This window comes from Bartonella sp. MU37NMGALS (assembly GCF_042194015.1).
GTDB lineage: Bacteria > Pseudomonadota > Alphaproteobacteria > Rhizobiales > Rhizobiaceae > Bartonella > Bartonella grahamii.
This window is the reverse complement of the sequence record NZ_JBHIML010000003.1, coordinates 57,672-173,014: the sequence shown is the minus strand read 5'-3', so window position 1 is coordinate 173,014 and position 115,343 is coordinate 57,672. Positions and strand designations below refer to the sequence as shown.

Annotated in this window: 74 protein-coding genes and 1 tRNA gene (1 of these 75 only partly in view); 34 read left to right on the top strand and 41 right to left on the bottom strand. The window is 37.4% G+C overall.

The genetic code is table 11. The annotated features are described in order from the left end of the window. Window positions 1-764: 764 nt before the first annotated feature. From lspA to ihfB, 5 genes are all read right to left on the bottom strand, one after another. Window positions 765-1,268: a signal peptidase II gene (gene lspA, locus ACFIJP_RS03230; protein WP_375625511.1), complete on the bottom strand. Its 504-nt coding sequence runs from the start codon at window positions 1,266-1,268 to the stop codon at window positions 765-767. After that, entirely contained in the window at window positions 1,258-2,112 is an 855-nt protein-coding gene (locus tag ACFIJP_RS03225) for a TrmH family RNA methyltransferase (protein WP_375625510.1), read from the bottom strand. The genes lspA and ACFIJP_RS03225 overlap by 11 nt, the downstream gene beginning before the upstream one ends. A 2-nt stretch (window positions 2,113-2,114) precedes the next feature. Then, entirely contained in the window at window positions 2,115-3,050 is a 936-nt protein-coding gene (locus ACFIJP_RS03220; RefSeq protein ID WP_375625509.1) for a class I SAM-dependent methyltransferase, read from the bottom strand. Between the two features lie 175 nt (window positions 3,051-3,225). Further along, complete coding sequence (locus ACFIJP_RS03215) at window positions 3,226-3,522, bottom strand: LapA family protein (protein WP_375625508.1); 297 nt, start codon at window positions 3,520-3,522, stop codon at window positions 3,226-3,228. A gap of 7 nt (window positions 3,523-3,529) precedes the next feature. Beyond that, window positions 3,530-3,808, bottom strand: a complete 279-nt coding sequence (gene ihfB / locus ACFIJP_RS03210; protein ID WP_012754445.1) for an integration host factor subunit beta — start codon at window positions 3,806-3,808, stop codon at window positions 3,530-3,532. Between the two features lie 184 nt (window positions 3,809-3,992). Between ihfB and lptC the strand changes: the two genes are divergently transcribed. From lptC to rlmN, 6 genes are all read left to right on the top strand, one after another. Further along, entirely contained in the window at window positions 3,993-4,637 is a 645-nt protein-coding gene (gene lptC / locus ACFIJP_RS03205) for an LPS export ABC transporter periplasmic protein LptC (RefSeq protein ID WP_375625507.1), read from the top strand. 76 nt (window positions 4,638-4,713) lie between these two features. Continuing rightward, on the top strand, window positions 4,714-5,313 hold the full coding sequence (locus tag ACFIJP_RS03200; RefSeq protein WP_375625506.1) for an LptA/OstA family protein: 600 nt from the start codon (window positions 4,714-4,716) through the stop codon (window positions 5,311-5,313). Between the two features lie 6 nt (window positions 5,314-5,319). After that, the gene (lptB, locus tag ACFIJP_RS03195; protein ID WP_375625505.1) at window positions 5,320-6,114 is read left to right on the top strand and encodes an LPS export ABC transporter ATP-binding protein; all 795 of its coding nucleotides are present in this window, start codon (window positions 5,320-5,322) and stop codon (window positions 6,112-6,114) included. A 909-nt stretch (window positions 6,115-7,023) separates the two neighbouring features. Next, the gene (ptsN, locus tag ACFIJP_RS03190) at window positions 7,024-7,488 is read left to right on the top strand and encodes a PTS IIA-like nitrogen regulatory protein PtsN (protein WP_012754449.1); all 465 of its coding nucleotides are present in this window, start codon (window positions 7,024-7,026) and stop codon (window positions 7,486-7,488) included. 1,699 nt (window positions 7,489-9,187) lie between these two features. After that, entirely contained in the window at window positions 9,188-9,691 is a 504-nt protein-coding gene (locus ACFIJP_RS03185; protein ID WP_375625556.1) for an invasion associated locus B family protein, read from the top strand. A gap of 42 nt (window positions 9,692-9,733) precedes the next feature. Beyond that, complete coding sequence (gene rlmN / locus ACFIJP_RS03180) at window positions 9,734-10,960, top strand: 23S rRNA (adenine(2503)-C(2))-methyltransferase RlmN (protein ID WP_375625504.1); 1,227 nt, start codon at window positions 9,734-9,736, stop codon at window positions 10,958-10,960. A 503-nt stretch (window positions 10,961-11,463) separates the two neighbouring features. Here the strand turns inward: rlmN and ACFIJP_RS03175 are convergent. Further along, complete coding sequence (locus tag ACFIJP_RS03175) at window positions 11,464-12,105, bottom strand: LysE family translocator (RefSeq protein ID WP_375625503.1); 642 nt, start codon at window positions 12,103-12,105, stop codon at window positions 11,464-11,466. Between the two features lie 170 nt (window positions 12,106-12,275). Here ACFIJP_RS03175 and ACFIJP_RS03170 point away from each other — a divergent pair, with 170 nt between their 5' ends. The 6 genes from ACFIJP_RS03170 (at window position 12,276) to trxA (ending at window position 25,120) form a co-directional block, all read left to right on the top strand. Further along, complete coding sequence (locus tag ACFIJP_RS03170) at window positions 12,276-13,511, top strand: argininosuccinate synthase (protein ID WP_375625502.1); 1,236 nt, start codon at window positions 12,276-12,278, stop codon at window positions 13,509-13,511. Between the two features lie 374 nt (window positions 13,512-13,885). Next, window positions 13,886-15,547 carry a lysine--tRNA ligase gene (locus tag ACFIJP_RS03165; protein WP_375625501.1) on the top strand — a complete coding sequence of 554 codons (1,662 nt, stop codon included), beginning with the start codon at window positions 13,886-13,888 and terminating at the stop codon, window positions 15,545-15,547. Then, a complete protein-coding gene (locus ACFIJP_RS03160) occupies window positions 15,547-17,121 on the top strand; it encodes a peptide chain release factor 3 (protein WP_375625500.1) in 1,575 nt (524 codons plus the stop codon). Before ACFIJP_RS03165 ends, ACFIJP_RS03160 begins: the two co-directional genes overlap by 1 nt. Window positions 17,122-18,022: 901 nt before the next feature. After that, window positions 18,023-21,142, top strand: a complete 3,120-nt coding sequence (gene addB, locus ACFIJP_RS03155; RefSeq protein WP_375625499.1) for a double-strand break repair protein AddB — start codon at window positions 18,023-18,025, stop codon at window positions 21,140-21,142. Between the two features lie 2 nt (window positions 21,143-21,144). Beyond that, window positions 21,145-24,621, top strand: coding sequence for a double-strand break repair helicase AddA (gene addA / locus ACFIJP_RS03150; RefSeq protein ID WP_375625498.1), 3,477 nt, complete (start codon window positions 21,145-21,147; stop codon window positions 24,619-24,621). A 175-nt stretch (window positions 24,622-24,796) separates the two neighbouring features. Next, window positions 24,797-25,120, top strand: a complete 324-nt coding sequence (trxA, locus tag ACFIJP_RS03145; RefSeq protein WP_375625497.1) for a thioredoxin — start codon at window positions 24,797-24,799, stop codon at window positions 25,118-25,120. A gap of 777 nt (window positions 25,121-25,897) precedes the next feature. Here the strand turns inward: trxA and tsaE are convergent. The 11 genes from tsaE to gyrB all read right to left on the bottom strand — a co-directional run bounded on the left by tsaE (window position 25,898) and on the right by gyrB (window position 44,301). Next, the gene (tsaE, locus tag ACFIJP_RS03140) at window positions 25,898-26,368 is read right to left on the bottom strand and encodes a tRNA (adenosine(37)-N6)-threonylcarbamoyltransferase complex ATPase subunit type 1 TsaE (protein ID WP_375625496.1); all 471 of its coding nucleotides are present in this window, start codon (window positions 26,366-26,368) and stop codon (window positions 25,898-25,900) included. A 51-nt stretch (window positions 26,369-26,419) separates the two neighbouring features. Then, the gene (locus ACFIJP_RS03135; RefSeq protein WP_375625495.1) at window positions 26,420-28,885 is read right to left on the bottom strand and encodes a PAS-domain containing protein; all 2,466 of its coding nucleotides are present in this window, start codon (window positions 28,883-28,885) and stop codon (window positions 26,420-26,422) included. 33 nt (window positions 28,886-28,918) lie between these two features. After that, window positions 28,919-30,316, bottom strand: a complete 1,398-nt coding sequence (gene ahcY, locus ACFIJP_RS03130; RefSeq protein WP_375625494.1) for an adenosylhomocysteinase — start codon at window positions 30,314-30,316, stop codon at window positions 28,919-28,921. A 719-nt stretch (window positions 30,317-31,035) separates the two neighbouring features. After that, entirely contained in the window at window positions 31,036-32,034 is a 999-nt protein-coding gene (locus tag ACFIJP_RS03125; RefSeq protein ID WP_375625493.1) for a complex I NDUFA9 subunit family protein, read from the bottom strand. A gap of 43 nt (window positions 32,035-32,077) precedes the next feature. Then, the gene (locus tag ACFIJP_RS03120; RefSeq protein ID WP_375625492.1) at window positions 32,078-33,397 is read right to left on the bottom strand and encodes a bifunctional folylpolyglutamate synthase/dihydrofolate synthase; all 1,320 of its coding nucleotides are present in this window, start codon (window positions 33,395-33,397) and stop codon (window positions 32,078-32,080) included. A gap of 4 nt (window positions 33,398-33,401) precedes the next feature. Then, complete coding sequence (accD, locus tag ACFIJP_RS03115) at window positions 33,402-34,322, bottom strand: acetyl-CoA carboxylase, carboxyltransferase subunit beta (RefSeq protein WP_375625491.1); 921 nt, start codon at window positions 34,320-34,322, stop codon at window positions 33,402-33,404. A 993-nt stretch (window positions 34,323-35,315) separates the two neighbouring features. Continuing rightward, window positions 35,316-36,035 (bottom strand): sulfate transporter family protein, encoded by a 720-nt coding sequence (locus tag ACFIJP_RS03110; RefSeq protein ID WP_375625490.1) that lies wholly within the window; start codon window positions 36,033-36,035, stop codon window positions 35,316-35,318. A gap of 1,854 nt (window positions 36,036-37,889) precedes the next feature. Beyond that, entirely contained in the window at window positions 37,890-39,311 is a 1,422-nt protein-coding gene (gene coaBC / locus ACFIJP_RS03105; RefSeq protein ID WP_375625489.1) for a bifunctional phosphopantothenoylcysteine decarboxylase/phosphopantothenate--cysteine ligase CoaBC, read from the bottom strand. Window positions 39,312-39,379: 68 nt separating this feature from the next. Continuing rightward, entirely contained in the window at window positions 39,380-40,966 is a 1,587-nt protein-coding gene (gene ubiB / locus ACFIJP_RS03100; RefSeq protein ID WP_375625488.1) for a 2-polyprenylphenol 6-hydroxylase, read from the bottom strand. A 2-nt stretch (window positions 40,967-40,968) separates the two neighbouring features. Next, window positions 40,969-41,751: a bifunctional demethylmenaquinone methyltransferase/2-methoxy-6-polyprenyl-1,4-benzoquinol methylase UbiE gene (gene ubiE / locus ACFIJP_RS03095; RefSeq protein ID WP_375625487.1), complete on the bottom strand. Its 783-nt coding sequence runs from the start codon at window positions 41,749-41,751 to the stop codon at window positions 40,969-40,971. Between the two features lie 117 nt (window positions 41,752-41,868). Next, complete coding sequence (gene gyrB / locus ACFIJP_RS03090) at window positions 41,869-44,301, bottom strand: DNA topoisomerase (ATP-hydrolyzing) subunit B (RefSeq protein WP_375625486.1); 2,433 nt, start codon at window positions 44,299-44,301, stop codon at window positions 41,869-41,871. Between the two features lie 1,351 nt (window positions 44,302-45,652). On the opposite strand from gyrB, the gene ACFIJP_RS03085 reads away from it, so the two are divergent. Continuing rightward, window positions 45,653-46,558 carry a transporter substrate-binding domain-containing protein gene (locus tag ACFIJP_RS03085; protein ID WP_375625485.1) on the top strand — a complete coding sequence of 302 codons (906 nt, stop codon included), beginning with the start codon at window positions 45,653-45,655 and terminating at the stop codon, window positions 46,556-46,558. An 11-nt stretch (window positions 46,559-46,569) separates the two neighbouring features. Here the strand turns inward: ACFIJP_RS03085 and ACFIJP_RS03080 are convergent, their stop codons facing one another. Beyond that, the gene (locus ACFIJP_RS03080) at window positions 46,570-48,102 is read right to left on the bottom strand and encodes a YifB family Mg chelatase-like AAA ATPase (protein ID WP_273722401.1); all 1,533 of its coding nucleotides are present in this window, start codon (window positions 48,100-48,102) and stop codon (window positions 46,570-46,572) included. A 406-nt stretch (window positions 48,103-48,508) separates the two neighbouring features. Between ACFIJP_RS03080 and ACFIJP_RS03075 the strand changes: the two genes are divergently transcribed. Further along, window positions 48,509-50,473: an autotransporter assembly complex family protein gene (locus ACFIJP_RS03075; protein ID WP_273722402.1), complete on the top strand. Its 1,965-nt coding sequence runs from the start codon at window positions 48,509-48,511 to the stop codon at window positions 50,471-50,473. Then, window positions 50,473-55,131 (top strand): translocation/assembly module TamB domain-containing protein, encoded by a 4,659-nt coding sequence (locus tag ACFIJP_RS03070; protein ID WP_375625484.1) that lies wholly within the window; start codon window positions 50,473-50,475, stop codon window positions 55,129-55,131. Before ACFIJP_RS03075 ends, ACFIJP_RS03070 begins: the two co-directional genes overlap by 1 nt. 2,238 nt (window positions 55,132-57,369) lie before the next feature. Here ACFIJP_RS03070 and ACFIJP_RS03065 read toward each other — a convergent pair. Together ACFIJP_RS03065 and infC are read right to left on the bottom strand one after the other, a co-directional pair. Next, window positions 57,370-59,142 (bottom strand): ABC transporter ATP-binding protein, encoded by a 1,773-nt coding sequence (locus ACFIJP_RS03065; protein ID WP_375625483.1) that lies wholly within the window; start codon window positions 59,140-59,142, stop codon window positions 57,370-57,372. A gap of 533 nt (window positions 59,143-59,675) precedes the next feature. Continuing rightward, window positions 59,676-60,194 (bottom strand): translation initiation factor IF-3, encoded by a 519-nt coding sequence (gene infC, locus ACFIJP_RS03060; protein ID WP_375625482.1) that lies wholly within the window; start codon window positions 60,192-60,194, stop codon window positions 59,676-59,678. A gap of 195 nt (window positions 60,195-60,389) precedes the next feature. Between infC and ACFIJP_RS03055 the strand changes: the two genes are divergently transcribed. The 3 genes from ACFIJP_RS03055 to dapE all read left to right on the top strand — a co-directional run bounded on the left by ACFIJP_RS03055 (window position 60,390) and on the right by dapE (window position 63,345). After that, complete coding sequence (locus tag ACFIJP_RS03055) at window positions 60,390-61,199, top strand: alpha/beta hydrolase (protein ID WP_375625481.1); 810 nt, start codon at window positions 60,390-60,392, stop codon at window positions 61,197-61,199. Between the two features lie 3 nt (window positions 61,200-61,202). Beyond that, on the top strand, window positions 61,203-61,964 hold the full coding sequence (locus ACFIJP_RS03050) for a M48 family metallopeptidase (RefSeq protein ID WP_375625480.1): 762 nt from the start codon (window positions 61,203-61,205) through the stop codon (window positions 61,962-61,964). Window positions 61,965-62,172: 208 nt separating this feature from the next. Further along, a complete protein-coding gene (gene dapE / locus ACFIJP_RS03045) occupies window positions 62,173-63,345 on the top strand; it encodes a succinyl-diaminopimelate desuccinylase (protein ID WP_375625479.1) in 1,173 nt (390 codons plus the stop codon). 1,623 nt (window positions 63,346-64,968) lie between these two features. On the opposite strand, the gene hemW is transcribed toward dapE, so the two are convergent. Together hemW and rdgB are read right to left on the bottom strand one after the other, a co-directional pair. After that, window positions 64,969-66,168 carry a radical SAM family heme chaperone HemW gene (hemW, locus tag ACFIJP_RS03040; protein ID WP_375625478.1) on the bottom strand — a complete coding sequence of 400 codons (1,200 nt, stop codon included), beginning with the start codon at window positions 66,166-66,168 and terminating at the stop codon, window positions 64,969-64,971. Beyond that, window positions 66,165-66,812, bottom strand: coding sequence for an RdgB/HAM1 family non-canonical purine NTP pyrophosphatase (rdgB, locus tag ACFIJP_RS03035; protein ID WP_375625477.1), 648 nt, complete (start codon window positions 66,810-66,812; stop codon window positions 66,165-66,167). The genes hemW and rdgB overlap by 4 nt, the downstream gene beginning before the upstream one ends. A 532-nt stretch (window positions 66,813-67,344) precedes the next feature. Here rdgB and hrcA point away from each other — a divergent pair. Next, a complete protein-coding gene (gene hrcA / locus ACFIJP_RS03030; protein WP_273787508.1) occupies window positions 67,345-68,415 on the top strand; it encodes a heat-inducible transcriptional repressor HrcA in 1,071 nt (356 codons plus the stop codon). A gap of 124 nt (window positions 68,416-68,539) precedes the next feature. Next, window positions 68,540-69,202, top strand: coding sequence for a nucleotide exchange factor GrpE (gene grpE / locus ACFIJP_RS03025; RefSeq protein WP_375625476.1), 663 nt, complete (start codon window positions 68,540-68,542; stop codon window positions 69,200-69,202). A gap of 106 nt (window positions 69,203-69,308) precedes the next feature. On the opposite strand, the gene thpR is transcribed toward grpE, so the two are convergent. From thpR to ACFIJP_RS02995, 6 genes are all read right to left on the bottom strand, one after another. Continuing rightward, window positions 69,309-69,848: an RNA 2',3'-cyclic phosphodiesterase gene (gene thpR / locus ACFIJP_RS03020; RefSeq protein ID WP_375625475.1), complete on the bottom strand. Its 540-nt coding sequence runs from the start codon at window positions 69,846-69,848 to the stop codon at window positions 69,309-69,311. Window positions 69,849-70,473: 625 nt separating this feature from the next. Further along, a complete protein-coding gene (locus ACFIJP_RS03015; RefSeq protein ID WP_012754483.1) occupies window positions 70,474-70,767 on the bottom strand; it encodes an HPr family phosphocarrier protein in 294 nt (97 codons plus the stop codon). Between the two features lie 17 nt (window positions 70,768-70,784). Continuing rightward, complete coding sequence (locus ACFIJP_RS03010) at window positions 70,785-71,183, bottom strand: PTS sugar transporter subunit IIA (protein WP_375625474.1); 399 nt, start codon at window positions 71,181-71,183, stop codon at window positions 70,785-70,787. Between the two features lie 135 nt (window positions 71,184-71,318). Next, a complete protein-coding gene (locus tag ACFIJP_RS03005) occupies window positions 71,319-71,783 on the bottom strand; it encodes an HPr kinase/phosphatase C-terminal domain-containing protein (RefSeq protein ID WP_375625473.1) in 465 nt (154 codons plus the stop codon). Between the two features lie 23 nt (window positions 71,784-71,806). After that, complete coding sequence (locus ACFIJP_RS03000; RefSeq protein WP_375625472.1) at window positions 71,807-73,591, bottom strand: stimulus-sensing domain-containing protein; 1,785 nt, start codon at window positions 73,589-73,591, stop codon at window positions 71,807-71,809. A gap of 39 nt (window positions 73,592-73,630) precedes the next feature. Further along, entirely contained in the window at window positions 73,631-74,353 is a 723-nt protein-coding gene (locus ACFIJP_RS02995) for a response regulator transcription factor (protein ID WP_005774392.1), read from the bottom strand. Window positions 74,354-74,739: 386 nt separating this feature from the next. Here ACFIJP_RS02995 and lysM point away from each other — a divergent pair, with 386 nt between their 5' ends. Next, complete coding sequence (lysM, locus tag ACFIJP_RS02990; RefSeq protein ID WP_375625471.1) at window positions 74,740-75,195, top strand: peptidoglycan-binding protein LysM; 456 nt, start codon at window positions 74,740-74,742, stop codon at window positions 75,193-75,195. A gap of 108 nt (window positions 75,196-75,303) precedes the next feature. Here lysM and ACFIJP_RS02985 read toward each other — a convergent pair whose 3' ends face one another. Further along, window positions 75,304-75,858, bottom strand: a complete 555-nt coding sequence (locus tag ACFIJP_RS02985) for a copper chaperone PCu(A)C (RefSeq protein WP_375625470.1) — start codon at window positions 75,856-75,858, stop codon at window positions 75,304-75,306. Window positions 75,859-76,823: 965 nt separating this feature from the next. Here ACFIJP_RS02985 and dnaK point away from each other — a divergent pair. The 5 genes from dnaK (at window position 76,824) to lepA (ending at window position 85,774) form a co-directional block, all read left to right on the top strand. Beyond that, a complete protein-coding gene (dnaK, locus tag ACFIJP_RS02980; RefSeq protein WP_273722421.1) occupies window positions 76,824-78,716 on the top strand; it encodes a molecular chaperone DnaK in 1,893 nt (630 codons plus the stop codon). Between the two features lie 157 nt (window positions 78,717-78,873). Beyond that, a complete protein-coding gene (dnaJ, locus tag ACFIJP_RS02975; protein ID WP_375625469.1) occupies window positions 78,874-80,016 on the top strand; it encodes a molecular chaperone DnaJ in 1,143 nt (380 codons plus the stop codon). Between the two features lie 840 nt (window positions 80,017-80,856). After that, entirely contained in the window at window positions 80,857-81,762 is a 906-nt protein-coding gene (argB, locus tag ACFIJP_RS02970; RefSeq protein ID WP_012754491.1) for an acetylglutamate kinase, read from the top strand. A 32-nt stretch (window positions 81,763-81,794) separates the two neighbouring features. Then, a complete protein-coding gene (locus tag ACFIJP_RS02965) occupies window positions 81,795-82,709 on the top strand; it encodes a DMT family transporter (protein WP_375625468.1) in 915 nt (304 codons plus the stop codon). A gap of 1,259 nt (window positions 82,710-83,968) precedes the next feature. Further along, the gene (gene lepA / locus ACFIJP_RS02960; RefSeq protein ID WP_375625555.1) at window positions 83,969-85,774 is read left to right on the top strand and encodes a translation elongation factor 4; all 1,806 of its coding nucleotides are present in this window, start codon (window positions 83,969-83,971) and stop codon (window positions 85,772-85,774) included. A gap of 575 nt (window positions 85,775-86,349) precedes the next feature. Here the strand turns inward: lepA and dapD are convergent. Next, window positions 86,350-87,198: a 2,3,4,5-tetrahydropyridine-2,6-dicarboxylate N-succinyltransferase gene (dapD, locus tag ACFIJP_RS02955; RefSeq protein ID WP_375625467.1), complete on the bottom strand. Its 849-nt coding sequence runs from the start codon at window positions 87,196-87,198 to the stop codon at window positions 86,350-86,352. Window positions 87,199-87,304: 106 nt separating this feature from the next. Here dapD and ACFIJP_RS02950 point away from each other — a divergent pair, with 106 nt between their 5' ends. Next, complete coding sequence (locus tag ACFIJP_RS02950) at window positions 87,305-88,168, top strand: LOG family protein (RefSeq protein ID WP_375625466.1); 864 nt, start codon at window positions 87,305-87,307, stop codon at window positions 88,166-88,168. Window positions 88,169-88,200: 32 nt separating this feature from the next. On the opposite strand, the gene truA is transcribed toward ACFIJP_RS02950, so the two are convergent. The 3 genes from truA to def are packed head-to-tail and all read right to left on the bottom strand — an operon-like array spanning window position 88,201 to window position 90,411. Then, entirely contained in the window at window positions 88,201-88,944 is a 744-nt protein-coding gene (gene truA / locus ACFIJP_RS02945; RefSeq protein WP_375625465.1) for a tRNA pseudouridine(38-40) synthase TruA, read from the bottom strand. A 1-nt stretch (window position 88,945) separates the two neighbouring features. Then, entirely contained in the window at window positions 88,946-89,875 is a 930-nt protein-coding gene (fmt, locus tag ACFIJP_RS02940) for a methionyl-tRNA formyltransferase (RefSeq protein ID WP_375625464.1), read from the bottom strand. Further along, the gene (gene def, locus ACFIJP_RS02935) at window positions 89,875-90,411 is read right to left on the bottom strand and encodes a peptide deformylase (RefSeq protein ID WP_375625463.1); all 537 of its coding nucleotides are present in this window, start codon (window positions 90,409-90,411) and stop codon (window positions 89,875-89,877) included. The genes fmt and def overlap by 1 nt, the downstream gene beginning before the upstream one ends. A 90-nt stretch (window positions 90,412-90,501) precedes the next feature. On the opposite strand from def, the gene ACFIJP_RS02930 reads away from it, so the two are divergent. Together ACFIJP_RS02930 and ACFIJP_RS02925 are read left to right on the top strand one after the other, a co-directional pair. Beyond that, on the top strand, window positions 90,502-91,683 hold the full coding sequence (locus ACFIJP_RS02930; RefSeq protein WP_375625462.1) for a DNA recombination protein RmuC: 1,182 nt from the start codon (window positions 90,502-90,504) through the stop codon (window positions 91,681-91,683). A gap of 110 nt (window positions 91,684-91,793) precedes the next feature. Further along, the gene (locus ACFIJP_RS02925; protein WP_375625461.1) at window positions 91,794-92,381 is read left to right on the top strand and encodes a hypothetical protein; all 588 of its coding nucleotides are present in this window, start codon (window positions 91,794-91,796) and stop codon (window positions 92,379-92,381) included. 1,185 nt (window positions 92,382-93,566) lie between these two features. On the opposite strand, the gene ACFIJP_RS02920 is transcribed toward ACFIJP_RS02925, so the two are convergent. Both ACFIJP_RS02920 and ACFIJP_RS02915 read right to left on the bottom strand, forming a co-directional pair. Beyond that, window positions 93,567-93,642: transfer RNA gene (locus tag ACFIJP_RS02920), tRNA-Ala, on the bottom strand. Window positions 93,643-93,760: 118 nt separating this feature from the next. Then, entirely contained in the window at window positions 93,761-94,138 is a 378-nt protein-coding gene (locus ACFIJP_RS02915; RefSeq protein WP_375625460.1) for a TIGR02300 family protein, read from the bottom strand. Between the two features lie 187 nt (window positions 94,139-94,325). On the opposite strand from ACFIJP_RS02915, the gene aroA reads away from it, so the two are divergent. From aroA to pncB, 5 genes are all read left to right on the top strand, one after another. Beyond that, window positions 94,326-95,654, top strand: coding sequence for a 3-phosphoshikimate 1-carboxyvinyltransferase (gene aroA / locus ACFIJP_RS02910; protein WP_375625459.1), 1,329 nt, complete (start codon window positions 94,326-94,328; stop codon window positions 95,652-95,654). Further along, window positions 95,651-96,298, top strand: coding sequence for a (d)CMP kinase (gene cmk, locus ACFIJP_RS02905; protein WP_375625458.1), 648 nt, complete (start codon window positions 95,651-95,653; stop codon window positions 96,296-96,298). Before aroA ends, cmk begins: the two co-directional genes overlap by 4 nt. A gap of 132 nt (window positions 96,299-96,430) precedes the next feature. Then, window positions 96,431-98,131 carry a 30S ribosomal protein S1 gene (gene rpsA / locus ACFIJP_RS02900; protein ID WP_375625457.1) on the top strand — a complete coding sequence of 567 codons (1,701 nt, stop codon included), beginning with the start codon at window positions 96,431-96,433 and terminating at the stop codon, window positions 98,129-98,131. A gap of 226 nt (window positions 98,132-98,357) precedes the next feature. Then, complete coding sequence (locus tag ACFIJP_RS02895; protein ID WP_375625456.1) at window positions 98,358-106,928, top strand: GH36-type glycosyl hydrolase domain-containing protein; 8,571 nt, start codon at window positions 98,358-98,360, stop codon at window positions 106,926-106,928. 131 nt (window positions 106,929-107,059) lie between these two features. Beyond that, the gene (gene pncB / locus ACFIJP_RS02890) at window positions 107,060-108,364 is read left to right on the top strand and encodes a nicotinate phosphoribosyltransferase (protein WP_375625455.1); all 1,305 of its coding nucleotides are present in this window, start codon (window positions 107,060-107,062) and stop codon (window positions 108,362-108,364) included. A 1,546-nt stretch (window positions 108,365-109,910) separates the two neighbouring features. Here the strand turns inward: pncB and ACFIJP_RS02885 are convergent. The 6 genes from ACFIJP_RS02885 to pheT all read right to left on the bottom strand — a co-directional run. Beyond that, on the bottom strand, window positions 109,911-110,297 hold the full coding sequence (locus ACFIJP_RS02885; RefSeq protein ID WP_375625454.1) for a YbaN family protein: 387 nt from the start codon (window positions 110,295-110,297) through the stop codon (window positions 109,911-109,913). A gap of 410 nt (window positions 110,298-110,707) precedes the next feature. After that, window positions 110,708-111,613: a metal ABC transporter permease gene (locus tag ACFIJP_RS02880; RefSeq protein WP_375625453.1), complete on the bottom strand. Its 906-nt coding sequence runs from the start codon at window positions 111,611-111,613 to the stop codon at window positions 110,708-110,710. Continuing rightward, entirely contained in the window at window positions 111,610-112,476 is an 867-nt protein-coding gene (locus ACFIJP_RS02875) for a metal ABC transporter permease (RefSeq protein WP_375625452.1), read from the bottom strand. Before ACFIJP_RS02875 ends, ACFIJP_RS02880 begins: the two co-directional genes overlap by 4 nt. After that, complete coding sequence (locus ACFIJP_RS02870; RefSeq protein WP_375625451.1) at window positions 112,473-113,303, bottom strand: manganese/iron ABC transporter ATP-binding protein; 831 nt, start codon at window positions 113,301-113,303, stop codon at window positions 112,473-112,475. Before ACFIJP_RS02870 ends, ACFIJP_RS02875 begins: the two co-directional genes overlap by 4 nt. Next, entirely contained in the window at window positions 113,300-114,208 is a 909-nt protein-coding gene (locus ACFIJP_RS02865) for a metal ABC transporter substrate-binding protein (RefSeq protein WP_375625450.1), read from the bottom strand. Before ACFIJP_RS02865 ends, ACFIJP_RS02870 begins: the two co-directional genes overlap by 4 nt. Before the next feature lie 291 nt (window positions 114,209-114,499). Then, window positions 114,500-115,343, bottom strand: partial view of a phenylalanine--tRNA ligase subunit beta gene (pheT, locus tag ACFIJP_RS02860; RefSeq protein WP_375625449.1) — the 3' portion only. 1,571 nt of this gene lie beyond the right edge of the window; 844 of the gene's 2,415 nt are visible here — the last part of the coding sequence; its start codon lies off the right edge, out of view — the gene reads right to left on this strand; it ends in the stop codon at window positions 114,500-114,502.

Below are 115,343 nucleotides of genomic sequence, written 5' to 3'. Positions count from 1 at the left end.
TATGAGAAGAGCGGCAACTATCATAACGCTATTTTTCAATCTTCAATATTGCACTTGTTTTGCACGGTTAGAAGAGCTATTGAATTGGATTTATATAACATATTGAGATATAATGATAAACTGTCTTTTTGTATGCTAGATAATATTCCGAATATCGTAAGATTCTCTGGTTGCAAATCTGTTTATATTACATAAATCAAGATTATTGACTTGCTTGTGTCTTGCAAGAGACATGGTTTTAATAAATTCAGCATGAACAGATTTCAAATAAAAGAGATTTAGGCTATTAAGGGCTTTTATTCAATATGAAAAACGGTAATTTATATTTATAATCAATAGGTTGATTTAAGAAGACACCATTGAAGATAGTTGAAAAAATGTTTTTTATTAAACAATATATAAACCAAAAAAGGAGAGTTTTTTAACGAAGCACTTAAGAAGGGCTCTGTAAAAAACAATACCTGTAAAAACTAAAAACATATGAAAAGCAAATGTTCTAAGCAAATAATAGAACTTTAAATGCTGTAAAATATTTTCTCTCTGAATTTGATAGAGGACATATGGATAAAAAATATTGATTTCTATTTGAGTTCATTTCTTTTGCATTGACCAAGTGTAGAAGTGTAAAGTTGAAAAATAAGATTTTATAATCTTATGAAAAGAAACACGAAAAACAATTAGCTGCAAGAATTATCCAAGAAAAATCAATTTATAATCAGGCTTATGATGGTCAATGATCTCTGTTTTCTAAGACAATGAGCATATCAATGAGAAGATGTATTGTTAGAATGATTTTTTGCTTTCATCCAAGCGCGCAATTCTTCAATAAGGATGGCAATAATACCGAGAGTGATAAAACTATCTGCAAGGTTGAAAATAGCAAAATAAAAAATATCATCAATATGAAAGAGTATATAATCAGTGACATGATGAAAGCGAATACGATCAATGAGATTGCCAATTGCTCCCCCAATAATAAGGATAAGGCCAAAGCGCATTAAAGACTTATTATATTCAGTATTTTTCCATAGCCATAGAAGGAAGATAATCACAATGATTGTGATGGCGATGATTACCCAGTGAGAAAAGGAAGAAAAAAACGAAAATGCAATGCCAGAATTACGCACATGATAAAGGGAAAGAAAAGGAATAAGCGAAATTTCTGTTCCTAAAGGCATATTGTGCATAATCCAGTATTTGACAGCTTGATCAAGTAGTACTGTAAAAGCCAAACCCAAGAGAAGAAAAGGGAGTGATTTAGGCGTCATATTTTTCCTCACATGGTTCCAGTATTAAATAGGGGCGACGGATTTCATAAAGCATAACAGCTGTTGCTACAGCTAGATTAAGCGAGTCTGCGCGTCCGCTTTGTGGAATACGCGCAAGTTTATCACACCGATTTGTAAGAAGATCTGATAATCCCTGTTTTTCATTCCCCATTAAAAGGATAATAGGGCCATTTTTGAAATCAAGTGTGCGATAATCCAGAGATCCTTTGAGATGTGTTCCAACGATCATACCTTTAAAGTGAGCAGACCAGTTTAAAAAGGCGCTTTCATCAAGACGATAAAGTGGCACAGAGAAAATAGATCCCATGGTTGCACGGACCGTTTCAGGCGAGAAAGGGTCTGTTGTTTCGCCAATTAAAATAACACCTTTAGCACCTACAGCATCAGCAGTTCGAATAATGGTACCAAGATTTCCAGGATCACGTACACGATCAAGCGCGATGTAAACATCTTTAATCTGTCCTTTTATCATTTCAAGAGAGTGCCATTTTTGCTTGAAAATACCAATAACTGTTTGTGGATTATCGCGTCGGGTAAGTGATTCCATAACCTTTTGTGAGGCTTTAATAACAAAACCACCGTTGGCTACAGCATGTGCGGCAGTATTTTCGATAGCGGCATTACCGATTTTACTTTTAGAAAAAATAAGCGTCTGTATTGTCCAGCCGAGATTGAGAGCATCAATGACCAATTTCAATCCTTCTGCCATGAAAAGACCTTCTCTATTACGGTTTTTCTTTTGGCTAAGTGCTTTAAGATCTTTTATGATGGGGTTGCTAAGAGAGGTAATTTCTTTCACTCTACCAGTTTTGGGTCTACACATATTCAAGCAATCCAACGGCTAAAAAGAGAAGTAGAAAGAGCACGTCCTGCAACTTCTTCACGCAAAATGAGTTCTCCTGATTCGACCGTACCACCAAGATTTACAAATGCATCACGCATTAAAGCATGAAGTGCAAAGAAGGAAGCACGAATAGAATAAGCTGTAAGGACAACAGAGAGCGGTTTATCAGAGAGAAGTTTACGACAATTTGTGATCATAGCGGGTAAATGATCAAACAGTTGCCAAATTTCACCATGGGGTCCACGCCCATAAGCAGGGGGATCAAGAAGAATCATATCATAGCTTTTCTTACGACGCAGTTCACGCTCGACAAATTTCATAGCATCATCGCAAATCCAGCGAATAGAATGATCTGGTAATCCTGCTTTTTCTTGATTAGCTTTTGCCCACGCAATGGCTTTTTTAGAAGCATCAACATGGGTAACATTCGCACCCGCTCGTGCCCCAATCAAAGAGGCAATACCTGTATAGCCAAAAAGATTCAACAATTTTATAGGACGTTCGGCTTTAACAATTTGTTTTTCCATAGAGCGCCAATGGGCATCTTGTTCAGGAAAAACCCCCACATGACGAAAGGAAGTAAAACGGCCTAGAAAAGGCAATCCATTCCAAGAAAGAGTCCATGTTTCATCAAGTGGCTTTTTAGGAAAATGCCAACGACCAACCCCTTCTTCATCACGGTTTCCTGTGAAAATAGCATCAACATCAGCCCATTGTTTTTGTGGTAAAGCGGGTTTCCATAGTGCTTGACCTTCTGGTCGAATAATGCGGTAAGCTCCATAACGTTCTAATTTTTGTCCATGACCAGAATCAATGAGAGCATAGTTTTCACTTACACCTGTTTCTAAAATAAGGGGCAACTTTTCCTGCGGATATCTATTGTTATGGGAGGAGGATTGAAAGCATTGTGCGGGCATGTTTTGTATCACGGTATATGAGGTATGAAAATATATTATAAAGTTCTTAAGTGTTTCGTAAAAGTGCAAAAGAGCTAAAGCCAATTAAAATATGTATAAAAAAGAAAAGAGCACCTTTAACTCTGTACTGAATATAAAATACAGAGAGAAGAGAAAAGATTTAATTAAAATACCATTACACCAGATTTGTAATAGACGTTTTCAATTTCTCTATCTCGGCGTTACTTTTTTTGAGAGCTTTTTTGTATTTGTGATAGGAAAACCAACTGATCAGATTCCCTAATAAAATACCAAAACCAAAGAAAATAAAGAGCCATATAAAGAGGGGAGCATGATAAGTAAAACTTTTAGAATCTGCTCGAAAAGGATCAAGGGTTAACGGAACCATTTGACGATTAGCAACGATAAAAACAATCAAAAAAGCTGCAAGAATCACACCGATACTTGTTAGAAGAATACGTTTAATTATCATAAGTTTCTCACTGATTAAGACGGTCGCGTAAATCCTTGCCAGTTTTAAAAAAAGGAATCCACTTTTCTTCAACAGAAACAGCTTCACCTGTTCGTGGATTACGTCCATTACGGGCTGAACGGCTTTTTACAGAAAAAGCTCCAAATCCACGAAGTTCAACACGATTGCCATTTGCAAGTGCTGTTGAAATTTCCTCAAAAATAGCGTTTACAATATTCTCCACATCCCGTTGAAAAAGATGCGGGTTATGACGAGCGATAATTTGCACAAGCTCTGATTTTACCACAATAGCCTCACTTTCACACAAAAATTTTTTTGTAATTGTGCACTTCATACATATTACAATATATAAACGGATAAAAGCAAAATAAAACGAAGAAAAAACAAATTGCAAGAAACAAAATTTGAAAATACCTTCTATAAAGGTTATACAGATTAAAAATGCGGAGTATTTAAGAGATTAGGAGAGTATGTCCGTACACAATCATTATGAAGCCTTTTCGACGCAATCATCTTTCGGAGATGTTTTTAAAAAAGCATCCCGTCATTCGCGTCGCGTTAGCATATTAAAATTTTTTTTACCTCTCTTAGCGTTGATTTCAGCGCTGGTTTTTTGTTGGTTTACGTTTTTCTTGGTTCCCGTTACTTCTGATTCTATGCCTTTGAATAATGAAGAAAGTGGCGTGGTGAATTTGACGATGCTCAATCCAAAGTTAGAAGGGTATACGCGTGCTCATGAACCTTATTGGCTTAAAGCAGAAAAAGCATTTCAAGACCATACACACTCTGGAATGATTGGATTACAAAACATTACAGCTAAAGCATTTATGGGTCAACAAAGACAGGTTTTTCTTGCAGCACAAGGGGGGGGGTACGATAATATTAATGGTTTTTTACAGTTGGACAAGCCATTCACCATTACGACGAATGATGGGATGATGGCACAATTTATGTCAGCGAGTATTAATTTATCCGAGGGACAGTTAAAAACAGACCAACGTGTTAATATTCAGCAAGCCGGTTTGCATCTTGCCGCAAATGCATTACAAATTCGAGAAAAAGGAAAAAACATGTATTTCCATGGTGGTGTGCATTTAGTGCTTCAAAAGCAATGACGTAATATCAATTTGAATCTTCAAAGGATATTTATAAAGAGAAGTATGTGTATATATAAACAGAAGAATTGAAATAATGAAATCGTACAAAAGATGGATAGGTGTGACGTTAGCTTTTAGCATGGGAATGTTAGGAGGAAGAGCAATTTTAGGATATGCTGAAGTGGCTCATTTTGGAATAAGTTTATCAAGCGACAAAGAACCGGTAGAACTTCATGCAGATTCTTTGGAAATACGTGATAAAGAAGGGATAGCGCTTTTTAAAGGTGATGTTTCAGTGGTGCAAGGTGAACGTCTTTTAAGAACGGCAAAATTAGTTGTTTACTACGATAAAGCACATAAAGAAATTGATAAAAACAAGGAAGATACAAAGGCATCATCTGTTTCTTTATTTGGTTCGTCGAGTATACAAAAAATGGAAGCTTTAGGAAAAGTTTATATAAAAATTGCTACGCAAATTGCTACGGGTGATAAAGGCGTTTTTGATGGAAAGTCAAAAATAATGAGTTTGACAGGGAGTCATGTTGTGTTAACTGATGGTGACAATGTGGCCACGGGGTGCAAACTAACGGCAAATATGGAAAGCGGAAAGGCTTTTTTAGAAGGTTGTGAGACGCCTAAGAAAAAAGGTCGTGTTTCTATTATTTTAAAACAAAATCAAAAGAATGGCCATTAAGATTTCATGTTTGGAATCAAAAGAAAAAAACAGACCGATAGGTATAATCTTGAAAGTGAAGCTTCAAAAAATCCCTTAAAAGGGACCTTGATTGCCAGTAACTTGATTAAAATTTATCGAGGAAGACGAACTGTTAATGGTGTTTCTTTTGGCATTCGTACGGGAGAAGCCGTTGGCATTTTAGGGCCTAATGGGGCAGGTAAAACAACTTGTTTTTATATGGTTATGGGGCTCATAAAATCTGATGGAGGATCCATTAAAATTGATGGATTTGATATTACGCATCTTCCGATGTATCGACGTGCGCGTTTAGGTATTGGATATCTTCCACAGGAGGCTTCGATTTTTCGTGGTCTTTCAGTAGAAAATAACATTAAAGCTGTTTTAGAGGTCGTTGAAAAAGATCGCCTTAAACAACGTGAAGAATTAGATAGCCTTTTACATGAATTTAAAATTGATCATTTGCGTAAAATGTCTGCACTTTCGTTATCTGGAGGTGAACGTCGGCGACTTGAAATTGCGCGCGCTTTAGCTTCTCGTCCCCATTTTATGTTACTTGATGAACCATTTGCAGGAATTGATCCTATCGCTATTTTCGATATTCAACAACTTATTCGTCATTTAACTAGGCGTGGTATTGGTGTTTTAATAACGGATCATAATGTGCGTGAGACATTAGGGCTTGTCGATCGCGCTTATATTATTCATACAGGGCGGGTGTTAGTTCATGGTTGTCCTAATGATATTATCAACAACGTTGATGTACGCAGAATTTATTTGGGAAATCAGTTTTCTCTTTGATTTTACAGCTTTCACGAGTTTCCATTTAAATTTAACCAAACATTATTACTGAAAATCTCCTTATTTATGCCAAAACTTCTTTTATGACTATAACCTTAATGTTGTTATTGAGCGGTGAAAAAGGCTTCATCATTAGAGGTTAATTTGTTGTTTTATAAGTTTAGCTTGCTCATGATTGTATTATAGAAAGATATCACTAGATTAACTTGATAATGAGTGATAAACGAAGCTCTTAATAAATGCGTGCATTATTGAAAGGTAAGAGATATTTATCATATTTTTCTCTGTCGAATCAAATAATATATCGATGATGCTGTTTTAGGTATTTTGATGGGAGCACCGGTTATATATTGCGGTTATTCAATAGGAGTTGTCGTATTTTATTGGTTTATATGGCCTATTTGAAAATAGGAGCTGGGCTACAGATATCAGGATAAATCTATAAATCTTTTAAACTAATCATTAAATCTCTAAAAACCTTTATATTCTTGTTATAAGGCGATGTTCAAGCTATACAATAATTTTCAAAGTAAAGGTCCATTTTGCTCAGTATGCTTTTCATCTTAATTTAAGGGCTCATTTTTAAAGAAAGAAAAACTCTGATGGCGAATTATACATCAACTCTTATGACAAGTTTAATAAATTTATGAATAATGACCTTTTCTAGAGTCGTAAGGAAATTAACTTTATGAACAACTTCATTTCTTTGGTTTCTCATGCCGTTAATGATGATCCGAATACTATTTATTGTTGTGATAGAAGTGATATGAGATGTATTGAGCCATCATCCATTATAAATTGAAAAGTAAAAACACATGCGATGTTGCGAAAAGTGAAAGAACATTAAGTATCTATACTGTTTATAGGTTTATTGATGAGCATTTTAGCGTGTAAGAGGAAAATTAAAGTATGAATTTGAGTGAGTTAATAGCACCGGAAGCGATCATTCCGGCTCTTAAGGCTAATTCGAAAAAACAGGTTCTGCAAATTTTAGCCGAAAAAGCTTCCAAGCTAACAGGTCTTAGTGAGCATGTGATTTTTGATGTTGTTTTACAGCGCGAGAAGCTTGGTTCAACGGGTTTGGGCGGAGGTATTGCAATTCCTCATGGAAAATTACCTGATATTAATCGGATCATTGGTATATTTGCACGTCTTGAAAGTCCTGTTGATTTTGAAGCTCTCGATGACGAACCTATAGATCTCGTTTTTCTCCTTTTAGCACCTGAAAATGCTGGTGCGGATCACTTAAAAGCTTTATCACAGATCGCACGTGTTTTGCGTCACACTGATGTTGTGCAAAAGTTGCGCAATACGCATAATGCTAATGCGCTTTATGCTTTACTGATTCAAACTTCAGAATCAAATGCAGCTTAGAAGATATTATGAGTGCATAAGTTGCAAGGTATACACCACGGAACGTAGAAAATAATATAATTTTTATCTTAAAAGACTGATAACAAAAGGTTATGTCATGCAATTTTGAGAAATCGTTTCTAAGCGAACTTTCTTTTTAAAGAGCAAGTAACAAAACGAAGTACTTGTTTTTTCTTGTTCTTGTATATTAAAGCATCTAAACATTATGCTTCGTGGATTCATTTATCCTGTTATACTGTAAAAAGCCATCATTTGAGGTGTGGAGAGATAAGGCATGTAAGTCTTCTTAATATATTAAATGCTTTTAGAATGTGTGGTAAATATTCTTAAGCAGGACTTGTCTGTAGAGCTTTTGGTTAAGTAAATCAAATAAGTAGGAAGACAAGAGTAGACTGCTCGACAAGAATCCAAACTTTTTCAGTCCAGATTGGATTAAGAATCTTCGTCCTTTGAAAGCGGGAAAGAAATCAACAGAAAAGTTTATTTATGCATCGAATTTTTCGTAAGTTGAGTTTGAGTGTTTAGGGATAATATTTTAATGCTCAAGAAAAAATAAGAGTGTATGCTCAGTATAGCAAGATATTGATTTATAAATATAATTCACTATTTTGCATGTTGGATGAGAGATGCGAATACTGTAAGATTCTCTCACTTCAAACCTGTTTATGTTGAATCAATCAAAACCATTTTCTTGCATGTTGTAAACGGAATTAGCGTGTGGATAAAAACTGTACAAGAAAGGGGTAAAAATGAAAGTTATAGCTTTAGGTTGGGTGAAACAGCTTTGTGCATGGGAAGATTTATTAAGATCCACTTTAATTGATTAAAATGTTGTTAAAAAATGATAAGGTTAGAATTGCTGTAGAAAAGGTTTTATATTTTTGTTGATAAATTACTTAGAAATAAGAGAAGGAAACTTTTCAAAAGAATTCTTAGGAAGTTTTTTATAACAGAAAGGAAAATGTCGTCTAACATATTAAAATAATATGATTAAGCTATTATAAGCTACTAAAATCATTTTAGAAATTAATAATTGGAGATAAAATATATAGGGAAATAAGATCAAAAGAAACAAAGTGGTATGTGATTATTGAGATAGAATCTGAATTCTTTATGTTTTATTATTAATATCTTGATAATATTTTATTATTTTTACAAGATATTTTGAAGATTGAGAAAAAGTGTTATCGGGACGATATTGAATACGAAGTATGAATGCACTATAATGGGCGAAAGATGGAGTATTTTGCGAACATAAATGTATTGAATGCATAAAGTCGAGGAGTGATATCCGTAAGGCGATTAAGCTTTTTTGCGGGGAGTACGGTGTGTATTTTCAAAATTTTGCATCAGATTGCTTGTGACATAAAGAGTATGGTTTATTTCTTAACAGAGTGATGGTATATTTTCATCTCGTTTTGAAGTTCTATAGCTTAAAGAAATCTTTTTTTATACAAAAACGAAATGAGTAGCGTAAAATGAAGATGTTATTTTTTAATGTGATTATTGAATAAGAAGTTTATGTTTTGGTAACGATTAAAAGGTCACAATGAAACGTAGAAATCTATTCTGGTTAGTGTGAAAATATTTCGCTTATTGAAGGAATTAAGACAATAACACATGAATATCGAGGAGTTTTTGTTGAATTTTTCCAATGAAGAGAATCTTGTTAGAGACTAAAGAAGTGAGCTAAATGAAGATGTTTGAAAAGACTGTTATTGCTGCATCTGTAATGGTTCTTGTTACAGCGGGCGTGGCATGTGCACAAACGCCAAGCCGTTTAAATCAATTTGAAGCGTGGGGAGCCTATTCTTATAAATCGCCCAAAAATACGATTTGCTATGTGTTATCGGTACCTTTGAAGGCTCTTCCAACGACAGTTAATCATGGTGATAATTTTTTCTTGGTTACCAAGCGTTCTCATTCACCTATTTCGTTTGAACCGCAGTTTATGGCTGGTTATACCCTTCAAGAAGGGTCGAGAGTGACAGTGACCATTGGAGGTAAGGACTTTGATTTTTTCACGAAAGATTCCTCAGCTTGGTTGGCTTCATCAGAGCTAGAAAAGCAGCTTGTTTCTGCTATGCGTGCAGGAAGCAATATGACAGTGAAAGCGATATCAAAACGAGGAACGCATACCACTTATACTTATTCCTTAAAAGGGATCACTGCTGCATTAAATGCAGCTCAAAAGTGCCATTAAGGTTTTGATAATTTCTAAAATAGTGATGTGAATTGGAAAGCAATGGCCATTTCCTATGACCTTAGACCAGTTGGTTCATGTTTTGCGCGAGAAACAGATAATGTGATCGTGAAGGAGAGTTCTAAGCTCTCTTTAATTGGTTTGTCGCAAAATGAGATGGTGCAGGCTTTAAAGACAGTTGGTGTACCAGAGCATCAAACGCGTATGCGTGTGCGTCAGCTTTGGCATTGGCTTTATGTGCGTGGCGTTTCAAATTTTGATGAGATGCTGAATATTTCTAAAGCAATGCAAGAAACACTTAAGTGTCATTTCTCCATTGCGCGCCCAGAAATTGTTGGAGAACAAATATCAAAAGATGGTACGCGTAAATGGCTCTTACGTTTTCCTGCGCGTGGAGCTGGAAGGCCTGTTGAAATTGAAACGGTTTATATCCCTGAAGAAGGACGTGGTACTTTATGTCTTTCATCGCAAGTAGGGTGTACGTTAACTTGCTCTTTTTGCCATACGGGAACGCAGATGCTTGTTCGCAATCTGACTGCGGAAGAAATTTTGGCACAATTATTGGTTGCACGTGATTGTTTGGGTGATTTTCCTGATAAAAATAACCCTGATGGGGCAATAGTTCCCATTGAAGGTCGCAAAATTACCAATATTGTTATGATGGGGATGGGAGAACCTCTTTATAATTTTGAAGCTGTTAAAAAAGCTTTATTGATTGCTTCTGATGGTGACGGGCTTTCTTTATCAAAACGTCGGATTACGCTTTCAACCAGTGGGGTTGTTCCTGGAATTATCCGAACCGGAGAAGAAATTGGTGTTATGTTGGCGATTTCACTCCACGCAGTACACGATACATTAAGGGATATGCTTGTTCCCATTAATAAAAAATATCCGCTTGCTTTATTAATGGACGCTTGCCGTAATTATCCTGGTCTTTCCAATGCAAAACGAATCACTTTTGAATATGTTATGCTGAAAGATATCAATGATAGTTTAGATGATGCTAAGGGATTGATTAAGTTATTGAAAGGGATTCCTGCTAAGATCAATTTAATCCCTTTTAATCCGTGGCCAGGGAGCAATTATCAGTGTTCTGATTGGGAGCAAATCGAGCGTTTTGCTGATGTTGTTAATCAAGCGGGCTATGCTTCTCCTATTCGGATACCGCGTGGACGCGATATTTTAGCGGCATGTGGACAACTTAAATCAGCTTCAGAGCGTTTACGGAAATCTGAACGTTTGCGACTTGAAAATGCCATTGGTCATTAGTTAATACAACTTTCTGCGATATTAAAGCCTATGCTTTTTTTCAGTAAATCAGCATATAATAGCATGTGTGAGACAGAGATTAAGATGGATAAGTGCTAGACGAACAGTTTCAGCTTTTATATGCTCAATGGGGGAAAATATTGTATATAGTAGTCTGTTTGCGTAATCTCTAAAATGAGGAGGAAACCTCATTTAGAGGCAATATGAAGTCTTAAGGGTCTTAACTAATTTCCATATTATTACCATACCTTTTAATTCTATTTTATGACTTTTAAAAGCATCTACGGTAATATCTTTTAAAAAGTGGAGATTGTATATTGCCTCACTCTTTTGTTTATTACGTTCTTTAAAAAGATTTCGCTTTACACACGAAAACTCCCGATTCGCTTATAACGTACAAGGGAAAGATATTGTTTGATTCAAAATAAACAGGTTTAAAATGAGAGAATCCTACAATATTTTTGTTCTCATTTAAATTAAAAACGATAAATTACATTTATAAATCAATGTTTTGTAACTATAAGGAGATGGAGGGCAAAGATAGTAAAAGTACCAGCAATAAGCCAGTCGAGAAAGCGAATATAAAGAGGATTTTTATTGAGAATTTTGGTAAATTTATGCGCTGTAAAAACGATAGAAATTGTAATGGGAAAAGAAATAGGAATATAAGAGAGTCCTAAAAAGAGTAGCTTTTGTGTTGCCATAGGATCATCCGCATTGATAAATTGTGGTAAAAATGTGGCGTTAAAGAGTATAACTTTAGGATTTAAAAGATTGATTCCAATAGCAGCAAGATAGTTACGTTTAGCGCTTTGAGATTTAGAAGATGTCTGTTCAAAGGAAAATGTCGGATTTCTCCGTAACGCTTGAAAGGAAAACCATAAAAGGTAAAAGGCGCCAACAATTTTTAGAAGAATAAAAGTGTGTGGTGCAGCAAAAATAAGCGCTGATAAGCCAAGTGCTACAGCGGTAACTTGAATGGCAAACCCTGTTGCACTACCCAAGGCGCACATAATTCCAGCTTTTTTGCTTTGTGTAATGGTTCGTCCTACAGAAAGCATCATATCAGGTCCTGGAATAAGTGCTAAAATCAACGATGCTAAAGCAAATTGTACAACAATAGACCACTCCGGTAGAAATGACACGTAAATCTCCTTTTATTTTTAAGCAGTATTCATTATTTACACTCTAAAGCGTTTTTATTTACCTTTTTTGCGTCTTTTTAATGTTGCTTAAAGAGAATTTATTTTTATACTTGTTGCATTGTTTTGATTTCTAGGTAGAAATAAAAGAGCAGCTCATATAGAACTTTGAAATGAAGAAGTGGCAAAATATTAGAAAAGTTGTTTTGGCTTATTCGGGGGGATTGGATACGTCAATTATTCTCAAATGGTTGCAAAGTACGCTAGGCGTTGAAGTTGTAACTTTTACAGCGGATTTGGGGCAGGGGGAAGAGCTAGAATTTGCTCGTCGTAAAGCTGAAATGTTAGGTGTTAAAGAAATCTATATTGAAGATTTGCGTGAAGAATTTGTGCGTGATTTTGTTTTTCCGATGTTTCGAGCCAATACCGTTTATGAGGGGACTTACCTTTTAGGAACATCAATTGCACGCCCACTTATTTCAAAACGCCTTATTGAAATTGCTAAGGAAACGGGAGCAGATGCAATTGCTCATGGGGCAACGGGCAAAGGCAATGATCAGGTGCGCTTTGAGCTTTCCGCTTATGCTCTTAACCCTGATATAAAGATTATTGCTCCATGGCGTGATTGGGATTTTAAGAGTCGGACAGATCTGTTTGAATTTGCTCGTACACATCAAATTCCTGTAGAAAAGGATAAGCAAGGCGAAGCACCTTTTTCAGTGGATGCAAATTTATTGCATTCTTCATCAGAAGGAAAGATTTTAGAAGATCCAGCACTTCCTGCTCCTGAATATGTCCATATGCGTACTCTTTCGGTAGAAGATGCTCCAGATCAAGCAACAAGAATCACTCTTGGCTTTAAAAAAGGTGATGCTGTTTCAATCAATGGAAAAAATTTATCTCCTGCAACTTTACTTGCAGAATTAAATCATTATGGGCGCGATAATGGTATTGGTCGGTTAGATTTAGTAGAAAATCGCTTTGTGGGTATGAAGTCGCGGGGTATTTATGAAACCCCAGGGGGGACCATTCTTTTAACGGCTCACAGAGCTATAGAATCTTTAACGCTAGATCGTGGTGCAGCTCATTTGAAAGATGAATTGATGCCACGTTATGCAGAACTCATTTATTATGGATTTTGGTTTTCGCCGGAACGTAAGATGCTGCAGGCAGCTATTGATTTATCTCAAGAACATGTTGAAGGTGAAGTCACGTTAAAACTCTATAAAGGAAACGTGATTGTTGAAGGGCGCCAAAGTAAAAAATCACTTTATTCGAGTGAGTTGGTAACTTTCGAGGATGATCAAGGTACTTATGATCAAAGAGATGCAACTGGTTTTATTAAATTAAATGCTTTACGTTTGCGTACATTAGCAATGCGTCATCAAGGCGATAAAGAAAAGAAATAGAAAGTTACGGTGACAAGTGTAATGTGGATTAGTGCTTTTGTATGAAATGCCTAGTTGAAGCATTTTTTCTGTTGGTTTTTACCGTTCTTTCGTTCAATATTAGAAGCTTATCTTTTGCGCTAATAAATATAATAAGCAAAACCCATGATAATAATAGCAATGAAGGCTTCGATAATCAAAACAAGTCAATTTTGCTTTATAATATTGAATGTTTTTGATTTTTATCAGAACAAAATATGTTTATAGCGAGGGCGGTTTTTGTATTGTGACTTAAGAGTATAAAGAAATTTTCATCTTTTTGCTTGCTATTATTGACGAATAAATTCAAGAACCATACACCCTATTTTGAAAGAGTGTAATTTTTAGGACAAATAATGATGCGTGATCAGTGTGATACCCTTAACCTTACGCCTGAATTAAAAGATGCAGCTTCTCAATCGAGAACTTGGCCATTTGAAGAAGCACGTAAGATTATCAAACGGTATGAAAAGACGGGTTATCCAGACAGTGTGATATTTGAAACAGGTTATGGCCCTTCTGGTTTACCGCATATTGGAACTTTTGGGGAAGTTGCACGTACAACCATGGTGCGTCATGCATTTCATATTCTTACGGAGAATAAAGTAAAAACAAAATTGCTTTGTTTTTCTGATGATATGGATGGTTTGCGCAAGATTCCTGAGAATGTGCCTGATCGCGAAAGGATGGAACATTATCTTGGTCAACCGTTGAGCCGTGTACCGGACCCTTTTGGAGATGATTATCCTTCTTTTGGGGCAGCGAATAATGCCCGGTTACGGGCTTTCCTTGATCGTTTTGGTTTTGATTATGAATTTGCAAGTGCTACGGATTATTACAGTTCCAGTCGTTTTGATGAAACGCTTTTGAAAATTCTTGCCTGTTATGACAAGGTTATGGCAATTATTTTACCAACATTAGGTGAAGAGCGGCAAGCGACCTATTCACTCTTTCTACCGATTTCTCCCTTTTCTGGAAAAGTATTACAGGTACCGATGATTGCGCGTAATGTTGAAAAAGGTACAGTTACTTATATTGAGCCAGAAACAGGAGAAACCATAGAAACAGAGGTTACAGGGGGCAAGGTTAAGTGTCAGTGGAAGGTAGATTGGGCAATGCGTTGGACAGCGCTTGGCATTGATTATGAAATGGCAGGAAAAGACCTTATTGATTCCACAAATCTTTCTTCTAAAATTTGTAAAGTATTAGGTGGAAAGCCCCCAGAAGGATTCAACTATGAGCTCTTTTTAGATGAGAAAGGGCAGAAAATTTCCAAATCCAAGGGAAATGGCTTAACCATTGATGAATGGCTTACTTATGCTCCAACAGAGAGTTTAGGGCTTTATATGTTTTCAAAGCCTAAAACAGCAAAAAGGCTTTATTTTGATGTCATTCCTAAAGCGGTTGATGAATACTATGCGCATCTTTCAGCCTATGGTCGCCAAGAATGGAAAGAGCGTCTGAATAATCCTGTATGGCATATTCATAATGGTTGTCCACCGCAGGTTGATTTGCCTGTATCCTTTGCGATGCTCCTAAATTTGGTAAGTGCTTCAAATGCGGAGAATGCAGAAGTTCTTTGGGGTTTTATTTCTCGTTACGCTAAAGGAGCAAATGCACAAACTTATCCAGAACTTGATCAATTGGTGAAGTTTGCTATTAAATATTTTGATGTTTTTGTTAAACCAAACAAGAAATTTCGTATACCAGATGATAGCGAACGAGCAACATTAGCACAAATTGAGGAAAAATTAGCTAATTTACCTGAAACTATTGATGGCAACATGTTACAAAATATGCTTCTTGATGTTGCACGATTAACGGAACGTTATCAAGATCATAGCAAAAAAAGCCCTGAAGGTGGGCCTGGTGTTTCCAATGTTTTTTTTCAAATGTTGTATGAAGTCCTTCTTGGACAAGAGCGAGGTCCACGATGGGGATCATTTATAGCGCTTTATGGGATTAATGAAATGCGTGCACTGATTGCTGAAACACTTGCACGGCCGACGGAGGAATAATGGAACGAAGAGTGCAGGAAGTAAAGCGACGCCGTACATTTGCAATTATTGCTCACCCAGATGCGGGGAAAACAACATTAACAGAAAAGCTTTTATTGTTTGGTGGTGCTATTCAACTTGCAGGAGAAGTAAAAGCCAAAAAAGATCGTATTCAAACCCGTTCTGATTGGATGAATATTGAGCGTGATCGTGGTATTTCCGTTGTGACTTCGGTGATGACGTTTGAATATGAAAATCATATTTTTAATCTCCTAGATACTCCAGGACATGAGGACTTTGCGGACGATACCTATCGCACTCTCACAGCTGTTGATAGTGCTATCATGGTATTGGATGGGGCACGCGGAATTGAGCCAAGAACACTGAAATTGTTTGAAGTATGTCGGATGCGGGATATTCCTATTGTTACGTTTATCAATAAAATGGATCGTGAGGCACGTGATCCTATAGAGCTTTTAGATGAAATTGAAGAAAAGCTTGCTCTTGATACTGCGCCTATAACATGGCCAATTGGTACGGGTAAAGATTTTGTTGGTACCTATGACCTTCATCATAATCGTTTTCGTCAAAAAGATGATGAGATAACACAGCGGATAGTTTCAAATCCCAGAGAGGTTGTCCATTTACTCCCTGAATATCAACGTTCCACTTTTATTGAAGGGGTAGAACTCGCTCAAAGTGTTTGCAAGAATTTTGATCTTCAAGCTTTCCGTGAAGGTCATATGACTCCGGTTTATTTTGGTTCAGCTTTGCGAAATTTTGGTGTTCGTGATTTGATCAATGCGCTTATTGATTTTGGTCAAAGTCCTCGTGATCAAAGTGCAGATCAGCGCAATGTCATAGCCATGGAACCTAAAATGACGGGATTTGTTTTTAAAATTCAAGCGAATATGGACCCTAATCATCGTGATCGTATTGCATTTTTTCGGGTATGTTCGGGAACACTTGAACGTGGTATGAAAACAAAGTTGGTTCGAACAGGAAAACCGATGACACTTTCGGCTCCACAATTTTTCTTTGCGCGTTCACGCCAAATTGCTGACCAAGCCTATGCCGGTGATATCGTAGGGATTCCTAATCATGGAACATTGCGTATTGGCGATACTTTGACTGAAGGAGAAGATATCCTCTTTAAGGGAGTACCAAATTTTGCACCAGAGATTTTGCGTCGTGTTTGTTTGGGCGATCCAATGAAAGCAAAAAAGCTCAAAGAAGCTTTGCAACAAATGGCTGAAGAAGGGGTTGTACAATTGTTTATTCCTGATGATGGGTCGCCTTCTCTCATTGGTGTTATTGGTGCCTTGCAAATTGATGTTTTAACGGAACGACTTAAGGTGGAATATTCTCTGCCGGTAAGTTTTGAATCAGCGCGCTTTAATTTATGTCGTTGGATTTCAGCGCAGAGCAAAGATGAGTTGCAAAAGTTTCTCAGCAATCACCGCTCTGCTATTGCGTATGATTTAGAAGGTGATCCAGTTTTTTTAGCGGAGAACCATTTTTCATTGAATTATGAGGCAGAAAGAGCTCCTAAAATAAAATTTTCTGCTTTTAAAGATTATCAAGTACGCTCTTAAAATAAAGAAAAATATTTTCTACAATAATTTGATTTATAATGATAATTTATCGTTTTTCATATTGAAACAATCAAAATCATTTGTTTTCACGTCATAAGTAGGATTGGTGTGTGCGTAAAAACACTTGAAGCAAGAAATACAAAGCCTCTTATAAATTTTCTCTATAGCCAAGAGCTTTCAAAATATTGGGCGAGGGTAAAAAAGTGATTATGGTGGTTTGTAGCGTTATGATGTAACGATGGTGGTGTGTGATGTATCTTATCCTATTCACGGAAGTTTACATTATACTATTCATTTATATTATTTACAGGACGACATTACGAGGTAAGCTCAAGTACAATGAAAGATGTCTATTTAAAAACAAACATATAAAATTGCAATATAATGATATTTTTGGGCATTCTATTTTGCATAAGGGATGTGATCCTAGCAAGATAGAGGCTTGCACGATAAACTTTTGCAAAACTCTCTCCATAAAAGTAATCTATTTTCGCTGTTAAAGGTGGACATATTATTTTTTTCTGAAAATGGTGGGGTATGTAAAGGATATTTTCAGATTGCACTGTATAAAGAATACGGTAAATTTATTATATTCAAAGAGCTGCAATGCATTGGTACCCCTAGCACCTTTTAAAACTTTAATATTTATTTTTATATTACCTATTTGAGTTAGAGAATAAACTGTAGCCAATTCTACGTTGAAAAATATCAGAAAAATTTTATATATTTTTTCGCGATGATTTAAGACATATAATTTACTTCAATATTTTTTTAAATTTAAACTAAAAAATCTGCTGTATAAATATAGCTTTTCAGTTTTTCCTTGTATAAATATTGTATACAGTCAAAATAATACAAATAATCAATAAGCTGAAATTTGTTATCCCAAATATGAGATCATATGACCTATAAACCGCGTGTCTTTTCTATTTCTCCGGGAACTGCTTTTTTGCCTCACTTTGTTGATGCACTACTTTCTGGTAGCCTTATTGATAATTTCGCTTCCAGTGGAGATATTCAAACTGCCCTTGCTGATAGCCTTATTTATGTTCCAACACGTCGTGCTGCTCGCGCTTTGCGTTTAGCTTTTGTTGAAAGAAGTGATACACAATCAACATTTTTGCCAACTATTCGTGCTCTAGGAGATGTAGATGAAGACAGTTTCCTTTTTGTTGAAAATCATACCAGCGCTCTCGATCCACCTATTGGAGAAAGCGAACGTCTTTTACTTTTAGCGCGCCTTATCCGTCCATGGCGTGAAAATTTGCCTGCGCATCTGCGTGCCATGTTTGGTACAGAAGATGTGCTTATTCCGGCTCATAGTGCTGATGCTATTTGGCTCGCGCAAGATTTAGCACATTTGATGGACGAAATTGAAACAGAAGGAGCAGACTGGTCAAAACTTAAAAATATTGCATCTGATATGGTCGCTGAATGGTGGCAAATAACGCTCGATTTCTTGACTATTGTTACGCAAAATTGGCCAAAAATCTTGACAGAAAGACAACGAAGTAATCCCGCGGAATGGCGTAATCAAGCACTCACAATGCATGCAGAGACTTTACGACGTATGCCGCCTGATAAACCGATCATTGCAGCTGGTGTATCAGGTTCTATGCCCGCAGTTTCTCATCTTTTAAAGGTTATAGCTTCTCTACCAAAGGGGGCTGTTGTTCTTCCTGGCCTTGATCTTCATATGGATGAAGAACAATGGAATGCACTAAGCACAAGCAATGAAGAAAAAACAGCTTGTGATTTTTTTGATCTTGCAGAAAATGTTTTTAGCCATCCTCAATATCATTTAAAAAAACTTCTAACTCTCATGGAGTGTCAACGTCATCATGTTTGCGAAATTGGCCAACAAAGTATAACAAAGAAAAAACGAATGGCTCTTTTATCAGAAGCACTCCGACCAGCTTCTACAACAGATAAATGGGTACAAATTGTCCGTAACGATTATGAAAATCTTTGTGCAGATTGGTCATTTATTGAAGCTATAAATGAACGTGAAGAAGCTCTCGCGATTGCTGTTACCTTACGCAAAGCTATTGAAGAACCTCAAAAAACTGCAGCCCTTATTACAAACGACCGTAATTTAGCACGCCGTGTTGCTGTGGAATTACAGCGATTTGGAATTGAAGCAAATGATTCAGGCGGAATACCACTTGCACAAACATTGCCTGTAACTCTCTTACGACTTATCTTAGAAAATGTGTTGCAACCCGATGATCCCATTGCTTTTCTTTCTCTTCTTAAACATCCACTGACAACACTCCAACAAAACCGTCATCGTTTACGGGAAATGGCAGAAAATTTTGAACTTTTTGTTCTTCGAGGGAATACAGGACGCATCAATCTTTGCGAATGTGATCAATTTCTTGAAAAATGGATTGAAACGCACTTTCATAATAGTTCTGAAATCAACGCTCTTGATCAGCAGAAATGTGAAGAAGCACGTTTCCTTTGTCATCTTTTGAGGAAAGCTGTTGAACCTTTAACATCTCTTATGAAAAAAGAGAAAGAATTTACCATCAACGAAGCTGCGATAGCAACTGTTGAGGTTTTTGAAAATTTTGGGCGCAATGAGAATAATTCTCTTGCACATCTTTATCAACACGAAGCAGGACAAACCCTATCAAAATTTTTACGTGAATTGGTCAGTGATCAATCCGGATTAACATTTCATCTTTGCGAATGGCCCGCTATGTTTTCTGCCATAATAGCAACCCGTTCTGTCACACCTTCGCCTGGAGGACATCCACGTTTATTCATCTGGGGTACGTTGGAATCACGTTTGCAAACAGTTGATACAGTGGTCATCGGCGGTCTTAATGAAGGGTCATGGCCGATATCAACCCGAAATGATGCTTTTTTATCGCGACCGATGAAAATGATGTTAACTCTGGAACCACCAGAGCAGCGTATTGGTCTTTCTGCGCATGATTTTCAATGGGCGATGGGAATGGATAAAGTGGTGATGAGTCGCGCATTGCGCGTTAATCATACGCCTTCCATTCCTTCACGCTGGCTACAACGCATGGAAACAGTTGTAGGAAAACAGGTTTGGGAACAAATCCGTGAACGAGGTGAAATACTACGCCATTGGGCAAAGATGCTTGATCATACAAGCATAACTTCTGAGGTGGAACGTCCTTGCCCTGCTCCGCCTCTTGATATACGCCCGCGTCATTTTTCAGTTACTGAAATAGAAACATTACGATATGATCCCTATGCTATTTATGCTAAAAAAATCTTAAGGCTCAAACCACTTAAAGAACTTATTCATGATCCTAGCGCTTCAGAACGTGGAACACTTTATCACGCTATTCTTGCAGCTTTTTGCACACAAATGAAAAATCCAAATGCTGCAAATGCACTCAATGTACTGCTTGCTATTGGGCGTAAAGAGTTTGATAAATTCAATTTTCCACCCGATATTGAAGTAATTTGGTGGAATAGTTTTGAAAATCTTGCTCCACGCTTTATTCAATGGGAACAAAGTTTAGGACTGCGAGAGCGATATTCGGAAGTGGTATCACAAAAAATTCCTATAGGAACAACAGGAGTAACCCTTTCAGGACGTGCTGATCGTCTTGATGTTTTGCCAGATAAAACGGTTGAAATTCTAGATTTCAAAACCGGAACCCCTCCTTCATCAAAACAAGTTCGTGAATTATTATTTCCGCAATTGGCTTTAGAAACAGCTTTACTCATACAAGGGGGCTTCCCAGATTTTCAAGATTTTACCCCCTCAAATTTATTTTACATTCCTCTTAACAAAAAAGGTGAAATTAAATCCCAATCAATTCTTTTAAAGAAAAAAGACGGAAAAACTCATCTAAGTGCTGTTGATCTTGCTGACAATGCATGGGAAAATCTTATCGCACTCATAACTTATTATAAAAATCCACAACAAGGTTATCTTTCACATGCTGTCCCCATGTCAAAACGATATGAAGGTGACTACGACCATTTGGCTCGGTTGTGGGAATGGTCAAGTGGTTTTCATAAAGAAGAGTAATCATGACGTTTTTTTCTATTCCTGAAGCCGCTCTTGATGCACAAGCAACAGCAACACATCCCCAAAAAAACGTGTGGGTTTCTGCAAATGCTGGATCTGGAAAAACCCACGTTTTAAGTGAACGTGTTATCCGTTTGCTTTTAAACGGTACGCCTCCAGCACGTATTTTATGCCTTACTTATACAAGAGCTGCTGCTGCTGTTATGCAATCACGAATTTTTCGCACGCTTTCCAGTTGGAATGAACTCGATGATGCACAGCTGCAAGAAACCTTAACACGGTTTGAAAAAAAACCTGTTAATGCGCAAAAACTAACTTATGCACGACAACTCTTCGCGCGTGCTCTCGAAACGCCTGGTGGCTTAAAAATCCAAACGATTCATGCTTTTTGTGAATCTCTCTTGCATCAATTTATGTTAGAAGCCAATATTGCAGGGCATTTTGAACTTCCCGATGATATCAGTCGAAAAAAATTACGACAAGAATCTCGTCGTCAACTTTTAGCCCGTCGTGATGTACAACCTGCTTTGCAACAGTTACTTCAAGTTATTAGCGAACATACTTTTAACCAATTGCTTTATGAGGCAGTTGAAAAGCAACATAAATTGTCTGATTTTTTATCTTCTCTTTTATCTGAAAATGGAGAAGAAAAATTGCGCGCGCTTTTTAACTTAGCGCCCAATGAAACAAATCAATATCTGCTGGAACAAATTAAACAAACAGCGCGCCTTCCTCTTTATGCTCTTAAGCATTGTGAAATCAATGGTAGTCAAAGCTTTAAGGATATGGTGGAAAAACTTTCCCAATTAGAAAAGGTGCATGATGAGACAAATATTCTCAATATTATTTCTGATATTTATTTTACAACAAAAGGTGAGCCGCGTAATTTTTCACATTTATCTCGTAAAAAATCAGATGAAATTTGGCCTTTTATTCAACAAATGCTTGAAGATAAACAAAAAAAGCTTTCTATTCTTTTAGAGAAATATCAATGCGCAAAAGTTGCTACTCTCAATATGGCTGCTTTTCAGTTATGTGCTGTTTATCTCAAAATCTATACGAATCTAAAAAAGGCCAATGGCTTCTTAGACTTTGACGACCTTATTGAGCGTACACTTCATTTGTTACAGCGTAAAGGTGCAAGCCAATGGGTTCATTATAAACTTGATCGTGGGCTTGATCACATTCTACTTGATGAAGCACAAGACACTAATCCTGAGCAATGGCAAATTATTCAACTGTTGGCACAAGAGTTTTTCTCAGGTTATAGCCAACGAACAAATATACGGACTCTTTTTGCTGTTGGAGATGAAAAGCAATCTATTTATTCTTTTCAAGGCGCAGCTCCAGAAAATTTTGCTGAAAATGGACGAATCATTCAAAAAAAAGTGCAGCAAACCAATCAACAATTTGAAAAAATACAACTGCATTACTCTTTTCGCTCTACAGCGGATGTTCTTAAAAGCGTTGATATTGTTTTTGAAACACCAGAAAACTATAAAGGACTTTCGGCAGAAAATACAAAAACGGTGCATGAAGCTATTCGTGTTCATAGTCCCGGTGAAGTTGTTATATGGGATGCAATTTCTAGAGAGACGAGTGAATTTCCTCATGATTGGCATTTAAGCGTTGATCATTTAGATACCCCTGAAGTTCGTTTAGCAGAAAAAATTGCTGAAACTATTGCCAACTGGTTACAAAAAGGTGAAATGCTTCCAGCAAAAGGACGCTTAATACGGGCAAGTGATATTATGATATTGGTTCGTAAACGTGATCAATTTGTCTCAGCTCTTACCCGTGCTTTTAAACACCGCAATATTCCCGTAGCAGGGGCTGATCGTTTACAGCTTACCAAACATATTAGTATCCGTGATTTAATGGCGCTTGCACGTTTTGTTTTGCAGCCACAAGATGATCTTTCTCTTGCTTGTGTTTTAAAAAGCCCCCTTTTTGCTCTTAGTGAAGAGGAACTCTATCAGCTTGCTGCACACCGCACCGGCTCTCTTTGGCAAAGCTTATGTACGCACGCATCATCGCAGATATCTTTTAAAGATGCTTTTGAAAAGCTAAACCATTATCGCGCTTTAGTGGATAAAATACCGGTTTTCGAGTTTTATAGCCATATTTTGAATAATGATAAGGGAAGACAAAAAATTCTGTCTCGTTTAGGATCTGAAGCAAATGATGTGCTCGATGCTTTTATGGATTATACGCTCACTATTCAAAAAACAGGATTACCAGGATTACAAGCTTTTTTAGAAACATTAAGTGCAAGTGAACCAGAAATTAAACGTGAATTTGAACAAAATAATGAAGAAATCCGCATTATGACTGTTCATGCTGCAAAAGGACTAGAGGCTGCTATTGTGTTTTTAGTTGATCCTGGTAGTGCGATTTGGCATCCTCAGCATGCGCCTCACTTGCTTAAAGTTCCTTTAAACAATGCACAATGGAACGGAAAACAAACCTTTATTTGGCGTCCCAATGAAAAGTTTGATACAAAACTCTCTAAACAAGCAATTTCACACTTAAAAGAGCGTGCAGAAGAAGAATATAGGCGCCTTCTTTATGTAGGAATGACCCGCGCTGAGGATCGCTTGTTTATTTGTGGATATAAAGGACAGAAAACGCCATCTCATACATGGTTACAACTGGTAAAAAAAGCCCTTGAACCGCATGCTCTTGCTATAAAAGATTCTGCGGAAGATATTGCAGCTTGGCGTTATTGTATTACACCTCCTTCTTCTGCTTCTATAAACCCAAAAGTCCCTTGCGCTGAATGCCAAACCTTACCACCTTTGCCTGCTTTTTTCTCCCATAAAGTACCAGAAGAGCCAGTGCTACCAAAACCGTTAAAACCCTCAGTCGCGAGCCTTGCCATTGAAGCTGATACAGAGCTGTCCTCAAGTCCAAAACAGCTTACCATCTCCCCTGTTTTAGGAGAAACAAACACTAACAGAGCTTTTTTCATTGAATATGGTAATATCGTTCACCGATTATTACAATATTTACCCGATTACCCCCCCCAAAAACGTCGAGACTATGCTCGAAACTATCTCAATATCAAAGCCTCTCATTGGTATAAGAGCCAAAGAGAAGATGCTCTTCGCCATGTTTGGAAAATATTAGATCATGTTTACCTCAAGCCCCTTTTTTCTGAGCATTCACGTGCTGAGGTTTCCTTAATGGGTATTGTAAAAATTCGTGGAAAAGAACACGCAATTTCTGGTCAAATTGACCGTCTCTACATCACGCAAAACAGCATCATCTTTGCCGATTTTAAAACAGGAACCCCGCCAGAAAATGAAGCTGCTATTGCTTCCCATCACTGGTTGCAAATGGCTCTTTACCGAAAATTATTACAAGCTATTCATCCTGATAAAGATATCCAAGCTCTGCTTATCTACAGTAAAGAAGCCAAAATTTTTAAGCTTTCTCCAGAAAAACTCGAGGCATTTCTTGGTGAAGTTGCCTTATAAGTTATTCCTTTCCTTCAAAGTATCCTTACGCTTTTTTACTTTTATAAAATCGCCCAAACAAACACAATGCACAATCTCTGGTGTAAAAAAGTCCTTTAATAATTTATCTTTGCAATAACTTGATATGAATTGTTATCATACCAATCTATAAAGAGTGAATATAAAGGATAAATCAATGACGTGTATAAAAGTTGATAAGGACAATTTCGAAAGTGAAGTTCTAACCTCTTCCACCCCTGTTGTAGTTGATTTTTGGGCAGAATGGTGCGCCCCTTGCAAAATGATTGCTCCAATTTTGGATGAAATTTCAATGGAAATGCAAAATCAAGTTAAAATTGCTAAGGTAAATATTGATGAAAATCCGGAACTGGCTACCCAATACGGAGTACGTTCTATCCCTACATTATTAATGTTTAAAAATGGAAATATTTCATCGAATATGGTTGGTGCTACCTCTAAAGGACGTCTTTCTGAATGGATAAAAGATGGGCTTAGTTAATTCCACATATAATCACTATAAAGGAGAGAAGCTTTGTCTCTCCTTTTGATTTTTTAAACATTCTTTTTTGCATTATATTATAATAAAAAGATAATAAAATCAAAATGTTAAATGAATTTAAGAATTCGTACTTTTATGCATGATTCAATTGACTATTTTTTATAAAAAATTGCCCTGTATGAAGAATATAGGCAATTCTTTCCTTATATGCGCGTCAAAAATATTGGGTGAATGATAATTTCATAAAGGTATTTTCTTCTTGAATAAGACTATAGAGATAGATAGTGCTTTCAACACATAAAAAGGCAATATCAATCTAGAAATAAGGAGATTTTTGTTTGGAGTCCTTTGCAATCATGAAAGGAGATTTTAAGAAAAAACTTTGCAAATTACTTTTCTGAAGTTCACAATTTTTAAGCAGAAAGAAGCAAGCAATTCACTATAGGTTATATAATGCTCTTCTAAAGGGTTACCACTTCAATTTAAAATTCTCTTACACTATTCTCTAGAATCAAAAGACTTTTTTTGAAGCCTTTACTAAAAGTATGAAAGGCAAAAAACATTCTCTAAAATAAATTGATAAATTGCTATAAATTAACGGATGTCCTTTGCAATTTATGTCATTGTTATATAAAAGAGCCAGTATTTCATCTCATCTTCATAGTTGATTACATCCATGAGGGACTTCTTTATGTTGTTCATCATCTCAAATTTCGGTACGTATTGAGGTATTATCAATTAAAAAATGATGATGTTCATGCTCATGTCGATGTTTTTTTAAAATGTACGAATTGCAAAAGACTGTTGCAAACGTTCAATGGAATGTTGTGCTGATCTGAGTGTTACATGACGCCCATGTTCTTTATAGTGTAAGGTGAGTGCAAAAGTGGCGAGTTCTAAAAGAGCTGTATTTCTTTCTGGCCATTCAACAAGTAAAATATTTTTCTCACGAGCTTCATGAAGCCCTAATTCATCAATTTCTTCTGCTATAGAAAGGCGGTAAAGATCAGCATGAATAATTTCAAACTGTGGAAGTTGATAGCTTTGCACAAGAGTAAAAGTAGGGCTTGGAACATCCATAGTATTATCGTTCGCAAGTGTTTGGATGATTGTACGTGCAATAGTTGATTTTCCAGTCCCAAGATCTCCTTGCAGCGTTACAAGATCCCCCGGCTTTAAAGAAAGGGTTAAATGTTGTGCAAAAAGCTTTGTTGCCTCTTCATTTTCAAGAAAAAAACTAAAGTTCATTAAGGGTTCCATGAAATGGATGAAAAATTTTTGTTATAATAAAGATTGAAATTAAAAAATCTTATCTCCTTTGGGAAGTGGGAAAAAACATTTAACTGTTGTTCCTTTTCCAGAACCGGTAAGAATCTCAACATGTCCACCGTGTAGTTCAACGAAACTCTTCACAAGGGAAAGGCCAAGACCCGCTCCTGCACGCCCGCCATGGTGTGAATGAGAAGAAAAACGTTTAAAAATACGATCAAGGACGTCTTTTGGAATATCAGAGCCTTCATTGTGAACGCTAAAGACAATATTATCATCTTGTTCATCAACGCAAAATTCAATAGTGCTCGCCTCCGTTGCAAAATTAATAGCATTACTCAGCACATTCACAAAAATTTGATGCAAGCGTTTTTCGTCAGCAGAAATGGAATTTAAGGAAGGAGAAATTTGTTGTAAAAGCGTAATATGGCGTCCATTAAGGCGATCTTCTATACGTGCTACTGCTTGTATCATAGCATCTGCAATATTAACCGATTTTATGTCCAACTCCATAATGCCTGCATCAAGGGTAGCAAGATCAAGAATATCGTTAACAATATTTAAAAGAGTTCCTGATTCTGAATGAATATGCCCAAGATATTCTTGTTGACGTTTATTGATAGAGCCGAAAATTTGATCACGTAAAATATCCGAAAATCCAATAATATTGGTGAGAGGTGTACGCAATTCATAGGAAACATGTTGGACAAATTCATTACGCAAACGATCAGCACTTTCTAATGCTTCATTTCTTTCTTGAAGAGCACGCGCAACATGGACAGTGTCTGTAACATTCACAAAAGTAAGCATTGTTTGTCCATCGGGAAGAGGAACCAGAGTATAGTCAATAATCATATCATTTTTAAGATCTATACGACCTGAATATGTTTCACGTTTTTCAGCAAAACCGGTAATGAATTTGGTAAATTGATCCCATTCTTGTCCTAAGGTTAAGGCTGAACAATGGCTTTGTAACTGTGTAATATGGGTCCCTTCTACCAGTAAATTATAAGGAAGCGACCACAATTTCGACAAGGCAGGATTCGATAAACGAAGGCGTCCATCGGTACCAAAAACAACCACGCCTTCGGAAAGTTTATCAAGTGTTTCACCTTGTATTTTAATAAGTGTATTATAACGGCGTTCAAGATCAATTTTTTCTGTAAGGTTTTCGTAAAGCCAAGTGACACCTCCTTGTGGATGAGGGTTCGAGATAACACGCACCGTACGCCCATCTGGAAGATTCCAAATTTGTTGGTTCGATTCTGTTTGTCGATAGGCTTTAAAAAGTTCTTCTTTCCATGCGCGCCAATCGGGGTGTTCAGCAATGAGCCCTTTTTCACGTAGACGTTCAAGAAATAATGTATGGCTTGGTTCACTTTCTAAAAAGGAAGTCTCCAACGGCCATAAAACTTTAAAAGCATGATTACAGAATTTTAATTTTTGGTTTGTATCAAAAATAGCTACAGCTGTTGAAATTTGGTCAAGTGTTTCACAATGGCTTTGAAGAACATAACGTAATTCATGAGCAAGATTTTCATATGCGCTGTCATCACGCGCAAAAGCTGCCATCCCTTCGGCTGTTGTAATACGTGTGAGATGAAAACGATGTCGTTCTCCATCAATAACTGTGTGAACATGTTCTTGAAAAATTGTTTCTATTTCATCTGTTTTGCGTTGTGTATTTTCATTGAAAAGATCCCCCACTTCATCACTGCCTTCACGAAAGTCTGTCATTTCTCTAAAGGCGCGATTGATAAAACAAACTTTTCCTTCACAATCTTTTATCCATACGGGCTCTTGAATAAGATCAAGAAGATTACGCTGCATTCTCAGTTCAGTAAGAAGGCGGGCGATATCTTTCTGTAAACGAGCATTTTCACTCTGTTGTTTTGAGATATCTTGAAAACGAGCAATAGCGACTGTTCCTGCGATGACGCCTGTAACTTGTAGCAGTACATTGTTTGTGGTGGTGATAGAAAGATCAAAAGGGTGACATTTACAACGTAGTTGAGTCAATGCATAATCAAGTTCTCGCAGAGAATTTTCTTCAACCCAGAGCTCAAAACGCTGAAAATCTTTCTGATCGATTCCTATTTTTTGCAATGCAGAAAGGGCACCAACGACACGGGGTAAGGTTGTTGGATTTTCCCAAATAAGAAGGAATTGCTCGGTTTCTTCCAGAAGCCATTCATAATATTTAAGTTTTTCAGAAAAATTTGCCTGAATTATCTTCAATGGCTTCTGTGCAGTTTTTTTTGCACACATAATAACAGCTAGACACGTGAGAAGTGAAGCACAAGAAATTCCTCCACACAGCGCTAAAAGCAGCCATGGACCATCTAGTAAAGTGAAGAAAAATGGTAAATAACCTTCCAATGACTGAGCAACAGCGCATGTTGGAGAAAAAAAGAAAAAAAGGCAAAATATATACGCATAGATTCGAATCATTTTTTGAGCTTTTTCTTTGGGGTTATAGTCACCAAAGCTGCGCACGACATCTTACCCTTTTTTAACCCAAGGAAATGTTTAGTAACGGTAATGGTTTGGTTTATAAGGTCCTTGTGGTGTGACTCCAATATAAGCGGCTTGTTCTTCTGATAAAACACTTAATTTTATTCCTAACCGATCAAGATGTAGACGTGCAACTTTTTCATCAAGATGTTTAGGCAAAACAGTGACTTCATTTGTATAGTGTTCTGCACGGGTAAAAAGTTCAATTTGCGCTAAAACTTGATTAGTAAACGAGGCTGACATGACAAAAGAGGGATGCCCAGTCGCATTCCCGAGGTTTAACAAACGCCCTTCAGAGAGCAAAATGATGCGTTTTCCATCGGGAAAGGTGATCATATCAACTTGTGGTTTAATATTTGTCCATGGCAAATTTCTAAGGGCTGCGACTTGGATTTCGTTATCAAAATGACCAATATTGCCAAGAATACACATATCCTTTACTTGTCGCATATGGTCTAAACGAACAACATCTTTATTGCCTGTTGTCGTGATGATAATATCAGCACTGGAAGCAGCATCATCCAAATTAACAACTTCATAGCCATCCATAGCTGCTTGAAGAGCGCAAATAGGATCAATTTCTGTTACTTTAACACGAGCCCCAGCACCAGAAAGAGATGCTGCTGAACCTTTTCCTACGTCACCATAACCACAGACAATGGCAGTTTTACCAGCGATCATCACGTCTGTTCCACGTCGAATACCATCGACCAATGATTCTTTACATCCATATTTATTATCAAACTTTGATTTAGTGACGCTATCATTGACATTAATAGCAGGAAAAGGCAAAAGCCCTTCTTTTTGTAACTGATAAAGACGGTTTACACCTGTTGTGGTTTCTTCGCTTACACCTTTAATTGCTGCGTGCTGTCGTGTAAAAAATCCTGGCGTTGCATCAATACGCTTTTGTATTTGTTTGAAAAAAATTTCTTCTTCTTCTGTTTTGGGATGCGATAGGATATCTTTATTTTGTTCTGCACGACTTCCCATTAAAATATAGTTTGTGGCATCAGCGCCATCATCTAAAATAAGATTGGAAGGATTACCATCTGGCCATTGGAAAATTGCATCTATATAAGTCCAATATTCTTCCAATGTTTCACCCTTAACGGCGAATACAGGAATACCAGTTGCGGCGATAGCTGCTGCTGCATGGTCTTGCGTAGAAAAAATATTGCTAGAGCTCCACCGTATATCGGCGCCAATTGCTTTTAATGTTTCAATTAAAACAGCTGTTTGAATTGTCATGTGCAATGAGCCAGAAATACGCGCTCCACGCAAAGGTTGATTAGAGGAAAACTCCTTGCGACAAGCCATCAAACCAGGCATTTCAGTTTCAGCAATATCAAGTTCTTTACGACCATAAGCGGCAAGTGCAATATCTTTGACAACAAAATCTTGAGCTGCCATTCTTTATTCCTTTAAAATAAGTTTTTCCAAGACGGTAGGAGAAATTAAAAAAAAATGCAAGACAAGAAGAGGACTTCTTTATGTGAAAAAGCTCTTTTAAAATCTCCATAAATTTGTGCAACAAATATGCATTTATGAATCTGAGTAATGATGTTACTGAAAGAATAAGAGATCTTCATGATAAGTCTTATTTATATAAACAAAACTCTATCCTTTTCACGTAACTTTAAAGCTTTTAAAAATCTCCAGAGAGAATACCTTTTAAATAATAAAAATTGTGCATTGCTTCACAGTTTTTATATCGATTTTTTATGGGATAATATCGAAAGTAGAATACTTATATTCTACGCGCTTATGCGGTTGTTGAAAAAGGAAGTATTACCCTACTTTAATCTCATTATTAAGCTTTCTACCAAAATAATATAATGCAAAGTCATAGGTTATCATATTTATGAATAGGCAATTCAGAATCGGTTCTTTAGGATTCCAATGTTGCATCTGCTCTTGGATAAAGACAGTTTATAAGAAGTGCTTTTCTCTTGTTTTCAACGATTTTTATCAAAATACTATAGGTATACGATTAAACATTTTTTGTGATACTGAATAGAGCATTTAAAACGCAAAAACATTACTCTATTGAGCATTCTGATTTCAGAATCGCTAACAACGAGCTATAAATTATAAATCAAATAATTAACTCAGTTTTGAAAAAATTTATTCTAGACGAATAAGTTTTGCGAAAATTGACCATGTGGACGAAATCGCCAAAGATAACTTGGCAAGAATGCAGCCATTGCTCTGGGAGTAATTCCCACACCTTCTAGAGTATATCCATTCTCTATAGCCTCTTTAGAAACAATGTTATCCATTTGCAAAAAACGTATCTGATTGGCTGTTACGAGTGTTGGTACAAAAGGCAATTTACCGATAGTTCCCAAAATTCCTCCAATCAATAGACCAGCAGAAAGGGGCATGGATAGGATTGTTTTTTTACGGTGAATAATTTTGAGTATATTTTCAAGAGTATTTTGAAAGGTGATAATCTGGGGACCACCAAGATCATAATTTTTTCCCCAAGCAACCTGTCCATCTAAAGTGCGCGCGATAAACTCAGCAACGTCACCAACATACACGGGTTGCAATTTGCTTTGCCCACCCCCAAAAAGAGGCATAATTGGTAAAAAACGTGACAAATCTGCTAAGGTGTTAAAGAAACAATCCTCTGGTCCAAAGATAACGGATGGACGGATAATAATTGCTTGAGGATGCTTGTTATGAACGATTTGTTCACCCATAAACTTAACACGTGCATAAAGACATGAAGCATTCTCGTTAGCCACAAGTGCTGACATATAGATGAGTGGAATAGCAGCTTGTGCTGTTAATTCAGCAACATTGTAAGCACCATCAATTTGTGTGTTTTTAAAATTCGATTGATTTGCTTGTTTTAAGCTACCAGGTAAAAACACTGCCGCATCAGCTCCAAGCAACGCGCGTGCAACAGAAGCACGATGCTTGATATCCGTTTTAAGCATTTGGGTTTGTCCTACTTCTCCTATTTGGAGCATGTAATAAGCTTTTTGTGGACAACGAACAGCGATACGAACGCGATATCCCCGCTTAGTCAAAGTTTCAACGACATGTCGTCCTACAAAACCAGATCCGCCAAAAACAGTAACAAGTTTAGGATGTTGATAAAGTGCACAATCAAGTTGCATGATTAAAAAGTCTATCTTTCAACGCTTTTAAAATAATCGATTTTTAGCACGGAGGTGTTTTATTGTCACGCAAAATATCGCCCGCAAGATAAAGGGAACCACTAATAAGGACAATTGCCTCTTTATATTCGGCTCTAATCTTATGCAAAGCATCTTGTAGATGCGCCTGTGGAGTAGCAAAGATTCCTGCTTTTTGCGCTGATTCAGCTAATTTTATTGGAGAGATACCGGCATTATTGTTAATCAGCGGTATCGTATATATTTTATCGACAAGGTTCGCTAAGGAACGAAAATAACCAACAGCATCTTTGGTATTGAGCATACCAGCAATCATAATAATGGGACGATCTGTTTTTTTTCTCCATTGTGTAAGTTCTGCCGCAATAACTTTTCCAGCAGCAGGATTGTGACCACCGTCTAACCATAAATCAATATTAGGAGACAGTTGATCAACCAAATGTCCTTGGATAAGATGTTGCATCCGTGCGGGCCAATAGATATTTTTCAAAGCGTCATTTATGGTTTGTTCTGAAAGTTGAAAACCCGCTTGACAAACTGCTTCAAGAGATGCGCCAGCATTGGCAACTTGGTGGTCTCCAATAAGGTTAGGAAGTGAAAGATCCATGAGACCTTGATTGTTTTGAAAAACCATACGTCCATGTTCTTTATAACTTTGATAATCTTGATCAAATAGAGAATAAGGTGCTTTATTTTTATCGGCAAGGGGTATTAAAGTAGCAAGAGTTTCTTCATAATTTTGCTTCCCGATGACTACTGGAACATTTGGTTTGATAATCCCTCCTTTTTGAAAAGCGATTTGAGCAATTGTATTTCCAAGAAAGGTTTCATGATCATAATCAATGGGCATAATAAGCGATACAGCTGGTTTGTTAACGACATTGGTAGCATCAAAACGTCCTCCCAAACCAACTTCTAAAATGACAACATCAGCTGGATGTATACTAAACAGCATAAAGGCAGCGGCTGTAAAAATTTCAAAAATAGTAATCGGCTCTTGACGATTTACTTTTATAATTTCATGGATTGTCTCAGCTAATTGGTTTTCTGTAACAAGTTGACCACCTCCTTTTTGACCTAACCGGCAGCGTTCATTCCAGTTGACGAGATGAGGTGAGCTATAGACATGAACGCAGTATCCTGCACTTTCTAAAAGAGCACGGCAAATTGCTGAGGCAGATCCTTTGCCATTTGTTCCAGCGATGTGAATAATAGGGGCAAGTTTTAAATGCGGATTACCAAGACGCTCTAAAAGGTGAATAATACGCTCTAAAGAAAGATCAAATTTTTTCGGATAATTTTTTAGTAAATCATCCACCACCCTTTGTATTTGGCTTTGTTGCATAAACTTAAGCTGCTTTTGTCCTAGAAAGCGATGTTTGAAAGTCTGTTGGGGATGGATCGGAAGGGTTAAAAACAGCAGGGCGTTTCATCATCAAGCGTAAAAGACGCGCAATTGTTGTTTTCATTTCTAAACGCGATACAACCATATCAATCATACCATGTTCGAGCAGATATTCACTACTTTGAAAGCCTTCTGGTAGGGTTTCACGTATAGTTTGTTGAATCACACGTGGACCAGCAAAACCAATCATAGCGCCAGGTTCGGCAATGTGAATATCACCAAGCATGGCGTAAGAAGCAGTAACACCACCGGTGGTTGGATTAGTCAGCACAACAATATAGGGAAGTTTTGCTTCTTTCAACATTTCAATCGCTACAGTTGTACGAGGCATTTGCATCAACGAGAGCGTTCCTTCTTGCATGCGTGCGCCACCAGAAGCAGAAAAAAGAACTAACGGGCGCCTTTCGGCAATGGCAGTATCAAAAGCTTTAATAATAGCTTCTCCTGAAGCCATACCGAGTGATCCACCCATAAAGGCGAAATCTTGAACAGTTGCAATAATTGGTAAGCCTTCAATCGTACCACGTGCACTTAAAATATTATCATCAACACCAAGTTTAGAACGATAATCTTTTAACCGGTCAATATAGCGTTTTTCGTCACGAAATTTTAAGGGATCTGTTACAACCTTTGGATTTTCAAGAGCTGTATAAACACCATCATCAAAAAAATGCATGAGACGATTTTTAGCGCTGATACGCATATGATGGCCAGAATTGGGAGCGACAAATTGATTAGCTTCCAGATCTTTATGGAAGATCATTTCACCACTGGTAGGATCTTTAATCCATAGATTTTCTGGAATTTCACGGCGCCCCAATATAGAATTAATTTTAGGACGAACATAATTTGTAATCCAGTTCATCTTTATAACCTTCCTTTAAATATTACACATCTTTCGCATAATTTGAAAGAATATGAACCTAAGCAGTCACATTTGCTTTACCGGTGTAACAAAGAAGCCTATTTAATACTTTTATCAGTGTACGTATAGCTTGTTTTTTAATTTTTTAATTTTCCAATATCATAACAATCATATCTATGAAGAGTATTCCCTATAACAAATTTCTCATAAGTTTAAGAACTTACATGTTTTTATTTTTTTACTTTGGTATTAAAATTCACTCCTTGCGATGGTTAACAACCCCCTTATTTTTCAATAAAAATGAATATCCAATTAATCATTCGTATCAACAGTTTTGAAGAAAAGAAACCTTATAATATAAGGCGTTAACAAGGCTAAAATAATCCATTTAAGATAATGTATATGATAACACCATATTAGCGAAACGCTAACATCAGAGCAAGATTTTTTTCAAAAGGTTTTTTTAAAGCGCGCGCTTTTCACAATTAAAATAGAATACCCTCAAAAATGCTATCATATTACTCATTCATGTGCTTGTTTTACACAGATATTTTTCAATAATCCCCAAAACTCTCTTATGACGGTGCTCAGAAGAGTGTACACTCTCCATGAATGGTATAAAATACATTATGCTCTTCATTTTTACTGAAATAGAAGGTACAAATCGATACCATCATACTCTTTTCCAGTTTTAATGTGACGATAATGTTTGTATTGAGAGGATTCATAAAAGATATTTTACGCCTTTTTGAAAGTACTTTTATCCACACACCACCTTCGTTTATGACATATTAACAAACGATTTCAATTGATCCAATATGGATAGGATTAAAATGAGAAAGCCTCATGATATTTAGGTTTTTCACTCATGTTATGAAACGATAAATTATCTTTATAAATCAATATATTGCTTTAATAAAAGATAAAGCATAAGATTTTAATATTATGCTTTCTTTGGCTGGCAAGTTTTATTAGCCTTAAAGTCAAGTAACATTATTTTTGTGTAATGCGTGCCATGGTCTTTTGGGAAAGCATTTTGTGTAAATATGTCATAAAGGCGGCTGCAAAAAGCGGTGTTGATAAATTAAGAATTGGAATCGAAACAAAAAGCGCTATCAATAATCCTGCACCAAAAACCGTTGTATAATGAGTATGTAAAAAAGCACGTGCATCTTGCTCTGTTCGAAAACGATAAGCAGCAAACAAGAAATATTCATGACCAAGCAAATAACCATTAATAACATAAAAAGCGATTAAATTAATACCTGGTATGAAGAATAAAATAAAAGCAATTCCATTACCAAGAAGGCTTAAAATAACAAATTTAAAGGAAATGATAAGAGAACGCTGAAACGGCAAAGCTTGTCCAATAGGCTCGTTTGGGTAATCCTCTTTTTCAATGATTTCAGCAACAGAGTCAATGAAAAAACCACCAATCATAGCTGCGATTGGTGCAATCAAAAAAGCCAACAAAAGAGCCAAACCAAGATTAAAAATGATAAGCACGCTAAAACCAATCCATCCCGCCCAACTAGGGAGTCCAGGAAGAAACTGAGCAATCCAGGGCCAAAAGTAAGACACAAAAAGTTGGTGCACACATAACCATAAAATGGCGAGAATGAAAAAAGTAATCCCCAATGCTTTCAGTATCATAATACTATATTGCGAGGTCAGAAGACGTTGTAAAGCACGATAGGCAGCAGTAAAAATCATAGATTAATAAACTAAGGAAAGAAGCAAAAAAACAAGAAATATATTTAAAGAATGCACAGTGTAATTTTTTATTTTTTGAATTACAAGATTTCTTTTCAAGAACATTATAAAAAACGGCTAAGGCTTCTTTGTTTAAAATAAAATTTGAATAAATAGAAATTTTGATTTTTAAAAATCAAGAAGAATTTAAAAAGCAGCTGTTGTAGAAGAAATTTTTAATATTTTTCTACAGAGTGCAGGTTATTGCGTTTATATGATATATGTGAAAAATTAAGGAATAAGAACTATTTGGGAGGAAAGTTGTTGACTTCTATTTATTCAGTAGTGTTGTCTAACTTCGTTTATCTACGTGCTTAATTGTTTTGTACAATTCCTAATGCTCTGTACTTTTATACTATTTGGCGGCATGCTTTTGCCTCTCGCTTTTATTCAAAACATATTGAGTTCAATGGAATCGGAGTAACGTAGTAGCTTGTAGATATTCTGATTTGGGCAACAGAATGATTAATATGATAGAAGTGGAAAATAAGCTTAGGCGATTGATCGTCCATATCCCATGGAAGGGTAATTTCTTGAGAAGAAGCAAAGAGTGGGAGACACCACTGATGATTAAAAATGATGAGATTTTGAATTTTAAAAGCTATAAGTGCAATGAAGTAAGAATTCATTGAAGCACTTTTCATACAAGTGGTGCAATGTATCAAATAATTTTTAGATAATAACACCATTAATTTATGAAGAGAATTGATCATTTTCAACTTGAATAAGAATCCAAAATATAGAAATATTCTTTAATTTCAAAGCCTTTATTCAACATCAAAAAATTATTTACTTGCACATTATAGGCGAGACCAATGTATGGATACAAAGCTTTCGATAAAGGACTAAAAATGCTTCTCATGAAACATCACAATGTGAGGATATCATGGATCAAATTCTAGTCTTTGTGGTCTTGGTATGCTGGAGAGAGGACACACACATTTAATTTTAAAGACCGATCACTGAGGAAAATAATAAAGGCGTCAGTTTCATAAACTTATAGACAGTGGTGCAATGAATTTTATCTACACTCTTTATGAGCATCAGTGTAAGATATGCTTCAAATTGTATTGAGATGTTAAAATACATTGATTTATTACATTATTTTTCATAGTGAATAAGAGCTTCAAATAAAGTTGTCATATTTTCTCATTAGCTGCTCTCATCATGAAATAATCAAAATCATTTACTTGCACATCATAAATAGGAGCAATATCGGGATAAAAACATTGAAGAAAGAAAATGCTTTTATAAATTTTATTCAGTGCAAGAGCTTTCTCAAAATTGATAATAGGCAAAGTGAATGATAGCTTGTTTTTTTATAAGCTGGGGAGACAGTGGTGCAATAGATCCTACTTTTGTATGAAGACTATGGCAATTTTTTAAAGAAACATTTCCCAACAGTGCCTGTGAATGGTATAAGGGTAAAGCTCTCGTGAATAATATAAAACTTATAGGGCACCACTATCTTTACACTTAATAAAAGAGCACGGCGGGCACCATCATTCTCTCAGTATTGCTCGACAGCTCTGTTCTTGAGACGGTCCATTATAAGCGTTTTTAGTTCTTTCTTAAACGTTTTGTATTCATACGGCTATCCTTCTTTGCAACGTGCAAGAAAATGGTTTTTATTGATTCAACATGAGAGAGATTTGAAATGAGAGAATCTTACGATATTCGGGATTCTAATTTAATATGAACAATACTAGGTTATCATTATAAATCAAAAATATTATATAACAATCGAGATGGATAGACACCTATTGTCAGTTCTATGTTATAGGTTTTTTTAATATCAACGCGTTTGAAGAGTTATTATTTGCAAAGGGGTATATTTTCCTCATGAGGAGTAGGTGTTTGGGGGGCAAAAAATGATACAATCATGTTTGCTAATTTTTGCGCTACGTGTTGTTTACTCATATGGGGCCATTGTTCAACTTTTTCCTTACTCACGAGATAAACTTGATTTGTATCAGCACCCATGACACTTGTGCCATCTAGTTGAAGAGAAATATCATTAGCAAGAATGAAATCAGCTCCTTTTTCAACACATTTTTTTTGCGCATTGGCAATGATATCACATGTTTCAGCAGCAAAACCAATGACCAATGAGGGGCGATTTGGAGCGTGTCCAATCGTTGCTAAAATGTCAGGATTTTCGACCATATGAAGGGATGGTGGTATTTTATGAGCATTCTTTTTAATTTTGTGTAAAGACTGCGTTTGACTGCGCCAATCACAAACAGCGGCAACGAAGATGGCACCATCAGCAGGCAATGCGGTTTGAACGGCTTGTAACATCTGTTGTGCTGTTTCAACATGAATGGTTTTTACTTCTTGTGGGTCTGCAAGATTAACAGGTCCACAAATAAGTGTTATTTTTGCACCCAAATGCGCAAGAGCGGTTGCGATGGCATGACCTTGTTTTCCTGAAGATCGATTAGCAAGATAACGCACCGGATCAATTGGTTCATGGGTAGGGCCAGAGGTAACGATGAAATGGCGGTCAGAGAGAGGTTTTTCATGCACATTCAAAAGAGCCTCTATGGTAGCGACAATCGTTAAAGGTTCACTCATGCGCCCATATCCTATCTCGTCACGTTCAGCCATATTTCCGATTTCTGGTCCAATGATATGAACGCCATCTGCGCGCAGTTGTGCAACATTGCGAATAGTGGCCGGATGCGCCCACATGGACGGATTCATAGCAGGTGCAATTAAGAGTGGACAGCGTGCCGCTAAAAGGATGCAATCAGCCAGATCATCTCCTATGCCATTGGCTATTTTTGCAATGCGATTGGCTGTAGCAGGGGCTAAAATAATAAGGTCAGCATTACGTGCTAATCGGATATGTCCAATATCGTGTTCTTCTTCGCGTGAAAATAAATCAGTATATACAGTACTACCGCTTAAAGCTTCAGCGGCTAAAGGCGTAATAAATTTTTGTGCTGCTTTTGTCATCACAACTTTTAAGTGTGCTCCGCGTTCTTGTAAACGGCGCATCAAATCAAGTGCTTTATAGGATGCAATACTTCCTCCAATGATAAGAAGGAGAGATTTTGATTTCAATGATTGCACTTCAACAGCACTAGTATGAGAGAGTTGTGTGGTGTAAGGAGTGGGATTGCTTAAAAGGCGTCGGACTTCTTCTTCCATAGAAATACCATTTTTCGCGGCGCGTATGCGCAAAGCTTCTTTGGTTTCAGGAGACAGGTTACGAATAGTAATACTGGCCATAAAATACCTCCAAGAAATAAAATGATTGCAATGATTTCATTATTGATATTTTTAGCATATTAAGGAAATTAGAAAAGATGAAAAAAGTAAAAAGTGAGACAAACGCAACAAAGCGCAATGATGAAAAGGCTATAACGACCATAACGGTTTCTGCGACTTTGTTCGACAGCAAGTTGTTTGAGGGTGGCAGGAGAAAGATTAAAACCTGTTTTTCTCATTTGATCTAAATCTTCTTCTATCCGTTGGAAATTTTGAACCAATTGTGGTGTTTTGCGTGCCAGCGAAAGGAGAGCTTGCGCTCCTTCACTAAAGTCTTTTGCAACGCCTACGGGCCCTAAATTTTTACTAATCCATTCTTTGACAACAGGTTCAGAAGCTTTCCACATATTAAAAGTGGGGTCTAATGTGCGGGCAACACCTTCCACGACAACCATCGTTTTTTGCAGCAATAAAAGTTCAGGTCGCGTTTGCATGTCAAATAATTCAGTGACTTCAAACAATAAAGTGAGCAATTTAGCCATGGAAATGCTTTGTGCTGATTGTCCGTGTATTGGTTCACCAATAGCGCGGTTGGCTTGCGCAAAGCTTTCAATATTATGGTATGAAGGAACATAACCTGCTTCAAAATGGGCGCGTGCAACCCGATGGTAATCGCGGGTAATAAAGCCGTAAAGAATTTCAGCAAGGAAATGCTTTTCTTTTTTGCCAAGTCTTCCTGTAATGCCTAGATCAACAGCAACAATACATCCTTTTGCATCTACAAATAAATTACCAGGATGCATATCGGCGTGAAAAAAACCATCACGCAATGTATGACGAAGAAAAGATTGAATAAGCGTAATGGCAAGCGCCTGCAAATCAAATCCTGCTTCTTTGAGTTTGGAAATTTCGGATATTCTGATACCATCAATCCATTCCATTGTGAGAACATTACGTCCTGTCCGTTCCCAGTCAATACGCGGAACCCGAAAGCCTGTATCATGTTGAATATTTTCAGCCATTTCAGATATAGCTGCTGCTTCTAACCGTAAATCCATTTCAAGGCGTGTTGTTTGTGCTAAAGTATCCACCACACGAACAGGACGAAGCCTTCGAGAGGCAGGGATATAGCGCTCTTGTAAGTGAGCAATGAGATAGAATCCTCTAAGATCTTTAGAAAAACGCGCTCTGATATTAGGACGAATAACTTTTACAGCACATTTTTTCTTATGACCAGTTTCATCACTGTATTCAGCTGGGTGAACTTGAGCAATAGAAGCGGCAGCAATGGGGGGATAAAAATTTATGAATAAATCATCGATAGAGCGACCAAGAGAACTTTCAATTTGAGCGACAGCGGCAGTGCAAGAAAATGTTTGGACACGATCTTGTAGTTGTGACAAATCTTCCGCAATATCACGCCCAACAATATCAGGTCTTGTGGCAAGAAATTGACCAAGTTTTATGTAAGAGGGTCCAAGCTTATTAATGGCATACGAAATATTTTCAGAACGCTGTTTTTTTTTTGTTTTGCGTCGTGCTAATGCACTCGCTATACGATGACATAGCGCTGGAAATCCTTGAAGGTCATCATGAGGAAGAGCACTTAAAACACCTTCACGTGTTAAAACCCATCCTGCACGCATCAATTGAAAGTAAGGGGAAATTTGCACCATTTTTAAATTTTCCAACCTGAATGCAGTGCTGCAATCGCACCGGTGAGATTACGGTACGATACCCGCGAAAATCCCGCATGCTTGATCATATGGGCAAAATCATCTTGCTTAGGAAATTTGCGGATAGATTCAACCAAATAACGATAAGCATCACCATCATTTGCAATAAATTGACCCAGCTTAGGGATAGCATGGAAAGACCAAAGATCATAAATTTTATCGAGCCAAGGCATCTCGACATTTGAAAATTCTAAACATAAAAAACGTCCACCGGGCTTTAAAACACGAAAAGCTTCTCTAAGAGCTTGATCAATATGAGGAACATTGCGAATTCCAAAAGCAATAGTGTAAGCGTCAAAGCTTTGATCTTCAAAAGGTAGATTTTCTGCATTGGCTTCAACAAAATCAATCAGAGGAGCAAGACCATTTTTTTGTGCGCGTTTTTTGCCAACGTTGAGCATTGAGCCATTAATATCAAGCACTGTAGCATGGGCTTTTTGGCGTGAAGCATTAAGAATACGAAAAGCAATATCACCTGTACCGCCAGCGACATCAAGAACTTTCCAATGAGAAAGTGCTGGTGGGGAAAGCCAAGAAATCATGGAATTTTTCCACACACGGTGTAGCCCTAAGGATAAGATATCATTCATCTTGTCATAATTTTCAGCAACAGAATGAAACACACCATCCACCATGGATTGTTTTTGTGTTTCATCTACTCTTGTAAAACCAAAAGAGTGCTCCATGCCACCCTTGGCTCCTACACGTTCTGTTTCAACTGCCATGTGTTGACCTTCCTTATTTTTCTTTTATCGTAAATGAAATAAAGAGGGAATGTTCAAATACGAAAAAACAACGTATAAAACTGCGACATTTACACAGCTAAAAACAGAAGAGTACCTTTAGATATCAAGATTGGCAACGCTTAAGGCATTGTCTTGAATAAAAATACGTCTAGGTTCAACTTCATCACCCATGAGACGAGAAAAGAGTGAATCTGCATCGGTTGCATCATTAATTTTTACTTGTAAAAGAGAACGTGCATTAGGATCAAGCGTTGTTTCCCAAAGCTGTTCAGCATTCATTTCCCCAAGGCCTTTATAACGTTGAAGAGTAACACCTTTTTTACCATTTGTAAAAATGCTTTCTAAAAGGCTCATAGGACCAAAAATACGCTCTGTTTTATCTTTGCGACGTAAAAGAACAGGAAGATGATATATGTCGATAAAATTTTGGGAAATGCGATCAATTTGGCGTGCGTCAGTTGAATTTATAAGTCCCACATCAAGCGTAACAACATCTTTAACACCACGCAAAATACGCTCAAAACATAAGTTTCCATCTGCTGTATATTGTCCACTCCAACCTTGTTCCATATCATCAGCTATCAGATTAAGGCGGTGTGCTATAGTATCTGCTATTTTTTGCGCTTTTTCTTGTGTTGCAAAGACTTCAAGATTAAAAGCGCCAACAATTGCTGCTTGTTCAACAATATTACGGTCATAACGGGTATGAAGACCATCTAAAAGTTGACGTAATATACGAGCATCTTTAGCGAGTTGATACAAATCAGCCCCTGCACGAACTTCTCCCGTTGAAAGCTCAAGCGTTGTTTCTTCTAATCCAGTATCGATCAAGAATTCTTCAAATGCTGCTTCATTTTTAATATATTGGGAAGATTTTCCACGCGATACTTTATAAAGAGGAGGCTGAGCAATATAAAGATGTCCACGTTCAATCAACTCGGGCATCTGTCTAAAAAAGAAAGTAAGCAGCAAAGTTCGAATATGGGCTCCATCAACGTCCGCATCTGTCATGATAATAATCTTATGATAACGTAACTTATCCGGTGAAAATTCATCTTTACCGATAGACGTTCCAAGAGCTGTAATAAGTGTTCCAATCATATCAGATGAAAGCATGCGGTCGAAACGCGCTCGTTCAACATTGAGAATTTTACCACGAAGGGGTAAAATTGCTTGATTTTGACGTGAGCGCCCACTTTTTGCTGAACCGCCAGCCGAATCCCCCTCGACAATAAAGATTTCTGATTTTGCAGGATCACGTTCTTGGCAATCGGCAAGCTTTCCTGGCAGAGAAGTGATATCAAGCGCCCCTTTTCGTCTTGTGAGCTCACGTGCTTTACGTGCTGCTTCACGTGCTGTTGCAGCTTCTACCACTTTACTAATAAGAAGTTTTGCTTCATGAGGATGTTCTTCCAGCCACACTGAAAGACCTTCATTGACCAAACTTTCAACAATAGGGCGCACTTCAGAAGAGACTAACTTATCCTTTGTTTGTGAAGAAAATTTTGGATCAGGAACTTTGACAGAAAGAATAGCTGTTAATCCTTCACGGCAGTCATCACCGGTTAAGTTCACTTTTTCTTTTTTAGCAATACCTGAAGATTCAGCATAGCCATTAATTTGACGCGTAAGGGCACTTCTAAAACCTATCAAATGAGTTCCACCGTCACGCTGAGGAATATTATTGGTAAAACACAAGACTTTCTCATGATAAGAATCATTCCACCATAGGGCAACATCAACGCTCATACCATCCTTTTCACTTGCAATGTAAATAGGATTATCAAGCAGGGCTTTTTTTGATTGATCAATATATTTGACAAACTCCGTTAATCCACCTTCATAATGTAATTCAACTGATTTAGTATCAGCATGACGCTCGTCAACAAGGAGAATATAAACCCCAGAATTTAGAAAGGCCAATTCCCGTAAACGGCGCTCCAAAGTTTCAAAATCAAACTCAACCATAGTAAAAGTTTCAGAACTTGGTAAAAATCTGATTTCTGTTCCACTTTCTTTATCGCAATCGCCAATAATTTTTAATGGAGCATCAGCCACTCCGTGGGTAAATGATATTTCATGAATTTTACCATTCCGTCTGATTTGCAATTTAAGCCAAACGGATAATGCATTCACAACTGAGACGCCAACACCGTGTAATCCACCTGAAACTTTATAAGAATTTTGATCAAACTTTCCGCCGGCATGAAGCTGTGTCATAATAACTTCAGCTGCAGAAACACCCTCTGTTGGGTGGATATCTGTTGGAATCCCACGTCCATTATCACGAACAGAACAAGAACCATCAGCATGGAGTGTGACGTTTACAAGAGTAGCATGACCAGCTAAAGCTTCATCGATAGCATTGTCTACAACTTCATAGACCATATGGTGTAAACCTGATCCATCATCAGTATCACCAATATACATACCAGGACGTTTGCGTACAGCATCAAGACCTTTGAGGACTTTGATAGAAGAAGCGCCATAATCATCACTTTGTGCCGCTGAGGTTATTTCATCACTCATAAGTTAGTCCATTCCTGTGTTCAATTTACAATATTCTATCTGCTTTTTTAAAGCTTAATGTTCTGATCAGTTATTTATGGAATAACCACATTAAACATTTACCGTATATCAGAACTAGATTCAATATCTGTCGATATATAATGAAGAGAATGATGAAATGAGATTGTACTGTTATGTCGTAAAACTCCGTCATTTAGGGCGGTGATATAAGGAAAGTAAGCACTACCTTGATACATTAAGTATTTTTAAAGTGCGTGGTGAATATTCGGAGCAGGGTTTATTTGTATAATCTTTAGTTAAATGAAGCGCATGAGTGGATAGCCCCGAGGAATTAGTCGAGAGAAGCAGGATTGTCTAGACGTCAACGCTAATAGGAATCCTTTTCCTTTGAGAGTGGGGATGAGGTCAATTAAGCTTTACAATAATGATGCTATTTATTTTGTTTATTTTTGCATATGCGTGATGTTTCAAAATTAGTTATACATTTTTGTGTTAAACTAACAAAGGTCTTACTTGTTTTATCCATAAATCAATTTTCAATTCTAATGCTGCCGTATATTTAAAACAAAGGTTACGAGCTCTCTAAGCAGCTCAAATTTTTGTATATTAGATTGAGGCGAAAATATTGGGTATATTAGACTGTGTATATTAGTTTATGTTATCTTTAAAATGTGGAAAATATAAAGGCGTAAATGTAAAAGCACGTTTCCACTATCGTTCTTTTATTCAGTTTTACAACTTTTAAAAACGTTTACGGCGATGTTTTTAAAGAATGGGGGTGATGACGCATTGTCTTACGCTTTTGTTTTTCTCATTTCTGTAATGGAGGTTACGTCCCTTATTTAAAACAAAGCCCCATTGCACTGTTATTCACGCGCTTTTTTAAGAAACATCTCTCAATGTTCCTAAACTCATTTTACAACGATGTTTGAATAGTATAACGCAAAATACCCTGTGAATACTACAAGATTCATGTCCCTCATTTTGCCCATATTGACAATAAGGCACAAACCAGCATCATCATTTTATTTTCCGGTTCTTAAATGTTGATGCAACCTTAATGTTGAGAAAACCCTCGGCATTTGAAGGGTATTTTTACTCTTTTCTTTAATAGTGTCTATATACTCCCTCTGGTTGTGATACGCAAGAAAATGGTTTTGATAAAATGGAGTGTGCCACTAAAGTATGTACAGCTTATTTCTTATATTTAAAAAATCAAATCGCCTTTCTCTCAAATTACTTTTTATAAATAGCAAGAATTTTATTTATTAAACGCCAGATATTTTGGTGAAGTGCGTTAGATAATAATTGAGAAGGGTTGCATCTTAGCTTTAAAAATGGGGGAGAGATTTTGAAAATAAAAAAATCTATATATATAAAACATCTTCAATTGCGTTTATGGTACTTTTTATTCAATAATCCATACAATATTTTTATTCGTATTTTATTTGTAGCAGGGGGGGTTCTATTTTCCTCTTACGGAGAAGCTGAAAGGTTGCCTTCTTTTTTTGATTCGCATGAACATTTGGTACAACCTGATACGACGGATATTCTTCGTTTGCGTTTTGTAACAACTTTTGATTTTCCTCCTTTTAATTTCCTTGATCAAACGGGGCATCTTGCAGGTTATAATATCGATTTATTGCGCGCTATTTGCTCAAAATTAAAATTAGAGAAGCTTTGTGAAGTAGAAGTAATTCCTTGGAAAGAGCTTGTAGAATATGTTAAAAATGGTGGTGCAGAAGTCATTATTGCGGGTTTAAAAGAAACAAGTAAAACCCAGCAAGATCTTGTTTTTACAAAGTCATATTTGCGCTTTCCAGCGCGATTTGTTGCTTCTCGACTTTTAGATCTCGATGAGCCAATAAGCGATAAATTGGTGCATTTAACCAGTGGTGTTTTGTCTAAAAGTATTCACGAAAAGCTCTTTCATCATTATTTTCCTAAAGCAAAATGGCAAGAATTTAAAAAGAGAGAAGAGCTCTATAAAGCATTACAGGAGCGTAAAATTGACCTTATTTTTGATGATGGATTTGCTTTATCGTTATGGTTCAAAAAACAAAAATCTGTTGATTGCTGTCATTTTGTTGGGGGGGCATATATGGCGCCACAGTTATTGGGACAAGGAATGCAGCTTGCTGTTGGAAAAAAGAATGAAAAATTGGTTGATATACTCAATTATGCGCTGAAATCTCTAGAAGAGGATGGTAAACTTACAGAACTTTATTTGCGGTATTTTCCAATAAGTTTTTATTGATGAATAGTTTTTTAATTAAGAGCTGTTAATCTTTCTGTGCCTAGTCGATAGGAAATAGCTTCTGCGAGATGATAGCGTGAAAGATTATCTGATTCGTCAAGATCAGCAATTGTGCGTGCAACTTTGAGAATGCGATGATAAGCGCGTGCAGAGAGGTGCATTTTTTCACTCACATCTCGTAAGAGTGTGGTCGCACTTTTATCAGGAATGGCAATCTGTTCTATAATTTTGGCAGGGCAATCGCCATTGGTGCGAATATGATCAAACCCCATTGTTGCAAAACGTTTAGCTTGAATGGTACGGCATCGTGCGACGCGTTTGGCAACATCGCAGCTTTTTTCTGATTGTTCTGGTTGCATAAGGTCCATAGCTGTCAAAGCAGGGACATCAATCCGTAAATCAATTCGGTCAAGCAGAGGACCAGAAATACGGGACTGATAATCGATTTGGCAGCGTATTCCTTTAGCGCAAACATGGTCTTTTTCGCCTGCCATACCACAACGGCAAGGATTCATTGCGGCAATGAGTTGGAAGCGAGCAGGATAGCTAATATGGTGATTAGCGCGGGCGATAACCGATTCCCCACTTTCTAAGGGTTGACGAAGAGAATCAAGAACCTGCGGAGAAAATTCAGGCAATTCATCAAGAAATAACACACCATTATGGGCAAGGGAGACCTCTCCCGGTCGTCCTTTAAGTCCCCCACCAATCATTGCGGCCATGGAAGCAGAATGATGTGGGGAACGAAAGGGGCAATGAAGTGAAATGGTATTATGAACCGCTTCTCCTGTAATAGAAGCAATCAGAGAGACATCTAAAAGCTCACGGCTATCAAGAGGTGGCAAAATGGAAGGTAAGCGTTGCGCTAACATAGATTTCCCAGCACCAGGAGGTCCTACAAACAAGAGGTTATGGCGTCCAGCAGCACAAACTTCTAAGGCACGTTTGGCTGTTTTCTGTCCTTTGATTTCGCAAAGATCTGGAAGTTCAGTTTCGATAGTATATTGGCGCGGTTGTGGACGTTTTTGAATTTGGGTTCCTTTGAAATGGTTGACTATAGTGAGCAGAGTCTCTGGGGCAAGAATATTTATTTCTGCATTTGCCCAAGCAGCTTCAGGTCCACATTGGAAAGGACAAATCAGTCCTTTATCGAGTGATAAAGCTGTCATGGCAGCTGGTAAAACACCATTAACAGCGGTAAGTGAACCATCCAGTGATAATTCTCCTAAAATGATATAGTCTTGTGCTACTTCGGGAGGGAGGATTCCCATAGCAAGCATTAAGCCTACGGCGATTGGCAAATCATAATGCGAGCCCTCTTTAGGCAAATCAGCTGGTGCAAGATTAATCGTAATCCGTTTAGTAGGCATAGAAAGTCCACAAGCGTGGAGGGCTGCTTGTACACGTTCACGGCTTTCTGCAACTGCTTTATCAGCTAATCCAACAATAGCCATTCCTATTTTACCAGATGAAATCATAACCTGTACATCCACAGGGACTGCTTCTAGACCGCGAAAAGCGACAGTTGTAACACGTGCGATCATTTGTTTATTTTCCCCTTTAGACTTTGTAGAGACAATCATATCTATGCATAAAAATCAAGAAGCATCTCTATGGTTTTTTTTATAGAGAGATCTATATACGTAGGTAGTTTTTTAGCGTTCTCATGGAAAGTCATTTGTACAAATTTAACCATGATAGTATGGAACGCAATAAAACGTTTATAATAAGCTAAATAAATATGTTAAGGAAAAAGAATGAGGCTGTTCGTGTTATGCAACAGTGCAGAATTTTATGAAAATATAAGGGGAGGGTGACGTTATGTATCGCAGAATGTTATTTGATGTGATAAAACGTGTAAAATGTGCAAAGTAATTATATTTACCTTTCCCATTTTTATATTATTTAAAGTGTAGTAGATGCAAAGTGTATTATAAGGTATCTGATTTTATGGTATACCAGGCAAGAATTTTGTTAAAATCAGGGACTGTGCGCTGTGTATTTATAGGCTTGTGTTTCGCTTTTGCTTTTCCACAGCCACTTGCTGCATTTGATTTTTTCGGCATACCTTTTTTTGGTCAAAAGAAAACAAATTCTCCTTCAAATTATGCCAAAAGTACAGAGAGATTTTATAAAGTTGATGTTGTTGCTCCGCCAGGCGCGCCATTAGAAGGTATAAAAATAGTTAAATCTGTTTCTTCTCTTGTTGCTGATAAAGAGAAAGCATCCGCCAGTTCTTCTGGTTTGCTAGCCAAGGCGCGTTCAGATTATCGAGCAATTCTTTCTGCTCTTTACGCTGATGGACGCTACGGTGGTGTTATTAGTATTAAAATTAATGGCTTAGAAGTCGCTGATTTAAGTCCGGTAACTCAACTTCCAGCACAATCCAATATTGTTATTACAATTAATGCCGGTCCACAATATGTTTTTAGTATTGCAGATATTGATAAAGTAGCTCCGTTTGAAAAACGTAAAGCGCATAAAATGCCCACAATTGAAGAATTGGGCTATAAAGTTGGGGCTATTGCTAAATCTGAAACCATTTTGAAAGCAGAAAAATGGGCGATAGAAGGATGGCGTCAACAAGGTTATGCCAAAGCTAAAATTATGAAAAGTGAGGTCGTGGCTGATCATGCTGCGTTGCGTGTTGAAGGACGGATTGTTGTTGATCTTGGACAAAAGGCTCATTATGGTCCTTTAAGTGTGCGTAATATAAGTAATAAACCACGTGTAGATTCAGCTTATATCGCATGGATGACCGGATTGAAGCAAGGTCAGAAATACGATTCCGATGCGTTAGCGAAGGCAAATGAACGTCTTGCGCGCCTTGGTGTTTTTCGCGCTATCAATATACGTGAGGCTGATACCATTAATCTAGATGGCAGTTTACCGCTTTCACTTGTTGTACAAGAACGTAAACCGCGTCGTTTTGGTGTAGGCGGTAGCTATTCAACATTAGATGGTGCTGGTTTTGAAGCTTATTGGATGCATAACAATCTTTTTGGTCATGCAGAGGTTCTTAAAATTGAAACAAAAATAAGTGGTGTTGGTAGCAATAAAAAGCAATCGTATAATTTTAAAAATTTTGATTATCTTTTCGGTGGTACGTTTATAAAGCCTGGTGTACTCACGCCAGATACAGATCTCAGATCAGAATTAAAAATACAACAAGATGTTCTAGAAAATTATACGACAAAGGCCATCAAAGGAAGATTAGGAATTACACATATTTTCAATGGTAATCTATCGGGACAGGCTGCTGTAGAAGTTTCAAATGGTTATTCACGTGATATTTATTTTGGGAGCCGTAATTTTACAACAATAGGTTTCCCTAGCGGTTTGATTTACGATAGTCGTAATAATAAGCTTAATGCAACAAAAGGTTTATATGGTGAAGTTTTCATTGAGCCTTTTTATGAGATGCGTTTTAGCAACTTTGTTGCAAAAGTAACAGCAGAAGGTCGTTCTTATTGGGCGTTGGATGAAGGGAATCGTTTTGTTTTTGCTACGCGGGCAAAGCTTGGTACAATTCTTGGGAATGATACAGCACAAATCCCCGCGAATACGCTTTTTTTTGCTGGTGGTGGGGGCTCTGTTCGTGGTTATGCTTACCGTAATATTGGTATCAAAACAGAAAATGATGCGGTTGTTGGTGGACGGGCAGTTGTTGAGGGATCGGCAGAATTGCGTGTTTCTTTAAATGATAAAATAGGGTTTGTCGGTTTTCTTGATGGAGGTGCCGTAGGGGAAAAGGCAAATTTTGATTTTTCTCAAAAAATTAAATGGGGAGCCGGTATAGGAGGTCGTTATATGACGGGTCTTGGTCCTTTACGCGTTGATTTAGCCTTTCCTTTAAAGAGAGAGAAGGGTGATCCTCGCATTGGTTTTTATGTGGGTATAGGGCAAGCATTTTAATGAAAAAAGGTGTACATTTATCAGCTTTCTTCTTGGTATTTTTGTTTTTTTTGGTGGGTGGTTTTGTTTTTGCGCAAAGAGGAGATACTCTTCCCTCTAGCGAAATGAAAACAGATGATCGCTCATGGTTTGTTTCTTTAATTGAACGAAAGCTTTCAACGCCCAATCGTCAAGTTCGTTTACATAATATACAAGGGACACTGTCTTCTCAAACATCAATTGATGCTATTACTGTCAGTGATAAAAAAGGGGTTTGGCTTAAAATTACCAATGCTAAAATGGATTGGAATCGTCTAGCGTTGCTGAGAGGGCGGATGGACATTAACCAGCTTTCGGCAGAACAGGTTACATTTTTACGAAAACCGCAAGGCAATTCTTCTTTTGTTTCTTCCCTTGGGACGGGCAAGTTCTCTTTACCAAAATTGCCGCTTGCTCTTTCTATCAATACGCTTATAGCTCAACATGTGACATTTGAACAGAATCTTTTTGGTTTTTCTGCTGATATGTCATTAAAAGGTAATCTCACTTTGGCTAGTGGTAATTTTGATGTCGATATAGCGGCGCATCGTTTAGATGCACCAGGTTCTTTTTCTGTTGTCACCAAGATATCTGATAGTAATCGTACAGCTCAAATTGATATTTCTGCTAACGAACCACAAAATGGTATTTTGGCGAATATTTTTAACATTGAACAACGTCCAGCATTAAATCTCGTCGTGAAAGGTGATGGTACTTTTGATGATTTGGTTATCAAACTTTCTTTAGAGTCCGATCATCATTCTATTTTAGATGGTAATGTTATTCTTGCAAGTGTTCCAGAAGGACACAGTTTTTCTACGAAACTAGAGGGAACACTGAGCCCTTTAATACCTTCTCAATATCGTAGTCTCTTCGAATCTGATATAACATTAAAAGCAAAGACAAGAAGAACAAAAGAAGGTGTGACACACCTTGATCAGATGGTTATTCAGAGCAAAGCAATGAATGTTATAGCCAATGCTGAAATAACCGCTGATGGATTTTTGCGGCGGCTTTTTGTTGATGGTAAAATGGCTCTTGATAACGAACAGGAGTCTATTCATTTACCTGTATCGGAAGTATCAAAACCTGCGAATACTCTTGCTTTGAACATTGACTATGGTCGCGAAGGGCAACAATCTTGGAATGGGCGGTTGGTTGTAGGTCATTTAAGCAATAAAAATATTTATATTCGCGATGCAATTTTTGATATGGGAGGAGTAAGCGAAAATCTTGATAATGCAGCTTCTCGTCATGTTGGTGTTCAGGTTAAAGGAACGCTTCAAGGGGTTAAAAAAATTAAGGGAGCGTTAGTAGAAAATTTAAGCCAAGCGGTTCATGTGCATTTAGATACGGATATTGTTTCGAATAAACCAATTTTGATTCATGATCTGAGTGTTACGGCTCAGGGTTTTTCTTCTTGGTTAAAAGGGACAATGGAGGGTTTTGTTTTTAAAGGCGATCTCGGTTTAAAAGCTCAAACATTAACTCCTTTGGAAGTGTTCAGTAAACAATCACTTTCTGGTAGTGCAGATATTAAAGCCAAAGGAACGATCAATTTATTGAGTGGCATTTTTGATCTCCAATTATCAGGAATGGCTGACGATATGAAAATAGGCGTGCAGTCTTTTGATCGTTTATTCAAAGGAAATATCACTCTTTCAGGTGGTGCTACTCGAAATACGAAGGGTTTCATTTTTCGTCATTTTAATTTGAAAAATCAATATACAAACATAAAGGCTAATGGTTATTTTTCAGATGAAAGCGCTAAAATGGATCTATCTGCTGAAATATCTGATTTGTCCAAATTAGATCCAAAGATAAGCGGTGCGCTTACGATTGAAAGTACGGCGAGAGGGCGCAATAGCCATATAAAACTAAATACACGTGCTCATATTGCTGAAGCATTAATCGTAGGGAAGAAACTTCAAAACACAACATTTAACATAGATGCACTTATAGATAATACAGCACCAGTTACTGCTTTAACGGGGGTGGTAAAAGGTGAAGGGATTTTTGCTAAGAAACCTTTGCATTTATCGGCCTCTTTTAAAGATTCTCATAAAATTCGAAAACTTGAAAATATCGATATTAGAGGGGGAAGTGCAAAAATAACGGGTGCTCTTTCTCAACAACTTGGGGGGTTTTTGAAAGGAGCGTTGCATATTGATGCCGATGATATTTCCGTACTTTCAGCGTTATTTTTGCAGGATGGTAGTGGAAAAGTAAAAGGAGATTTTATTTTTGATGAACAAAATGGCAGACAAAAAACCAATGTGAAGGCGCATGTTAGCCATTTGAATTTTTCCAAGAATAAAATAAAAAAATTGGCAATAGATGCTGACATATTCGATCCTTTTGGCATGACACAGTTTGAAGGAGTTATCAATGCAGAACATATTCAAACACCTTTGGTAATGGTCAATCGTTTAAATGCTCACGCCGATAGAAATAATGGACAAACGGTTTTTACTGTCCAAGCGATGTTGCATGATACTCTCAATGCACAGCTTTCTGGTCGTTTAATGGTTGAGGAACTTCCAGACAGTATAAAACGAGAAGTGCAAATTGAAACTGTGGATCTAAAACAACACATTTTTCATGCAACATTGCTGAAACCATCCATAATTGCTTTTGATAAAGATGGAATGACAATCAATGAATTAGGAATTGCAATAAATGGAGGCAACATCATCTTAGCAGGGAATATTCAAGATACCCTGAATTTGCAACTTACAATGAATGCGCTTCCTGCTACTTTAGTCAATCTGTGGAAAGCCGATCTTGGAGCAGCAGGGAGTGTAACAGGGCATGTTATGATTCGTGGTCATTTAAAAAAACCTGATATAACGTACGATATAAAAGGTGAGGGACTGACAACCGTTGCTTTTCAAGATAAAAAAATTATGCCTTTTTCTCTTTCTGCTACGGGAAACACTGTAGATCAAAATCTTACTTTAAATGCAAATTTAACAGGAGAAGGAGTACAAGCAGAAGCTCAGGGGCATGTATCTCTAGAGAAAAATACGCTTGATCTTCATATTAATTTGCAAAATTTATCTGCACGTTTGGCGAATGGTTTTATTGCAGGACAAGCGCTTGATGGGACACTGATAGGCAAAATTGATATTGGTGGAATAATGAAGGATCCATCTGCTCATTTTGAGCTTTCTAGTCAAAATTTAACCGCTATGACGCATAAAGGACCAATGTCAATCAATATAAATGCTCGTGGTTCTTATAAAAAATCGACATTTCATATTGAAAATATGATAGCTACTGGAGATAAAGGATTAGATCTTTCCGTCCATGGGCCTGTATCTCTTAATCGTTCAGAGGCAAAATTAAACGTTAAAGGGATAATGCCTCTTGATTTTGTTAATCTCTTATTAGCTAAGCGTGGTGCACATATAACGGGTACAGCAAGAATTGATACAGTTCTTAATGGAACGTTATCAAAGCCACAATTGATAGGAAATATTTCTATAGGCGACGGTAGCTTTTTTGATTCACAAACAAATGTAGGATTGAATAATATAACGCTTGAAGGCAAATTGAATGGTGATCATATCCTTATAGAGAAAGCTTCAGCTTCTTCGTTTGAGGGGGGGAGAATTTCTGCTTCAGGTCGTATCTCTAATGGTCTAGAGACAGATTTGATATTTCATCTTGATAATGCCAATTATAATGATGGTTCTATGATTCTGGCAACATTGTCAGGTGAGATGACAATGAAAGGTCATTTTTTAAATGATCTTGTTGTTGGTGGTGATATCATCGTTGAAAAAGCTGAAGTTTTTGTTCCTGATCATTTTAAAAGTGCTAAGTTTCTTGATATTAGAAATAAGAATTTAACTAAATCGATTCAAACAACACTTGAACGTGCTGATGTTAAGAAAACGAACAAAAGCAAAAGCCGTATAGTTACACAAGAATCTTCATCTGTCGTGTTATCAAATATGAGTATTACAGCACGCAATCAATTTTTTGTACGCGGAAAAGGCTTAGATGCTGAACTTGGAGGACGCATTAATCTAGCAGGCCCATTGAATGATGTGCATCCAGTTGGTGAATTTAGAATGATTCGTGGACGTTTTGATATTCTTTCGCAACGTCTTAATTTTGATCAAGGGCAAGCGAGTTTTAGCGGTAATCTTAATCCTACGGTTTATTTTGTAACCAACAATAACAGTGGTGATATTCGCGTCACTGTAACGGTAAGTGGGACGATTGATAATCTTGATATTAATTTTTCTTCACAACCGAATTTGCCTCAGGATGAGATTTTGGCGCGTTTGATTTTTAATCGCTCTCTTAATGAATTATCACCATTTCAGATTGCTCAACTTGCAGCAGCAGCGGCTGATCTTGCAGGTGCTTCTAATACATCTTTGTTGAATACTTTACGAACTAAAATTGGGCTTGATGATCTTGATGTTATCGTTAATGAGAAGGGTAATACAGGCTTACGTATTGGACGCTACATACACAATAATATTTATTTGGGCTTTGAAGCAGGGTCCGATGGAACGACGAAAGGAACAATTAATTTAGATATTTCGCGTCATCTCAAAGCTAAAGGTGCCATAGGAAATGAACAAAATTCTAGTATTGGTCTCTTTTATGAAAGAGACTATTAAAGATTGAATTTAAAGAACAAATTCTTCGTTTTTTGTCTCTCATTTCTAAATCTGAGGAAGGAGACATAGACTAGAAATCCTATAAAAGAAGAAGCTTTTTAAGGCGTGAAGAGGTATATTTGAAATATTCGATTTTTGTTTATGCTATTCTCTAAAGGGGCAAAATCTTCACGAAAGATAGTATGTTATTTGCTGTTATATATTTATTTTAGAGAAACACTTTACCTTGTTCTCAAACCTATCTCGTGCTGTTGCTTGAAAAGTACAATGTGTGCAATATATTGATTTATAAAGATAATTTATCTTTATTCAACTTGAATGAGAACTTTGAAGATCGTAAGATTTTCTCATTGCGAATCTCTCTTATGTTGAATCAATCAAAACCATTAGCCTTGTATGTTACAAGCTGGGAATCTTGTGTGGATAAAACTATTGAGAAATGATTAAAAATGCCTCTTATGAACCATCTCGAGAGCTAAGGGCTGTCGCAACATTAGGGATTGGCAAAATAGTGTGAATGGTGCTGGCTTTTGTTACTCCATAAGCATAAAGATAGGGGGAGTAAGGGGGTTCTCGTTATACAATTCACGGACGTTATCACGAAATAGGCTTGGGGAAGACTTTGAGAGAGGTCTTTTTAAACAAAAACACCTGAATTTGCAACACAATGGCATTTTGTTTTTACGTGAAGGGCGTGATTCCATTAAAGAACGCGATAAACAAAAGCGTAAGGCAAGCGGAGAATTCTAAGATCTCGATTTTATTGTCAAACGCATTTAAAGCAATATTTTTTAATAATAAACATTACCTATTATTTTAGATTTTTATTTATTATGTTTTTGAATGAGATCGCTTTCCTTATAACAAATAACCCCCAAATGTAACACTATTGTGTTGAAAATTCATTTGCTTGTTTTAAAGAAACATTTCTGAGTGTTGCACTTGAGCCTATTTCATAAGATTGCTTATGAAATGGTATAAAGCATCTCTTATGAATGGTATAAAATCCATACTACCATTATTAATAAAGGTATAAGTATTTATTAAGGATATAAGTCGGCATTATCATTCTATTTTCCAGCTTCTCATGTTGCCGACAATCTTTTCACTTGAAAATGTAGAGGTATTTTTATTGCTTATCGTAAGAGTTTTTATGCATACACCAATATCTCTTATAACACGCAACAAGTGCGTTTGATTAATTCATCATAAATATAAAGAAAATTTACAATAAGGAAATTACATCTTATCTTTTATTTAAGATGTAAAGTAATAAATTATGATTATAAATCAAAGTATTAAAATGCAGGTCAAAAGATATTTTTGTAAAAATATTTATCAGAGTTATATGCCGTATTTTTCTATTTAGGTGGTTAAAAGAAAGAGGAATATCATTTTACTTTTCATCTGTTTTTTTGCATATTGAAATCATAGCCTTATATAAGCACTAACGTTGTGCATTTATAAACTCTACAAGAAGTTAAGGTATTGGAGGAATATCACTTTAGTTTCGGATGTAGAAAAAACAGCAAAGCTTGCTTTAAAGCAATCTGCAACAGTAAAAAAGTTTTATAATAAATTCTCTCTTATTTTTTCAATGTTTTTCTTTTATGCTGAGTGTATCTATAATTTGCAGCACAATTTATAAATGTCAGCCTATCCTGTTGTACCATAAAAGACCGACATTTGAGATGTGGTGATATAAGGCATGTAAGTCTTTTTGATAAAGTATTTTGAAAGCACGTGGTGAATATTTAGGGTAAGCCTTGTATAAGTGAATCACATAAGTTGTTATCAAGTGGAACGAACTCAATAAAAGTCTGGATTGTGTACAAATCAGATTGGGTAGAATCTTTGTCCTTTAAGATGTGTGGAGAAAACAATTTTCAGTGTAGGGATAAATACGGGAAAAGGTTGTATTAATCCAGATTCATCATCATAATTCGTGGCAATTTTTTCAAACCTTGATGCTCTCCCTTTTAGGATTCACAACACTTATGAATGTTTCAACAGTTATTTGAGGAAGGAAAGGGGTTTTTGAAGTTGCATTGTTAAAGTCAATTGCATTCAACAAAATAGCGAGTAAGCTTTTCATCTAAATCCAAGAAGTTTATTTCCAATAAACCATAAATTCTTTGCCAATTCTTGATTGAAGTAATACTTTTTCTGATAACAAGCCTTTTTTATAAATGGAGCATTACCTTCTATCCATTTTTATTTCAAATCTTATTTAAGGATCTAGAAATTAGGAGGTATGTTTTTGAACTGGATATTATGAAGTTTTTTATAAAACCCATGTGCTTTTGTTAGCAATTCTTTCTGAGTACCTTGTTCAATCAGTTGTCCATTTTGTATGACCACAATTTTATGAGCACGAGCAATCGTTGAAAGGCGATGAGCAATAATGATCGTTGTGCGTCCTTTGGTAAGGTGTTGAATGGCTTCATTAATTTGTGCTTCGGTGTGTGAATCAAGCGCACTCGTTGCTTCATCAAGAATCAGAATTTCGCTATCGTGAATCATTGCTCTAGCGATAGCGAGTCGTTGTTTTTGTCCTCCTGAAAGATTACAGCCATTATCACCTATCTGTGTATCATAACCATTTGGCAAACTTATAATAAAGTCATGAGCATTTGCTGCTTTTGCTGCTTCGATAATTTCGTCATCACTAGCTCCTTCTTTTCCAAGCCCGATATTATATTTAACAGTTCCTTGAAAGAGAAAAGTATCCTGTCCTACATAGGCCATCAGATTTCTCAGAGAACGAAATGTTGTGTAACGGATGTCTTGATCATTAATCAATATGCGTCCTTTTGTGGGGTCATACAGGCGCATAATAAGGTTGATAAGGGTTGACTTTCCCGAACCGGATGGTCCCACCAATGCTGTCATTTTTCCGGCTTCTATTTCTAGGTTGATATCTTTCAATATCATTTTGTTATCAGTGTAGGCAAAAGAAACATGTTCGAAACGAATAGTTCCCTGCGTTTTATTCAGATCTTTAGCTTCTTTATGTTCTATAACTGTAAGGGGACAATCGAGTATTTCAAACATTGTACGGATATTGACCAAGCCAGATTCAATTTTGACACGTACATTTGCTAGCCTTTTTGCGGGTTCATACGCTAAAAGTAAGGCAACAATAAAGGACATAAATTCACCTTGAACACCTGCGCGTTGGGTTGCAAGATAACCAGAAAAACAAATAATACCTGCAATAGCAACACCCGTGAGTGTTTCCATAATCGGATTAGTAATAGCTTCGAGTGTTGCAATACTGTTTGTTTGTTTTTCAACATCACAAATGGCTTTGTCCATCCGTTTTTTCATGACTTCTTCTAGTGAAAAGGCCTTGATGATTCGAATACCAACAGCTGTTTCCTGTACGATTTTGATAATTTCACCAAGTGAAAGGAGCTCTTTTTCCATCAAGCTGCGAACGCGTTTTAAAGCCATTCGAACGCCTAAAAAAGCTAGTGGTCCTACGATTAAAGTAATGGAGATTAACACAAAGTTTTGAATGAACATGACAAGCAACAGACCACTAACGGAAAGCAAATCACGTACAAAAGTTGTGATAATAGTATCAATTATATTACGTACGGCTGTTGCATTATGAGTTACACGAACAAGAAGATCAGATGAAGTATTATTATGATAAAAAGAGACTCCTTGTTCCATAAGTCGTGCAAAAATTTTACGCTGTTGTTCAGCAATGATACTGTTGCCTGCTTTGTTTAGAAAGTAAGTTTGGAAAAAAGTTGCAACTCCTTTGAGAATAAAGATAAAAGCAATGAAGCTAGAAATCAAAACAATCATAGGAAAATTTTGTGCATCAATAATCTGATTAACAACATCCCGCATAATCCATGCACTGGTTGCTGTGGTACAAGAAATGATGATCATTGAGAAGATAGCCGCACTGTACCAACGCATATGTTTACGAAAATTTTCTCGTAAAAGGCGGATAATAAGATGTTTGTCAAAAGAGGAAATTTGTTTTTTAGCCATGAAGTGCTTCTATATTCTCTCATTATTTTATGCAAGATTGAAACATTCTTAATTAAAAAGCCCCTTAATCTTTTTTACAAAAATAGCCTTTTCTTTCAAGGTTCATCATATCAATTTCACGACGGTGAGAGTGAAAAATGTAGTGCAAAGTTTCTGTGAAAGGTATAACGAAAATTTATTGTTCATCATTATTTTTAATTTTCAATAAAAGGTAACGGCGAGTTTCACCATTGTATTTACCAATTTCCATATTGTGATAGCCTTTGGCACTTGAAATAGCTCACAAAAATTTTTGCCGCATTACATGATAAGAGAGCTTGAAATAAGAAGACCTTACGATGTTTGAGTTTTCTCATTTAATATGCAAAATAACGAATTCTTCTTATAAGTCGATCAAGCATTATTAAACTCTTAAAAGGCTTTATACACATTTATAAAACCTTAAAAGCACCACAAAAACTCTATGTGGTGCTTCTAAAAATACCACACGCCCATGCTGATGAGTTGCATGCGAATATTATTCCAATGCAAAACTATTTAGGTGCTATCACCATCATCATTTGCCGGCCTTCAAGCTTTGGCTCCAATTCGATTTTGGCAATTTCACTTGTATCTTCTTTCACACGCTGAAGAAGCTTTAATCCAAGATCTTGGTGAGCCATCTCACGACCACGAAAACGCAAAGTAATCTTCACTTTATCACCATGATCAATAAAGCGATGAACAGCCTTAAGCTTGACTCCATAATCATGGACATCAACATTTGGGCGCATCTTAATCTCTTTGATTTCGATGACTTTTTGCTTCTTACGTGTTTCAGCAGCTTTTTTTTGGGTTTGATATTTTAATTTGCCCAAATCGATGATTTTACATACGGGTGGCTCCGCATTTGGTACAATTTCAACCAAATCAAGCCCCGCATCTGCAGCCATAGCAAGAGCTTCTTGTATCGCAACAACTCCCCGATGTTGCCCCTCATCATTGATAAGCTGAACATGAGGTACCCGGATATCCTGATTTGAACGTGGTCCGTCTTTTTGGGTAGGTGTCATTTTAAACGGTTTACGAATGGTTTATGCTCCTTAACTTTGATTCAACTACAGTTAATTTAATATACAATTATGCGCCTAAAAACAACTATAATTCGCGCCTTTTTCATTATTTGATTTATTACTTTTTGAAATGATTTAGATTATAAAAGTTTTTCTTTTAATTTAAAGAAATCGTTTTATGGAGGATAAAGAATTATGGATCAAAATATTCCTTGTCAGTTTTTTTCGTTTGAGAACACCGCACTTGCAGTACGCTATCGCAAGGGGCGCCAATCTCCAGGTTTGGTTTGGCTTCATGGCTATCTATCCGATATGTCAGGGGATAAGGCGATGTTGGTTGATAGTTTTGCTCAGAAGAATGATTTGTCTTGTTTACGTTTTGATTACTCTGGACATGGAGAATCAGGTGGTGATTTTTTTCAAGGAACGATTTCACGCTGGGTTAAAGAAAGTTTAGCGGTTTTTGAAACTTATTGTGAGGGTCCACAAATTTTGATTGGCACCTCTATGGGCGGGTGGATTGCGCTCAAGCTTGCTATGATGTTAGCACAGAAAAATAAGAAGCTTGCTGGCATGATCTTGATTGCGCCAGCTCCTGATTTTACACAAACATTGATAGAATCAGGGTTGGGTCGAAAGGGGTGGAAAATTTTAGAAGAAACAGAGCATATTGAACGATCTGCGATTAGTTATACGGAGCCGGTTCCCTTTACAAAAGTATTTATTGAAGATGGCAGAGACAACTGCGTCATGAAGGGATGTATAGATGTTGGATGTCCAATCCATATTCTACAAGGGATGGAAGATGTGGAGATACCCTATCAGCATACTATGACTTTACTTGATCATTTGCCTCTCCATGATGTAACATTGACACTCGTTCGTGATGCTGATCATCGCTTTTCTCGTCCGCAAGATTTGGATTGCCTCGAAACGGTATTGAGGTCATTGATTGACCGGATTAATGCGGGAGAAGGGGCAAATTCATTGATGATGAAGATATAATGTATGAGCATTTCTAAACAGCATTTTATTTTTTCTGATCGCTCTGTACCTGTACAGGTGCGGGAAAATAAGTGCGCGCGCCGTCTTACCTTACGTATTGATGCGAGCGGACAGAGGATTTGTGTAACAACACCACCAGCGATAAGTCTCTGTACGATTCAAAGTTTTATTGAAAAGCATCGGTCTTGGATTGAGGCGCGTCTTGCTCGTGTACAAATCTCTCATGAAAATGCTTATCTCAAAGAGGGGGCAACGATTCCTTTGTTGGGTGTTTGCCATTCCATAAAGCATAGAGAAGGACGTGGGGTAACGGAAATTATTGCAGGAGATGCAGAACAAGAACCTCAAATTATCGTTTATGGTCAATTAGAATACCTTCCAAGACGCATTGCTGACGTTTTGAAAAAACAAGCAGCACGTATTATAACACCTTTGGTGGCACATTATGCCCATAAAGTAGAGCGTAAAGTCAAATCAATTTGTTATAAAGATACGAGAAGTCGTTGGGGGTCTTGTTCAATAGATAAGCGTCTTTCTTTTTCTTGGCGCCTTGTTATGGCACCAAAAGAAGTTGTGGAATATGTTGTTGCTCATGAGGTTGCTCATCTTGTTGAAATGAATCACGGTCCAAGATTTTGGGCTCTTTGTGAAGAACTATGTCCTGATAGTAAAACGTATCGTGCTTGGTTGAAGGAAAATGCTCATAGATTGCAAGCAATTAATTTTGATTCATATAATTTAGAGGCGTCAAAAACTTTCAAATGAAGGCAATATTTAACGGAACTTTTTGTTGAGTGTTTTGTTGTGTGTGTACTTGCTCATGCATAATGAGGAAGCCATTGAAGCTCTCAGCACGATTGTTTTCCCCTGCTTGGTTTGCTGAGTGTCTTCAATGTTTTTGCTTTATCTTTTTTGTAATTCAGCGTAAAAACTTTAAGTTGCTATGACTTATAAAAAATGGGAAGGGGAGCTTATGCCTGTTCTTACAGATCCGCTTCAGCTATTACAGAGACTTATCCGTTGTCCTTCTGTTACACCTCATGAAGCAGGGGCTTTATCAACTTTGGAACAATTTTTGAAAAAAATGGGATTTCATGTTGAGCGCCCTATTTTTACGGATAAAAATACAGATAATGTTGAAAATCTTTATGCAAAAATGGGAAATAAAGGACCCCATCTTATGTTTGCAGGTCATATAGATGTCGTACCACCAGGCGCATTGGATGAATGGACCTATTCACCTTTTGAAGCTGTCATAGATCAGGGGAAATTATATGGGCGGGGTGCTGTTGATATGAAGGGCGGAATCGCTTGTTTTATTGCGGCGCTAGCGCGAGTTCTTGAGAAACGGTCCATTAAAGGAATGGTAAGTTTTTTGATTACCGGTGATGAAGAGGGACCTGCTGTTAATGGTACCGTCAAACTTCTCAAATGGGCAGAAAAAAAGGGCGAAAAATGGACTGCAGCTCTTGTGGGAGAACCAACAAGTGTAAAGACTGTTGGGGATGTCATCAAAATTGGTCGCCGCGGATCGATTTCTGGTATCATTACCGTGAGAGGTCGCCAAGGTCATGTTGCTTTTCCAGAGCGGGCTGCTAATCCCTTGCCTTTAGCAAGTAAGCTTATTCAAGCATTGACACAAACTGCTTTAGATAAAGGGACAGAGGATTTTCAACCTAGTAACTTAGAGCTAACAAGCATCGACACCGGTAATTTAGCGGTCAATGTTATCCCAGCGCAGACAACAGTTCGTTTTAATATACGCTACAATGATCTTTGGACAAAAGAAACACTGGTGGAAGAAATTGAAAAGCGTCTTGCTTTGGTGCAATCAAAAAACAATAGTGATCAATATCCCTCTTATCAGCTTGAATGGATTCCAAGTTTAGGGGATGTTTTTTTGACCAAAAATGATAAACTCATTCAAACTTTATCCAATGCTATTAAAAGTGTAACAGGGAATATACCAGAATGCTCCACTTCAGGTGGGAGTTCGGATGCGCGATTTATTAAGGATTATTGCCCAGTGGTTGAATTTGGCTTACCAGGGCAAACGATGCATATGGTAGATGAGTGTGTAGCCCTTGATGCGGTGGAAGCTCTTACTACTATTTATGAGCGTTTTATTGTTGATTTTTTTGCATGAAGAAATGATTGCTGGTTCAAAAATACCTTTGTCTTGTTGTTCCATAAGATATTACCATTTAAGGTGTGGTGATATGAGACTCGTAAGACTTAATATATTAAGTGGTTTTAGAGTAAGTGGTGAATCTTCTTAAATTGGGCTTCTTGCCTGTAGCGTCTTTAGTTAAGTGAATTACATAATTTGAAAGCCAAGAGGGAGCTGCTTTAAGAAGCAGAACTGTTTACAGACTATATTGGATTAAAAATATTTGTTTTTTAAAGTTTGGAAAGGAAGTTAATACGCAATCATAATGGAAAACAATGAATATTATATCATAATTGTGTGATGACCGGTTGAAGCCATAAAGACACACAAAAACATGCTGCTATTGTAAAAAATTCATACAACATAAATGCGCTCATTCATAGCTCGTGTCTTAATATGGTTTCTGCACTCTCATAAAAGGTACCTCTTATTTCAATTAGCCTCTCTTAGAGTAAAGTCCATAGGAAACGCGTTTTAAGTTTGTTTGACTTCATATATTTTGCCCTGCCTTTTTGTTCCCAAGAACTTCTGTTGCAAAATCATTACGAGATAGAAGGTGAGCTCATTTAATCAGCTTTAATATTGGTTATGATAAAGATACACAGAAATTCTTTTGTAGCATCACGTTGACTTCTTTAGCCTAGTATTTTTCTCAATTTTTTAATAAAATAACCTTAAAGGACGCGTACAGACACTCATAAGCATGTATGCATACAAATAAAATCATATGGGATTAATGTCGTTTCGCTCGCTAACAAAATAATCTCGATTCATATCTGATATATTTGCCATTTGAGTGCATTATTTGTTTTAATAAAACTCATGATTTTGCTGTGACTTATAGATCAATACCAATCATACAGCCGCGTATCTCAAATAAATATTGGTTCAGTATTTTTTTGCGACAACAGCTTTTATATACCAGAATAGGATAAAAGTATTGTGTATATCTATTTTTTTGTAATCTCTGAAACAGACATACAACCACAACCTGATTGAGGGAAAATATAAAGGTATAAAGGTGAAAATCAGTGTGCTTTTTTACTCTCCTTTTTTATTCGGTTTTACAGTTTTCAAAATTATCTAGAGTAATACCTTTTTAAATAATTAGAGATTGATACATGGTTTCATGCTCATTTCTCTGGTTCTTTAAATGGTGCCACGATTTCATAAAAAACAATACATTATCGTATTATGCATTCACATACTTGTTTTAAAGAAATTTTCTCAATATTTGTCACATTCGTGCCATTACGGTGCTTATGAATAGTGTAATATAAAATTTTCCGTTAAGTGTATAAAGTCTACAGTGCCTCGCCATCTTTACGTTTATGAAAAAAAAATTAGACCACCACACACTTTCTAGCTCAAAATATTGCGATAGCTTTTAGCACTTAAGGGTGTTCATAAGAGGCCTTTTTACTTCTTTTTTATAGCTTTTTTATCCATACGTTTCTCTACTTTTAAGGTGTAAGCAAATGGTGGTAACTAATTTACTATAAATAGTTTTGAAATGAGAGAATCTCACGATATTCTAAACTCGCCTTTGCTATGAAAAATGATAATTATAATTAAAATCAGTATGTTGTTATAAAAACTTTAGTTTGCGAGTTGGCTGATGATGTGATCAAGAACAATACGTCCTTTGGTTGTCGCTTTTAAGCGTTTGTTATCCACCATTTCTATCAATTCTTGGTGTTGTAAATCGATCAGTTTTTCCATTGGGATGCGTTTATGGCTTAAGGTTTCATAGCGTATAAGTTCTAAGCCTTCGCAAAGGCGTAATCCCATAAGGAGCATTTCATTTGCCTGTTGTTCCGTGGTTAAATGTTCCGTTTCAATACAGCCATGTCCTGTTGTTTCTACCAAATTAAGCCATTGTTCAGGATGCTTTTCATTTATTGTGACATAACGTTCGCGGTTTTCAAGGTGTGATGACAATGTTTTTGAACAGGCAGAGGAATGATTCGGTGCGTGCTCAATAAAACGTCCATGTGCTCCTGGACCAAAGCCTGCATATTGGTGATAACGCCAGTAAAGAAGATTGTGTGCTGATTCAGCACCGGGTATTGCGTGGTTTGAGATTTCATAGGCAGGAAGACCATGCAATGCTGTTATTTCTTGGGTAAGATTATACAGATCTGCTGCTAGCTCTGATGGGGGAAGGATAAGTCTTCCTGCATCATGAAGCCGTTTAAAGGCAGTTCCTTCTTCGATTGTCAATTGATAAAGAGAAAGATGGTCCGCTGCCAAATCAATTGCTTGTACAAGTTCAGATTTCCATTGTTCAAGGGTTTGTTCGGGGCGGGCATAAATGAGATCAAAGGATAAACGTGGAAAAATTTGCCGTGCTAAATCAATGGCACAAAGAGCTTGTTCCACATTATGGAGTCGACCAAGTTTGCGCAATGCTTTATCATTGAGCGCTTGTATCCCTAGAGATAAGCGGTTAACACCTGCTGCACGGTATCCACGAAAGCGCTCTGCCTCCACACTGGATGGATTAGCTTCTAATGTAATTTCAACTTTATCATCAACTACCCATTTTTTTGCAAGTGCTTGCAATAGGGCATCGACAGTTTGCGGCTCCATAAGAGAAGGAGTTCCTCCACCAATAAAAATACTTGTAATATGGCGTGGGCCTATTTTGTGATATTGCGTTTCTATTTCGCGCTTAAAGGCGGTGACAAAACGTGGTTGATCAACACCATGGATGCGAACATGCGAATTAAAGTCACAATAAGGACATTTAGCTGCACAAAAGGGCCAATGAATGTAAATGCCAAAAGGTTCATTCATGAGAATGCTAAAAGGTTTTCTGCCAAAAGTTTGAAAGCACGTGCGCGATGTGAAAGAGGCGGAATATCATTACGTTTCCAGTTGTGTTTTTGCTCTGTTGACATTTCTCCAAAGGTATTTTCATATCCATCTGGTAAAAAAATAGGATCAAAACCAAAGCCTTTGTCTCCCCGTGGAGGCCAAATGAACGTTCCTTCAACGCATCCGCGGAAGTAATCTGCATGAGCATCAGGCCATGCAATGCAAATGACGGATATAAAACGGCATTTTCGTTGGCTTTTTTCTCGCGCTCCAACTTTTTGGAGTTCATTTTCTATTTTTTCCATAGCTTTGGGAAAATTACGTGTACCATCAGCTTGAATTGCCCAATCAGCGGTATAAACGCCTGGTGCACCCTCTAATGCATCTACCTCTAAGCCTGAATCATCAGAGAGGGCAGGAAGTCCTGTCTTTTTTGCTGCTGAAAAAGCTTTAATATAAGCGTTTTCTTCAAATGTTTTTCCCGTTTCTTTTGGTTCTGGCAAGCCCAGTTCTTTTGCCGATTGTATTATTAAACCGAAAGGCTTAGTTAAAGTAGTGATTTCATGCAATTTGCCGGTGTTATGTGTAGCAATGACAAGTTTTTTATCTGCTATGCTTCTCATATAGATTTCTCCAAAAATGAAAGGGGAATTGTTTTTGTGCTAAAAACCGGCTTAAATGCTCATACACACACACATTCTGCTTGATTTTACATAATATGATTATTTTACACGTTTTATGATATTTTATTCCAATAAAATTTTTTATCTTGTATGAAGATAACCTTGCAAAGATATGAAAGACATGTCTTTTTCTTATGATAGCATTTTTATGGTAAATTTCCAATTTCTTGTTTGCTCTAAAGGGTGAAATTTTCTATTTACAGCGGTTTTTGAACAATCCAGATTCTCTTGGTCAAATTATCTTGGCAAGTTCCTACAGCAGACCACTTTACAGATCAACTCTTAATCTTAAATATTTCTCACACACTCTAACAAAAAATACCTCCTGCGTAATTTATCAATCATCACTCTGAAGCTAGCATTTTACGGGTCAATAGGATAATATGTTTTTATACTACTTTAGACTATTTGACCAAACCTTGGCAAAACTTATATAAGAGATGAGGATTTTAAAAGTAGTGAAACAATTGTGATGAAGCACAAAACTATTGATAATGAACTAAAATATCTTGATGAACGTTCACGTGATATTTTTCGCCATATTGTTGAAGCTTATCTTAATGATGGTGAACCTGTAGGGTCACGCAATCTTTCGCGGCTTTTACGACAGACATTATCGCCTGCGACGATTCGCAATGTGATGAGTGATCTTGAACATCTCGGTTTGATTTATGCACCACATGTTTCTGCGGGTCGAATGCCGACACAATCAGGTTTACGCTTTTTTGTAGATGCATTTATGGAAGCGGGTGATTTGCCAAACGAAGAGCGAGAAAATATTGAAATGCAAGTCAAAGAGGCTGGTCATGCACAATCGGTTGAACATTTTCTTGTTCAAGCAAGCCGAGTTCTTTCAGATCTTTCACGTGGGGCAGGGCTTGTTTTAGCAACAAAACAAGAAGGAACATTGAAACATATTGAATTTGTGCGTCTTGATAGGGAGCACGCTCTTGCCGTTTTGGTGACTCAACAAGGTGAAGTTGAAAATCGTATTGTTCATTTGCCAGAAGGGGTTACCCATGCACAATTGACGGAAGCAACGAATTTTCTCAATGCCCATATCCAAGGACGTACATTGAGTGAAGCTAAAGGGGAAATTGCTCGCTTATGCGCAGAAACACGGGCTGCGCTTGATGATTTATCGCATCATCTTGTTGAAACGGGATTAGCTCTTTGGGGAGGAGAAGGTGCTGATCATAAAATACACCTCATTGTTCGCGGGCGTAGCAATTTACTTGAAGATGTGAAAGCAGAAGAAGATTTAGAACGGTTACGCCATTTGTTTGATGATCTTGAAACGCGTGAGAGTATGGCACAGCTTCTCGATTTAACGGATGAAGGTTCTGGGGTTCGAATTTTTATTGGTTCAGAAAATAAGTTATTTTCACTTTCTGGTTCTTCTTTAGTTGTAGCACCTTATCGTGATTCACAACAAAGAGTCATTGGTGCTTTGGGCGTTATTGGTCCTACAAGGCTTAATTATGCAAGGATTGTGCCCATGGTTGATTATACAGCTCAACTTGTGTCACAGTTATTGCGTTAAAACGATGCAGGTAAGTATTTGTACTATAGAAGCTCATTGTATTATATACATCGATACCCCTTGATTTTTGTCTGTAGAATTTCGATATCGAGAATAACGAATCTTATGAAGGAATAAAATTTTTATGTCTGATGAAAAAAACAAATTTACTGACGCTTCATTTGAAAATTGTGATTTAAAAAATCCAGCTGATCGTAATACACTTAAACAGGCAGCCGATGAATTTTTAAAAACACATAAAACAGAGGAACACGAAAACGTTGAAAAAGAAAGCAATGAGGTTAGTGATCTTTTAGCGTCTTTGCAGGATGAAAATAAAGAACTGAAAGATCAGCTTTTACGTCTTGTTGCAGATATGGAAAATCTTCGACGCCGTACTATGCGAGATGTGGCGGATGCAAAGGCTTATTCCATTGCTAATTTTGCACGGGATATGTTATCGGTTTCTGACAATCTCAATCGTGCTTTGGAAGCCATTCCAGAAGGGGCGCGGGAAAGTGATGCTGGTTTGAAATCATTGGCAGAAGGCGTTGAAATGACTGAACGTGCCATGATGGCAGCATTAGAACGTCATGGGGTGCAAAAAATTCATCCAGAGGGACAAAAATTTGATCCTCATTTTCATCAAGCGATGTTTGAAATTCCTAATGCCGATGTTCCAGATAACACTGTTCAACAAGTTGTTCAGGCAGGTTATATTATCGGGGAAAGGGTGTTACGTCCAGCTATAGTGGGTGTAGCCAAAGGAGGAGCAAAAGAAGCTTCTGGTGAAGCTGATTCTGCTTAAAACACATCAATAATAAATCTCCAACATAAAATGCAGTATTCCCTGCAATTACACATATATGAGGTCTTTTCTCAAAGAGTTTTTAAAGGGTGTTATAAACACCCTTTTATCTTTGAAGCGCCCAACTTCCTTTTACAAGATACACGGACTCGCTTGAGGGAGATGACGATGAAAATAAAACAAAATGATCAACCTCAAAAGGAGGGACAAAAAAATTATCTTGAAAAGATAGATAAGAAGAAAGATCTTCAAGATTGATATCAAATATTCGTGCAAGAGTAATATGCGGAATAAATTGTCTTTCATCAGGCTTTAACTCTAATTTATTCCGGATATATTGCATCTTTTCATGTAAAAGATTAAGCTTTTCACAAGGTTCAATGCGAACTACAAGAGAATGGGGAGCATTTTCTGAACCAAAAACTTCAAAACCATCTATTTGTAGCATAAAAGGAGAGAGCTTTATTGTATCAAAGGCGTGCATAAGTGCATCTGCGGTAGCACTTTCAACTTCACCGAAAAAAGATAAGGTGACGTGAAAATTTTGCGGGTTGATCCATTGCGCTTTTGGTAAGCCATTTTGCAACGATACAAGTTGTTGTGTTGTTTGTTGAGGAATCTGAAGGGCACTAAATAGACGACCCATAATATTATCTCCTTATAATGAAAGATGCTATTCCAAGCACAATATAGATAATAAGGGCGAGGCATGTACCATAGAAAATAAGGCAATAGTATTGAAAAAGAATGTCTAAAAAATGCTTACTATAATTATGAGCGTACAAAGCTTATTCGTTTTAAAAAATGGTTATGATATCGATAAGAATTGCGTTTTCATGAGCTGTATCACAATGATGTGCATGGAAGATTACTTATGTATTATAAAGACTACAAAGTGAGCAGAAAATAAGAAAAGTTGATAGATTTTTGATGTGCGAAATTATTTTGACATCTATCTTTAGCCTAAAATAAAGCATATTCTAATACAAGGTGAAGAGTTCTCTTTTTCTGTAAAGATTTAATTATACGGTTAAGTCGGGTAATAGCCGTAATACGCAAAACTATTCAAATTGATCAAATAATGTTAGGAAAGGAGGGAAAAACTCCAGTATAATAAAATTACTATAAGCTTTTACATTTATGATAATTATGCCAATCCATAATGGATATGAATATTGGTATAAAAGCGGGAAGAGAAATTAAAATTCAAAACAATGATGGAAAGTTCCTATTTTCTAAGAATCATCATCCTTATTTATGGTGAGAAAGCGCTAGTTTTCCTCTCCAAAGTTGTTATTGATAAGCTTTTCAAGAGCATTAAGAGCATCTGTTGCTTCTGGTCCTGAAACACGAATGGTGAGGTTGCAACCGGATGAAGCCGCTAGCATCATAAGTCCCATAATTGATGATCCACCAACGATTTTTCCATCCTTTTCAACTTCAACAGTAACATTAAAATTGTCAACAGTTTGTACAAATTTTGCAGAAGCACGTGCATGCAAGCCACGTTTATTACAGATATTGAAATGACGACTTATACATGGGAGGGTATCTTTGGAAAACATTGGTATTTTATTATCCACTATAAAATCATACTTGGTACATTAATATATTTACGCCCTGCTTCTTGTGCTATTCTTAACGCGTCTGATAATGAAATATCAGGACATTTGCGAATAGAAATCAGTTTAATAAGCATGGGCAAATTAACACCCGCAATCATTTCAACGCGTCCTTTTTCAATAGCAGGAATAGCTATATTCGATGGTGTTCCACCGAACACATCTGTTAATATGATTACGCCATGATCCGTATCTGTATCGGTTACTGCGGCTATAACATCACCTCGGCGCTGATCTATATCGTCATCGGGATAAACGCATATTGTTGCGAACTTTTCTTGTATTCCAACAACATGTTCCACGGCATGTAAAAATTCAACAGCCAGCTCACCGTGCGTTACAAGCACGAGTCCAATCATTTACGCAAACTCCTGTTAACTAATAAGATCCGACCATATTGGTGGGAAACACATTTTACAAGGCTTTGTCTTGCTGCCAAGAAAAATTTGCAAAAAAAAGGCAAAAATTGTGATTTTTTTATCTTTAGAAAAAAATTAGACAGATTTTCGCCATATTTTTCTAAACAAAAATGCTTCAATAGCTTGACAAATGGCTGTACAATCGGCTTCACGAAGAGAGGGAAGTTTTAAAAGAGGAATGTGCAAATCTTCAAACTGAAAAGTTTTATTTGTGGAAAAACGTTCATATTTCGGACCGAGAAAAATAACACAATCGATAGTTGTTTGCTTTTCAAATTCTATCATATAAAGACCAACGCCACGAATCTCGATACCGCCCTCTAAATTATCAGGGGTGTATCCGTGGAGCTTTCCATTTTCCGCACGCAACATTGTATAATCATCACTGATAAGCTTCGCTTCACGTTTTGACCACTCAGCACGGTCGAGCAAAGAAAGGGTAAGGGTTGATTTTCCTGATCCCGATGGACCTATAATTAACAGGCCCTTGCCGCCTAATTGAAGGCAATTTGCGTGGAGTATTTCACATTTTGTTTTCATGTCTTTTACTTTGGATAAAAGATTTATTTAGCGAGGGGAAGCATAATAATAAAACGTGCACCAGTTTTACACTTCCCAAGTGTAGGATCAATAATATTTTCGGCTGTAATTGTCCCATTATGAGCCTCGATAATTTGCCGACTAATAGAAAGGCCAAGTCCAGAGTTTTGTCCAAAAGCATCTTCGTTTGGTCGATCTGTATAAAAACGCTCAAAAATGCGTTCAATATTTTCTGAACGAATACCTGGGCCATTATCTTCAATGGTTAAAATAAGGGTTGAAGCATGACTTTTCATAGTAATGCAAATTCTGCCACGATTCCGAGGAATAAAAGAACGTGCATTTTCAAGAAGGTTTGAAATCACTTGCCCTAAACGGAGTTCATGTCCCAATACAAGATAGGCTTTTCCATGAGGACGCGGGACAATATTAAGGCTTATATCAATGGTTTGCGTATTACGATACACTTCCTGAACAGCATGAACAAGACTTTCCAAAAGCGGTGTCATATCAACAATCTCTGCGGTTTCTCGTGCAAGCTCTGCATCGAGCCGCGATGCATCAGAAATATCTGTAATCAACCGATCAAGACGGCGCACATCATGTTGAATAATTTCAAGCAATTTCTCTTGTGCTTCTTCATTTTTAGCCAGAGGGAGCGTTTCAACAGCACTGCGTAGGGAGGTGAGAGGATTTTTTAATTCGTGGCTTACATCAGCAGCAAAGCGTTCAATGGCTTCAATGCGCATATAAAGGGCATTAGTCATATCACGAATAGAGGTTGAAAGGTGACCAATTTCATCTTCACGCATTGAAAAATCAGGAATTTCTACACGCTGATTATTGCCATTACGCACTCGATTAGCCGAGGCAGATAATTTACTTAATGGATGGGCAATCGTATGGGCCAAAAAGAGAGAAAGAACCAAAAGTACGCTGCCTACAACGGCAAAAACTTTAAAGATAACCAGTCTTTCACCTTTTACAATGTTATCAATATCAGAACCAGTGGTTGAAAGAAGAAGAGCTCCAACCACTGCGCGATAGCGTTGAACAGGAACGGCAACAGAAACAATTAATTGACCTTGTCTGTTGCGTCTTTTAGCCGTAGCAAGAGATCCGTTTAATGCGCGGTACACTTCTGGATAAGCAATACCACTGGTTTTTGTTTGTTCTCTGTCAAGAGCAATACCTTTGCCATAAAATGTGCTTGAATACCATGAAGTAAGGCGATCCCACATGCTTTGTTCTGTTTTAAGTGGGGGTAAATCATAACTGAAAACTTCTCCACTAGAATAAAGAACGCGCGAATCAAGAAGGAGAGTAGCATCACGATCATAGATACGTGCTCTTGTCGTTTTAGGTGTGATGAGACGTCGTAAAAGAGGGGCAACTTGCTCAGGGTTAATAGGGAAATCCCAAGAATCGGTTGATTGAGGGGCGGGTGTAACGCTTTCACCAGTTTGTAACTCTAAGAGTTTTTGGGGATCAATGAGGATAGAATTTGTATCTACTGTTGCAGAAGCAGCAATAGCCCCAGCAATAATTTTTCCTTGGGTACATAAACTTTTAATTTTTGCTTCAATTAAACCATCGCGAAATTGGTTAAGGTATAAAATGCCTGTAACTAAAATGGCAAGGGCAGCAATGTTTAATATAACAATGCGACGTGTGAGGCTGGAAAAAAGCAATTGTCTAAAGAGACGTTGTGTACGAAGATGCAAACGGGCAAACATAAGAAATGGCGTTGAGGATGTACCATTAACGGTTGTTTTTTGTAAAGTTTCCAGTTGAGAATTGTCTGTCATCGATTTGATTGCCGTTCAAATTTTTGCGACAAAGTAGTTTTATACCTCGTGGAAACGATAACCTACACCATAAAGTGTTTCAATCATTGCAAAATCATCATCCACTTGTTTAAACTTTTTACGCAGACGTTTAATGTGACTATCAATGGTGCGATCATCTACGTAGACTTGATCACTATAGGCAGCATCCATTAAAGCATCACGACTTTTTACAACTCCTGGTCTTTGTGCTAAGGTTTGCAGAATCAAAAACTCCGTAACGGTTAAAATAACAGGTTTATCTTTCCATGTACAGGTATGGCGTTCTTGATCCATCACAAGATCTCCACGTTTGAGAGAAGAGGTGGAAGAAGTTCCTGTAGAAAGTGGTTGGTTACGTGCATTAGAACGGCGCAAAATAGCTTTCACGCGTTCAATGAGAAGACGTTGGGAGAAAGGTTTAGTAATAAAATCATCAGCTCCCATTTTGAGACCAAATAATTCATCAATTTCATCATCTTTAGAGGTAAGAAAAATAACTGGAAGATCAGATTTTTGACGTAAACGACGCAAGAGTTCCATCCCATCCATTCGGGGCATTTTAATATCAAAAATAGCTAAGTGTGGAGGGTGAAGTGTGAGACCCTTGAGTGCAGATGCTCCATCTGTATAGCTTTCAACCCGATATCCTTCTGTCTCAAGCGCAAAAGATAAAGATGTCAAAATATTGCGATCATCATCAACAAGTACAATCGTTTGTGTGATTGTTGGTGTATCTTTCATGGTTTCTTAGACCTTTCTATTGCTGTGGTAGCAAATTACCCACACTTGTTTATATGGGAGTTCATATTTTTTTTGCAAAACAAATATGATACAAATTGTAGCAAAGTAAAAAACCTTTTGTCATTACTGTAAAATCTTGTTTTGCTTTCATAATTCATAATGTTTCTACGTCTATTAAGATCCCTTCGTTTGAGAGAAAATTTTCATAAAGGCTTTTTTTATCAAGGTTTATTACAAAGTTTATTATTGTATTTGTCTCATAATTGAACAGGTATAGTTTTGATTGTTGAAGTTTAGAAAATCTGCCTATGTGTTTTAAGAGCAAAGAAAAGAATGTGGCAATATATGCACAAAAATTTGTTTCTGCTACACGGAAGGAGGTTGTAATGGGATTTTTTAATTTTATTAAAACTGTAGGGGAAAAGTTAGGTATTGGGGACCATGAACCAAAAGAAAAAGATTTTAAGACGGCATTTGATCATTTTCAACTCGGTACAGAAAAAGTAAATATTCAAGTTGAAGACGGTAAAGCTATTTTAAGCGGTGAAGTTCCAGACAGGGAAACACTTGAAAAAGCACTGCTGGTTGTTGGCAATTCACAAGGTATCTCTTCTGTAGATGTTGATCAATTAAAGGTTATAGATACAACGCCTAGAAAACCTTCTCGCTTTTATGAGGTTAAATCTGGTGATAATCTTTGGAAAATTGCTGAAGAGGTTTATGGAAAAGGGCAAGGTAATAAAAACACTTTTATTTTTGAAGCCAATAAGCCAATGCTAAAATCTCCCGATAAAATTTATCCTGGACAAGTTTTACGTATTCCTGAAATTGACTATAGTTAATTCATCAAAGGGGATAATTTTTTACTGATGGCATTAAACAAAAAATAAAGAAGCGTGCAAAAGTTTCACGCTTCTTTATTTTAAAAGTGTGTATTATAAAAAAGGAATTTAGTGACCAGGAGAGGATTTAGAAGGTGATGGTGTTTTCATAGCGTTTACAGAGAAATCAACATCAATCGTTCCTGCTTTCTCAAATGTCAATTTTGCGCTAATTTTATCACCTAACTTGAATGGTTGTGAAAGCCCCATAAACATAATATGATCGCCGCCAGGCTTAAGCGTAATTTCGCCATTTCCCGGAATTTCAATGCCATTGTGCATTTTTTCCATTTTCATAATATCATTAACGACAGCCATAGAGTGTATCTCTGTTTTTTTTACTCCGTTTGTGGAAATAGAAACCAAACGGTCTGGGGTATTACTGTGATTAATAATGTAGAGATAACCGCTACCAACTCTTATACCTCTAGGTGTTTCGCGTGTCCAAGGATTGAGAATTTCTATGTCGCCAAGTTGATATTGCTGAGCACCTGCAGGCAGGGTTATACCAGCAAAGAGAAGAGCACACACGATATTTATGATAACCTTTTTGTATGGATATTGTGTATTTATTATATTCTTAAAGATAAGATTTGTTATTTTCTTAATAATAGATGTCATCATTGATTTACCCTCCTTCATAAGGTTCACACTTTGAATAACTGTTTATTTTAGCAGAGCTTTTATTTAAAATAAAAGAAAGAAATGCTAAAATGAAATTGATTTGAATATGAGAATAAAAATCATAGAATTCTTTGATTTTAAAGGAAGATAATAAGGTTTACAATGACAACACACCTCTTAACGCTTCCGTGTTCATCTCATAATAGTGTTTGTAAATGGTATAAAATCTATGATGCACTACTATTTTACTTAATAAAGATATAACACAGAACAATCATCAACCACTTTACCAATTTTTAATATTACGACAGCTCTTGGTATCTTAAAGCGTTTATACAGAGACATTTTTATATATTTTCAAAATTCAAAATTATACAGTTAAGAAAAAACGCTTTAGGTGAGTTTAAAGCACATCTTTCAAATAGCAGTAAACAATGAGACCGTTAAAAGGAGAATTTTTGAAAGGAGATCGATAAATAATATCTCTACTGATATGAGCATTAGATATGATGACTATTTTAGTCCAAGGAAAATTTATAATATTCGTGATATAAATTATTCGCCTTTTAAAAAGCTTTTACGTGAGTATCTTTTATTAATGATGAGAAAATTAAGAGCGAGAGTGTAATCATTCTTTTGTTTTTTAATTTTTATAGAAAGATATATTTATTGAAAATTGCAAGAAAAATATATTATGATCTCAAGTCTCTCATAAATATGGTATTTATGGGTCATTAGAGTGCCTATTTTAAAATAAATTTTTTATTTTGGAGATGTTTCTCTCATTATTCTCTTGTAGCAATAAAAGCCTGTTCTTATATACGAGGCAGCAAGGCTTATTGCGACTTGCAATTTAATTATTTTATGTTGCTTAAAGCAATATATGGGCTTTGAGTGTTATGAGGAGCTGTCTTAAAAAGATGCTTTATGAAGGTTGAGGTAGCTTGCTGAATGGAGATTATAATATGGCAAAAGTAATTGGTATTGATTTGGGGACAACGAACTCTTGTGTGGCTGTTATGGATGGCAAAAACGCAAAGGTTATCGAGAACTCAGAAGGAGCACGAACAACACCTTCCGTTGTTGCCTTTACTGATGGGGGAGAGCGGCTTGTTGGACAGCCTGCTAAACGGCAGGCGGTAACAAATCCTGAAGGGACAGTTTTTGCAGTTAAACGTTTGATAGGGCGTCGTTTTGATGATCCTATGGTTGAAAAAGATAAAGCACTTGTGCCTTATAAAATTGTTAAAGGTGACAATGGTGATGCATGGGTTGAAGAAGCGGGTAAGAAATATTCTCCATCGCAAATTTCAGCTATGATTTTGCAAAAGATGAAGGAAACAGCTGAATCTTATCTGGGTGAAAAAGTTGAACAAGCGGTTATTACTGTTCCTGCTTATTTTAATGATGCGCAACGTCAAGCGACTAAAGATGCGGGTAAAATTGCTGGACTTGAAGTTTTACGGATTATTAATGAGCCGACTGCTGCTGCTTTAGCTTACGGTTTGGATAAAAAAGACGGAAAAACAATTGCTGTTTACGACCTTGGTGGTGGTACATTTGATATTTCAGTACTTGAAATTGGAGATGGCGTTTTTGAAGTTAAATCAACCAATGGAGATACGTTTTTAGGGGGTGAAGACTTTGACATGCGCTTGGTTGGTTATTTTGCAGATGAATTCAAAAAAGAGCAAGGAATTGATCTGAAAAATGATAAACTCGCTTTACAGCGCTTAAAAGAAGCGGCAGAAAAAGCAAAAATAGAGCTTTCTTCGTCACAGCAAACAGAAATCAATTTACCATTTATCACGGCAGATCAATCAGGTCCCAAGCACTTAACAATGAAATTGACTCGGGCAAAATTTGAATCTCTGGTTGACGATTTAGTGCAGCGCACCATCGAGCCTTGTAAAGCTGCGTTAAAAGATGCTGGATTAAAGGCCGGTGAGATTGACGAAGTTGTTTTAGTGGGTGGTATGACACGTATGCCCAAGATTCAGCAAGTCGTGCAAAGCTTCTTTGGTAAGGATCCACACAAAGGCGTTAATCCTGATGAAGTTGTTGCAATGGGTGCTGCCATTCAAGGGGGTGTATTGCAAGGCGATGTCAAAGACGTGTTGCTTCTAGATGTAACACCTTTATCCTTGGGGATCGAAACCTTGGGTGGTGTTTTTACACGTCTCATTGAGCGCAATACCACTATCCCAACGAAAAAATCTCAAGTTTTTTCAACAGCTGATGATAACCAGAGTGCTGTGACTATTCGTGTTTTCCAAGGTGAACGGGAAATGGCGAGTGATAATAAGTTATTGGCTCAATTTGATCTTGTTGGGATTCCTCCAGCACCACGCGGTATACCTCAAATTGAAGTTACGTTTGATATTGATGCGAATGGTATTGTTAATGTTTCGGCCAAAGATAAGGGAACTGGTAAAGAGCATCAAATTCGTATTCAGGCATCAGGTGGTTTAAGTGATGCTGATATTGAAAAAATGGTACAGGATGCGGAAGAGCATGCAGCTGAGGATAAAAAGCGCCGTGAAGGTGTTGAAGCTAGAAATCAAGCCGAAGCTCTTATTCATTCAACTGAAAAGTCACTCAATGAATATGGCGATAAAGTATCAGCTGAAGAAAAAGGACAGATTGAAACAGCAATATCTGATTTGAAATCTGCGCTTGAAGGCAGTGATACTGAAGAGGTAACAACAAAGATGCAAAAATTAGCTGAAGTCAGTATGAAGCTTGGACAGGCTATGTATGAAGCTTCACAAGCAGCGAGCGCTGACACTGAAACAGAAGCAAAGAATGACGATGTTGTTGATGCTGATTTTGAAGAAGTTAATGATAAGAAGAAATAGTGTCAGCATATGTGTTGATTAATTTATAAACCCGGCCTTTGAAATATAAGGCTGGGCTTTATTATTTGAGTGAGTTGCAACTTTGTTGCTAAAAATATAAATTAAAAGCAATCTTATCCATGAAGATGGATGACAGAGAAATTATCAGGAATACATGATGAAGGTTGACTATTATGAAATTCTTGGCGTGACTCGTGAATGTGATGATAAAAAGTTGAAATCTGCTTTTCGTAAGTTGGCAATGCAATATCATCCTGATCGCAACGCCGGGGATAAAGAGGCAGAGCGAAAATTCAAAGAAATTGGCGAAGCCTATGAAGTCCTTAAAGATCCCCAAAAGCGTGCTGCTTATGATCGATTTGGTCATGCGGCTTTTGAAAATAGCGGTAGTCAAGGGGGAGCAAATCCCTTTGGAGGTTTTGCTGCTGGTGGTGGCTTTGCTGATATTTTTGAAGATTTTTTTGGCGAAATTATGGGAGGTGCGCACCGTAAGCGTGGTGATGGTCGCGAACGTGGTGCAGATCTGAGTTATAATATGGAAATAACCTTAGAAGAGGTATTTTCAGGAAAAACTGCAGAAATTACTATTCCCAGTTCCGTTACGTGCGATGTTTGTGAAGGATCAGGAGCGAGAAAGGGCTCTAAGCCGCAAGTTTGTGGAACATGTCATGGATCTGGTCGTGTGCGTGCTGCGCAAGGTTTCTTTTCTATTGAGCGAACATGTCCTTCATGTCATGGACGTGGTGAAACTATTATGGATCCATGCTCAAAATGTCAGGGGACACGACGCATAGAGAAAAAACGTTCATTGAGCGTGAATGTTCCAGCTGGTATTGAAGATGGAACGCGTATTCGCCTTTCTGGTGAGGGTGATGCTGGTATTCGTGGTGGCCCCAATGGTGATCTTTATATTTTCCTTTCCGTTAAACCGCATGAATTTTTTCAGCGAGAAGGAGCAGACCTTCACTGTCGCGTTCCTATTTCAATGGTAACAGCTGCTTTAGGAGGAGAGTTTGAAGTTTCCGATCTTGATGGTGTTAAAGCGCGTGTTAAGATCCCAGAAGGGACACAGAATGGACGTCAATTCCGTCTTAAGGGCAAGGGTATGCCCATGTTGCGTCGGCAGCAAGCAAGAGGTGATCTTTACATCCATATCACGATTGAGACACCACAGAAATTAACGCAAGAGCAACGTGAATTATTGCAAAAGTTTGAAAAACTTTCAAATCATGAGAATTCACCGCAATCACATGGCTTTTTTTCACGTATGAAAGAATTTTTTGAAAATATTTCTGGTTAAAATATGTGAATGTTCTCAGAATAGATTAGAAAAAACTTTTGGAAGGTTATTTTAATTAAGCTTTCTATAGCCTTATCATCTGTGAAAAGCATTTTTTTCTTGAAAAGAAAAGAGAGAAACGATTAATTTAGGGTAAGTGCCTGCCGCTGATAGTTTTTTACATTTAACGAGTTTTATGGATAAGTCTTATTTTTGAGTATCTATGATATTTTAAAAAGGACTTATCCATACAAGAAGAACGCAATTGAGTGACTAATTTCCAGTGTCATGATAACTGCCTTTATGCATTCGGCATTTTTTGTATTTATTGTTTTACTCAAAATGCCTTTTTAAAAGCCCTATGCTAAAACTGTCAAATAGGTAGTAGCCTACCAAAAAGTAGCTAAATAAGCTGTTAGACAATCCATTTTTTTCAAATAAAATATCAACTCCTCATAACCAATTTTATTTTTGGCATTTTTGATAGTCTTAAAAATTGCTTGGATAAGGTTACAGTGCTAAGTCAACCTATTTCTTATCTTGGTGATCTGTTAATTTTATTATTATAAGAAAATTTTGTTTTTATCTTACAAAATCAATGGTTGTATATATTCTTATTCATTGTTAAGTATCCATAGGCGTAAACTAACGAGTCGAATGTACGGCATAGCTTAAAATTTTTTCAGAACTTTGCTTTTCAATTTTATACATAAAATCATAAAATAATGACGTTTTGTACGCCTGTTTTGTTTAATTTTTCGCTGTCAATTTTTTGAGGAAGTTGTTTTCTTGTTTCATTTCGTTATTACTTTTCCTAAATTCCACTAAGAGATGGTAAAAAGTGATGAGGAGGCCCTATTAATGGATGATGCTAAAAACGGTGCTGTAGATGTTTTAGAAAAACAAGCAGCATTTCTATCGTCTGCTTTACCATATATGCAAAAATACGAAAATGAAACGGTTGTGGTAAAATATGGCGGTCATGCTATGGGTGATCCTGCCTTGGGGCGAGCATTTGCGCGTGATATTGCTCTATTAAAGCAATCGGGGATTAACCCTGTTGTTGTTCATGGTGGAGGACCTCAAATTGCTGAAATTTTGATGAAAATGGGGATTGAATCACGATTTGAAAACGGTTTACGGGTAACCGACGAGCGGATCGTTGAAGTCGTTGAAATGGTTTTGGCCGGTTCCATAAACAAAGAAATTGTCGCTCTCATCAATGCAGAGGGTGAATGGGCAATAGGATTATGTGGCAAGGACGGCAATATGGTTTTTGCCGAAAAGGCTTATAAAACTGTCATTGATCCTGATTCGAATATTGAACGTGTTTTAGATTTGGGATTTGTTGGTGAGCCTATTGAAGTTGATCGCACATTGCTGGATCTTTTAGCATGTTCTGAAATGATACCAGTTCTTGCTCCTGTGGCTCCAGGACGCGATGGAAAAACCTATAATATTAATGCTGATATTTTTGCTGGAGCTATTGCTGGTGCATTAGAAGCTAAACGCCTTTTATTTCTCACTGATGTTCCTGGTGTTTTGGATAAACAGGGCCAACTTTTAAAAGAATTGACAGTTTCTGAAGCAGAGAAACTTATCAAAAATGGGACAATTTCAGGAGGCATGATTCCAAAAGTAGAGACTTGTATAAAAGCCCTTCAAAATGGTGTGGAAGGTGTTGTCATTTTAAATGGTAAAACTCCTCATTCTGTTTTACTAGAACTGTTTACCGAACAGGGAGTTGGAACGCTTATTGTTTCATAAATTGTGCGGAAAATTGGAGGAGAAAGCCTTTCATGACAAATATAAAACAGCTTAAATATCCTTTATTAAGTAAGCCAGAATTAGCAATATTTGTTGCAACAATATTGTGGGGTATTACATTTTTAGTCATTCATATCGCGGTACGCTATAGTGGTCCCCTGTTTTTTGTTGGATTTCGTTTTATTGTTGCATCTCTTATATGTGGAGCAATTTTTTGGCGCTCTATAAAAGGTATAACGGTTTATGAAGTTTTCGCTGGGATGGCGATTGGTTTAGCCATGTTTTTAGGTTATGCTTTTCAAGCAGCTGGACTTCAAACGATTATTAGTAGTCAGTCGGCTTTTATTACAGCGCTTTATGTACCTATGGTTCCAATCTTGCAATGGATTGTTTTTAAAAAACCTCCCCGTTTTGCTTGTTGGGTTGGTATTGTTTTCGCTTTTATCGGGCTTGTACTTATTTCAGGACAAAAGCCGGGAAATTTTGATTTTTCAAAAGGCGAAATTTTGACTTTGTTAGGTGCTTTAGCGATTGCTGGAGAAGTCATACTCATCGGAATTTTTGCCAATAAGGTTGATAGTCGGCGTGTGACCATTATTCAGTTATTTTTTAGTGGTTTTTTTTCATTTGCTTGTATGCCTTTGATGGGTGAAAGCATCCCTGAATTTTCGTGGGTATGGTTTAATATTGGTATAGGATTGGCATTAATGAGTGCCATCATTCAATTAGCTATGAATTGGGCACAAAAGTCCATTTCCCCTACACGTGCGACACTCATTTACGCAGGTGAACCGGTATGGGCTGGTATTGTTGGGCGTTTGGCTGGAGAACATTTATCTCCCTTAGCTTTATTGGGCGGTTTGCTTATTCTGATTGGGATCATTGTGGCTGAATTACAACCTTCACAATGGCGTAAAAAAAATAAAGCAATTGAAAAAAATGATTAGCTATGCACCTTTTCTATTATGATTTTATTACATGAGATTTTTGCTTGCAAAGTTTTCATTTTTGAGGCTTTTTTTAATATGAAGATAAAGGAGGCTTTATAAGCTATTCCAGCTTTTGTATAGAAAATTGGAGCAATAATATTTATCTGTTTGCTTAACCTCTGAAACGGGAAGTCAACGTTCATTGAGTCAAAGCATGAAGTGGTAAAGACAAAAAACAGCTTTCATCTTTACGATCATGTTTAAATTTAGCTTTACAATTTTCAAAAACATCCATGGTAATGTTTTTGAATAATGAAAATTACGCACTGTCGCACTTTATTTCTTTTGTTATTTCATGGGATCACGCTTTTCACGTAAAATAGAACGCCTAAAGCAGCCTCCCATAATGTTGTATATTAACGCGTTTTTTAAAAAGACAATTTTCTTAATATACATCATATTCATTGACGGTCCGCGTGAAGTATAGAAAAACTACAGAGCATCATCGTTTTACTTAAATAAAAGGCACTAGCATTTTCTTTGTCAGTTCTCAATATTATGACAGCCTTTGGCATTTGAAAGAGAGAGAGGCATGTTTACTCATTTCTTAAACGTTTTTATCCATATACTAGCCCTGTTTTATAATGGGGAAGCACAAAATTTGATTGATTCACTATGAAAAGATTTAAAATGAGAAAGGCTCGCGATATTCATGTTATTTTATATAAGATTGCTAAAAAAAGCAGGTTATTGCGTATAAATAAAAAAGCATTTCTTGCGAATTTTATTGCAAGCTTAAGTGATATACACGCCCATCATATAAATATTATAACACATTGATTTATAATTATAATATAGAATTATTCACATTGAATTAGAACCCTGAATACCGTAAAATTTTCTCACTTCAAATCGTTTTCATATTAAATCAATCCAAATTTACTTGCTGACACGTTACAAGCAGGTAGTCCATGTGGGTAAAAACTGTACAAGAAAGGCATATCTCTTATAAACTTTTTCAAGTGTAAAGGATTGTTGCAACATTGGAGGCTGGCAAAATGTGTGATGGTATCGGTTTATCCAGCATATGAGTCATAAAATAAGATGTGAAAATATCATTTTAGCACCGTTGGATTTAATTTAGCAAATAAAAGCCTTATTTTTTAGGTTATGAAAAGTTGTGTTTTGAGAAGCTTTTTAGGTTTATATTCTTTTGATAGAAGCCGGAGCATAATTGGTCTTTGCGTTTTGTATTATTCTTTGCTAAATCGCCTTATATGACAATAGATCGTAATTATATTCGTAATTTTTCCATCGTGGCGCATATTGATCACGGCAAATCCACTTTAGCTGATCGTTTGATCCAAATAACAGGTGGACTTGATACACGTGAGATGAAAGAACAAGTACTCGATTCCATGGATATTGAGCGTGAACGTGGAATTACTATTAAAGCACAAACGGTACGTTTACACTATAAGGCAAAGAATGGTGAAACCTATATTTTAAATCTTATGGATACACCTGGTCATGTGGATTTTGCTTATGAGGTTTCGCGTTCATTGGCAGCTTGTGAAGGTTCTCTGTTGGTGGTAGATGCAAGCCAAGGTGTAGAGGCACAGACGTTAGCAAATGTTTATCAAGCGATTGATAATTCGCATGAATTGGTTGTTGTACTCAATAAAGTTGATCTTCCAGCAGCAGAACCTGAGCGTGTTAAAGAACAAATTGAAGATGTGATAGGCATTGATACATCTCAAGCAGTAGAAATATCAGCAAAAACAGGTTTGGGTGTTCCTGATGTTTTGGAGGCAATTGTTGCACAATTACCACCTCCCCATACAGGCGATGTTGCAAATCCCTTGAAAGCAATGTTGGTTGATAGCTGGTATGATGCATATCTTGGTGTCATTGTTTTGGTACGGGTGATAGATGGTATTTTAAAAAAAGGCCAAACCATTCGTATGATGGGTACAGGAGCAAAATATCCAGTTGAGCGCGTTGGGGTGTTTACACCTAAAATGGTACAGGTTGATGAGTTAGGACCAGGCGAGATTGGTTTTATCACTGCCTCTATCAAAGAGGTAGCAGATACACGGGTTGGGGATACGATTACTGAAGAGCGCCGTCCTTGTGAAAATGCTTTACCTGGTTTTAAGCCTGCGCAACCAGTTGTATTTTGTGGTCTTTTTCCAATAGATGCTGCCGATTTTGATGATTTGCGTGCAGCCATGGGCAAATTACGCTTAAATGATGCGAGTTTTTCTTTTGAAATGGAAACATCTGCGGCTTTGGGATTTGGTTTTCGCTGTGGCTTTTTGGGACTTCTTCATCTTGAAATTATTCAAGAGCGATTAGAGCGTGAGTTTAATTTGGATTTAATCGCGACAGCACCTTCGGTTGTTTATCGCATGAATATGAATGATGGTTCTGTTAAAGAGTTGCACAATCCAGCGGATATGCCTGATGTGGTTAAAATTTCTTCCATTGAAGAACCATGGATTCGGGCGACAATCATGACTCCTGATAATTATCTTGGGTCAATTTTAGAACTATGCCAAGAGCGGCGGGGGGTACAGGTTGGTTTGTCCTATGTTGGAACCCGTGCTATGATAACGTATGATTTACCACTGAATGAAGTTGTTTTTGATTTTTATGATCGGCTAAAGTCGATCTCAAAGGGTTATGCTTCTTTTGATTATCAGATGACCGATTATGCGGAGGGGGATTTAGTTAAAATGTCTATTTTGGTAAATGGAGAGTCTATAGATGCATTGTCTATGCTTGTGCACCGCACGATTGCAGAAAAGCGCGGGCGTTCCATGTGTGAAAAACTGAAAGATCTTATTCCCCAGCATATGTTTCAGATTCCAGTTCAAGCGGCTATTGGTGGTAAAGTTATAGCGCGTGAAACAATTCGTGCTTTGCGTAAAGATGTAACAGCGAAATGTTACGGGGGTGATGTCACGCGTAAGCGCAAACTTTTGGAAAAGCAAAAAGAAGGCAAAAAGCGGATGCGCCAATTTGGAAAAGTAGAAATTCCACAATCGGCATTTATTCAAGCGCTCAAAATGAACAAATAATGAAAAAAGGAGTATTGTCTCTCATTGATTGTGCTTTTGCTTTTGTCGATTGGTTCAGATGCTTAAAGAACACTTTTAAATAAAATTGCGCTGTGCTTCATATTTTTGTGTATTGCGTAATGGTGTCATGCTTCTCACGTAAAAAAGAATACTTTAAACGAAATACATTTATGTTGCATATTGGCGCGCTTGTTTTAGTGAATCATCACTCAATGTATCAACTTCATTTCGCAATGGGGGCTGTGAAAAATATAAAGTAAAATACACAGTGAATAATATAAAATCCCTTTGGCATCAGCGTCTTTACGCGTCATAAAGGTGCAAAGCGCACCTATAATACTCTTTTTCAGCTCAAAATATTATGGCAATCCTTATCACTTAAGAGAATTCATTAAAGATATTTTTACTCTTTACTTAAAGTGTTTCTTACCCACACACTAACTGCGTTTGTAACGTGCAAGGAAATGATAGTGATTGATTCACTATGAAAGGATTTGAAATGAGAGAATCCTTGTATTCGAGGTTATTATTCAAGTTAAAAAACGATGAAATATTATTATGAATTAATCTTGTGTCTAAGAACGTAAAAGATCATTAATGGATGTTTTTTCTCGTGTTTTTTGATCAACGCGTTTTACAATAACAGCACAATAAAGGTTTGGTCCTGCTTCACCATTTGGTAAAGGTTTTCCAGGGAAAGAACCTGGCACGACCACTGAATAGGCTGGTACTTCACCTATAAAAATTTCACCTGTTGTACGATCAATAATCTTTGTAGATTTTCCAATAAAGACTCCCATTCCCAAAACAGCACCTTCACGGATAATACAGCCTTCAACAATTTCAGAGCGAGCACCGATAAAGCAATGATCTTCAATGATTGTTGGGTTTGCTTGCAGTGGTTCCAAAACACCTCCAATACCAACACCGCCAGAAAGATGGACATGTTTACCAATTTGTGCACAAGAACCAACGGTGGTCCATGTATCAACCATTGTGCTCTCATCTACAAAAGCACCAAGATTAACAAAGGATGGCATCAATATAACGTTGGGTGCAATGTAAGCAGAATAGCGTACAATGGCTCCAGGAACGGAACGGAAATCAGCACTTTTAAAATCTGCTTCTTGCCAACCAGAGAATTTTGAAGGAACTTTATCCCACCAATGTGTTCCATTGATTCCACCAGTAATAAGTTGCATAGGATTAAGCCGAAAAGAGAGCAAAACCGCTTTTTTCAACCATTGATGAACATGCCATTGTCCATTTTTTTGTCGTTCTGCAACACGGATTTCACCTTTATCAAGAAGGTTCAATGCATGTTCGACACTCTCACGGATTTCGCCTTTTGTGGTAGTATTGACAGAATCGCGATCGTCAAAAGCTTGTTCGATAATCATTTCAAGTTGTGTGAGATGGGTCATGACGAGAGTTCCGTTAAACAAGTTGAAAGCTTCAAGGTTTATTCTCTATGAACTACGCGAAGAAATGTGTTCAGTCAATAAAACGATGAGGAAGTAGGACAGGTGCATGAAAAAAAGCTGTAAAGAAAAAAGAAAAGAGGAGCAAGAAAATTGGACACCACTTCTCCATACGAAGGATGCTCTACAACAAATACATAAAATCTCTAATTCAGCACAAATGCGTTCGTCTACTTATCGTTTAGCCTATATCGATCAAGATTTTATAATGCGTCCAGAGTTGCGCTCACAACGTATTGGTCTTGAATTTTTAAAGCCGGAAATAACCCTTAAAGAATATGACATTCAATCAACAGTTGTTTTTTTTGGTGGTTCGCGTATTCCTGAACCTGGGCAAGCAGCGTGGGCTGCAAAAAATGAAATACAAAAGAAAAATTTGCATGCTATGTCACATTATTACGATGAAGCAAGAGAGTTTGCGCGTTTGTGCTCACTTTATTCCGCTACGACAGAATATCGTGAATTTGTGGTTGTTACAGGGGGCGGACCAGGAATCATGGAGGCGGGAAATCGTGGTGCTTGTGATGTTGGTGCCCCAACGATTGGCTTGAATATTATTTTACCACATGAGCAAGAGCCTAATTCGTATGTGTCGCCGCATTTGTGTTTCAATTTTCATTATTTTGGGATGCGCAAAATGCATTTTTTATTACGAGCGAAAGCATTAGCTATTTTCCCTGGAGGATTTGGGACTCTGGATGAACTGTTTGAGACGTTAACTTTAGTACAGACGGGGCGTATGAAACAGGTACCAATTTTATTGTTTGGCAAAGAGTTCTGGAGCAATGCTATCAATTTTGAGTATCTGTCTGAACAAGGTACAATTTCTCCTACTGATGTTAATTATATGAAATTTGTCAATACAGCAGCAGAAGCTTTTGAAGAAATTCGTTCTTTTTATAAACTGCCTTAACGACTTTTAAGACGTTCATTCTTGAAGGATAATTAATACTCTACTTTAGTTAAATAAAGTCCTGAAGGAGGAGCAACAACACCACAACGTTTACGATCTTTAGCATGAAGAGCTGCTTCGAGATCTTGAGCTGTCCAACGTCCAATACCCACTTCCATGAGGCTTCCTGCGAATGAACGGATTTGATGATGAAGAAAAGAACGAGCTTGCGCATAAAGGAAAATTTCTTCACCCTCTCTTTGAATATCGAGGCGTTCAAGGGTGCGAATAGGGCTTTTGGCTTGGCAATGTGCTGAACGGAAAGTGGTAAAATCATGTTTTCCTACAAGCTTTTGAGCAGCTTCATGCATGGCTTCAGCATTAAGAGGCTTTGGCAACCACCACACGCGTTTGGCATTTAAGGCTGGTGGAGAGCGACGATTAAGTATTTTAAAAAGATAATGGCGTTTGGTTGCGGAAAATCGTGCATCAAAGTCATCAGGGACATTTTGTACGTTTAAGATTGAAATCGCTTCTCCCTGTTTACGTAAAAGAGCATTGAGCGCATCACGTACAGTATGGGGATGCCAGTTTTTTATGAAATCAACATGCGCAACTTGTCCCGTAGCGTGTACGCCCGCATCGGTTCTTCCTGCTGTTGTTATGGTCAATTGTTGTCCACTAAAGGAAAAGAGCGCCTGTTCAAGAGCTCCTTGTATAGTGAGAAGTTTTGCTTGACGCTGCCAACCAGCATAATTTGAGCCATCATATTCAAGAGTGAGTTTAAAACGTGGCATCTTAAAAAACAGCAGAAATATGAGCGCCTCGCAAAAAGGTTGCGCTATCAAGGACTTTACCACCCGATCTTTGGAGAGAGGTTATTTCTATCCGCCCTTGTCCACAATGGACAATCAAAGAATCTGGTTCTATTCGTCCAATTTCAAGAGAAGGACCTGTTGTTAAGCGACTATCAAGAATTTTTACACGTTCTTCTCGTCCCCCAATATTCATATTGCACCAGCAGCCAGGAGAAGAAGAGAGCGCACGGATATGCCTATGAATAAACTCTGCAGGTTTTGTCCAATTAATGCGGGTCTCTTCCTTTTTGATTTTGGCAGCATAGGTGATGCCTTCCTCTGATTGTGGGGTCAGTTTAAGTTGTCCTTTTTCAAGAGTTGATAGGGTTTCTACCATAAGTTCTGCGCCAATATGTGAAAGTTTGTTTAAAAGCTCAGCAGTGGTGGTGTTATCAGTAATGGGGATGGAGCGAGAAAGAGCGATAGGTCCCGTATCAAGTCCTTCATCCATTTTCATGATCATAATACCTGTTTCTTTATCACCAGCCATAATTGCTCGTTGAATAGGCGCAGCACCACGCCAACGTGGTAAGAGTGAAGCGTGGGCATTAAAACAACCAAAACGCGGCGTTTCGAGAATAGCTTTGGGTAAAAGGAGTCCATAAGCCACCACAATAGCAGCATCAACAGAAAGTGCTGCAAATTGCTCCTGTTGTTCGATTGTTTTGAGTGTTTGTGGCGTAAAGATGGGAATAGATTTTTCTTGCGCTGCACTTTGAACAGCTGAGGGGATTAATTTAAGTCCTCGACGTCCTGCTGGGCGAGGGGGTTGACTATAAACAGCAACAACATCATGACCTGCATCCAATAAAGCATGTAAAATAGGAACAGAAAAATCTGGAGTCCCCATAAAAGCTAATCGTAAAGCCATTACAAAACTGCTTCCTGCATGTTTTTTTCTTTTGCGCGTTTTTTAAATTTTCGTATCACCATATCGCGTTTGATCTTTGAAATGTAATCAATAAAAAGGCGCCCATCTAAATGATCAATTTCATGCTGCAAGCAAGTTGCTAAGAGATCGTCTGCTTCAATTTCTGTTTGTTTTCCTTCACGGTTCTGATAGCGAACACGAAGGCGTTTAGGACGTTCAACCTCTGCAAAATAATCAGGAATAGAAAGACAACCTTCTTTGTAAATATTACGCTCATCTGAAAGCCATAAAATTTCAGGGTTGATAATAACAAATGGTCTTTTCTGCTCATCTTCAGAATTTCCAGAGACATCTATAACCAACATACGTAGCGGTATACCAATTTGAATAGCAGCAAGACCAACGCCCTTAGCATCATACATGGTTTCCAACATATCATCCGCAAGTTTTTGGAGAGCTGAATCGACCTGCTCAACAGGTCTGGACACTTCCCGTAAAATCGGATCAGGTAAAGTAACTAAAGATCTCATTGGCATAAGTAGAGATTAATCAATGGTTTGTTATTGGTCAATATTGAATAACGGATTCTTGCGTTTTTTTACAACAAGAGCGTTATATTACAATTTATGTTTGATTCGTTTTTTTCCATACTCGTTGGTGAGTTTTTTTCTAAACTAATGCTTTTGCTTTTATTTATATTTGTCTGTTTGGCATTTTTTATGTTGATACATTCTCATCGAAAAAAAGCATTTTTGGAAAATGAAATTGCTGAACGCGCACGTGAGGCACAAATGCAGATGGCTACCTTGCTGAAAACACAAGCTGAAATGCAAGGGCGAATGCAAACGATGGCGGAAATTTTTGGTCAACGGCAGGCTGAATTGAATAAATCACTCAGTGAGCAACTCAATGGGATGACAACAAGCTTGGGCCAAACACTTCAGGTACAGACCAAATCCACTTATGAAAATTTGAATCGTTTGCAAGAGCGTTTAGCAGTGATTGATGCGGCGCAAAATAATATTCAATCGCTTACGGGACAAGTTGTTCAATTGCAGTCCATTTTAAGCAATAAGCAGACACGTGGTACTTTCGGTCAGGGGCGGATGGAAGCCATTATTGCCGATGCCTTACCAACAAATGCTTATGCTTTTCAGGCTGTTCTTTCCAATGGAAAGCGCCCAGATTGTCTCATTCATATGCCCAATAAAGCCCCTTCTCTTGTTGTTGATGCTAAATTCCCTCTGGAGGCTTGGAATGCTATGCGTAAGGCAGAATCAGCGCAAGAGCGTCAAGAGGCAGAACGCCAATTTCGTACCGATATGGAAGTTCATATTCGTGATATTGCACAAAAATATTTGATTCCCGGAGAAACCCATGACACTGCTTTCCTTTTTGTGCCATCTGAATCGATTTTTGCAACAATTTATGAGGACTTTGAGGCATTGGTACAAAAATCCAATAGAGCCCATGTGATTATTGTTTCACCATCTTTGTTGATGCTCTCTGTCCAAGTGGTACAAACCATTATGAAAGATGCACGGATGCGTGAACAAGCGCATTTAATTCAATCAGAAGTAGCAAAGTTGATGGAAGATTTTGGACGAATGGATACGCGTGTTCGTGCGTTACAGAAGCACTTTCACAAAGCAGGTGAAGATATAGAGGGAATTTTGATATCATCCTCCAAAATTATGAAACGGGCAAATCGCATTGAAACTGTCGAATTAAAAGAGAATCACTCTGAACAAACAAAAATAACAACATTGGCTCAGTCGCAAACATTGCGTTTTGCTGACGAGGAATAAAGCAAAGAAAGCTTTTTAAAATCACAAGTCAGATCATGTTCTTTATTGATTGGTAATACTTTTTTAGTATCTCTATCTTGTTTTATTTCTTAAACGAGAGGAATAGGAATATGCGACACCTTTTGTTTTTAGGGGCACTGGTGTTTCTGCTAGATGGGTGTGCAACGACTACTCCCACCCACACAAACAATGCTTGTGCTATTTTAGCACAAAAAAATGGTTTTTTTGACAATTGGGGTAAGGTGTCTCAAAGAGCGGAAATGCGCTATGGGATTCCTATGCCGATTATTCTTGCAACTATTAAGATGGAATCGAGCTTTCGTCACAATGCACGTCCTCCACGCAAGAAACTACTTGGTTTTATTCCATGGAAGCGTCGGTCGACAGCTTATGGTTATTCTCAAGCGCTTGACAGTACATGGGCAATGTATCTTCGCTCTACGGGCAGATCTTTTGCATGGCGTACGAATTTTGCAGATTCTGCTGATTTTGTTGCTTGGTACCATCGCCAAAGTGTTCAACGCAATGGGGTGAGATTTGATGATGCATATAGCCTTTATTTAAATTATCATATGGGACATGGTGCTTATGCGCGTAGTGGCGGGCATGCCTCTGCTGCGCTTTCACAGGCAGCACAGCGCATGGCAAGGATATCGAGGCTCTATGAACAGCAATTAAAGAGATGTGGATGGCGTTAGGGAAGATTTTTGAAAATCTCAATTAGGGAATTGTTGCGGTAAAATTATTTGAGAGCCAAATTTCTTATGGCGTAATAAGGTTGTATCGTTTTTCTGATTGTTAAATGAAATAAATTGTTATTTTTTAGAATAAACCCAAGAGACAGAAAGCTTTTGCAATGCTCAATATATTTGACTGTACTCTCGATATTTTTACCTTCTTTGTTTAAAAAATTTACAATGGAAACTATATCCTATTTGGCTCAGGCATTTCGCACAGGTCTAAATATCAGAGATTATTAAAGAAAAATTTTAAAGTTTAATATCATTTTTTATTTTCATTATGCGTATTACTGGCTGATTATTACATGAATATTTTCTTTGTTAAGCGTATAAAATAGCAATCAAAAAAATGCAATTCGAGCATCATATTCAAAGTAAGAATCTCGAATGGCGTAGGGTTTTATCATTTCAGATCTCTTGAGGTTAAATCAATAAAAACAATTGGTTTGCACATAACAAGCGTAATTGGCATGTGGATAAAAACTGTGAAAGAAAAGACTAAAAATGTTTCTTATGAACATTCTCAAAAGTAAGAATTATTGGCAACATTGGGAATTAGCACATATAATGATAGCGCCACTTTGCTTTCACAACTCAACCTTTCTTGTGACGGGCAAGAAAACAAAATTAATTGATTCAATATGTTATTTAAGCGTGAATATACCTTAATATTGAGCAGGTAGATGCTACTCAAGGTGGGCAATTTTTAAATTGGCAAGACATCTGATCAGGCTAAAAATACTCGAAAAAAGTTCTGATTCGCAATAATTGAAAAGTATATTTTAATATTTTATTCTCTCATCTTCGTTTAGATACTTCGTACCTTTTAAAAAGATATAGATAACCAACATATTATGATTTTGTGGAATATTGTGATAAAGAGAATTCAAATTTTGTTCTTTAAAATAAGGCGTAAGTTAAACAGCTCATTTTCTGTTTCTGTGCAAAGCATAAAAATTATCTACTTTTACAGTTACGACAGTAAAATTTTATAATCCAACAAATGATTAAAAATGTGTTATAATATCATAAAAATGCAAGGAACAGGCGCTATTGGAATGATGATTAAATAACACATAAAACTTTTAAATTGATGCACACATTCCCTATTATAATATTCCTTGATAGAATAGCTGGTTCTTTTGGTGGAGCTAAGCGGGATCGAACCGCTGACCTCTTGCATGCCATGCAAGCGCTCTCCCAGCTGAGCTATAGCCCCTATAAAAACAAATTTTTCCAAAAGGTAAAGTATACAATTTTAGCTTTTCTAGAACGATAAAAATTGAAGATCAAGAAGAATTTACATTCAATGGAAAAGATGTCCTCTTTTACTTCTCTTAAGCATCGTCATCGTTAGAAACACCACCTCCGAGAATATCAGTAACGTCATCATCATCATCATCATCATGAGATAAAAATGCATCATCGTCATCACCGATATCTACATCACTATCTTCTAAATCAGGAAGATCGTCATCTTTAGAATCCTCATCATCCTCTTCAAGAAGCATAAAAGCAGATTTTTCAAGTGCTGTATCAAGCTCTTCAGTATCAACTTCTTCCTCATTGTTTGCTTCAGCTGCTGCAACTTCAAAGTAAGAACGCGGATAAGAAATCCCTGTATAGGGCGACACAATAGGGTCGCGATTTAGATCGTAAAATTTTTTTCCTGTTTCTGGATCAACACGTTTAGTTCCAAGTTCTTGTTTTGCCATAAACCGCGCCTCTTTGATTAACTATTATTCCATTAAAAGATAAATTTTATGGTGCTTAATCGAAAAATAATACCTTTGTCAAAGATAAATACACTGTTCCACAGTGATTTTTTCATGACGTCTTTTAAAGCATGTGCTAAAGGATGCACAATTTCATAAAAGTTAGATAGAATTAAATAGAATTTCCATGCAAAAAGCAATACCTATAACCACCTATAAATCGAGTAGTCTCTCTGGAAAAATTCAAATACCTGGAGATAAATCAATCTCTCATCGCTCTCTTATATTGGGAGGATTAGCAAGTGGTGAGACATATATTCATGGATTACTTGAAAGTGCTGATGTACTCAATACAGCTGTTGCTATGCAAGCTATGGGTGCCTGTATTATTAAAAAAGATGACTTCTGGATTATACGAGGAACAGGGAATGGTTGCCTTTTAGCTGCACAAAAACCTTTAGACTTTGGAAACGCTGGAACAGGTGCTCGTTTGGTTATGGGAATGGTTGGTCCATATCATATGAAAACAACCTTTATCGGTGATGCTTCTCTCTCTAAGCGTCCAATGGGACGTATCCTTAATCCACTGCGTCTCATGGGGGTTGAAATTGAGGCAACGTACGACGATCACCTTCCTTTAACGCTTTATGGTCCCAAAATGGCTAATCCGATTCGTTACCGTGTTCCAATAGCTTCCTCCCAAATTAAATCAGCAATCCTGCTTGCTGGACTCAATACCGCCGGCATTACAACTGTTATTGAACCAGTTCTGACACGAGATCATACGGAAAAAATGTTAAAAGCATTTGGTGCACAACTTGAAATAGAAAAAGATAACGAAGGTGCGCGTTTGATTCATCTTAATGGTCAACCCCATCTTACTGGGCAAACGATTCATATTCCGGGTGATCCTTCTTCTGCTGCTTTTCCAATTATCGCAGCCCTTCTTGTAGAAGATTCTGATATCACCATTGAGAATGTTTTGATAAATAATTCTCGAATAGGGCTTATCGAAACATTGTGGGAAATGGGTGCTCAAATTGAATTTTTGAACCGACGTCAAACAGGTGGAGAAGATGTTGCTGATCTACGAATAAAATCATCGGTCCTTAGAGGCGTTACGGTGCCCAAAGAACGTGCTCCATCGATGATTGATGAATATCCTGCTTTGGCAGTAGCAGCAGCCTTTGCAGAAGGCAAAACAGTGATGTTAGGAATTGAAGAATTGCGTGTAAAAGAATCAGATCGGCTGTCTGCTGTTGCTCAAGGACTCAAAATTAATTGCGTAGACTGTGAAGAAGGTCAAGATTTTCTTATTGTTTATGGGAAAGGTTCTGCCAAAGGTTTGGGTGGTGGACATGTCTCCACACATCTTGATCATCGAATTGCTATGTGTTTTCTCATTTTTGGGCTTGTATCAGAAAAACCTGTCACCATTGATGATAAACGAATGATCGCTACGAGCTTTCCAGAATTTATTCCTTTTATAAAACAACTTGGGGGGAAAATCGCTTGAAGCCTTTTGTTATTGCCATTGATGGACCTGCAGCCTCAGGCAAAGGAACTTTAGCACGAAAAATTGCTGCACGCTATCGTCTTCGCTATCTCGATACTGGTCTTACCTATCGTAGTGTTGCTCATACGCTTTTACAGCAAAATTTAACTCTTAATGATGAAAAAAATGCTATTATTTATGCTAAAGAACTTGATTGTAATACCTTAAATCCTTCTCTTCTTTCTTCTCATGAACTTGGTGAAGCAGCTTCAAAAATAGCGATTAACCCTGCTGTACGCAAAATTCTTGTCGAAAAACAACGCAACTTTTCTAAAGTTTTACCCGGCTGTGTGCTTGATGGGCGTGATATCGGAACTATTGTTTGTCCTGATGCCGATATCAAGTTTTATGTTCTAGCCAATGTTCAAACACGCGCCAAACGTCGCTATCAGGAGATTTTAAAAAAAGGTGTTCAGGCAAATTATCATGAAATCCTAGCTCAACTTGAACAGCGCGACAGTCGCGATATAACGCGCAAACAAAGTCCACTAAAACCAGCAAAAAACGCCCACTTGCTTGATACGTCAGAATTGAGTATAGAAGCAACATTTGAAATTGCATGCAGTTTTATTGATCCAATCATAAAAATGCATATAATTGGATAAATTCGTTAAGGTAACTTCCAGCCTAGCGCTAACTTTTCTTCCTTTATTCAAGGAAAAAGGCTAGGAGTTGCTTATGTTAACACTAACCTAGCGCTCATACCTTATAATACAAGGTATATATTAGGAGTTCTTATGTCACAATACAATCCCACAACAGCGGATTTTGAAGCCCTTTTAACAGAATCTTTTCAAACTAATGATCTTAATGAAGGATCTGTTGTTAAAGGTCGTGTTATTGCAATCGAAAAAGACATGGCCATTATTGATGCTGGTCTTAAAGTCGAAGGACGTATTCCTCTCAAAGAATTTGGAGCTAAAGCAAAAGACGGTTCTTTGCAAGTTGGCGATGAAGTTGAGGTTTACATTGAACGCATTGAAAATGCGATGGGTGAAGCTGTTTTATCGCGTGAAAAAGCACGGCGCGAAGAAAGTTGGGTCCGTTTAGAGGAAAAATTCAATGCTGGTGCGCGCGTTGATGGAGTGATCTTTAGCCAAGTAAAAGGTGGTTTTACAGTCGATCTTGATGGTGCCGTTGCTTTCTTGCCGCGCAGCCAAGTTGATATTCGTCCCATTCGCGATGTTTCACCTCTCATGCATAATTCACAGTCCTTTGAAATTTTGAAGATGGATCGTCGTCGTGGCAATATTGTGGTCTCACGTCGCACTGTTTTAGAAGAAAGTCGCGCTGAGCAACGTTCAGAAATTGTACAAAATCTTGAAGAAAACCAAATCGTTGAAGGTGTGGTGAAAAATATCACAGATTATGGTGCCTTTGTTGATCTTGGTGGGATTGATGGTCTCTTGCACGTTACAGATATGGCATGGCGGCGTGTTAATCACCCATCTGAAGTGCTCACAATTGGCCAAACGATTAAAGTGCGGATTATTCGCATTAATCAAGATACGCACCGTATTTCTCTTGGAATGAAACAGCTTGAAAGTGATCCTTGGGAAAGCATCAGTGTTCGGTATCCGATTGGTAAAAAAATTACGGGTGCTGTTACCAACATTACTGATTACGGTGGTTTTGTTGAAATTGAACCAGGAATTGAAGGGCTGATCCATGTTTCTGAAATGAGCTGGACAAAGAAAAATGTTCATCCTGGAAAAATTCTGTCTACATCACAAGAAGTAGAAGTGGTTGTTCTTGAGATTGATCCTTCTAAACGGCGTATTTCTCTTGGCTTAAAGCAAACATTTGAAAATCCATGGGAAGCTTTTGCCAATAAATTTCCTGTCAATTCGCAAATTGAAGGAGAGGTTAAAAATAAAACAGAATTTGGTCTGTTTATTGGGCTTGAAGGCGATGTTGACGGTATGGTTCATTTGTCTGATCTTGATTGGAACCGTCCTGGTGAACAAGTCATTGATACTTACAATAAAGGCGATATCGTTAAAGCTGTGGTCCTTGATGTTGACATTGAAAAAGAGCGCATTTCTCTTGGAATTAAGCAGCTTTCCAGCGATAAAGTTGGAGAAGCAGCTGCTTCTGGCGAATTGCGAAAAGGTGCTGTTGTAACATGCGAAGTGATTGCTGTTAACGACAATGACATTGGTGTGAAATTGATTGACCACAACCTTGAGACAACCATTCGGCGTGCTGATCTCGCGCGTGATCGTGATGAGCAACGTCCTGAGCGTTTCGCAATTGGGCAAAAGGTTGATGCTCGCATCACAGCATTTGATAAAAAAACACGTAAAATTTCAGTATCGATTAAAGCTTTAGAAATTGCAGAGGAAAAAGAAGCTGTTGCACAATATGGTTCTACAGACTCGGGCGCTTCTCTTGGTGATATTCTTGGTGCTGCTTTAAAAAAACAAGAACAAGATTAATCATCAATCATTAAAGTTGACGGTGTTATTAAGGTCACTCATTTTAGGGTGACCTTTTTATTTTCTAAAAAATTGTCTGCTTATTTTCTAATTATTGGCGTCAAAAATTATAAATGCTTGCAGATAAAAACAAAAAGTTTGTTTTTTGTCTATCAACGGTTCACTATTCAGATAAAATGCTTACAATTTAAATAAAAACGATGTAATTGGATAACAATGGGACATTATGACGTGCATAATACCTTTTATAAAGTGCTTTTTTTCTCAAAAAGAGAAAAAAGGCTATTTTATTAATACGGATTTTCCTCTTCGTGCAATTTATAAGGTACAGGAAGATCTTTATAACTTAGGGCATGCTATAGCTTCTGGTAAAGAAATTTTACTCCCTGAATATGACGGAGTAGAAGATTTTCGCAAGAGATTGAATGAAAATGCTAAACTTATTCTTCATGCCTTTCATACCAGTGATTTTTCTGCCCGAAATGATGAGACCATCGCACCGTCTGCTCAATGGCTCATTGATAATCATTACACCATTGATAAAACCATACAAAAGCTACGTCGTAATCTGCCCAAGTCCTTCATAAAGCAACTTCCTCTTTCTACACACAAAGCGGGAATACCACGAATTTTTGCTTTAACTTGGCTTTATATTGCGCATACCGATAGCAGCTTTTCACAAGAAACACTCACTGCTATAACCAACGGATTTCAAGAAGTTTGTGCGCTCACAATTGGTGAATTGTGGGCTCTTCCTTCTGTTATGCAAATGCTGCTCATTGAAAATGTCCGTCGTCTTTCAGTCCGTATCGAAAAAGCGCGACATATGCGCCATCTTGCTAGTCAAGTGGCTGATAAAATTTCTCTTGTAGAAAATAAAACAAATCTACACTCTCTTTTTACGCAGTATAAACTATTTACTGTTGATCCAACTTTTTCAGCACATTTATTCTATCGCCTGCGCAGTGCATCTGTCGATTCAACCGTAGCATTAACTTGGCTTGAAAATCAATTGAAAAGCCAAGGCAGTAGCTTAGAGATTGCAACAGCCGATGAACATACCAGACAAGCAGCAGATGGTGTGACCATGGGAAATATTATCCGTGCTCTTAAAGCTATAGATGATGTTGATTGGACAGCATGGTTTGAAACAGTGAGTTGTGTCGATTCTATTTTGCGTAAAAATAGTGATTTTTCTGAAATTGATTCTCACTCACGCAATATTTATCGACAAGTCATTGAAAAAGTTTCACGCTTTTCGCCTCTTAATGAACTGGAAGTTGCACATAAAGTTGTAGAAATGGCAAATTCCACTTCTAAAGATATGCCTCATCATTCTTGTGTGGGGTGGTACCTTGTTGATGATGGTCGTGGCATATTTGAAAAGGCTTGTGGATATATTCCGCACTTTCTCATAAAATGGACACGCGCTTCTTGTTGCTCAAAATTGAGAGTCATCGCCATTCCTGTCTCTTTTCTGACGCTCGCTCTTTTGTTTGTAATTTACGCCCTTTTACAAATATCTGGCATGACACAATGGATGTCTTTTTGCTTTACTGTATTGGCGCTTTTTCCTGCTATCGATGCTGCTTTTGCTTTATTTAACACTGTTGTTTCATGGTTTGTCCCATCAAGACAACTCATTGGCTATGAATATAAAGAAGGTATTCCAAAACATGCACGGACAATGGTTGTTGTACCTACTTTGATGACATCACGCGATGATATTGATGAACAAGTACGCAGTCTTGAAGTGCACTATCTTTCCAATCCTAAAGGTGCCATTCATTTTGCACTCATTACAGATTGGGTGGATGCTCCATTGAGAGAAACGCAAGATGATCTTGATTTATTGCACTATGCGCAAAAGAGTATTGATAAACTCAATAGTCGTTATCATCGTGATGAACTTCCTCTTTTTTTCCTTTTACATCGCCGACGCCTTTATAATACAAGCGAAAAATGTTGGATGGGTTGGGAACGAAAGCGAGGAAAACTTCATGAACTCAATCGGCTCTTAAGAGGCGATAAAAACACAAGCTTTTATCCTCCCAATCCACATCTTCCTATGGATTGCCGTTTTGTTATGACGTTGGATTGTGATACACGTCTTACTCCAGAGAGCGTCGCAAAACTTGTTGGAAAGCTTAACCATCCACTCAATCATCCCATTTTTGATCCGCAAAGTGGAAAGGTTGTAAAGGGCTATAGCATTTTACAACCACGCATTATTCCTTCGCTTACAACAGGAAAAAAAACATCAATTCTCCAACGGATTTTTTCTATCAACCGTGGCATTGATCCTTATGTTTTTGCTGTTTCTGATACTTATCAAGATCTTTTAGGAGAAGGCACCTTTATCGGTAAAGGTCTTTATAATATTGATGCATTCGAACAAGCGCTTGATGGCAAAATTAAAGAAAATACTATCCTTAGTCATGATCTCTTAGAAGGAGGTTATGCTCGTACTGCTCTGGTGAGTAGCATAGAAGTCATTGAAGATTATCCAACCGCTTATAATATTGATGTTATGCGTTATCATCGCTGGATTCGCGGTGATTGGCAGCTTTTGCCTTATCTTTTTTTCCACCGTCAAATAAGTTTCGTGACGCGTTGGAAAATGCAGGATAATTTACGTCGTTCTCTTACTCCACTTATGTGGTTAATCGCAGCATTTGCAGGATGGGCTTTTTTGTCTTTCAAGAGTGCAATTGTCTGGCAAATATTCTTGTTGTTTAGCTCCTTCATTTCTCCCATTCTATGTGTATTAAAAACGCTAGTCTCGTCCAATATAGATCATTCTTTGCGTGGACATTTTCAATTAATTTGGAACAAAACTGCTCTTACAAGCGCTGATATATTTCTTAAAACGACGTTTCTTGCTCATTCGGCGTATTTTATGACCGATGCGATTATTCGTACACTCTATCGTATGACGATTTCAAAACAGCATCTTCTTGAATGGAAAACTTCTGCCGCAACAAAATCAATGCCCAATAGTTTGCGTTTCTATGTTTTTACAATGGCACCAGCATCGCTTATTGGTATCCTTACTATAGCACTCCCTCTTTTTTCTGATAGTTTTGCAAGCTTGATTGCTTTGCCTTTTGGGATAGCATGGTTTTTTTCACCCTTCATTGCTTGGATTGTGAGTCAACCTTCAACCTTTCAAGATAGCCTTGATCTTTCTTCAAAAGATGAAAAAAAACTTCGCTCTATTGCACGGCGTACATGGCTTTATTATACAACCTTTGTCAATGCACAAAACAACTATTTGCCTCCCGATAATTTTCAAGAAGATCCTGAACCTCTTGTTGCTCAACGTACATCTCCTACGAATATTGGCGTTTATCTCCTTTCTATTATTGCGGCACGTGATTTTGGCTGGATTGGTTTTGAAGAGACCATTACCCGTATTGAATGTACATTACGCTCTCTTACAAAAATGGAAAAGTTCCGTGGTCATCTCTATAATTGGTATGAAACGGATACACTCAGGCCTCTTTTGCCTACTTATGTATCAACCGTTGATTCAGGAAATCTTGCCGGTCATTTGATAACACTCTCTTCTGCCTTAAGTGAATGGGCTGAAAAACCGCATCTTTTTTTTCAAAGTGATCGAGAAGGCTTATCGGATGTTCTTGCTATTCTTGAAGAAACTGTCAGAGAAATTCCAGATCATCAACCCAATTTACGCTCTTTACGTCAAAAAATTGAAGAAAACATCACTCGTTTTCATGACTCTGTCCTCACTTTTGTAGAACAAGAAAATACGATTCCTTCTCACATCACAGACCTTTCACATGCAGCCCACGATATTGTGCACTTAGTCAGTGAACTTGACCACAAAATTCAAACGATAGAATCTGCTCATGCGCTTTCTTGGGCTAAATGCCTTATCGATACCTGTAACGCTTATCATTATGATGCGACTGCTCATTGTGATACTGACAAATTACGTAAAAAATTAAACAGACTGGCTATAGTGGCACGGCAAGTAGCCTTTGATATGAAATTTGACTTTTTAGAACAGCCTAAACGGCATCTCTTATCTATTGGATATCGTGTTCAAGAAAACAAACTCGATGACAATTGTTATGATCTACTTGCTTCAGAAGCACGTCTTGCAAGTTTTTTTGCTATCGCAAAAGGAGACATAAAACTTAAACATTGGTTTCGTCTTGGCCGACTCCTCGTACCCATAGGTTGGAAAGGTGCGCTCCTATCATGGTCTGGATCGATGTTCGAATATCTTATGCCATCTCTCATAATGCATGAACCTTTAGGATCTCTCCTAGATCAAACAAATCGATTGATTATTCGTTGTCAAATACAATATGCCCATAAACGGGAATTGCCATGGGGTATTTCAGAGGCTGCATTTAACGCTCGCGATCATTTAATGAATTACCAATACGCTCATTTTGGTGTTCCAAACCTCGGACTCCAACGTGGTCTTTCACGCAATGCTGTCATAGCTCCCTATGCCAGCCTTCTAGCGGCACAATATGCTCCTGCTTGTGCTGTTGCTAATTTAAAACGACTCCGTGATCTTGGAGCTTTAGGAACATATGGTTATTATGACTCTGTCGATTTTACCCCTTCACGCGTGAAAACAGGGGAAAAATACGCTGTTGTACGCAATTATTATGCGCACCATCATGGCATGTCTATCCTTGCTCTTAACAATGTTATTTTTCAAGGGCGAATGCGTGATCGTTTTCACCGTGATCCCGTTGTTGAAGCAACGCAACTGCTGTTACAGGAAAGAGCGCCTCATCTTATTCCTATTATTCATACCAAAGCTGTTAATCGTATGCGCAACAAGTCTCAAGCATTTGACGCCGCCCCTTTGCGCATTATTACAAACCCGTTGTTCAAACCACGAGCAACTTTACTTTTGTCTAATGGCTTTTATTTTACTATGTTAACAGCGAATGGTTCTGGTTACAGCCGTTGGCGCGATTATGCGATTACGCGTTTTATTCCCGATGCAACAGAAGATCAACAAGGTACTTTATTCTTCTTACGGGATACGCATAGTGGACGGTGGTGGTCTGTTACTGGTGAACCAACACGTGTTATTGAAGAAGAAGCTGTCAGCATTTTTACAGATGAAAAGGCTGAATATACAAAAATGGTTGATGGTATAAAATCAACACTTGAATGTCTTATTACATCTGAAGGATGTGGCGAAGGTAGACGTATTCAACTGATGAATACGACAAATAAAGAGCGCCTCATTGAAGTGACTTCTTATAGTGAATTAGCGCTTGCCACAATGGGCACAGACCAAGCTCATCCTGTTTTTTCCCGCATGTTTATAGAGACAGAAATTGCTGAGGAAGGTAAAACAATTTTTGCCAAAAGGCGCAAACGCTCACCTAGCGATCCTGAAATCTATGTTGCTCATTTTGTCTCCAGTACAACAGATACTCTCCGAGAGACAGAAGCTGAAACGGATCGCTCTCTGTTTATTGGGCGGGGCCGATCCATTCATCGGCCCGCTGCATTTGATCAAAATGCTCGTTTCAGTAACAGTCAAGGTTGCGTTCTTGATCCTGTTATGTCATTGCGATGCCGTATAAAAATTCCAGCCCATGAAAAAGCAGAACTTATTTTTTGGACTTTTGCTGCTCATACAAAAGAAGCACTAAATAATCATATTAAACATTATCGACAACCTGATATGTTTCAAAAAGAACTTTCAATGGCATGGACGCGCTCACAAGTTGCACTGTATCAGAGCGGAACCCAGCTTAAAGAAGCTATTATCTATCAAAAATATGCAACACCGCTTATTTATCCAGAAAGAACGTGGCGTCTTCCTTCTGAAATATTAGCAAAAACGCTAGGAAAACAGTCTGATCTTTGGCCCATGTCTATCTCAGGAGACAATCCACTCTGTCTTCTTAGATTAAATAACGAGGGAAATATAACCGTACTGCGCGAGCTCCTTAAAGCACATGAATATTGGCGTATGCGCGGACTCATTGTGGATTTGGTCATTCTTAATGAACAAACATTTTCCTATATACAAAATACACAACGCGCTCTTGAGTGGGTCTGTGAATCTTATTATCACCACATGCAAAAAGCAGATGAACGCCAACATATTTTCATGCTTCGGCGCGATCAAATGAGTGAACAAAGCTTTAAAACGCTTCTTGCATCAGCGCGCATCGTTCTTGATGCCCAAAATGGCTCTTTATCTGAACAGCTTAAACGATTTGATGAGAGTGATTTTGATCTTACAATTCGTAAAAATTATCAAGAATCTTATGATCAATTAGATTACCAAAAATATAACGAAGGAAGGCAAGTTACAACACAAACTGAACAAAATTTTTTTGCTTCCATTGGTCTTATTAGCCAACGAAAACCATCTTCTTTTCCCATAAATGGAGAAGATCTAAAATATTGGAATGGTTACGGTGGTTTTAACCAGTATAACCATTATGTAATACGTCTTCATGGACGTACAACTACACCGCACCCGTGGATTAACGTCATCGCTAATCACAAATTTGGTTTTCATGTCTCTGCTGAAGGTGCAATTTTTACTTGGGTTAACAATAGCCGCGATTATAAATTAACTCCTTGGGCAAATGATCCAACATCTAACCGGCCAGGAGAAGCACTTTATCTGGTTGATCGCCAGTCTTTAAAACGTTTTTCACCCGTTTCTGCTGTAGAATGTGATGAAAATATTGTCTATGAGGCTTGTCATGGGTTTGGATTCTCAACTTTTAAATCAACACATTCAGAAATCGCATTAGAACTGACTCATACACTTGATCCCGAAAAACCTATTCGCTTTTCACGTCTTATCCTTACGAATGAAGGGAAAAAACCACGCAGTTTACGCCTTTATAATTATGTTGAATGGGTTTTGGGAAATACCCGTACAAAATATGCCCCCTTCATTATTTCCTCTTATGAGGACAAAAGGGGTGTACATTTTATTCAAAATCCTTATCACATTGAAAAATCTCAACAAGTCACATTCTTATCGGCATCTGAAATGCCAACCAGCACCACAACCAATCGTGCTGAATTTATTGGTGCAACGGGAACCGTAACGCATCCAACTGCGATCCGTAAAGCTGGTGCTCTTTCGAATACCATTGAAGCAGGATGTGATCCTTGTTCAGCATTTTCCTATGATATTGATCTTCAAGCAGGGCAAACAAAAGAAATCATCTTTTATCTTGGTAGTGCTGAAAATAGACAAGAAGCTGAAAAATTACTCAATCAAGTACGTGCAAGTGATTTTGAAATTCTGCTCACAAAACAAAAACAGCAATGGAGCGATTTTGTTTCTCCTTTTCAAGTTAAAACACCGGATCCCTCTTTTGATATTATGGTCAATCATTGGCTCCCTTATCAGACCTATGCATGCCGCATCATGGCACGCGTAGGATTTTACCAAGCTAGTGGTGCATTTGGCTTCCGTGACCAATTGCAAGATAGCTTGTCTTTACTCCTCCTTGAACCACAACTGGCACGTGAACAATTGTTAAACGCTGCAGCCCATCAATTTCCCGAAGGTGATGTACAGCATTGGTGGTTGCCTGACACCAACGCAGGCGTTCGCACACGCATTTCTGATGACATTGTTTGGCTAGCCTATGGTAGCGCCCTTTATGTTAACACCACTGGTGAGTACGACTTTCTTGATATTCCCATTGCGTTCATTGAAGGCCCTCCTCTAGAGATAGAACAACAAGATGCTTATTTTCAACCCACGCAATCTCAAAAAACAGCAACACTTTATGAACATTGTTCTTTAGCTTTAGATCTTGCCATCAAACGTTGTGGTCAACATGGTCTTCCTCTCATCTTAGGCGGAGATTGGAATGATGGCATGAATTTAGTGGGCATTGGAGAAAAAGGGGAAAGTACTTGGTTGGGTTGGTTTCTTGGCACTACACTACAAGCATTTATTCCTCTTGCCAAAAAACGTGGCGACCATAACCATGCTAACACATGGAGTGCATACCTTAAACATTTGACTACAGCTTTAGAAAAAAATGGTTGGGATGGCGCTTGGTATCGACGTGGTTATTTTGATGATGGAACACCCCTTGGTTCTAAAATAAATGATGAATGCCAAATTGATACCATTGCGCAATCTTGGGCTGTCATTTCTCAAATGGCATCACTTAAGCGCCAAAAACAAGCAATGGCTTCTATGCTTGAACATCTATGGGACAAAAAAGCCGGCATTATACGTCTTTTTTGGCCTCCTTTTGATAAAAGTACTCTCGAACCTGGTTATATAAAAGGTTATCCTCCAGGCATTCGAGAAAATGGTGGTCAATATACGCATGGTGCTATTTGGAGCATTCTAGCGCTTGCTGAGATGGGTGAAGCAGACAAAGCTTATTCTCTATTTTCTATGATCAATCCAATCACCCATGGTAAAAATCCTGAAGTTTATCGTGTTGAACCCTATGTTATGGCTGCAGACATCTACGCCATTGAACCACGTCGTGGACAAGGCGGTTGGACATGGTATACAGGTTCAGCAGGATGGTTCTACCATACCGCGATACAAGCCATTCTTGGGATTCAACGTCAAGGCAATCTGTTGTTTTTAAAACCACATTTACCCTCCTCTTGGCCTAAATATGAAACAAAAATAAAATTTTATGATGCCATCTATACTATCAAAGTAAAATGGGGATCTGAAAATATGCTTAGTGTTGACGGTAAGAAATATGCCAAACTTAACGCAGGAATAAAGTTAAAAAAAATAGGTCAACATGAAATCATACGTATTCTTAAATCTTAAAAACAGAAAAAATAACAGGCTTTTTTATTCTTGCTCAAAGCCACAGAATTGTTATATTTTCTGCACTCCCTATATTGACCATATTGGTGCACAATAATTTTAGATTCTATGAGACTGAAAGAAAAAGGGTTATGAATCATCCGGATATTGCTAGACGTGTTTACAATCATACTTGGAAACTTGATCCCATTATTCGTTCACTTCTCGATACGGATTTTTATAAGCTTCTTATGGTACAGATGATTTGGGGGTTGTATCCTGATGTTAATGTTACTTTTTCCCTCATAAATCGCTCTAAAACAATACGTCTTGCCGATGATATTGATGAGAGTGAATTACGTGCTCAACTTGATCATGCTCTTAGTTTGCGCTTTACAAAAAAAGAAATGATCTGGCTTGCTGGTAATACATTTTATGGACGCAAACAAATTTTTGAACCGGATTTTCTTCAGTGGCTTGAGAATTTTCAACTCCCAGAATATGAACTAACCCGCAAAGATGGCCAATATATGCTTCATTTTTATGGTTCGTGGGCTCATAGCTCTATGTGGGAAATTCCAGCCCTTGCTATTATCAGTGAATTACGTTCACGTGCAGCTCTCAAAAAACTAGATCGTTTTGCTCTTGATGTACTTTATGCGCGTGCTAAAGCAAAAATGTGGAGTAAAGTTGAACGTCTCAAAAAATTGCCTGATATTAAAATATCTGACTTTGGGACAAGGCGTCGCCATTCTTTTTTATGGCAGCGCTGGTGTGTGGAAGCATTAAAAGAAGGCATTGGTAATTCTTTTACTGGAACTTCTAATGTTCTTCTTGCCATGGATACGGATTTAGAAGCTCTTGGAACCAATGCACACGAATTGCCCATGGTTATTGCGGCTCTCAGCAACAACGATGATGAATTACGCAGAGCTCCATATCAAGTCTTGCAAGATTGGAACCGTTATTATGGTGGAAATCTTCTCATTGTTTTACCTGATACCTTTGGTACAGAAGCATTTTTACGCAATGCACCAGATTGGGTCGCTGATTGGACAGGTTTCAGACCCGATAGTGCGCCCCCTATTGAAGGTGGCGAACGTATTATTCAATGGTGGAAAGAAAAAGGAAAAGATCCACGCGAAAAACTTTTAATTTTTTCTGATGCTCTTGATGTCAATACAATTGAAAAAACCTATCATCATTTCCATGGTAGAGTGCGCATGAGTTTTGGATGGGGCACGGATCTTACCAATGACTTTACAGGCTGTGCACCTCAGGAAATCGAAACTCTTGATGCTCTTTCCCTTGTTTGTAAGGTGACCTATGCTAATGGTCGACCAGCCGTAAAACTTTCAGATAATCCTGAAAAAACGATCGGTAATTCAAAAGAAGTACAACGTTATCTCAATTTTTTTAGTAATAAAAAGCGAATTGCTAGATCTATAAAGACGTAGTTTCCGGTTCTTTAAAACGAGTATATTGACTCACCATATTGTTTATAAGATTGATTTTTGTCCTGCCCTAAAGATGGGGTTCTTAACCTTTGCTGATCTGTAAATAGTTCGGCTGTTTTTTGAGCAGATTCTACTTGGGCTACCACGCATACGCTTCACTTACATAAGGATCGACAGATCAGATTTAAAAAAATACTTAACGTGCTAGGGAAGTTTAGCCAAGGGGGCTTCCTTATATCATTTTCATAAATAACGGTGTTATACGGCATAACAAGATACTATCATTTTGCATGTTGAATGAGCGCGAATATCATAAATTTTTCTCATTTCAACCCTGTTAAATCAAGCACACTAATCTCCTTGCGTGTATGAAGATTTTCAATTTTTAAGGGTTGTTGTTGTAGCTCGACAGTAGGTTTTGTACTAAGTGGGAAGAGATAGGATTAAGTAGGAATACGTGGTAATTTGTTGTTTTTATGTACAATTTTGACCATTAAATGCGCATTTTGTCAAAATAAATTTTGACGCCTAAAATTGCAAAAATTACCGAAAATCAGAAAAAATGCGTTTCCATAGTAAAAATGAAAAAAGGCTTTGAAACCCCTTTGAGAACACCTTTAAAATTCTTTGAAAAAAAATAAATTGGTAAAAAAACTAGCGTCAAAATATACAAAACCAAATGATAAGCTACAATTGTAACATTAGGAATTGCTAAGGCAACATTGGAGGATGACAAATAGCATGGTGACTATCAGTGTGCATTTTGCAAGGCAAGGATGATAGTGCCCAAATAGATTTTATAAACTTTACAGGAGATTTTACTTTATCCAATGTATGGTCTGCTATCATGAAATGCGTAAAGCGTTGAGAAATGTTTCATAAAAATAAATGTGTAAATAACATGATTTGGGAGACCTTTTGTTTTACATGGGGGGCATGACCTCATTAACAAACAGAGAATGCAATAATATTTTTATTTCGAATAAACTTATACAAAGATAGAGAATTTATTTATTCGCATATTATAATAAGAATGCGTGTATGCATAAAACCATCTGAAAAATTCTGTTGTTTTTTAAGAATTATCCTTAAGCTAAGAACAGATGTAACATTAAAGATTGATATAATAGACCGGTTTCTTAACTGTATAAGTATAAAATGATGATGTTTAGTAAGCTTTGTATTATATCCTCATTAAGAGATATGAAAACAAACGAAACGTCTTTTTAGAAAGAAAAGGCTATCATATCAATGACTTTTCAATGACGTATATATAGAGATTCATACAAACATGTTTTATAAAAATAATGACTCTCTTCCATGAATGTGGTTTATCCAAGTGAGAACATTTTGAGTGTGCGTAAACAGTCTTCTTTGTTCATAAAAATCATTTCACAAACATATTATTAATTAATTGCTTTCAAAAAGCTTACTACTTCATATGCATTTTGGATATGGAGAGCTTATATTCAAAACTTAAAAGTCCTCATAGTTTTTACAAATAAGTCGAAGCTAAAAAGAATATCTCATAAAGCCTTTTCTATCCTTATGAAGATGGACGTGTTACAATATAAATGCCAATTAGCAATAATATAACCGCAGCAAGTAAGGAAATCCATAAAGGAGGGTGTACCATTACGAAAAAGGATAAAAATCCTCCTGTCATACTCATCATTGCAAAAACTTTAACGAATGGAGAGATTGCTTTTTTTTCTTCCCATCGCTTAAGAGGGGGACCAAAAATACGATGATTATTCAACCATTGATGAAAACGTGGAGAAGAACGCGTAAAACACCATGAGGCAACCAATAAAAAAGGCACAGTTGGCATAATAGGTAATACTACACCGATAATACCTAATATAACCATTATCCAACCTGCTATATAATAGCAGATACGCAAAAGATGCGATATCTTCAAATCGTTTTTCATTTTCTCGTACTATTTTCCTCTACGCAAAACCTTCTACAAAAACATTGTATCTGTTTTTTTCTGTTTACATGTCCGAGTGCACAATTACGTTCTACCCTTTTATGCGTAAGCGTCTTTGCTGTTATAAGTTCCTTGAAAATACCGAATAGCTTACGCAATATGATAATCATTTTAAATGATTTCAAGAAAAGAGAAGAGATTTTAGAAAATCAAAAAAATAAAAAGGCTGCAGAATAAATCAATGCAGCCTCTTAATTAAGAATGCAGCGTTGGGGGGGGGAGAAAATGCACTGCATTCACCTGCTAGACATTAGGAGGAAAAATAACCTAGCACCCCGAACTCTAATTAAAATAAAAATGAGAAACAATATATAAAAATGCATGGCTGATATGCATGAAATTTAACACTTTCAAGTTTCTTGAACTGTGTTTTGACGAAAGAAAATCATCATGAAAATAGCCATAAAAATCAACGTCAAGATCAACACAATTGTGGAAGCAGAATCAGAGCCGATAAATAAGCTGAGATAAATCCCTAAAAAACCAGAAAAAGCTGCAACAAGTATCGCGATCATTAACATAAAAGAAAACCGCTTTGTAACAAGATAAGCAATTGCTCCTGGTGCTATCAGTAAAGAAATAACGAGCACGATACCTACAGCTTTCAGAGCCGCAACAATTGTAAGAGAAATCATCGTTAGAAGGGTATAGTGGAGTAGAGATATTGGTAACCCCATTGCATGTCCTTGAACTGTATCAAAAATATACAGCATAAAGTCGCGCCATTTTGCTGCTAAAATGAAAGTGACAACAGCAGAAATAATCGCCGTTTGTGTTATATCAAGCCAGTTAACACCCAAAAGATTACCAAATAGAATATGATTCAAATCTAAGCTACTATAAATAGACGTGGCTAAAACAAGCCCCAAACCAAACATCGAAGAAAATACCACACCCATTACCGTGTCCTGTTTGATACGGCTATTGCTCCCTAAAAAACCCGTTAATAGTGCACACACCATTCCTGCAACAAAAGCACCGCAAGTAATCAAAGTCATTGTAATGTTCTCTGGACGCATATGCTGAAACCAAGCAAATGGCAAAGAAGTTAAAAATGCGATTACCCATGGTGTTGTCATATAGCCAACAACAACACCTGGAAAAACTGCATGAGAAATGGCATCGCCTAACAGCGCCCATCCTTTCAAAATAAGAAAACAGGAAAGCATCGCCATGGGAATAGAAAGAATCATGACAATAAGCATACCCTTAAGCATAAAAGAAAACTGAAACGGAAGCAGTAATTGACCAATCATGATAATATTACACCCTTTTTTGCCGCATTTATGCGTAAGCGCGCAGCAATATACCCATGTTTAGGAGCAAAAATAAAAGCCAAAACAAATAAAGATGCTTGAAAAAGCACAACAACCCCCCCCGTTTGTGCATTTAAAAAATAACTCACATAAACACCCAAAACACTCGTGAATGTTCCAATTATAACTGCAATAACCAAGATATTCACGAAACGATCACTTAAAAGATAGGCTGTTGCCCCAGGTGTCACAACAAGACAAATAACCAAGAACGCTCCAACGGTTTGCATAGCAGCAACAGTACAAGCAGCAAGTAATGTGAAAAAGAGAATCTTTAAAAACTTTACATTTAATCCAATGGCATGCGCATGCGTTTCATCAAATAACGAAACAAGAAGATCTTTCCATTTCAAAAGCAATATAAGCAACGAAAAAAAGCCGATAAAAGCCAATTGTAGAATATCTGATGAACTGACGGCTAAAATATTTCCCAAAACAATCGTATCAATATTAACAGCCATTGGTTTTAATGATTTGAGAAACAACCCAAAGGCAAAAAAGGAAGAAAAAATGAGTCCAATAATGGTATCTTCTTTCAGCTTTGTCCGGTGGTTAAAAAAGAGCATTGCTGCTGCTGCAAGACCACCAGAAAAAAAAGCACCGAGTGAAAAAGGTAACCCTAAAAGGTAAGCTCCTGCTACACCAGGAACAATCGAATGGGAAAGAGCATCACCAATTAATGACCAACCTTTTAACATCAAAAAAGCTGAAAGAAAGGCACAAACACACCCAACCAACCCAGAAACCCACATTGCATTCACCATATATTGATAGCTTAGTGGCTCAAGCAACCAAGAAATCATGCAACGTTCTCCACTCTTTCAATATCTTCACAAACTGCAGCCTGCTTTCTTCCTATGAAAACATCATTTTTTTTTGTGCTTTGAAGATCAAAAATATGGTGGTGCAAAGACCCTCCAAAAGTTTTCTCCAGATTTTCCTTTGTAAAGATTTTTTCTGTTAACCCAGAAGCTAAAACGGTTCCTTTTATTAAAACTGTATGATCACAAAATTCGCGAACAGAACCCAAATTGTGAGTTGAAACCAAGATCACTGCTCCTTCTTTACGAAGATCTTGTAACAAAGCAATGATTTTATCTTCTGTTGTAACGTCAACCCCTGTAAATGGCTCATCTAATAAAATAGCTTTTGCTTTCTGTGCAAGAGCGCGTGCTAGGAAAACACGCTTTTTCTGTCCACCAGAAAGTTCTCCAATCTGGCGCTTGGCAAAAGCCAACATATCAACGCGTTCTAAGGCAATACGAACGGCTTCATAATCTTGTGTACGGGCATAGCGAAAGAAATTCATATGACCGTACCGCCCCATCAATACAACATCTTCGACCAAGACGGGAAAATTCCAATCAACATCTTCACTTTGAGGAACATAAGCAATAAGGTTTTTTTTCAAAGCTATATCAACGGGCAAATCAAACATGCGAATTTTTCCCTTTGAGGGGCGTACAAACCCCATAATCGCTTTAAATAACGTTGACTTACCGGATCCATTAACACCAACTAATGCCGTAATAGAACCCTTTGGACTTTCAAAATTTACTTCGCGTAAAGCTGTATGTCCATTACGATAAGTTACCGTTACTCCTTGGGCAAATATTCCAGATTCCATCATTGGCTTTTTACTCCCTCTAATAAAGCATTGCTAATACGCCCACTCGTGACACGTAATAAATCAATATAAGTGGGTACCTCACCATTTTTCTCACTTAAAGAATCAACATAAAGAACACCACCGTATTTAGCCCCTGTTTCTCTGGCAACCTGCTTAGCAGGTGCAGGGGAAATAGTGCTTTCAGAAAAAACTGCATGAATATTGTATTTGCGAACCATATCAATAACATGCTTGACTTGCTGTGGTGTTCCTTGCTGGTCAGCATTGATGGGCCATAAATAAAGTTCTTTTAGATCAAAATCACGCGCCAAATAGCTAAAAGCCCCCTCACTGGTCACAAGCCAACGTTTATCTTGTGGTACGGCTTCTAATTCAGCCCTAATTGGATCAATTGTTGCACGAATTTTCTGTTTATAAATTTCAGCATTCTCTTTATAAATTTCAGCATGTTCAGGATCATATTTTACAAAAGCATCGCGAATATTATCAACGTAAATCAAAGCAGAGGTCGGTGACATCCACGCATGAGGATTGGGTTTGCCGCTAAAGGGGCCATCACCAATTTTAATGGGTACAACACCTTTTGAAACAACAACACTTGGAACATCCTTGATGTTTTGAAAAAACTTTTCAAACCAAAGCTCTAACTCTAATCCATTCCACAATACAAGGTTAGCTCCCTGGGCACGCATAAGATCGCGTGGGGTGGGTTGATATTCATGAATTTCCGCACCTGGTTTTGTAATGGATTCAACCTCAGCGGCATCACCTGCTACATTGCGTGCCATATCAGCAATGATAGTGAATGTCGTAACAGCTTTAAATTTACCAGCACACAAAGCAAAATTGGGTGTAAAAAAAATAACACTTCCAAAAACTATGCTGAAAAACGTTTTTACGTTCATTGATTCTCTCTTTCCTCTATATGCTTTCTTTTTATTGCAAATAATTTGCATTATCATTTAGCAATAGCAGTTATCTTTTACATTTGCAATGAAGGATTAAGAGAAAAAATAACTTTTCAAGATGTTTAGAAATAGTTTTTTTCATATTGAAAAAATTGATGATTTAAGCAGCTTGTTTTGGTAAGGAGCACCGCTTTCAAGAAGCTCTATCGCTCTTGAATGCCAAATAAAAAGGGAGCACTCAAAAATGCTCCCACTTCATGTAAAATATCTCATAAAAAATGAAAATACTCAGTAGCGCAAATATGCACCTGTCATTTTGGTAACATTATCCACGATCTTTAAGGCAAGCTTTTCTAAATCTTCATCTGTTAGAGTCCGTTCTATGGGCTGAATAGTTACTTCAATCGCAACAGATTTTTTATCTTCGCCAAAGCTTAAATCTTCAAAAATATCAAAAATCTGCACTGAATGAATAAGTTTTTTATCGGCTCCACTTGCCGCACGAATAATAAGAGAAGAGGCAACAGTTTTATCCGCTATAAAGGCAAAATCACGCCGCACCATTTGAAAAGGTGAGAGTTTCAAAGGAGGACGGCTTTTGGTCGTTTTTTTCTTTGATTCTGGAATTCTGTCTAGAAAAATTTCAAAGCCGCATAAAGGGCCACTGACATCTAACTTTTCTAATGTAGCAGGATGAAAAACACCAAAAAAACCAAGAATAATCTTTGATCCAAGTTTTATGACACCTGAACGACCAGGATGATACCAATCGGGCGCTCCAACTTCAATCTGCACTTCTCCAACATCCATATCGCATGCCTCTAAAATAGCTAAAGCATCTGCTTTGGCATCAAAAACATCAACGACGGTTGCATTTCCATTCCAAAAACGACCAGCCCCTTTAAATTGCTCTGTTCCACGACGAATCCCACTAACAACACGGTGTTGTTTATCAGGGGTATCGCCTTCATAAATATTGGAAACTTCAAACAAAGCAAGATCGGAAAAACCACGATCAGCATTTCTCTGTGCCGCCATAATCAAACCAGGTAAAAGGGAAGGACGCATCATTGACATATCAGCAGCAATAGGATTAACCAATTTAAGCTCTTCTTGACCTCCTCCAAAAGCA

Excerpts from the sequence above, each read along its gene's own strand:
- lspA (WP_375625511.1), bottom strand. The coding sequence starts at position 1,268 with ATGACGCCTAAATCACTCCCTTTTCTTCTCTTGGGTTTGGCTTTTACA.
- ACFIJP_RS03225 (WP_375625510.1), bottom strand. The coding sequence starts at position 2,112 with ATGTGTAGACCCAAAACTGGTAGAGTGAAAGAAATTACCTCTCTTAGC.
- ACFIJP_RS03220 (WP_375625509.1), bottom strand. The coding sequence starts at position 3,050 with ATGCCCGCACAATGCTTTCAATCCTCCTCCCATAACAATAGATATCCG.
- ACFIJP_RS03215 (WP_375625508.1), bottom strand. The coding sequence starts at position 3,522 with ATGATAATTAAACGTATTCTTCTAACAAGTATCGGTGTGATTCTTGCA.
- lptC (WP_375625507.1), top strand. The coding sequence starts at position 3,993 with ATGTCCGTACACAATCATTATGAAGCCTTTTCGACGCAATCATCTTTC.
- ACFIJP_RS03200 (WP_375625506.1), top strand. The coding sequence starts at position 4,714 with ATGAAATCGTACAAAAGATGGATAGGTGTGACGTTAGCTTTTAGCATG.
- lptB (WP_375625505.1), top strand. The coding sequence starts at position 5,320 with ATGTTTGGAATCAAAAGAAAAAAACAGACCGATAGGTATAATCTTGAA.
- ptsN (WP_012754449.1), top strand. The coding sequence starts at position 7,024 with ATGAATTTGAGTGAGTTAATAGCACCGGAAGCGATCATTCCGGCTCTT.
- ACFIJP_RS03185 (WP_375625556.1), top strand. The coding sequence starts at position 9,188 with ATGTTTGAAAAGACTGTTATTGCTGCATCTGTAATGGTTCTTGTTACA.
- rlmN (WP_375625504.1), top strand. The coding sequence starts at position 9,734 with ATGGCCATTTCCTATGACCTTAGACCAGTTGGTTCATGTTTTGCGCGA.
- ACFIJP_RS03170 (WP_375625502.1), top strand. The coding sequence starts at position 12,276 with ATGAAGAAGTGGCAAAATATTAGAAAAGTTGTTTTGGCTTATTCGGGG.
- ACFIJP_RS03165 (WP_375625501.1), top strand. The coding sequence starts at position 13,886 with ATGATGCGTGATCAGTGTGATACCCTTAACCTTACGCCTGAATTAAAA.
- ACFIJP_RS03160 (WP_375625500.1), top strand. The coding sequence starts at position 15,547 with ATGGAACGAAGAGTGCAGGAAGTAAAGCGACGCCGTACATTTGCAATT.
- addB (WP_375625499.1), top strand. The coding sequence starts at position 18,023 with ATGACCTATAAACCGCGTGTCTTTTCTATTTCTCCGGGAACTGCTTTT.
- addA (WP_375625498.1), top strand. The coding sequence starts at position 21,145 with ATGACGTTTTTTTCTATTCCTGAAGCCGCTCTTGATGCACAAGCAACA.
- trxA (WP_375625497.1), top strand. The coding sequence starts at position 24,797 with ATGACGTGTATAAAAGTTGATAAGGACAATTTCGAAAGTGAAGTTCTA.
- tsaE (WP_375625496.1), bottom strand. The coding sequence starts at position 26,368 with ATGAACTTTAGTTTTTTTCTTGAAAATGAAGAGGCAACAAAGCTTTTT.
- ahcY (WP_375625494.1), bottom strand. The coding sequence starts at position 30,316 with ATGGCAGCTCAAGATTTTGTTGTCAAAGATATTGCACTTGCCGCTTAT.
- ACFIJP_RS03125 (WP_375625493.1), bottom strand. The coding sequence starts at position 32,034 with ATGCAACTTGATTGTGCACTTTATCAACATCCTAAACTTGTTACTGTT.
- ACFIJP_RS03120 (WP_375625492.1), bottom strand. The coding sequence starts at position 33,397 with ATGCAACAAAGCCAAATACAAAGGGTGGTGGATGATTTACTAAAAAAT.
- accD (WP_375625491.1), bottom strand. The coding sequence starts at position 34,322 with ATGAACTGGATTACAAATTATGTTCGTCCTAAAATTAATTCTATATTG.
- ACFIJP_RS03110 (WP_375625490.1), bottom strand. The coding sequence starts at position 36,035 with ATGATTTTTACTGCTGCCTATCGTGCTTTACAACGTCTTCTGACCTCG.
- coaBC (WP_375625489.1), bottom strand. The coding sequence starts at position 39,311 with ATGGCCAGTATTACTATTCGTAACCTGTCTCCTGAAACCAAAGAAGCT.
- ubiB (WP_375625488.1), bottom strand. The coding sequence starts at position 40,966 with ATGGTGCAAATTTCCCCTTACTTTCAATTGATGCGTGCAGGATGGGTT.
- ubiE (WP_375625487.1), bottom strand. The coding sequence starts at position 41,751 with ATGGCAGTTGAAACAGAACGTGTAGGAGCCAAGGGTGGCATGGAGCAC.
- gyrB (WP_375625486.1), bottom strand. The coding sequence starts at position 44,301 with ATGAGTGATGAAATAACCTCAGCGGCACAAAGTGATGATTATGGCGCT.
- ACFIJP_RS03080 (WP_273722401.1), bottom strand. The coding sequence starts at position 48,102 with ATGATCGCACGTGTTACAACTGTCGCTTTTCGCGGTCTAGAAGCAGTC.
- ACFIJP_RS03075 (WP_273722402.1), top strand. The coding sequence starts at position 48,509 with ATGGTATACCAGGCAAGAATTTTGTTAAAATCAGGGACTGTGCGCTGT.
- ACFIJP_RS03070 (WP_375625484.1), top strand. The coding sequence starts at position 50,473 with ATGAAAAAAGGTGTACATTTATCAGCTTTCTTCTTGGTATTTTTGTTT.
- ACFIJP_RS03065 (WP_375625483.1), bottom strand. The coding sequence starts at position 59,142 with ATGGCTAAAAAACAAATTTCCTCTTTTGACAAACATCTTATTATCCGC.
- infC (WP_375625482.1), bottom strand. The coding sequence starts at position 60,194 with ATGACACCTACCCAAAAAGACGGACCACGTTCAAATCAGGATATCCGG.
- ACFIJP_RS03055 (WP_375625481.1), top strand. The coding sequence starts at position 60,390 with ATGGATCAAAATATTCCTTGTCAGTTTTTTTCGTTTGAGAACACCGCA.
- ACFIJP_RS03050 (WP_375625480.1), top strand. The coding sequence starts at position 61,203 with ATGAGCATTTCTAAACAGCATTTTATTTTTTCTGATCGCTCTGTACCT.
- dapE (WP_375625479.1), top strand. The coding sequence starts at position 62,173 with ATGCCTGTTCTTACAGATCCGCTTCAGCTATTACAGAGACTTATCCGT.
- hemW (WP_375625478.1), bottom strand. The coding sequence starts at position 66,168 with ATGAATGAACCTTTTGGCATTTACATTCATTGGCCCTTTTGTGCAGCT.
- rdgB (WP_375625477.1), bottom strand. The coding sequence starts at position 66,812 with ATGAGAAGCATAGCAGATAAAAAACTTGTCATTGCTACACATAACACC.
- hrcA (WP_273787508.1), top strand. The coding sequence starts at position 67,345 with ATGAAGCACAAAACTATTGATAATGAACTAAAATATCTTGATGAACGT.
- grpE (WP_375625476.1), top strand. The coding sequence starts at position 68,540 with ATGTCTGATGAAAAAAACAAATTTACTGACGCTTCATTTGAAAATTGT.
- thpR (WP_375625475.1), bottom strand. The coding sequence starts at position 69,848 with ATGGGTCGTCTATTTAGTGCCCTTCAGATTCCTCAACAAACAACACAA.
- ACFIJP_RS03015 (WP_012754483.1), bottom strand. The coding sequence starts at position 70,767 with ATGTTTTCCAAAGATACCCTCCCATGTATAAGTCGTCATTTCAATATC.
- ACFIJP_RS03010 (WP_375625474.1), bottom strand. The coding sequence starts at position 71,183 with ATGATTGGACTCGTGCTTGTAACGCACGGTGAGCTGGCTGTTGAATTT.
- ACFIJP_RS03005 (WP_375625473.1), bottom strand. The coding sequence starts at position 71,783 with ATGAAAACAAAATGTGAAATACTCCACGCAAATTGCCTTCAATTAGGC.
- ACFIJP_RS03000 (WP_375625472.1), bottom strand. The coding sequence starts at position 73,591 with ATGACAGACAATTCTCAACTGGAAACTTTACAAAAAACAACCGTTAAT.
- ACFIJP_RS02995 (WP_005774392.1), bottom strand. The coding sequence starts at position 74,353 with ATGAAAGATACACCAACAATCACACAAACGATTGTACTTGTTGATGAT.
- lysM (WP_375625471.1), top strand. The coding sequence starts at position 74,740 with ATGGGATTTTTTAATTTTATTAAAACTGTAGGGGAAAAGTTAGGTATT.
- ACFIJP_RS02985 (WP_375625470.1), bottom strand. The coding sequence starts at position 75,858 with ATGATGACATCTATTATTAAGAAAATAACAAATCTTATCTTTAAGAAT.
- dnaK (WP_273722421.1), top strand. The coding sequence starts at position 76,824 with ATGGCAAAAGTAATTGGTATTGATTTGGGGACAACGAACTCTTGTGTG.
- dnaJ (WP_375625469.1), top strand. The coding sequence starts at position 78,874 with ATGAAGGTTGACTATTATGAAATTCTTGGCGTGACTCGTGAATGTGAT.
- argB (WP_012754491.1), top strand. The coding sequence starts at position 80,857 with ATGGATGATGCTAAAAACGGTGCTGTAGATGTTTTAGAAAAACAAGCA.
- ACFIJP_RS02965 (WP_375625468.1), top strand. The coding sequence starts at position 81,795 with ATGACAAATATAAAACAGCTTAAATATCCTTTATTAAGTAAGCCAGAA.
- lepA (WP_375625555.1), top strand. The coding sequence starts at position 83,969 with ATGACAATAGATCGTAATTATATTCGTAATTTTTCCATCGTGGCGCAT.
- dapD (WP_375625467.1), bottom strand. The coding sequence starts at position 87,198 with ATGACCCATCTCACACAACTTGAAATGATTATCGAACAAGCTTTTGAC.
- ACFIJP_RS02950 (WP_375625466.1), top strand. The coding sequence starts at position 87,305 with ATGAAAAAAAGCTGTAAAGAAAAAAGAAAAGAGGAGCAAGAAAATTGG.
- truA (WP_375625465.1), bottom strand. The coding sequence starts at position 88,944 with ATGCCACGTTTTAAACTCACTCTTGAATATGATGGCTCAAATTATGCT.
- fmt (WP_375625464.1), bottom strand. The coding sequence starts at position 89,875 with ATGGCTTTACGATTAGCTTTTATGGGGACTCCAGATTTTTCTGTTCCT.
- def (WP_375625463.1), bottom strand. The coding sequence starts at position 90,411 with ATGCCAATGAGATCTTTAGTTACTTTACCTGATCCGATTTTACGGGAA.
- ACFIJP_RS02930 (WP_375625462.1), top strand. The coding sequence starts at position 90,502 with ATGTTTGATTCGTTTTTTTCCATACTCGTTGGTGAGTTTTTTTCTAAA.
- ACFIJP_RS02925 (WP_375625461.1), top strand. The coding sequence starts at position 91,794 with ATGCGACACCTTTTGTTTTTAGGGGCACTGGTGTTTCTGCTAGATGGG.
- ACFIJP_RS02915 (WP_375625460.1), bottom strand. The coding sequence starts at position 94,138 with ATGGCAAAACAAGAACTTGGAACTAAACGTGTTGATCCAGAAACAGGA.
- aroA (WP_375625459.1), top strand. The coding sequence starts at position 94,326 with ATGCAAAAAGCAATACCTATAACCACCTATAAATCGAGTAGTCTCTCT.
- rpsA (WP_375625457.1), top strand. The coding sequence starts at position 96,431 with ATGTCACAATACAATCCCACAACAGCGGATTTTGAAGCCCTTTTAACA.
- ACFIJP_RS02895 (WP_375625456.1), top strand. The coding sequence starts at position 98,358 with ATGACGTGCATAATACCTTTTATAAAGTGCTTTTTTTCTCAAAAAGAG.
- pncB (WP_375625455.1), top strand. The coding sequence starts at position 107,060 with ATGAATCATCCGGATATTGCTAGACGTGTTTACAATCATACTTGGAAA.
- ACFIJP_RS02885 (WP_375625454.1), bottom strand. The coding sequence starts at position 110,297 with ATGAAAAACGATTTGAAGATATCGCATCTTTTGCGTATCTGCTATTAT.
- ACFIJP_RS02880 (WP_375625453.1), bottom strand. The coding sequence starts at position 111,613 with ATGATTGGTCAATTACTGCTTCCGTTTCAGTTTTCTTTTATGCTTAAG.
- ACFIJP_RS02875 (WP_375625452.1), bottom strand. The coding sequence starts at position 112,476 with ATGATTTCTTGGTTGCTTGAGCCACTAAGCTATCAATATATGGTGAAT.
- ACFIJP_RS02870 (WP_375625451.1), bottom strand. The coding sequence starts at position 113,303 with ATGATGGAATCTGGAATATTTGCCCAAGGAGTAACGGTAACTTATCGT.
- ACFIJP_RS02865 (WP_375625450.1), bottom strand. The coding sequence starts at position 114,208 with ATGAACGTAAAAACGTTTTTCAGCATAGTTTTTGGAAGTGTTATTTTT.